Source organism: Hydrogenophaga sp. PBL-H3 (assembly GCF_010104355.1).
Lineage (GTDB): Bacteria > Pseudomonadota > Gammaproteobacteria > Burkholderiales > Burkholderiaceae_C > Hydrogenophaga.
This window is the reverse complement of sequence record NZ_CP044972.1, coordinates 2711112-2821809: the sequence shown is the minus strand read 5'-3', so window position 1 is coordinate 2821809 and position 110698 is coordinate 2711112. Positions and strand designations below refer to the sequence as shown.

The 110698-nt window shown below is 66.8% G+C and carries 101 protein-coding genes, 4 tRNA genes and 1 pseudogene (1 of these 106 running past the window's edge); 54 read left to right on the top strand and 52 right to left on the bottom strand.

Annotated features, from left to right (window positions below; genetic code table 11):
* Positions 1–88 precede the first annotated feature (88 nt).
* Positions 89–241 (top strand): hypothetical protein, encoded by a 153-nt coding sequence (locus F9Z44_RS12980; protein WP_156406418.1) that lies wholly within the window; start codon positions 89–91, stop codon positions 239–241.
* A 131-nt stretch (positions 242–372) separates the two neighbouring features.
* Here F9Z44_RS12980 and F9Z44_RS12975 read toward each other — a convergent pair whose 3' ends face one another.
* Positions 373–1425: a DMT family transporter gene (locus tag F9Z44_RS12975; RefSeq protein WP_159606771.1), complete on the bottom strand. Its 1053-nt coding sequence runs from the start codon at positions 1423–1425 to the stop codon at positions 373–375.
* A 99-nt stretch (positions 1426–1524) separates the two neighbouring features.
* On the opposite strand from F9Z44_RS12975, the gene F9Z44_RS12970 reads away from it, so the two are divergent.
* From F9Z44_RS12970 to F9Z44_RS12955, 4 genes are all read left to right on the top strand, one after another.
* On the top strand, positions 1525–1737 hold the full coding sequence (locus tag F9Z44_RS12970) for a hypothetical protein (protein WP_159606769.1): 213 nt from the start codon (positions 1525–1527) through the stop codon (positions 1735–1737).
* Positions 1738–1830: 93 nt separating this feature from the next.
* Positions 1831–2475, top strand: a complete 645-nt coding sequence (locus F9Z44_RS12965) for a cation transporter (protein ID WP_159606767.1) — start codon at positions 1831–1833, stop codon at positions 2473–2475.
* The gene (locus F9Z44_RS12960; protein ID WP_159606765.1) at positions 2472–3161 is read left to right on the top strand and encodes a glutathione S-transferase family protein; all 690 of its coding nucleotides are present in this window, start codon (positions 2472–2474) and stop codon (positions 3159–3161) included. The genes F9Z44_RS12965 and F9Z44_RS12960 overlap by 4 nt, the downstream gene beginning before the upstream one ends.
* Positions 3162–3279: 118 nt before the next feature.
* Positions 3280–4059: a hypothetical protein gene (locus F9Z44_RS12955; RefSeq protein ID WP_159606763.1), complete on the top strand. Its 780-nt coding sequence runs from the start codon at positions 3280–3282 to the stop codon at positions 4057–4059.
* A 25-nt stretch (positions 4060–4084) separates the two neighbouring features.
* On the opposite strand, the gene F9Z44_RS12950 is transcribed toward F9Z44_RS12955, so the two are convergent.
* The 3 genes from F9Z44_RS12950 to F9Z44_RS12940 are packed head-to-tail and all read right to left on the bottom strand — an operon-like array spanning position 4085 to position 6779.
* The gene (locus F9Z44_RS12950; protein ID WP_159606761.1) at positions 4085–5263 is read right to left on the bottom strand and encodes a molybdate transporter family protein; all 1179 of its coding nucleotides are present in this window, start codon (positions 5261–5263) and stop codon (positions 4085–4087) included.
* Positions 5264–5298: 35 nt separating this feature from the next.
* Positions 5299–6288, bottom strand: coding sequence for an MBL fold metallo-hydrolase (locus F9Z44_RS12945; RefSeq protein WP_236574120.1), 990 nt, complete (start codon positions 6286–6288; stop codon positions 5299–5301).
* 29 nt (positions 6289–6317) lie between these two features.
* Positions 6318–6779 carry a rhodanese-like domain-containing protein gene (locus F9Z44_RS12940; protein WP_159606759.1) on the bottom strand — a complete coding sequence of 154 codons (462 nt, stop codon included), beginning with the start codon at positions 6777–6779 and terminating at the stop codon, positions 6318–6320.
* Positions 6780–6882: 103 nt separating this feature from the next.
* Here F9Z44_RS12940 and F9Z44_RS12935 point away from each other — a divergent pair, with 103 nt between their 5' ends.
* The 3 genes from F9Z44_RS12935 (at position 6883) to F9Z44_RS12925 (ending at position 10240) form a co-directional block, all read left to right on the top strand.
* The gene (locus F9Z44_RS12935; RefSeq protein WP_159606757.1) at positions 6883–7479 is read left to right on the top strand and encodes a methyltransferase domain-containing protein; all 597 of its coding nucleotides are present in this window, start codon (positions 6883–6885) and stop codon (positions 7477–7479) included.
* Positions 7480–7593: 114 nt separating this feature from the next.
* Positions 7594–7989, top strand: coding sequence for a hypothetical protein (locus F9Z44_RS12930; protein WP_201449959.1), 396 nt, complete (start codon positions 7594–7596; stop codon positions 7987–7989).
* Between the two features lie 67 nt (positions 7990–8056).
* A complete protein-coding gene (locus F9Z44_RS12925) occupies positions 8057–10240 on the top strand; it encodes a copper-transporting P-type ATPase (protein WP_159606753.1) in 2184 nt (727 codons plus the stop codon).
* 30 nt (positions 10241–10270) lie between these two features.
* On the opposite strand, the gene F9Z44_RS12920 is transcribed toward F9Z44_RS12925, so the two are convergent.
* Together F9Z44_RS12920 and F9Z44_RS12915 are read right to left on the bottom strand one after the other, a co-directional pair.
* Positions 10271–10756 (bottom strand): acyl-CoA thioesterase, encoded by a 486-nt coding sequence (locus F9Z44_RS12920; RefSeq protein ID WP_159608707.1) that lies wholly within the window; start codon positions 10754–10756, stop codon positions 10271–10273.
* Positions 10757–10838: 82 nt separating this feature from the next.
* Entirely contained in the window at positions 10839–14012 is a 3174-nt protein-coding gene (locus tag F9Z44_RS12915; protein ID WP_159606751.1) for an ATP-binding protein, read from the bottom strand.
* A gap of 131 nt (positions 14013–14143) precedes the next feature.
* On the opposite strand from F9Z44_RS12915, the gene F9Z44_RS12910 reads away from it, so the two are divergent.
* The 4 genes from F9Z44_RS12910 to F9Z44_RS12895 all read left to right on the top strand — a co-directional run bounded on the left by F9Z44_RS12910 (position 14144) and on the right by F9Z44_RS12895 (position 16400).
* Positions 14144–14350: a hypothetical protein gene (locus tag F9Z44_RS12910; protein WP_159606749.1), complete on the top strand. Its 207-nt coding sequence runs from the start codon at positions 14144–14146 to the stop codon at positions 14348–14350.
* A gap of 50 nt (positions 14351–14400) precedes the next feature.
* On the top strand, positions 14401–14775 hold the full coding sequence (locus tag F9Z44_RS12905) for a group I truncated hemoglobin (protein ID WP_159606747.1): 375 nt from the start codon (positions 14401–14403) through the stop codon (positions 14773–14775).
* A gap of 275 nt (positions 14776–15050) precedes the next feature.
* Positions 15051–15833 (top strand): Crp/Fnr family transcriptional regulator, encoded by a 783-nt coding sequence (locus F9Z44_RS12900; RefSeq protein ID WP_236574358.1) that lies wholly within the window; start codon positions 15051–15053, stop codon positions 15831–15833.
* A 12-nt stretch (positions 15834–15845) separates the two neighbouring features.
* Positions 15846–16400, top strand: coding sequence for a glycine zipper 2TM domain-containing protein (locus F9Z44_RS12895; RefSeq protein ID WP_159606743.1), 555 nt, complete (start codon positions 15846–15848; stop codon positions 16398–16400).
* 9 nt (positions 16401–16409) lie between these two features.
* Here F9Z44_RS12895 and glxR read toward each other — a convergent pair whose 3' ends face one another.
* The 5 genes from glxR to F9Z44_RS12870 form a co-directional block, all read right to left on the bottom strand.
* A complete protein-coding gene (gene glxR, locus F9Z44_RS12890; protein ID WP_159606741.1) occupies positions 16410–17294 on the bottom strand; it encodes a 2-hydroxy-3-oxopropionate reductase in 885 nt (294 codons plus the stop codon).
* Positions 17295–17319: 25 nt separating this feature from the next.
* Positions 17320–18108 (bottom strand): HpcH/HpaI aldolase family protein, encoded by a 789-nt coding sequence (locus F9Z44_RS12885; RefSeq protein ID WP_159606739.1) that lies wholly within the window; start codon positions 18106–18108, stop codon positions 17320–17322.
* Positions 18109–18133: 25 nt separating this feature from the next.
* Entirely contained in the window at positions 18134–19480 is a 1347-nt protein-coding gene (gene gudD, locus F9Z44_RS12880) for a glucarate dehydratase (protein WP_159606737.1), read from the bottom strand.
* A 131-nt stretch (positions 19481–19611) separates the two neighbouring features.
* Positions 19612–20562: a Bug family tripartite tricarboxylate transporter substrate binding protein gene (locus F9Z44_RS12875; protein WP_159606735.1), complete on the bottom strand. Its 951-nt coding sequence runs from the start codon at positions 20560–20562 to the stop codon at positions 19612–19614.
* A 232-nt stretch (positions 20563–20794) separates the two neighbouring features.
* On the bottom strand, positions 20795–21823 hold the full coding sequence (locus tag F9Z44_RS12870) for a LacI family DNA-binding transcriptional regulator (RefSeq protein WP_159606733.1): 1029 nt from the start codon (positions 21821–21823) through the stop codon (positions 20795–20797).
* 107 nt (positions 21824–21930) lie between these two features.
* Here F9Z44_RS12870 and garD point away from each other — a divergent pair, with 107 nt between their 5' ends.
* The gene (gene garD, locus F9Z44_RS12865; RefSeq protein WP_159606731.1) at positions 21931–23553 is read left to right on the top strand and encodes a galactarate dehydratase; all 1623 of its coding nucleotides are present in this window, start codon (positions 21931–21933) and stop codon (positions 23551–23553) included.
* Here garD and F9Z44_RS12860 read toward each other — a convergent pair.
* Genes F9Z44_RS12860 through F9Z44_RS12850 form a run of 3 tightly spaced genes read right to left on the bottom strand, consistent with a single transcriptional unit; the run spans position 23546 to position 27871 of the window.
* Positions 23546–24760, bottom strand: coding sequence for an efflux RND transporter periplasmic adaptor subunit (locus F9Z44_RS12860; protein WP_159606729.1), 1215 nt, complete (start codon positions 24758–24760; stop codon positions 23546–23548). The two genes, garD and F9Z44_RS12860, sit on opposite strands and share 8 nt — an antisense overlap.
* Positions 24757–27126 carry an ABC transporter permease gene (locus F9Z44_RS12855; RefSeq protein ID WP_159606727.1) on the bottom strand — a complete coding sequence of 790 codons (2370 nt, stop codon included), beginning with the start codon at positions 27124–27126 and terminating at the stop codon, positions 24757–24759. The genes F9Z44_RS12860 and F9Z44_RS12855 overlap by 4 nt, the downstream gene beginning before the upstream one ends.
* A 7-nt stretch (positions 27127–27133) precedes the next feature.
* Positions 27134–27871 (bottom strand): ABC transporter ATP-binding protein, encoded by a 738-nt coding sequence (locus F9Z44_RS12850; protein ID WP_159606725.1) that lies wholly within the window; start codon positions 27869–27871, stop codon positions 27134–27136.
* 109 nt (positions 27872–27980) lie between these two features.
* Between F9Z44_RS12850 and F9Z44_RS12845 the strand changes: the two genes are divergently transcribed.
* The gene (locus F9Z44_RS12845; protein WP_159606723.1) at positions 27981–29213 is read left to right on the top strand and encodes a multidrug effflux MFS transporter; all 1233 of its coding nucleotides are present in this window, start codon (positions 27981–27983) and stop codon (positions 29211–29213) included.
* Here F9Z44_RS12845 and F9Z44_RS12840 read toward each other — a convergent pair.
* Positions 29210–29941, bottom strand: a complete 732-nt coding sequence (locus F9Z44_RS12840) for an SOS response-associated peptidase (RefSeq protein WP_236574119.1) — start codon at positions 29939–29941, stop codon at positions 29210–29212. The genes F9Z44_RS12845 and F9Z44_RS12840 overlap by 4 nt on opposite strands.
* A 210-nt stretch (positions 29942–30151) precedes the next feature.
* Between F9Z44_RS12840 and F9Z44_RS12835 the strand changes: the two genes are divergently transcribed.
* Entirely contained in the window at positions 30152–31273 is a 1122-nt protein-coding gene (locus F9Z44_RS12835) for a DUF2855 family protein (protein WP_159606721.1), read from the top strand.
* Between the two features lie 128 nt (positions 31274–31401).
* On the opposite strand, the gene F9Z44_RS12830 is transcribed toward F9Z44_RS12835, so the two are convergent.
* Together F9Z44_RS12830 and F9Z44_RS12825 are read right to left on the bottom strand one after the other, a co-directional pair.
* Positions 31402–33291, bottom strand: coding sequence for a TonB C-terminal domain-containing protein (locus F9Z44_RS12830; protein WP_159606719.1), 1890 nt, complete (start codon positions 33289–33291; stop codon positions 31402–31404).
* Between the two features lie 131 nt (positions 33292–33422).
* On the bottom strand, positions 33423–34340 hold the full coding sequence (locus F9Z44_RS12825) for a LysR family transcriptional regulator (protein WP_159606717.1): 918 nt from the start codon (positions 34338–34340) through the stop codon (positions 33423–33425).
* 128 nt (positions 34341–34468) lie between these two features.
* Here F9Z44_RS12825 and F9Z44_RS12820 point away from each other — a divergent pair, with 128 nt between their 5' ends.
* Genes F9Z44_RS12820 through F9Z44_RS12795 form a run of 6 tightly spaced genes read left to right on the top strand, consistent with a single transcriptional unit; the run spans position 34469 to position 41664 of the window.
* Positions 34469–35332, top strand: coding sequence for a fumarylacetoacetate hydrolase family protein (locus F9Z44_RS12820; RefSeq protein WP_159606715.1), 864 nt, complete (start codon positions 34469–34471; stop codon positions 35330–35332).
* Between the two features lie 26 nt (positions 35333–35358).
* The gene (locus F9Z44_RS12815) at positions 35359–37437 is read left to right on the top strand and encodes a hydantoinase/oxoprolinase family protein (protein WP_159606714.1); all 2079 of its coding nucleotides are present in this window, start codon (positions 35359–35361) and stop codon (positions 37435–37437) included.
* Positions 37434–39218: a hydantoinase B/oxoprolinase family protein gene (locus F9Z44_RS12810; RefSeq protein WP_159606713.1), complete on the top strand. Its 1785-nt coding sequence runs from the start codon at positions 37434–37436 to the stop codon at positions 39216–39218. Before F9Z44_RS12815 ends, F9Z44_RS12810 begins: the two co-directional genes overlap by 4 nt.
* Entirely contained in the window at positions 39215–39583 is a 369-nt protein-coding gene (locus F9Z44_RS12805) for a hypothetical protein (RefSeq protein ID WP_236574118.1), read from the top strand. The genes F9Z44_RS12810 and F9Z44_RS12805 overlap by 4 nt, the downstream gene beginning before the upstream one ends.
* Before the next feature lie 8 nt (positions 39584–39591).
* Entirely contained in the window at positions 39592–40677 is a 1086-nt protein-coding gene (locus F9Z44_RS12800; protein ID WP_159606712.1) for a CobW family GTP-binding protein, read from the top strand.
* A 21-nt stretch (positions 40678–40698) separates the two neighbouring features.
* Entirely contained in the window at positions 40699–41664 is a 966-nt protein-coding gene (locus F9Z44_RS12795; RefSeq protein WP_442907194.1) for a Bug family tripartite tricarboxylate transporter substrate binding protein, read from the top strand.
* A gap of 16 nt (positions 41665–41680) precedes the next feature.
* On the opposite strand, the gene F9Z44_RS12790 is transcribed toward F9Z44_RS12795, so the two are convergent.
* Complete coding sequence (locus F9Z44_RS12790) at positions 41681–42604, bottom strand: LysR substrate-binding domain-containing protein (RefSeq protein ID WP_159606711.1); 924 nt, start codon at positions 42602–42604, stop codon at positions 41681–41683.
* A 125-nt stretch (positions 42605–42729) separates the two neighbouring features.
* On the opposite strand from F9Z44_RS12790, the gene F9Z44_RS12785 reads away from it, so the two are divergent.
* Together F9Z44_RS12785 and F9Z44_RS12780 are read left to right on the top strand one after the other, a co-directional pair.
* Positions 42730–43818, top strand: coding sequence for a tartrate dehydrogenase (locus F9Z44_RS12785; protein WP_159606710.1), 1089 nt, complete (start codon positions 42730–42732; stop codon positions 43816–43818).
* Positions 43819–43925: 107 nt separating this feature from the next.
* Positions 43926–44912, top strand: a complete 987-nt coding sequence (locus F9Z44_RS12780; protein WP_159606709.1) for a Bug family tripartite tricarboxylate transporter substrate binding protein — start codon at positions 43926–43928, stop codon at positions 44910–44912.
* A 25-nt stretch (positions 44913–44937) separates the two neighbouring features.
* Here F9Z44_RS12780 and F9Z44_RS12775 read toward each other — a convergent pair whose 3' ends face one another.
* Complete coding sequence (locus F9Z44_RS12775; protein WP_159606708.1) at positions 44938–45819, bottom strand: TIR domain-containing protein; 882 nt, start codon at positions 45817–45819, stop codon at positions 44938–44940.
* Positions 45820–45993: 174 nt separating this feature from the next.
* Here F9Z44_RS12775 and imuA point away from each other — a divergent pair, with 174 nt between their 5' ends.
* The 3 genes from imuA to F9Z44_RS12760 all read left to right on the top strand — a co-directional run bounded on the left by imuA (position 45994) and on the right by F9Z44_RS12760 (position 51359).
* Complete coding sequence (imuA, locus tag F9Z44_RS12770) at positions 45994–46833, top strand: translesion DNA synthesis-associated protein ImuA (RefSeq protein WP_159606707.1); 840 nt, start codon at positions 45994–45996, stop codon at positions 46831–46833.
* Positions 46781–48082 (top strand): Y-family DNA polymerase, encoded by a 1302-nt coding sequence (locus F9Z44_RS12765; protein WP_159606705.1) that lies wholly within the window; start codon positions 46781–46783, stop codon positions 48080–48082. The genes imuA and F9Z44_RS12765 overlap by 53 nt, the downstream gene beginning before the upstream one ends.
* A 115-nt stretch (positions 48083–48197) precedes the next feature.
* On the top strand, positions 48198–51359 hold the full coding sequence (locus F9Z44_RS12760) for an error-prone DNA polymerase (protein WP_159606703.1): 3162 nt from the start codon (positions 48198–48200) through the stop codon (positions 51357–51359).
* Here the strand turns inward: F9Z44_RS12760 and F9Z44_RS12755 are convergent.
* From F9Z44_RS12755 to F9Z44_RS12730, 6 genes and pseudogenes are all read right to left on the bottom strand, one after another.
* A pseudogene (locus F9Z44_RS12755) lies at positions 51353–52222 on the bottom strand (nucleotidyl transferase AbiEii/AbiGii toxin family protein). The gene F9Z44_RS12760 and the pseudogene F9Z44_RS12755 sit on opposite strands and share 7 nt — an antisense overlap.
* Entirely contained in the window at positions 52219–52830 is a 612-nt protein-coding gene (locus F9Z44_RS12750) for a type IV toxin-antitoxin system AbiEi family antitoxin domain-containing protein (RefSeq protein WP_159606701.1), read from the bottom strand. Before F9Z44_RS12750 ends, F9Z44_RS12755 begins: the two are co-directional and overlap by 4 nt.
* A 70-nt stretch (positions 52831–52900) precedes the next feature.
* A complete protein-coding gene (locus F9Z44_RS12745; protein ID WP_159606699.1) occupies positions 52901–53383 on the bottom strand; it encodes an EVE domain-containing protein in 483 nt (160 codons plus the stop codon).
* A 42-nt stretch (positions 53384–53425) separates the two neighbouring features.
* On the bottom strand, positions 53426–55189 hold the full coding sequence (locus F9Z44_RS23150) for a methyl-accepting chemotaxis protein (RefSeq protein ID WP_159606690.1): 1764 nt from the start codon (positions 55187–55189) through the stop codon (positions 53426–53428).
* 6 nt (positions 55190–55195) lie between these two features.
* The gene (locus F9Z44_RS12735) at positions 55196–55732 is read right to left on the bottom strand and encodes a chemotaxis protein CheW (RefSeq protein ID WP_159606688.1); all 537 of its coding nucleotides are present in this window, start codon (positions 55730–55732) and stop codon (positions 55196–55198) included.
* 91 nt (positions 55733–55823) lie between these two features.
* Positions 55824–57065 carry a Fic family protein gene (locus F9Z44_RS12730; RefSeq protein ID WP_159608703.1) on the bottom strand — a complete coding sequence of 414 codons (1242 nt, stop codon included), beginning with the start codon at positions 57063–57065 and terminating at the stop codon, positions 55824–55826.
* A 141-nt stretch (positions 57066–57206) separates the two neighbouring features.
* Between F9Z44_RS12730 and F9Z44_RS12725 the strand changes: the two genes are divergently transcribed.
* On the top strand, positions 57207–58226 hold the full coding sequence (locus tag F9Z44_RS12725) for an NAD(P)H-binding protein (RefSeq protein ID WP_201449958.1): 1020 nt from the start codon (positions 57207–57209) through the stop codon (positions 58224–58226).
* Positions 58227–58299: 73 nt separating this feature from the next.
* On the opposite strand, the gene F9Z44_RS12720 is transcribed toward F9Z44_RS12725, so the two are convergent.
* Positions 58300–58716: a DUF4148 domain-containing protein gene (locus F9Z44_RS12720; RefSeq protein ID WP_159606686.1), complete on the bottom strand. Its 417-nt coding sequence runs from the start codon at positions 58714–58716 to the stop codon at positions 58300–58302.
* Positions 58717–58933: 217 nt separating this feature from the next.
* Here F9Z44_RS12720 and F9Z44_RS12715 point away from each other — a divergent pair, with 217 nt between their 5' ends.
* Positions 58934–59812, top strand: coding sequence for an NUDIX hydrolase (locus F9Z44_RS12715; protein ID WP_159606684.1), 879 nt, complete (start codon positions 58934–58936; stop codon positions 59810–59812).
* Positions 59813–59817: 5 nt separating this feature from the next.
* Here F9Z44_RS12715 and F9Z44_RS12710 read toward each other — a convergent pair whose 3' ends face one another.
* From F9Z44_RS12710 to F9Z44_RS12635, 17 genes are all read right to left on the bottom strand, one after another.
* On the bottom strand, positions 59818–60639 hold the full coding sequence (locus tag F9Z44_RS12710; protein WP_236574116.1) for a carotenoid 1,2-hydratase: 822 nt from the start codon (positions 60637–60639) through the stop codon (positions 59818–59820).
* Positions 60640–60677: 38 nt separating this feature from the next.
* On the bottom strand, positions 60678–62213 hold the full coding sequence (gene crtD / locus F9Z44_RS12705) for a 1-hydroxycarotenoid 3,4-desaturase CrtD (protein ID WP_159606682.1): 1536 nt from the start codon (positions 62211–62213) through the stop codon (positions 60678–60680).
* Positions 62206–62988 (bottom strand): hypothetical protein, encoded by a 783-nt coding sequence (locus F9Z44_RS12700; RefSeq protein ID WP_159606680.1) that lies wholly within the window; start codon positions 62986–62988, stop codon positions 62206–62208. Before F9Z44_RS12700 ends, crtD begins: the two co-directional genes overlap by 8 nt.
* Positions 62981–63940, bottom strand: a complete 960-nt coding sequence (gene ispH, locus F9Z44_RS12695; protein ID WP_159606678.1) for a 4-hydroxy-3-methylbut-2-enyl diphosphate reductase — start codon at positions 63938–63940, stop codon at positions 62981–62983. The genes F9Z44_RS12700 and ispH overlap by 8 nt, the downstream gene beginning before the upstream one ends.
* A gap of 43 nt (positions 63941–63983) precedes the next feature.
* A complete protein-coding gene (pufC, locus tag F9Z44_RS12690) occupies positions 63984–65060 on the bottom strand; it encodes a photosynthetic reaction center cytochrome PufC (RefSeq protein WP_159606676.1) in 1077 nt (358 codons plus the stop codon).
* The gene (gene pufM / locus F9Z44_RS12685) at positions 65060–66034 is read right to left on the bottom strand and encodes a photosynthetic reaction center subunit M (protein WP_201449957.1); all 975 of its coding nucleotides are present in this window, start codon (positions 66032–66034) and stop codon (positions 65060–65062) included. The genes pufC and pufM overlap by 1 nt, the downstream gene beginning before the upstream one ends.
* 29 nt (positions 66035–66063) lie before the next feature.
* Positions 66064–66888: a photosynthetic reaction center subunit L gene (gene pufL, locus F9Z44_RS12680; protein ID WP_159606674.1), complete on the bottom strand. Its 825-nt coding sequence runs from the start codon at positions 66886–66888 to the stop codon at positions 66064–66066.
* A gap of 115 nt (positions 66889–67003) precedes the next feature.
* On the bottom strand, positions 67004–67198 hold the full coding sequence (gene pufA, locus F9Z44_RS12675) for a light-harvesting antenna LH1, alpha subunit (protein WP_159606672.1): 195 nt from the start codon (positions 67196–67198) through the stop codon (positions 67004–67006).
* 12 nt (positions 67199–67210) lie between these two features.
* On the bottom strand, positions 67211–67435 hold the full coding sequence (locus F9Z44_RS12670) for a hypothetical protein (protein ID WP_159606670.1): 225 nt from the start codon (positions 67433–67435) through the stop codon (positions 67211–67213).
* A 36-nt stretch (positions 67436–67471) separates the two neighbouring features.
* Positions 67472–67615 carry a light-harvesting antenna LH1, beta subunit gene (pufB, locus tag F9Z44_RS12665; protein WP_069046185.1) on the bottom strand — a complete coding sequence of 48 codons (144 nt, stop codon included), beginning with the start codon at positions 67613–67615 and terminating at the stop codon, positions 67472–67474.
* 13 nt (positions 67616–67628) lie between these two features.
* On the bottom strand, positions 67629–67751 hold the full coding sequence (locus tag F9Z44_RS23145; protein WP_268894190.1) for a hypothetical protein: 123 nt from the start codon (positions 67749–67751) through the stop codon (positions 67629–67631).
* Entirely contained in the window at positions 67748–69229 is a 1482-nt protein-coding gene (gene bchZ, locus F9Z44_RS12660; protein WP_159606668.1) for a chlorophyllide a reductase subunit Z, read from the bottom strand. Before bchZ ends, F9Z44_RS23145 begins: the two co-directional genes overlap by 4 nt.
* Positions 69229–70773, bottom strand: a complete 1545-nt coding sequence (bchY, locus tag F9Z44_RS12655) for a chlorophyllide a reductase subunit Y (protein ID WP_159606666.1) — start codon at positions 70771–70773, stop codon at positions 69229–69231. The genes bchZ and bchY overlap by 1 nt, the downstream gene beginning before the upstream one ends.
* Positions 70774–70777: 4 nt before the next feature.
* Complete coding sequence (locus F9Z44_RS12650) at positions 70778–71788, bottom strand: chlorophyllide a reductase iron protein subunit X (protein WP_069046188.1); 1011 nt, start codon at positions 71786–71788, stop codon at positions 70778–70780.
* Positions 71788–72750, bottom strand: coding sequence for a chlorophyll synthesis pathway protein BchC (gene bchC / locus F9Z44_RS12645; RefSeq protein WP_159606664.1), 963 nt, complete (start codon positions 72748–72750; stop codon positions 71788–71790). The genes F9Z44_RS12650 and bchC overlap by 1 nt, the downstream gene beginning before the upstream one ends.
* 32 nt (positions 72751–72782) lie before the next feature.
* The gene (locus F9Z44_RS12640) at positions 72783–74000 is read right to left on the bottom strand and encodes a methyltransferase (protein ID WP_159606662.1); all 1218 of its coding nucleotides are present in this window, start codon (positions 73998–74000) and stop codon (positions 72783–72785) included.
* A 12-nt stretch (positions 74001–74012) separates the two neighbouring features.
* A complete protein-coding gene (locus F9Z44_RS12635; RefSeq protein WP_159606660.1) occupies positions 74013–74924 on the bottom strand; it encodes a polyprenyl synthetase family protein in 912 nt (303 codons plus the stop codon).
* A 291-nt stretch (positions 74925–75215) separates the two neighbouring features.
* Between F9Z44_RS12635 and ccmA the strand changes: the two genes are divergently transcribed.
* Genes ccmA through ccmI form a run of 9 tightly spaced genes read left to right on the top strand, consistent with a single transcriptional unit; the run spans position 75216 to position 82189 of the window.
* Positions 75216–75839: a cytochrome c biogenesis heme-transporting ATPase CcmA gene (gene ccmA / locus F9Z44_RS12630; protein ID WP_159606658.1), complete on the top strand. Its 624-nt coding sequence runs from the start codon at positions 75216–75218 to the stop codon at positions 75837–75839.
* Between the two features lie 50 nt (positions 75840–75889).
* Positions 75890–76555, top strand: coding sequence for a heme exporter protein CcmB (gene ccmB / locus F9Z44_RS12625; protein WP_159608699.1), 666 nt, complete (start codon positions 75890–75892; stop codon positions 76553–76555).
* Positions 76556–76559: 4 nt separating this feature from the next.
* Entirely contained in the window at positions 76560–77303 is a 744-nt protein-coding gene (ccmC, locus tag F9Z44_RS12620; RefSeq protein ID WP_159606647.1) for a heme ABC transporter permease CcmC, read from the top strand.
* Positions 77300–77473, top strand: coding sequence for a heme exporter protein CcmD (gene ccmD / locus F9Z44_RS12615; RefSeq protein WP_159606645.1), 174 nt, complete (start codon positions 77300–77302; stop codon positions 77471–77473). The genes ccmC and ccmD overlap by 4 nt, the downstream gene beginning before the upstream one ends.
* The gene (gene ccmE / locus F9Z44_RS12610) at positions 77470–77934 is read left to right on the top strand and encodes a cytochrome c maturation protein CcmE (RefSeq protein ID WP_159606643.1); all 465 of its coding nucleotides are present in this window, start codon (positions 77470–77472) and stop codon (positions 77932–77934) included. The genes ccmD and ccmE overlap by 4 nt, the downstream gene beginning before the upstream one ends.
* A complete protein-coding gene (locus F9Z44_RS12605; RefSeq protein ID WP_159606641.1) occupies positions 77931–79922 on the top strand; it encodes a heme lyase CcmF/NrfE family subunit in 1992 nt (663 codons plus the stop codon). The genes ccmE and F9Z44_RS12605 overlap by 4 nt, the downstream gene beginning before the upstream one ends.
* A complete protein-coding gene (locus F9Z44_RS12600; RefSeq protein ID WP_159606639.1) occupies positions 79919–80443 on the top strand; it encodes a DsbE family thiol:disulfide interchange protein in 525 nt (174 codons plus the stop codon). Before F9Z44_RS12605 ends, F9Z44_RS12600 begins: the two co-directional genes overlap by 4 nt.
* A 4-nt stretch (positions 80444–80447) precedes the next feature.
* The gene (locus F9Z44_RS12595) at positions 80448–80936 is read left to right on the top strand and encodes a cytochrome c-type biogenesis protein (RefSeq protein WP_159606637.1); all 489 of its coding nucleotides are present in this window, start codon (positions 80448–80450) and stop codon (positions 80934–80936) included.
* Positions 80933–82189, top strand: a complete 1257-nt coding sequence (gene ccmI, locus F9Z44_RS12590; protein ID WP_159606635.1) for a c-type cytochrome biogenesis protein CcmI — start codon at positions 80933–80935, stop codon at positions 82187–82189. The genes F9Z44_RS12595 and ccmI overlap by 4 nt, the downstream gene beginning before the upstream one ends.
* Positions 82190–82200: 11 nt before the next feature.
* Here ccmI and bchO read toward each other — a convergent pair whose 3' ends face one another.
* The 4 genes from bchO to hpnC all read right to left on the bottom strand — a co-directional run bounded on the left by bchO (position 82201) and on the right by hpnC (position 87078).
* Positions 82201–83106, bottom strand: coding sequence for an alpha/beta fold hydrolase BchO (bchO, locus tag F9Z44_RS12585; protein ID WP_159606633.1), 906 nt, complete (start codon positions 83104–83106; stop codon positions 82201–82203).
* Between the two features lie 11 nt (positions 83107–83117).
* Complete coding sequence (locus F9Z44_RS12580; protein ID WP_159606631.1) at positions 83118–84941, bottom strand: magnesium chelatase subunit D; 1824 nt, start codon at positions 84939–84941, stop codon at positions 83118–83120.
* Between the two features lie 24 nt (positions 84942–84965).
* Positions 84966–85952, bottom strand: a complete 987-nt coding sequence (gene bchI, locus F9Z44_RS12575; RefSeq protein ID WP_236574114.1) for a magnesium chelatase ATPase subunit I — start codon at positions 85950–85952, stop codon at positions 84966–84968.
* A gap of 175 nt (positions 85953–86127) precedes the next feature.
* Positions 86128–87078, bottom strand: a complete 951-nt coding sequence (gene hpnC, locus F9Z44_RS12570) for a squalene synthase HpnC (RefSeq protein WP_159606626.1) — start codon at positions 87076–87078, stop codon at positions 86128–86130.
* A 118-nt stretch (positions 87079–87196) separates the two neighbouring features.
* Between hpnC and F9Z44_RS12565 the strand changes: the two genes are divergently transcribed.
* The 13 genes from F9Z44_RS12565 to F9Z44_RS12505 all read left to right on the top strand — a co-directional run bounded on the left by F9Z44_RS12565 (position 87197) and on the right by F9Z44_RS12505 (position 101102).
* Positions 87197–88315 (top strand): efflux RND transporter periplasmic adaptor subunit, encoded by a 1119-nt coding sequence (locus F9Z44_RS12565; protein WP_159606624.1) that lies wholly within the window; start codon positions 87197–87199, stop codon positions 88313–88315.
* Between the two features lie 7 nt (positions 88316–88322).
* Positions 88323–91487 carry an efflux RND transporter permease subunit gene (locus tag F9Z44_RS12560; RefSeq protein ID WP_159606622.1) on the top strand — a complete coding sequence of 1055 codons (3165 nt, stop codon included), beginning with the start codon at positions 88323–88325 and terminating at the stop codon, positions 91485–91487.
* A gap of 112 nt (positions 91488–91599) precedes the next feature.
* On the top strand, positions 91600–92241 hold the full coding sequence (locus F9Z44_RS12555) for an aspartate/glutamate racemase family protein (RefSeq protein WP_159606620.1): 642 nt from the start codon (positions 91600–91602) through the stop codon (positions 92239–92241).
* A gap of 104 nt (positions 92242–92345) precedes the next feature.
* Positions 92346–92432 (top strand) — tRNA-Leu (locus F9Z44_RS12550).
* Between the two features lie 82 nt (positions 92433–92514).
* Positions 92515–93825 (top strand): trigger factor, encoded by a 1311-nt coding sequence (gene tig, locus F9Z44_RS12545; protein ID WP_159606618.1) that lies wholly within the window; start codon positions 92515–92517, stop codon positions 93823–93825.
* A 183-nt stretch (positions 93826–94008) separates the two neighbouring features.
* On the top strand, positions 94009–94626 hold the full coding sequence (clpP, locus tag F9Z44_RS12540; RefSeq protein ID WP_159606616.1) for an ATP-dependent Clp endopeptidase proteolytic subunit ClpP: 618 nt from the start codon (positions 94009–94011) through the stop codon (positions 94624–94626).
* A gap of 115 nt (positions 94627–94741) precedes the next feature.
* Positions 94742–96007 carry an ATP-dependent Clp protease ATP-binding subunit ClpX gene (gene clpX / locus F9Z44_RS12535; protein WP_159606614.1) on the top strand — a complete coding sequence of 422 codons (1266 nt, stop codon included), beginning with the start codon at positions 94742–94744 and terminating at the stop codon, positions 96005–96007.
* 103 nt (positions 96008–96110) lie between these two features.
* Positions 96111–98543, top strand: coding sequence for an endopeptidase La (gene lon, locus F9Z44_RS12530; RefSeq protein WP_159606612.1), 2433 nt, complete (start codon positions 96111–96113; stop codon positions 98541–98543).
* Positions 98544–98630: 87 nt separating this feature from the next.
* A tRNA-Gly gene (locus tag F9Z44_RS12525) sits at positions 98631–98706 on the top strand.
* 73 nt (positions 98707–98779) lie between these two features.
* A tRNA-Cys gene (locus F9Z44_RS12520) sits at positions 98780–98853 on the top strand.
* A 113-nt stretch (positions 98854–98966) separates the two neighbouring features.
* Positions 98967–99059: transfer RNA gene (locus F9Z44_RS12515), tRNA-Leu, on the top strand.
* Positions 99060–99100: 41 nt separating this feature from the next.
* Positions 99101–99724 carry a DUF6806 family protein gene (locus F9Z44_RS12510; protein ID WP_159606610.1) on the top strand — a complete coding sequence of 208 codons (624 nt, stop codon included), beginning with the start codon at positions 99101–99103 and terminating at the stop codon, positions 99722–99724.
* Between the two features lie 85 nt (positions 99725–99809).
* Positions 99810–101102 (top strand): MFS transporter, encoded by a 1293-nt coding sequence (locus F9Z44_RS12505; protein ID WP_159606608.1) that lies wholly within the window; start codon positions 99810–99812, stop codon positions 101100–101102.
* Positions 101103–101112: 10 nt separating this feature from the next.
* On the opposite strand, the gene murI is transcribed toward F9Z44_RS12505, so the two are convergent.
* Together murI and F9Z44_RS12495 are read right to left on the bottom strand one after the other, a co-directional pair.
* Positions 101113–101913, bottom strand: coding sequence for a glutamate racemase (gene murI, locus F9Z44_RS12500; RefSeq protein WP_236574112.1), 801 nt, complete (start codon positions 101911–101913; stop codon positions 101113–101115).
* Positions 101910–103463, bottom strand: coding sequence for a fumarate hydratase (locus F9Z44_RS12495; protein ID WP_159606604.1), 1554 nt, complete (start codon positions 103461–103463; stop codon positions 101910–101912). Before F9Z44_RS12495 ends, murI begins: the two co-directional genes overlap by 4 nt.
* Before the next feature lie 125 nt (positions 103464–103588).
* Between F9Z44_RS12495 and fumC the strand changes: the two genes are divergently transcribed.
* Complete coding sequence (fumC, locus tag F9Z44_RS12490) at positions 103589–104974, top strand: class II fumarate hydratase (RefSeq protein ID WP_159606602.1); 1386 nt, start codon at positions 103589–103591, stop codon at positions 104972–104974.
* A gap of 4 nt (positions 104975–104978) precedes the next feature.
* On the opposite strand, the gene F9Z44_RS12485 is transcribed toward fumC, so the two are convergent.
* Positions 104979–105578, bottom strand: coding sequence for a TIGR00645 family protein (locus F9Z44_RS12485; protein WP_159606600.1), 600 nt, complete (start codon positions 105576–105578; stop codon positions 104979–104981).
* A 205-nt stretch (positions 105579–105783) separates the two neighbouring features.
* On the opposite strand from F9Z44_RS12485, the gene acs reads away from it, so the two are divergent.
* Together acs and F9Z44_RS12475 are read left to right on the top strand one after the other, a co-directional pair.
* Positions 105784–107778, top strand: coding sequence for an acetate--CoA ligase (gene acs / locus F9Z44_RS12480; protein ID WP_159606598.1), 1995 nt, complete (start codon positions 105784–105786; stop codon positions 107776–107778).
* A gap of 88 nt (positions 107779–107866) precedes the next feature.
* Positions 107867–109227, top strand: a protein-coding gene (locus F9Z44_RS12475) for an IS3 family transposase (protein WP_236574355.1) whose coding sequence is annotated in 2 segments (ribosomal slippage) — positions 107867–108344 and positions 108344–109227 — 1362 coding nt in all. Because the reading frame shifts where the segments join, the coding sequence is not laid out codon by codon here.
* A 66-nt stretch (positions 109228–109293) separates the two neighbouring features.
* Here the strand turns inward: F9Z44_RS12475 and F9Z44_RS12470 are convergent.
* Positions 109294–109599 (bottom strand): c-type cytochrome, encoded by a 306-nt coding sequence (locus F9Z44_RS12470; RefSeq protein WP_159606596.1) that lies wholly within the window; start codon positions 109597–109599, stop codon positions 109294–109296.
* Between the two features lie 133 nt (positions 109600–109732).
* Between F9Z44_RS12470 and F9Z44_RS12465 the strand changes: the two genes are divergently transcribed.
* Positions 109733–109978, top strand: coding sequence for a TIGR04438 family Trp-rich protein (locus F9Z44_RS12465; protein ID WP_159606594.1), 246 nt, complete (start codon positions 109733–109735; stop codon positions 109976–109978).
* 7 nt (positions 109979–109985) lie between these two features.
* Here the strand turns inward: F9Z44_RS12465 and ilvD are convergent, their stop codons facing one another.
* Positions 109986–110698, bottom strand: the 3' end of a protein-coding gene (ilvD, locus tag F9Z44_RS12460; protein WP_159606592.1) for a dihydroxy-acid dehydratase. 994 nt of this gene lie beyond the right edge of the window; the window shows 713 of its 1707 coding nt (coding positions 995–1707); its start codon lies off the right edge, out of view; the stop codon is at positions 109986–109988.

Below are 110698 nucleotides of genomic sequence, written 5' to 3'. Positions count from 1 at the left end.
TGAAATCGATATCCTTGGCGTTGGCTTCAGTGGGCGATTTCTCATTGTGTGCCGGTGTCAAAAGACATTTCAATCCCAAAGGTAATCTATGAAAACTCTCATCTCCGCAATGATCGCTGCATTCATGATGGCTTCTGTTCCTGCATTTGCTGCCAGCCATGCCGGCGGCAAAATGGACGACAAGAAAGTGGATTGCATGAAAGACGAAAACAAAGCCAAAGACGAGTGCAAGAAGAAGTAATTCGCTTCGTTGCAAGAGAAAGGCCCACTGAAGTGGGCCTTTTTTTTGAGTGCGGGGGCCGGACTGCTGGCCGCTCGCAGCCACATCAGCGGTATCTGCAAGAGCGTTTTGTCTTCCGCTGCACGGCCGGCTCAGTGCCGGTGCAGGTGGTGCGCATCGGGCACGTGCGGATGCGCGTGTTGCATGGGCGCATGGGTGTGCCAGTGGCTGTGTGCGCCTTCGGGCATGGGCTGGTGCGTGTGCAGGTGGTGGCCGTCGTTGTGTGAGTGGGCGTGTTCGTGCTCCAGCGCTTCGTGCTGGTGGGCATGGCTGTGGCGCTCGATCAGGTGCAGCAGCACGCCCAGCGCCATGAGTGCGCCGCCCAGCGCCATGAGCGCGCTGGCCGAGCGATCACCAAGCGCAAAGGCGCCGGCCGCACCGATGAAGGGGGCAAAGGCAAACACCGAGCCGGTGCGTGCCGCGCCAAAGGTGCGCTGGGCCAGCAAATAAAAGCGCAGGCTCAGACCGTAGCCGCTGGCACCCACGGCCAGCAGCCCCAGTGCATTCCTCCAGTCGGGCAGTGCCTCGCGCGCCATGAAGGCCAGTGCCACCGTGGCACCGCTGCCCAGCAGCGCCTTGGCCCACACCACCTGGCCGGGGTCCCGGTCGGCCACGCCGCGCGAGAGGGTGTTGTCCACGCCCCAGGCCACGGTGGCCAGCGCCACGGCCAGCAGACCCAGCAGCTGCACCTGACCCGCAAGTCCTTGTTCGACCACCAGCAGCCCGCCACCGGCGAGCAGCAGCAGCACCGCGCCGATCACGCGCCGGTCCATGGTTTCTCCATACCAGCGCCAGGCCAGCACCGCGGTGAAAACCGCTTCAAGCGTGAGCATGAGCGAGGCACTCGACCCGCTCGTGCGCTGCAGGCCCCAGGCCAGCGCCACCGGACCGATCACCGCGCCGCTGGCCGCCATGGCCAGCAGGCGGGGCAGGTCGGTGCGGCGCAGCTGGGCTTCGCGCTGGGTGGGCTGGCGCAGCAGCAGGGCCGCCAGCGCTGCGCCCGCGTACAGCAAGGCGGCGGTGGTGAACGGGCCCACGCCTGTGCCGAAGCGCTGCACCAGCGGCGTGCTCAGACCAAACAGCAGGGCCGCCACCAGAGCCAGCAGGCCGCCTCTGAGGGCTGGAGAAAGCGGGGTGTTCGTCATGGACTTTGAATGGTGGGCCGGCACGCCAAGCGTACGCCAGCGCACCGACCTTGCGGCCCATGCACAGCGATGCTGTGGGTCTTTGGCTCGGAGGCATGCATGGCTCAAAAAGCACAGATCGTCGGCAAGGTCGAATACCGCGGGGGCGACGGCCCGAATGTTGAAATCCGGCCGGGGCCGGTGAAGGTGACCATCGGGGTCAACGACGCCACGCTGAGCTGGATCGATGAAGAAACGCACGGTTCCGCCGCGATGCCGTTGGCCGATTTCAAACGCTATGTGGCCGAAGGGCTCATCAAGCTCGATCGGTGAGTGGCCTCGAAGCGGTGTCGCGCCCCCGGTGGAAACAAGGTTGACACCGCAGTGGCTCCATGGTTTCCAATGCAGGCATGGAAAGGAAAAACCATGTCCGCTCATTGCTGTGACCACGACACTCCCCAGGTCAAGACCATCGCCAACCTGGCCCGCTACCGCAAGATCCTCTGGATCGCCCTGACCATCAACGCCGCCATGTTCCTCATCGAGGTTGGCGCCGGATTCCAGGCCGGTTCGCTCTCGCTCCTGGCCGACGCGGTGGACTTTGCCGGCGACGCGCTCAACTACGCCGTATCGCTCGCGGTGCTGGCCTCGGCGCTGGCCTGGCGCGCGCGCGCGGCCATGCTCAAAGCCGTGAGCATGATGGGCTTTGGGCTGTATGTGCTGGGGGCTGCGGTGTGGTCGGTGTGGCACGGCGGTGTGCCGCAGGCCATGACCATGGGGGCGGTGGCGCTGCTGGCGCTGCTGGCCAACGTGGCGGTGGCGTGGATGCTCTACGCGTTTCGCGAAGGCGACGCCAACATGCGCAGCGTGTGGCTGTGCTCGCGCAACGACGCCATCGGCAACGCCGCCGTGTTCATGGCCGCGCTCGGGGTGTTCGGCACCGGCTCGGCCTGGCCCGATCTGGCGGTGGCCAGCCTGATGGCAACGCTGGCCTTGCAGGGTGGCTGGACGGTGCTGCGGCAGGCGAGGGGGGAGCTGGGTGGGGGTGCGGCTGTGAGGGACATCCCATGAGCACGCTCACGCTTCACTACCACCCCCTGTCCTCGTACTGCCACAAGGTGCTGATCGCCCTCGACGTGCTGGGCGTCGATGCCGAGTTGCGTTTGCTGAACCTGGGCGATGCGGCCGAGCGCTCGGCGTACATCGCGCTGTGGCCCCTGGGCAAGATGCCGCTGCTGGTGGACCAGGGCCGGCCCATTCCCGAGACCAGCATCATCATCGAGCACCTGCAGCGCCACCACGCGGGCCCCGGCCGCACGCTGATACCGATCGACCCGGACCAGGCCCTTGAAGTGCGCTTGTGGGACCGCCTCTTCGACCTGCACGTGATGACGCCGATGCAGGCCTGCACCGCCGATCTTCTGCGCCCGGAGGGCGAGCGCGATGCACTCGGCGTGGCCCGTGCGCACGAGAGTCTGTTGTCGGCGTATGCGCTGATCGATCAGCACCTGGATGGGCGAACCTGGGTCGCTGGCGATGCGTTCAGCCTGGCCGACTGCGCCGCCGCGCCGGCCTTGTTTTACGCCGTGACCTACGTGCCCTTCGCGCCCCAACACGCGCGCCTGGCGGCTTACTTCGACCGGTTGATGAACCATCCCCCGGTGGCGCGCACCGTTGACCAGGCGCGGCCCTGGTTCAAGTTCTATCCGGGGCGCAACGGCCTGGCCCGCCGCTTCTTCGATCCGGCGGTCCTGTGATTTGGTCGACCCGATGAGCTTGCTCAATGGGCTCGTGTCCATCGACACGGACAATGCCTGAGCGAGCCAGTCACGGGGGAAGCCACGTCCTTCTGGCACAGGAATCAAGGAGGTCCGCATGACGCACGATCACACGCGCTTGCTGGTTGCCATGGCGCTTGCGCTGCTGGCGGCCTGCGACAAGCCCAACGAGACGGCACCGGTGGCGACCCAGGACGTTGCGGTGCCGGCGCCGGTCGCCGATGCGGGTCAACCGCCCGTCTGCGGTGACGATACGGTGCGCGAGATCCTTGCCGAGGCCAGGCGCGGCCTCGACGCTGCGGACCGGGGCGATGTGGATGCGTACCTGTCCGCGACGGCGGGCCTCAAAGGTCGTCCCGCCGCGTGCCGACCCGTGCTGGAGCAGCTGCAGCCGATCGCGTCGCGCTGTTCAGAAACGGAGATCCAGGCGCTGATGACCGGGACCCGGCAGTTCGCCGACGCGGCTGCAACCGGGAACGTGCAAGGGTTCCTGGCCAGCTACGACCGTATCGAGCAAGCGGTGGCGCCTGCCTGCTGGCAGGCCATGCACCGACACAGCCACCCTGTGGTGGTTGGTGCTTGCAGCGCCGACGATCTGAACCGCCTGGCCGCCAACGCGCCCGAACTGATTCGCGCCACCATCGTGGCCGCCATCAGCATGGACACAAACCGCATGCTGCAGGTGCAGGCAACCACCGTGTCCTTGATGCAATCCCTGCCACCGTCATGTCTGGCCTCCATTCAAGGAGCAAGCCGGCCCCAGCCGAACACGTCTTCGGCCAGTGGTGGCATCCCGGGCGTCTATGACCACGGTGGAGGCGCCTACAGCGTGCCGGGTGTGGCGTATTGCGGCGCATCCGGCTGCATGGCGTTGTAGGCGCTTCAGTCATGAAGGCGCCGCCTCAGATCCGCAGTACCCGCGCCCTCAACCCCGCCTCCAGCAGCACCCCCACCACCACGCCCACCCCCGCGTTCCACACCGACACGGCGGCGGTGGTCAGCAGCACGGCGCGCGCTTCCTTGTCGCGCGAACTGCCGGCCGTGCCGATGGTCAGCGAGAAGCCGGCCACCAGCAGCATGGCGCCGATGGTGCCGGCGGGCAGCATGCCCAGCAGCAGGGTCAGCTGAGCGCTGGCGAACAGGGCGGCGAGCAACAGGGCGGCGCCCAGGAACATGGGCGCGCGCCCTGTGCGTGCGCCGCAGGCCACTTGCGCGGCCATGCCGCCCGCGCCAAAGCACATGGGCGGCGCGCCCAGGCCTGCGGCCAGCAGGTTCATGAAGCCGGTGCCGCGCGCCATGCGGCTCTCGTCCACGGCCACCGCCGGAAACAGGCGGCGGGTTTCGGCCACGATGCCGAGAATGGCGTTGCCGAAGGTGAGCGGGATCTGGGCGGCCGCCAGGCCGATGGCGGCCAGCCAGAGCGCAGGCTGGCTGAGGGCCGGCCACTGCGGTGCGGGCAACGTCAGCGCCCAGGCCGTCTCGGCCACCGCTTGCAGCAGTTCGGGCTGGCGCCACCCTCCCACTGCCAGGCCGATCGCCATCACCACGGGCATGGTGAGCCAGCCCGCGCGGCCCAGCAACATCAGCGCCAGCACCACCGATGCGCTGCCCAGCACCGCGTCGCCTTCGATGCGGCGCAGGCCCGCCACGATGAGCGCGATGCCCAGGCCCAGCACGATGCCGTGAATCACGTCGCGCGAGACGTGCCGCGCCAGCCAGCGCGCCAGGCCGCTCCAGGCGGCGATCAACCAAAAGAGACCGGTGAGCAGGGCGGCCAGGGCCAGCACGGCCGGCATGTCGTTGGTGCCGACCGCGGTGTGGGCCAGTGCCGCCGCGCCCACCGCCTTCATCGGCTGCACCGGCATGGGCACGCCGAAATGCCAGCCCACGATGACCAGGCTCAGGCCAAACGCCAGCAGGATGGCGGTGGGCTGCACACCGGCGACCACGATGAAGCCGACCAGAAAAGGCAGCAGGGTGCCCAGATCACCCAGCGCGCCGCCGAGGTCGCCGCGCCAGGTGGCACCCGACAGGGGCTGTGGCGCGGGCAGGGCTTTGCTGGGCTCGGTGGCGGGTGTCATGCGGGCGATTCTGCGGCATCGCCGCAGGGGAGGGTTCAGCGCCCGCGCAGGCTTTCCTCCTCCATCAGCAGGTAGGTGTTGTAAGCGTTCATTCGGTTGGCAAAGCGGAACATCGGCATGGGCTCGAACGTGCTCCAGTCGGTGCGGCTGTAGGCCTCCTCGAACGGCACGAGGTCTTTGGCCGCCCGGCCCATGGTGGTGCGCAAATAGGTGAGGTAGTCGCGCATCACCACCATGTCCTTGCGCGGCTCGGTGGAGGCCGCGCCGTGGCCGGGCACGACCACCTTCACATCGAAGCGCAGCAGGCGGTCCAGCGAGGCGATCCACTGGCCGCTGTCGGCCTTGCCCACGAAGGGCAGGCGCCCGGCGAACATGAGGTCACCGGCGAACAGCACGCCCTCGGAGGGCACGTGGATGGCCAGGTCTTCCGGCGTGTGCGAGGGGCCCACGCGCTCCACCACGAAGCGCGCACCCGCCAGTTCCAGCGTGGTGGAGTCCGTGAGCCAGCGGTCGGCCGGCACCAGGCGGGTGTTGTCGTCCACCCAGGGCGCCAGCTCCGTGCGCGAGGCCACGAGGCGCTGCTCGGCGGTGTCGGAATTGAGGTATTCCCGCGCGTTCTGCTGCGCCACGATCTGCGCGCCCAGTTCCTTGAACACCTGCAGGCCGTAGATGTGGTCGGCGTGGTAATGCGTCACCAGCACATGGGTGATCGGCTTGGGCGTGATCTCGGCGATCTTCTGCACCAGACGGCGTGCCAGCGCGGGAGAACCCAGCGCATCGACCACCACCACGCCTTCAGGCGCGATCACGAAGCCGGCGTTGCTGATGAAGTTCTGGTTGGCCGGTGAGCCGAGTGCGGCCTGACCTTGCACGTAGTACGAGTTGGGGCCGACCTTGCGCGGCGTCATCTCGGGCGCGGTTTGCGCCGTCGCAGACAGGCTCAAGGTGGCCAGGCCCAGTGCCAGGGCGCACGCCAGCCAGTGGCGCACGACCGGGTGGGCATGGAGGGACAAGCACGGGAACATGGAGAGGTCCTCAGGTGGGGGTTTGATGGTCAGTGTTTCGCGCCAGCGGCGGTGCGGCTTGCGGCATCAAAGCCGCCTTTGGCCTTCCACTCTTCCATGCCGCCTTGCAGGATGCGCAGGTTGTCCCAGCCCGCCACGCGCAGTGCAAACCCGGCCTGCGCCGACAGCGAACCGGTGTTGCAGTAGATCAGCACCGGTTTGTCTTTGGGAATGGATGCGCGCTTGGCCAGCACCTGGCGCCAGTCCATGTTGATGGCGCCGGGGATGTGGCCCTTGGCAAACTGCCCGGCGTCGCGCGCGTCGATCAGCACGAACTTCTTCCAGTCGTCCTTGGGGATCTGCTCGGCAAAGATCACGCCTCCGCCGTAGTCCACGAACTCCAGGTAGGCCTCCATTTCGTCAATGGCCGCTGCCTTGTCGGCCAGGGCCGCGGTTGAGCCGAGCAGGGCAACGGTGCTCAGCACCGATAGAACGAGGTGTCGCGGTCGCATGGATGTCTCCGTCATTTGGAAGTAAATTAGCAATTACTGATATTGTGAGCGGATTCTGAACGATCCGGAACCCGTCCGCCGCCGAGCGGCCAGCGAGGCACCCATGAGCAACAACCGCAGCGTTGAATTTTTTGACCGCCAGTTCGAGCGGCAGATCCAACAGACCGAACAGGCCCTCAACCCGTTCGAGCAGGCCGCCTTGCCGCACCTGCGGGGGCGTCTGCTGGACTTTGGTTGCGGCATGGGCAACCTGGCCCTGGCCGCCGCACGCGCGGGCTGTACGGTGCTCGCGCTCGATGCCAGCGAGGTCGCGATCTCGCACCTGCGCCAGGCGGCCAGCGCCGGGGGTCTGCCGGTGCAGGCGCAAGTGGCCGACCTGGGCCACTACAGCGTGCAGGGCGAGTTCGACACCATCGTCTCGATCGGCTTGCTGATGTTCCTGGACTGCGCCACGGCACAGCGCACCCTGGCCGATCTGCAGGCCCACCTCGTGCCGGGCGGCACGATGGTGGTGAACGTGTTGATCGAGGGCACGACCTACATGGACATGTTCGACCCCGAGGCGCATTGCCTGTTTCCGAAGGATTTTCTGCAGACCCGGTTTGCCGGCTGGCAGGTGATCTCGTGGGACCTGCGGGACTTCGCGGCGCCGGGCGATACGGTGAAATCCTTCGCGACGATCTTCGCCCGCAAGCCCTGACGCGTGCGAGGGAGTCAACCGCGTTTTGTGGCCTTTCCTTGATCTGCCGCAACGCCTGTTTCGCTGAAACGCTCATGCTCACGGTGGTGGGAATGTCCCATGCAGGAGAACACCGTGAACGCACTGAAGACCTTGACCGCACTGTCCACCCTCGCCCTGCTGGCCGCCTGCGCGGGCCCGGGCGGTCACCGTGGTCCTTACGGTTCGCCACCACACCACCCGGACGCAGCACCCACGGCCGTGCAGGAGCGCATGCAGTCAATGCAGGCGATGCAAGACAAGATGAGGAACGCCAAGACACCCGAGGAGCGCCAGGCGCTGATGGCCGAACACATGAAGGCCATGGAAGGTGGCATGGACGCGATGCGGGGGATGCAAGGCCGTGGCATGCCCATGGACCCGGCCCAGCGCCAGCAGATGCAGGAGCAGCGCATGGACATGATGCAGACCATGATGGACATGATGATGCAGCGCATGCCGGGCGCCACGACCACGCCGCCTGTCCGCTGAAGGCTTGACCTTGCCACGACGGCAAGGATGAAGCTCATGCTCCTGTCATCAACGCAGGAGATTGCTCATGGACGCACGAACCCACCACGATCACGCGGGGCATGCCCACAGCCACGACACGGTGCCGGTCCCGTTGGAACACGGGGCGGTCTATACCTGTCCGATGCACCCGGAGATCCGCCAGGACCATCCGGGCAACTGCCCCAAGTGCGGCATGTCGCTGGAGCCGGTCATGCCCGCGCTGGACGAAGCCCGCAACCCCGAGCTGCTGGATTTCCAGCGCCGCTTCTGGTGGACCCTGCCCCTCACCGTGGTGGTGGCCGTGCTTGCCATGGCTGGGCACCGGCTGGGGTGGTTCGAGATGGCGACCCAGAGCTGGATCGAACTCGTGCTCACCGCGCCCATCGTGCTGTGGGCCGGCTGGCCGTTTTTCGTGCGGGGCGCGCAATCGGTGCTCAACCGCAGCCCCAACATGTGGACGCTGATCGGCCTGGGCACCGGCTCGGCGTTCGTCTACAGCGTGGTGGCCACGGTGAGCCCGCAGGTGTTTCCCGCGTCGTTCGTCTCGATGGGACGGGTGTCGGTGTACTTCGAGGCGGCGGCGGTGATCATCTCGCTCACCCTGCTGGGACAGATGCTGGAGCTCGGGGCGCGCGCGCAGACCTCGGCGGCCATCCGTTCGCTGCTGGGGCTGGCGCCCAAGACCGCGCGGCGCATCTCGGCCGATGGGCATGAGGCAGACGTGCCGCTGGCCCATGTGCATGTGGGCGATCTGTTGCGCGTGCGCCCGGGCGAAAAGATCCCCACCGACGGCGCGGTGGTCGAGGGCCGCAGCGCGGTGGACGAATCGATGCTCACCGGCGAGCCGCTGCCGGTGACCAAGCGCGTGGGGGACAAACTGATTGGCGCCACGCTCAACACCAGTGGCGCGCTGGTGATGCGCTCCGAGCGCGTGGGCTCGGCCACCGTGCTCTCGCAGATCGTGCAGATGGTGGCTCTGGCGCAGCGCTCGCGTGCGCCCATGCAGCGCATGGCCGACCAGGTGGCCGGCTACTTCGTGGTGGGGGTCGTGGCGGCGGCGCTGCTCACGTTCCTTGGCTGGGGCTACCTGGGGCCCGAGCCGAGCTGGGTTCATGGCCTCATCAATGCGGTGGCGGTGCTGATCATCGCCTGCCCTTGTGCACTGGGGCTGGCCACGCCCATGTCGATCATGGTGGCCACCGGGCGCGGCGCCACCCAGGGTGTGCTGTTTCGAGACGCCGCCGCCATCGAGAACCTGCGCAAGGTCGACACGCTGATCGTCGACAAGACCGGCACCCTGACCGAGGGCCGACCGACTTTCGAGCGCGCCATCGGCCACGGCAGCTACCCGGAGGACGAGGTCTTGCGCCTGGCCGCCAGCCTGGACCAGGGCAGCGAACACCCGCTGGCCGCCGCGATCGTGGCCGCGGCCAGGCAACAAGGGCTGGCACTGGACAAGCCCGATCGGTTTGATTCGGCATCCGGCATCGGGGTGCGGGGCTGGGTCGATGGTGAGGGCCTGGCCTTGGGCAACACGGTCCTGATGCAGCAGATCGGTGTGGACACCTCGCCGCTGGCCGCCGAGGCTGAAGCGCTTCGCGCACAGGGTGCGAGCGTCATGTTTCTCGCGGTCGACACGGCGCTGGCCGGTTTGCTGGCCGTGTCCGATCCGATCAAGGCGACCACGGTCGATGCGCTGGCGTCGCTGCGTCGGGCGAACATTCGCGTGGTCATGGCCACGGGCGATGGCCTCACCACTGCGCGCTCGGTCGGCCAGCGGCTGGGCATTGAGGAGGTGCATGGCGAAGTGAAGCCGGCCGACAAACTCCAGCTGGTGGAGCAGCTCCAGGCCGAGGGCCGCGTGGTGGCCATGGCGGGCGATGGCATCAACGACGCACCGGCCCTGGCCCGCGCCGACGTGGGCATTGCCATGGGCACCGGCACCGACGTGGCAATGAACAGCGCCCAGCTCACGCTGGTCAAAGGCGATTTGCGCGGCATTGCCACGGCCCGTGCACTCTCGGTGGCCACGGTGGCCAACATGAAGCAGAACCTCGCGTTCGCCTTTGTCTACAACGCACTGGGCATCCCGCTGGCCGCTGGCTTGCTGTATCCGTTCACCGGCTGGCTGCTCTCGCCCATGATCGCGGCCCTGGCCATGAGCCTGAGCTCGGCCTCGGTGATCGGAAACGCCCTGCGCCTGCGGGCAGCTTCCATCAGGGAAACCTGAGATCCAGCGCCGGCTGCGCGCCGGGCTGGGTCAGCCCGACGTGGTGCGCAGTTCGTCGAAGCGGCTGGCGAATTCCTGGCGCAGCTGCTTGCGCACGCGGGCGGCGGCGTGGCGGCGGCGCTCGTCGGGCGTGTCGGGCTGCAGCGGCGGCACCGGCACCGGCTTGCCGTCGTCGCCCACCGCCACCATGGTGAAGAAGCAGCTGTTGGCGTGGCGCACCACCTGGTTGCGGATGTTCTCGGTGACCACCTTGATGCCGATCTCCATGGACGAGGTGCCGGTGATGTTCACCGACGCCATGAAGGTGACGAGCTCGCCCACGTGAATGGGTTGGCGAAACATGACCTGGTCCACCGAGAGCGTGACCACATAGCTGCGCGCGTAACGGCTGGCGCAGGCGTAGGCCACCTGGTCGAGCAGCTTGAGGATGGTGCCGCCGTGCACATTGCCCGAGAAATTGGCCATGTCGGGTGTCATGAGCACCGTCATGGTGAGTTGGTGGGTCGGCAGGTCCATGGTCGGGGTCTCGCTCAGGCGCAGCAAGGCGCTGCAGGCGCGCATTGTGCCTCGGCGGTTGGTCGGTTGACCCCGTGCTCGCTCATGCGGCCTTCGCGGCCAGCTGTTCGCACCGGGCTGCATCCAGCGGTTGCCCCGCTTCGCGAAATCGGGCTGCGGCAGCGGCAAAGCGGGCGACCGTCTCGTGGCGTGGCCGTTGCTCCGCCGCGCCGATGTGCCCACGGACTTCATCGTGCGCGGCGTACCACGCAGGCAGGCGCATCACCACATTGGCCAGGTAGGCCGACTGCTCTGCATGCTGGTGGGCCAGATCGAGCCTGCCGGCGCGCGCGGCGGCGATCGCCGCCGGAACCGCAAAGGTGATGCGGCAGCCGGGGCAGGTCTCCAGCGGGCCGCGCACCGACGCGCTGGCGTCTTCCATGACATGCAGCGCAGCGTCGGGGTCATGGCCGTGCAGGCTGATCCGCGTGCCGTAGATGCGGTCGAGCAAATGAAAGCCGATGTCGGTCTGGCGCGCCAGGTCCAGGGCTTCCTCGATGAGTTCGTGAGCCTCATCGCGCCGACCTTCATGCAGCGCCACTTCGGCCAGGCGCTGAATCGACAAGGCCTCGCCCACCGGCCCACTGATGGCACGGTGCAGGCGCGCACCCTCGCGAAGGTGCAGTCGTGCGGCCGTCAGATCTCCGGCCAGCCACTCCGCCTCGCCCCGAAGCGTTGTGCCAAACGCCAGGCCGCGAGCGGCGCCGAGCCGCCGCGCCTCGTTGGCCAGGGCGTCTGCGAATTCAATCACCTGCGGGTAGGGCCGGGCCCCATAGAGGAAACGTTGGGTGATGCAGAGATGTCCGTCGAACACGCGCACGGCCAGGTGGGGCACATGGCTGGTTTCCTGCAGGTCGGCCCACACGCTGCGGTGCAAGTCGCCGCGCGCGTGCGCCGCCGCAGCCTGCGCCCATGAGGCGATCACCAGCGAGCTGGTGTCTCCGGTTTGCAAGGCCAGTTGGCGGGCGATGGCCGATTTGGCGGTGCCGATCGCCGGGTCGGCCACACCCAGGGCGGCGGCGCCACTCCAGGCGAGGGCCTCGCACAGGCGGCCTTCAACCGAGGTCGGATGAACGCCTTCCAGGGCCTGGATGGCACCCTTGGGATCGCCCATCTTCACCTGCGCCAGGGCGGCCTTGGCGCGCAGGTCGTGGCTCTCGGCCTCGCCGGCTGCCGCGGCAGCCAGCCGGTAGGCAAACAGGGCCGCCGGATCGCCCTGTGCGTCCAGCGCCTCGGCGCGCAAGCGCAGTGCCTCGCCGTGTTTCGTGTCGACTGCCAGCAAGGCATCGAGGTGGCGCAGCGCCTCACCGAATGCCGCCAGACGCAGGGCCTCGCGCGCCGCCGCCAGCCACCAGGGCACGGCTTCGCGTGCCAGGCCACCGGCATGCCAGTGCGCGGCAATGCGGGCGTGTGCGCCGTCGGACTCGGCCAGGGCACGAGCAATCTGGCGGTGCATCTGGACGCGCCGATGAGGCGCAATCTGCCCCGTGAGCGCCTGGCGCACCAGCTCGTGGCGGAATCGATACCGGGCATCCGAGACCACCAGGATGCCTTGCGCCAGAGCGCTGTCGAGGGCCGGGAAGGCAAGCACCTGGGCTTGCGCCGCGATGGTCTCCACCGCGCCCACATCGTGCGCATCCCCGCTCAAGGCCAGCCACTTGAGCAGCGTCACGGTGGAGGGTGGGGCGTTGCACAGCCGCTCGATGATCGCCTCCGCGGCGCTGGCGGGCAGGTGATCCAGGTCGACCGATGCCGCGCAGCGCGCGAGTTCGATGGCCGCAAACGGGTTGCCCTGCGCTGCCTGCGCGATGCGCGCCAGCAGATCGGTGTCGGCGGGCGGCTCCGCGGCCCAGTTGATCAGCCGGTGGACCTCGTCCTCGCTCATGGGCGGCACATCCACCAGCTGCTGTACCCCCGCGCGCTGCAAACGCGCCAGTCCCTGGGCCAGGAAGGTGTCCGGCGCCAGCGGCCGGACGGTCATCAAGAGGCACAGGGGGGCGCCAGCCATCGCCAGCTGCACCAGCACCTCTGCGTCAGCGTCCCCCGCCAGGTGTGCGTCGTCCACCTGAACCAGCAAATCACCACCTCCGAAGGCCGCCAGCAACAGGCGCCGCACGGCGCCCACCACCTGGTGCCGCCCCAGGGGCCCCAGCAAGGGCGTGGCGGGTGCCGCCAGAGGCGTGATCTGCGCGAGTACCGCGCGGGCCGGCAGTCCGATCCGTTCGAGCACGCTCCTGTCATCGATGATCAGGCGGTCGGCGATGGTGGCGACCAGGTTGTAGGCCCGACCGGTCTCGGTGGCGTCCATGCGCATGACGGCCCAACCGCGGTCTTGGGCCTGCGCCTGGATCTCGCGGCCCAGCGCACTTTTGCCGATGCCGGCGGGCCCGCGCAAGACGATGGCCCCCGGACGTTGTCGGGCAGGCAGTTGCAACCACGAGGCGGCGTTCGCCAGTTCCCGGGCGCGTCCCAGGAAGATCGGCCGGGAGGCCTGCAGGCCGGCAACGCAGCTTTCGTAGAGCGCCTGTGTGGGTGCGCCGGGTGCAACTCCCAACTGGTGCTGAAGTGCCTCGCGAACATGGGCGTACCAATGCAGGGCCTCCGACCGGTTGCCGGCTTCCAGCGCTTGCCGCATCAGCGCGCGGTGCGCCTCCTCGTCGGTGGGCTCCAGCGTTGCCAACCGCCTCCATTGGGCACTGGCGCGCAGCAGATCCAGAAACCGGGCGCGCAGACGTTCTCTGGCGGGCTCGGTCCAGCCCTCGTACTGCGAACCGGGCAACAGGTCGCCCGGGTACAGCCCGGCCGCTTGCGCGCAGCCCTGGGCGTCGCCTTGTTGCAGTGCCGCGGCCGACCTGCGCTCGAAGGTGTCTGCGTCCACCTCGACCGAACCGTGAGGCCAGAGCACGAGCTCTCCCGCGTGCAGGACGATGGCGTCGTGCCGGCCCAGTGCCTGGCGCGCGTTGAAAACCGCCTTGCGCAGATTGGCCGCGCCCGCGTCGGGTTCCAGCTGGGGCCAGAGCGCGTCGACGACTTTGTCCCGCGTGGTGCGGCGCCCGGGCTGCAGGCTGAGCAATTGCACGAGGTGGGTGGCACGAAGGCTGGGCCAGCGCTCGGCGTTCCATTCGAGTCCGTTCACCGCCACGGCGAACCGGCCCAGCAGCGTGACGCTCAACAGACCCGCTGCATCGGCCTGAGGTGGTGGGGAAGTGGTGTCCATGCGGTCCAGTGTGAGGCGTTGTGCTGGCCGCGACAAGGCCCCTTCGTCCTGGGAACGTTTCAGGAACGGCCGGCGGCGACAGTGGCCTTGGGCAAAGCCATTTCGCGTTGCCATCAACCCAGGAGAGCACCATGAAATTCCGCCAGATCGATGTTTCGCTGCCCGCGCACGGACACGCCGTGCTGAGCATCCCGACCCCCCTGACACGCGAGCTGCTGCAATCCCTGGAGCAGTCCCTGTCAGGCACGCTGGAGCGGCTGCGTCGCAGCCTGTCGGTCGATGCCATGGACCCCGGCCTGATCGAATACGCCTCGTGGTTGCCGCACCGGCGGGACTGAGAAGCGCACTCGATTGTTGAAGGCCCAACCCCACTTTTCAGGAGAACACCATGCAAAGCACTTCCGCCACCACTCTCTACGAGCGCCTGGGCAGCCATGACGGCATCACGCGCATCACGCGAGAGCTCATCAAGAACCACCTGAACAACCCGCTCGTGAACATCCGCTACCAGAACGTCGAGAACATGGATCGCGTGGAGCAGCGCGTGGTCGAGTTTTTCTGTGCCGGGGCGGGCGGCCCCGAGACCTACAGCGGTCAGGACATGCTGGCGACGCACCGGGGCATGAACGTGAGCGAACAGGAATTCATCACCGTCATCGACGACGCGATGAGCGCGCTGGAGACCTGCGGCATCGACACGCCCACGCGCAACGAAGTCCTCGCCATTCTGTGGTCGCTCAAAGGTGAAGTGATCCGGGTCTGAGCCGTCCTGGCCAGGGCGGCGAAACAGTGAGGCACCCCGGGGCGAGCTGTAGTCCCAGTCCTACGCGCATCCACCCGTTTCACCGACAGACTTGCACGGCGCCCGGCGGAAAACTGGAGACATCCGTTTTCACAAGAGGCACCGCCATGTACGTCACCCTGGAATCACCCCTGTTGGCTTCACCGAACCGTCGGGCACTGTCGTCGCACCGCTGCGGCTGCGCGGCGACTGCGCCAGCCAGGGGCGGTGCACAGATCAATCACCTGCTGGCGGCCATGCCTGCCGACGACTGGCTGCGCTGGTCTCGCCAGATGGAGCTGGTCGACATGCCCCTGGGCCAGGTGCTGTACGAATCGGGCAGCGAGCTGAACCATGTGTACTTTCCAACGTCGGCCATCGTCTCGCTGCTCAACATCGCGGCCAATGGCGCCTGCGCCGAATTCGCCACGGTGGGCAATGACGGCGTGGTGGGCGTGCCGCTGCTGATGGGCGGCATCTCGACCAACGGCCGCGCGGTCGTGCAAAGCGCTGGCCAGGGCTACCGGCTCAACCGCCAGGTCGTCATCGACGAGCTCAACGCGGGTGGTGCGGTGATGCAGCTGCTGCTGCGCTACACGCAGGCCTTGCTCACGCAGGTGGCGCAGACCGCACTGTGCAACCGCCACCACACGGTGGACCAGCAGGTCTGTCGCCTGATCCTGTTGAACCTGGACCGAGTGCAGGGCAACTGCCTGCAGATGACGCAGGAGCTGCTGGCCAGCAAGCTCGGCGTGCGGCGCGAGAGTGTCACGCTGGTGGCGCTGGCGCTGCAGCGCGACGGCCTGATCCGTTATGCGCGCGGGCGCATCGAGGTGCTCGACCGCGAGGGCCTGGAAGAGCGGGCCTGCGAGTGTTATGCGGTGGTCAAGCTGGAATGCGACCGGCTGTTGCCCCCCGCGCCGCTGGAGACCGACGATCCCTGGACGATCAGCCACACCGGATGCCGATCGGCCGAGACAGGGGAAACACCTTTTGTCACAGGCGCCGGATCGAATCCGGTTAGATTGCCCCAACTTTGAAAGGAAAGAAGAATGGACAAGTCGATGATGAAGGGGATTGCCGTGGGTGGCCTGGCCATGGTGGTGCTGGGCGCGAGCGGTGTCACGGGCTACAAGGCGCTGACGCAGCCGAAGTTCGCCGACGTGGTCGCCGTCAAGGAGGTCACCGAGACCGTGGTGACCCCGCGCGAGCGCTGCGAGAACGTGGCGGTGCAGCGGGCTGCACCAGTGAAAGACCAGAACCGCATCGCCGGTACGGTGGTGGGGGGCCTGGCTGGTGGCCTGCTGGGCAGCGCGGTGGGCAATGGCACCGGCAAGACCGTGGCCACGGTGGCGGGTGCGGTGGCCGGAGGCTATGCCGGCAACCAGGTGCAGAAGAACATGCAGCAGAAAGACGTGGTCACATCCACCGAACAGCGCTGCAGGACCGTGCAGGAAAAATCGCAGAAGCACCTGGGCTACAACGTGACCTACCGCCTCGACGGCAAGGAGGGCACGGTGCAGACGTCGTTCAAGCCGGGGGCCACGCTGCCGGTGAAGAACGGCGAAGTGGTGACCACGCCGCCCGAGCCCGAAGCACGGTCCTGATCACCCGCGTCAGTCTGGCGCCACGGTGTGACCGGCCATCAGCTCCAGCGCCTTCACCAGCGCCGAGTGATCCAGGTCGCCCATGCCGTGCGCGGCGCAGGCTTGCATGAGCTGCGCGGCGTTCGCGGTTTGCGGCAGTGACACCCCGATTTCCTTCGCGCCCTGCAGCGCCAGGTTCAGGTCTTTCTGGTGCAGCTTGATGCGAAACCCGGGGTTGAACGTGCGCTTGATCATGCGTTCGCCGTGCACTTCCAGAATCCGGCTCGCGGCAAATCCTCCCATGAGCGCCTGGCGCACCTTGGCCGGGTCGGCGCCGGCCTTGCTGGCGAACACCAGGGCCTCGCTCACGGCCGCGATGTTGAGCGCCACGATGATCTGGTTGGCCACCTTGGTGGTCTGACCGTCGCCGTTGCCGCCGACCAGCGTGATGTTCTTGCCCATCAGCTCCAGCAAGGGGCGCACGCGCTCGAACACGGCCTCGTCACCACCACACATGATGGTGAGCGAACCGGCCTTGGCGCCCACTTCACCGCCGGACACCGGCGCGTCGATGTAGTCGGCGCCCAGCGCGTTGATCTTCTTCGCGAAGGCCTTGGTGGCCATGGGGCTGATCGAGCTCATGTCGACCACCACCTTGCCCTTGCCCAGTCCAGATGCCACGCCGTTCTCGCCGAACAGCACGGCCTCCACGTCGGGCGTGTCTGGCACCATCGTGAACACGACTTCTGCCTCGCGGGCCACGGCGGCGGCGTTGTCACAGCGCACGGCGCCCGCCGCCTGAATGGCTTCAGGCACCTGGCTGCGCGTGTGCACGAACAGCTGGTGACCTGCGTTGGCCAGGTGCAGGGCCATGGGCGTGCCCATGATGCCCAAGCCGATAAATCCAATCTTCATCTGTTGTCCTTGTGGTGGGGCGGGCTCAGTAGCCGCCTTCGGTTTTGGGTGCCTGGGCGGCGCGCATGGTGGCCATCACCTGTTGCGCACCGGCGGCCATGAGGCGCGCGTCCGAGCTCACGGTGACGAACTGGAAGCCCATGGCGATGCGCCGGAGCGCCGCCTCGGGCGAGCCGTTGTGGATGCCGGCGACCACGCCGTGCGACTTGGCGCGCGCCAGGATGTGCTCCACCGCTTCAGTCGCCTTGGGGTCGAGGTCGTCGAACGTGGGTTTGCAGCCGAGGGCCAGCGACAGGTCGGACGGGCCGATGTAGATCGCGTCCAGCCCCGGCACCGAGAGAATGTCGTCCAGGTTGTCCAGCGCCTGCGCGGTTTCGATCATGGCGAAGGTGACGATGGTGTCGTTGGCGTGCTGGGGGTAGTCGGCACCGCCGTAGAGCAGGGCGCGCACCGGGCCGAAACTGCGCGTGCCGCGCGGCGCGTAGTGCGTCCAGGCCACGAGTTTTTGCGCGTCTTCGCGCGTGTTCACCATCGGGCAGATCACGCCGTACGCGCCGGCGTCCAGCGTCTTCATGAGGATGCCCGGCTCCAGCCACGGCACGCGCACCACAGGCACGGTGGTGGTGGTGCTGATGGCCTGCAGCATGGGGATCATGGCCTGGTAGTCCACCACGCCGTGTTGCAGGTCGATGGTCAGCGAGTCCCAGCCCTGGTGGGCCATGGTCTCGGCCGAGAAGCTGTTGGGAATGGCCAGCCAGCCGTTGACGACGGCGCCACCGGTGGCCCAGATTTCACGCAGGCGGTTGGGTCTCATGCAGGTTCCTTGGGCTGTGTGGGTGTCATCGGTCGAGCGCGGGGCGCTTGGGGTTGAAGGTCCAGTTGGGGATCAGGCTTTGCATGGCCATGGCGTCGTCGCGCGCGCCCAGGCCGTGCTGCAGGTAGAGCTGGTGCGCTTTTTCCACCTCGGCCATGTCGAGTTGCACGCCCAAGCCTGGGGCCTTGGGCACCTGCACATGCCCGCCCACGATTTTCAGCGGATCTTTCGTCAGGCGCTGGCCGTCCTGCCAGATCCAGTGCGTGTCGATCGCGGTGACCTTGCCCGGTGCGGCCGCAGCCACGTGGGTGAACATGGCCAGCGACACGTCGAAATGGTTGTTGGAATGCGAGCCCCAGGTCAGGCCCCAGTCGCGGCAAATCTGCGCCACGCGCACGCTGCCGGCCATGGTCCAGAAATGCGGGTCGGCCAGCGGAATGTCGACCGATTGCAGCGAGAGCGCGTGCGTGAGCTGGCGCCAGTCGGTGGCCACCATGTTGGTGGCCGTGGGCAGGCCGGTGGCGCGGCGGAACTCGGCCATCACCTCGCGGCCCGAAAAGCCGTCTTCGGCACCGCACGGGTCTTCGGCATACGCCACCACGCCGCGCATGCGCTGACCCAGCCGGATCGCGTCCTTGAGCAGCCAGCCGCCGTTGGGGTCGAGCGTCACACGCGCGTCGGGGAAGCGCTCGTGCAGTGCGGTCACGGCGTCCACTTCCTCGTCACCGCGCAACACGCCGCCCTTGAGCTTGAAATCGTTGAAGCCGTAGCGCTCGCGCGCTGCTTCGGCCAGGCGCACCACGGCTTCGGGCGTCATGGCTTCTTCGTGCCGCAGGCGGCTCCAGGCGTTGTCCGCACCCGGTTCGCTCGCGTAGGGCAGGTTGGTCTTTGACTTGTCGCCCACGAAGAACAGATAGCCCAGCATCTCCACAGCGTCGCGCTGCTGGCCTTCGCCGAGCAGGGCGGCCACCGGCACACCGAGGTGCTGGCCCAGCAAATCCAGCAACGCCGACTCCACTGCTGTCACCGCGTGGATGGTGGTGCGCAGGTCAAAGGTCTGCAGCCCGCGCCCGCCCACGTCGCGGTCGGCAAAGCGGGTGTGCAGTTCGCGCAGCAGGCGCTGGTGGTCGCCGATGGACTGACCGACCACCAGGGCGGCCGCGTCTTCCAGCGTCTGGCGGATCTTCTCGCCGCCCGGCACCTCGCCCACACCGGTGTGGCCGGCGCTGTCGGTGAGGATGAGCAGGTTGCGCGTGAAGAACGGGGCGTGTGCACCGCTCAGGTTGAGCAGCATGCCGTCACGCCCGGCGACGGGGATGACGCGCAGTGCGGTGACGCGGGGGGTGGAAGACTCGATGCCGGGATTCATCATGAAAGACTCACAAAAAGAAGCGTTGCCAGCGCGATGTGACCCAACCCAGGGATGCCGCGGATCCGGCTCTGCCGGTCCCAGGCATCGCCCCCTGGAAGGGGGTCGCGCGCAGCGCGGCGGGGGTGGGCCTGTCAGTCGGCTTTGATGTTGCGGGCTTCGATGAGTTTTTTCCAGCGTGCGAACTCGCTGGCCTGGAAGGCGGTGAACTGCTCGGGCGTGTTGGCCACGATCTCGAAGCCGAGGTCGAGCAGCTTGGGCTTCACGGTCGGGTCGTTGAGGATCTCCACGATCGCGGTGTGCAGTTTGGCCTTCACGTCGGCGGGAATGCCCTTGGGCGCGGCCACGGCCTGCCAGGAGTTCACGTTGGCGTCCTTGATGCCCAGCTCGTCGAGCGTGGGCACGTTGGGCAGCAAGGGTGAGCGCTTGGCGCTGGTGATCGAGAGCGCGCGCAGCTTGCCGGCCGTGATCTGCGGCATGGCGGTGTTGATGTTCATGAACGAGGACTCCACCTGGTTGCCGAGCAGGTCGGTCATCACCGGGCCGCCGCCCTTGTAAGGCACGTGCACGCCGGTGGTGCCGGTCTGTTGCCAGTAGAGCTCGGCGGTGAGGTGGTCGCTGCTGCCGTTGCCCGAGGAGGCAAAGGTCATCTTGCCGGGGTTGGCCTTCTGGTAGGCCAGCACGTCGGCCATGGTCTTGAGCGGCGAGACGGCGGGTACCACGAGCACGTTGGGCGCCTGCACGGCCACGGTGATGAGGTCGAAGTCCTTGGTGGCGTCGTAGGTCACCTTGGTGAGGTGGGGCGCGATCACGAACGGGCCGAGCGAGGAGACGAACAAGGTGTGGCCGTCGGGCGCGGAGCGCACGACTTGCGCGGCGCCGATGGTGCCGGTGGCACCGGCCTTGTTTTCCACGATGAAGGTGCCGCCGAGTCTTTCCTGCAGCTTGCCTTGCAGCGTGCGCGCGATGAGGTCGGTCGAGCCGCCGGGCGGGAAGGGCACGACGATGGTGACGTTCTTGTCGGGCCAGGCCATGGCGGCGGTCACGGCCATGGATGCGCCGAGTGCGCACAACAGTTTCTTCATTGCATGTCTCCTTCTGGGTGGGATCGGGTGGCGTACTTGCCGTGGGTTGGTACCGGTACCAATGTTTTCCGGAGCGAATGGTACCGGTACCAATTGGTGGCGTCAACGGTTGTTTGTCGGGTGGTTTGATGCCTGCACCTTGGCGGGCTCGTGAGCGAGAAGTGATGTGGGCCCGCTATCGTGACGGGTGCCAACGTGGTCGTCGATGACCGGACCAGCCCGGAGAAAACCCTCAGGAAGTCTCCCGCTCAACGATCGAAAACCCCACGTCCACCACCCGCTGCGCCACCTCGCGCCCCTCGGCCCGATCGATCAGGCTTTGAGCTGCCAGGCGGCCGATCTCCACACCGTTGATGTGCACCGTGCTCAGCGCGGGCGCCATGTCGGCGGCAAACGGCACATCGCCAAAACCCATGATGGCCATCTGCTCGGGAATCGCAATGCCACGCACGCGCGCTTCGGTCAACACACCCAGGGCCAGCAGGTCCGAACTGCAGAACACCGCGTCCACATCGGGCGCCTGCGCCAGCAATTGGCCCAAGGCGTCTCGCCCGCTCTGCAGGGAGCGCGAGGCGCCCACATTCACCACCGAAACCGGCCCGAAACCAGCGCGCACGACCGCGTCGGTGAAGGCGCTGGCGCGCCGGTCGGCACGCTCGTCCTCGGCGCGGATCAAGGCCAGCTTGCGCCGGCCCTTGGCCATGAGGAAACGCGCCACCTCGCGGCCGATGTCGGCGTGCGAGAAACCCACCAGCATGTCGATCGGGGTGGGCGTGAGGTCCCAGGTTTCCACCACCGGAATACCCGATGCCATCAGGCGTGTGCGGCCCAGGCCCGGGCCCAGGATGCCGGTGAGGAAGATGCCGTCGGGTCGCCGGCCGATGATGGCCTCCAGCAGCGACTCCTCGCGCGCCGCCGAGTAGCTCGACTGCCCCAGCATGAGCTGGTAGCCGGCGTCGAACAGCGTGTCGTTGAGCGCCTCGATGGTGGGCATGAACACCGACATCACCGTGCTGGGCACCACCGCCGCGATCAGCCGGCTGCGCGAGGAGGCCAGGCCGCCGGCCATGCGGTTGGGCACGTAGCCTGTGCGCTGCACGGCGTCCAGCACCTTCTGCCGCACCTCCACCGAGACCTGCTCGGGCGTGTTGAGCACGCGTGAGGCGGTGATGGGCGCCACCCCCGCGAGCTTGGCCACGTCGCGCAGGGTGATGGCGCCGCTGCCACGGCGCGCGCGCCGGGAGTTGTCGGTTTCTTTCATTTGAGGCTTAATCGAGGCTTGAAATGGTACCGGTACCAAATGAATGGCGATGGTATGCCGAAACGGCCACCGACGCACGCTGAACCCCGCAATCTTAGGAGACAGGGATGTCACAAGCCCTCCAGACACCTCTTGCCACACCCCCGGCAACCCGCTCGGCCGCGCCGCTGACCATCCGCATGCACGCCAGCGACAACGTGGCCATCGTCGCCAACGACGGCGGCCTGCCCGCAGGCACCGAACTGCCCGGCGGCCTGGTGCTGCGCGACAAGGTGCCGCAAGGCCACAAGGTGGCGCTGGTCGATCTGCCCCAGGGCGCGGTGGTGCTGCGCTACGGCGTGCCCATTGGCCACGCGCTGGCCGACATCGCCGCCGGCAGCTGGGTGCACGAGCGGCTGCTGCAGATGCCCGATGCGCGCGGCCTGGACAACCTGCCCATGGCCACCGTCAAGCCCGAACCGCTGTCCGCCCTGGAGGGCTACACCTTCGAGGGCTACCGCAACGCCGACGGCTCGGTCGGCACGCGCAACATCCTGGCCATCACACAAACCGTGCAGTGCGTGGCCGGCGTCACCAGTTTTGCGGTGCAGCGCATCAAGGCCGAGCTGCTGCCGCGTTTTCCCAACGTGGACGACGTGGTGGCGCTGGAGCACGGCTACGGCTGTGGCGTGGCCATCGACGCGCCCGACGCGGTGATCCCGATCCGCACACTGCGCCACATCAGCCTGAACCCCAATTTTGGCGGTGAGGTGATGGTGGTGAGCCTGGGCTGCGAGAAGCTGCAGCCTGAGCGCCTGCTGCCGCCAGGGTCCATCCCGCTCGTGGACGAACGCAACGTGGCCGACGTGGGCACCAGCGCCGAGACCCGGCTCGACGTGGTTTGTCTTCAAGACGACGCGCACGTCGGCTTCATGAGCATGGTCGACTCCATCGTGCGCCAGGCCGAAGAACACCTGGAGCGCCTGAACGCGCGCCGCCGCGAAACCGTGCCGGCCAGCGAGCTGGTGGTGGGCGTGCAGTGCGGCGGCAGCGATGCCTTCAGTGGCGTCACGGCCAACCCGGCGGTCGGCTTCTGCACCGACCTGCTGGTGCGCGCGGGTGCCAGCGTGATGTTTTCCGAAACCACCGAGGTGCGCGACGGCATCGCCCAGCTCACCGCGCGCGCCACCACGCCCGAGGTGGCGCAGGCCATGGTGCGCGAGATGGCCTGGTACGACGCGTATTTGCAGCGCGGCAGCGTGGACCGCAGCGCCAACACCACGCCGGGCAACAAAAAAGGCGGCCTCTCGAACATCGTGGAGAAAGCCATGGGCTCGATCGTGAAGTCGGGCAGCGCGCCGATTTCCAACGTGCTGGCACCCGGCGAAAAACTCAAGCACAAGGGCCTGACCTACGCCGCCACGCCCGCGAGCGACTTCATCTGCGGCACGCTGCAGCTCGCCGCCGGCATGAACCTGCACGTGTTCACCACCGGGCGCGGCACGCCGTATGGCCTGGCCGCCGTGCCGGTGATCAAGGTCGCCACGCGCAGCGACCTGGCGCGGCGCTGGCACGATCTCATGGACATCAACGCCGGCACGATCGCCGACGGTTCGGCCAGCATCGAGGACGTGGGCTGGGAAATGTTCCGCCTCATGCTCGACGTGGCCAGCGGCCGCAAGAAAACCTGGGCCGAACACTGGAAGCTGCACAACGCCCTGGTGCTGTTCAACCCCGCGCCGGTCACCTGACCTTCACGGCCTGCCCGTCGGTGATGGTGCTGCCGGGGTAGAGCAGGACGCGCTCACCTTCGCGCACCCCTTCACCCACCCAGGCCACGTCGGCGTTGCGCTCGCGCAGCGTGATGGTTCGGGCCACGGCGCGTTGGCCTTCGACCACGAACACCCGCCACGCTGTGCCCTCGCGCACCAGCGCGGCGCTTGGCACGAGCAGGGCGCCCGCCTGCGTCGATACGGTGATGCGCGCGTCGACCCTGAAACCGTCGCCCAAGCGCTGCGTCCGGGGTGCGGTGGTGTCCAGGTCCACGATCACGTTCACCCGCTGTTCCTCGATACCCAGGGCCGAGACCTTGGTGAAAGCCACCGGCTCGATGCGCACCACATGGCCCGACAGGGCTGGTGCACCGGCGGTGAGCGTGAGGCTCGCGGGCGCACCGGGTGCGATCAGCTGCACCTCGCTGGAGAGCACGTCGACCACGGCCTCCATCGCCGTGGTGTCGCCAATCTCCAGCAGGTGCTGGCCAGCTGTCACGGGGGCGGCGCTGTCCAGGTGCAGCTTGATGACCTGGCCGTCCACCGGGCTCTTCAGGGTCCACAAGCCTTCCACGCGAGCCCCCGCACCCGGTTCGGAGCGCGCGAGTGCGGCCTGGGCTTCGGCCAGCGCGAACTCAGACGCGCGCTGCTCGGCACGGCCAGCGTCCAGCGCCTGCTGCGCCGAGCGCTTCGCCAGCACGGCCGCATCGCGCACCGACGGTGCGATGAAGTTCTCGCGCGCCAGCTTCTGTGCGCGCTCGACCTCCAGGCTGGCCTGGGCCAGCGCGGTGTCCAGGCGCTGCAGCTGCGCGCTGGCCGCGCGGCGCGCTGCGTCGGCACTGCCCACGCGCTGCTGCAGCACCAGCCGCGTGCGGGCATCGATCATCTGCGGCGCCACCGGGGCCAGCGTGGCCACCACGTCGCCAGCGCGCACCGCGTCGCCCACCTTGAGTGTGGGCCGCGCCAGTTCGGCCTGGGTGGGCGCCGAGATCAGGTAGCGGTGCTTCAGGCGCAGCTGGCCATCTTCTTCGATTACCTGCTCGAAAACGCCGGTGGTGACTGGCGCCACCTCCACCAGCAGGGGGCGCGGCTGGAAGGCCCAGAAGGCGAGGGCGGCGGCCACCAGGGCAGCCAGCGCCCAAGGCGCCCAGCGGCGCCAGCGGTGGTTGGGGTTCGTGTGGTTCATTCGCGGACTTTCAAAACGGCGACCAGGTCGAGCCGGTCGATGTGGCGGCGCACCAGCAGGGCGCTCACCACCCCGGCGGCCAGCACGATCAGGGCGGCCCAGGCGTAGGTGGCGGGTTCGATCACCACCGGGAAATCGATGTTGTCCGAGGACATGAGGCGCATCAGCAGGGAGGCCAGCAGCCAGCCCGCCACCGCACCGATGGGCAGGGCCAGCAGCAGCTCGGCCCCCAGTTCGCCAAGCAGCAGCACCGAGACCTCGGCGCGCGTCATGCCCAGCACGCGCAGGCTGGCGAGTTCCCAGGCCCGCTCCGAGAGCGCGATGCGCGCGGCGTTGTAGACGATGCCCACCGCCATGGCCACGGCGAACAGGGTGAGGATGGTGCTGAACACGCCCATGTTGCGCGAGGTGGTCTCGTTGAAGCTGGCCATGGAGCCGGCCTTGTCGAACACCGCGGTGATGACCGGCGCGCGCTTGACCGCTGCCCAGAAATCACCCATGGCCAGCGGGTCCACCCGCAGAGCGGCCTCGGCCACGCCGGCACCGTCGCGCGCCAATCCGTTCATGGCATCCAGGTTCATGAAGGCCTGCTTGCCCATCATGGTGTGCACGATGTCGACCACCTGTGCGGTTGTGCGCCGCTGGTGCCACAGACGGAACTCGATCTCGACCCGGTCGCCCACGCGCGCGCCCACGGCCTTGGCCAGCAGCGCCGACATCACCACCCCGCTGGCCGGCAGTGCCACATGGCCACGGGTGTCGTCCACCGCGCGCAGGAGCTGTGCGCCCTCGATCAGACCGGTGAGCGCAGCGTCTTCGCTGCGGCCCAGACGGCGCACGCGCACCGGCTCGCTGCGGTAGGGTTCGGCGCTCATCACGCCGGGCAGGCGCCGAAGGTTCTGCACCACCGACAGCGGCACCGGGCGGTGAAAACTTACCAGCACGTCGCCCTGCTGCACCTGGCGGAACTGCACGTCGACGATGTGTGCGATGGCGTCCAGCCAGAACGCCCCCGAGATCTGCAGCGCCACCGACATCGCGATGCCGGTGACGGTGAAGGCGGCGCGCAGCGGTCGGCGCTCGAAGTTGCGGATCACCATGAGCGCGCCGGTGCTCACGCGCCTGCCCAGGCCCAGCCGTTCGATCAGCGTCTGCCGGTAACTGGGTGGGGCAGGGGGCTGCATGGCCTGCGCGGGCCGCAGGCGCACCACGGCGCGGATGGCCGTCCAGGTGCCGACTGCGGCGGCGGCAAACGCCAGCGCCGTGGAGGCCACCACCAGCCACGGCGTGGTGACGTAGGCCAGCCGGTTGAAGCGGAACACCTCGTCGTACAGGCCCAGCATCAGCTGGCCGATGACCACGCTCAGGACCAGGCCGGCCACCACGCCCAGGCCGGCGATCACCATGGAGAGCTTGATGTAGTGCCACGCGATGGCCCCGTCGCTGTAGCCCAGCGCCTTGAGTGCCGCGATCTGGCTGCGCTGCGTGGCCACCTGGCGGCTGATCACCACGTTGAGGATGAACATGGCCACCGCCAGGAAGATCGAGGGCAACACCGTGCCCATCACCTTGAGCTGTGAAAGCTCGTCGGCCACGATCTTGGCCGACAGCTGTTTGTCGTGGCCCACCGCGCCCAGGCTGCCGTAGGCGTCAAGCAGGCGGTCGGTCTGCTCGGTCACGGCTGGCGCCGAGGCGCCCGCGTCCAGCCGCAGCGAGACCTGGTTGAACGCGCCTTGCAGGTCGAAGGCGTGCGCCATGCGCTCGCTGTCGATCCACCAGATGCCGAAGGTCTTGTCGTCGGGCGCGCCCCCGCGCGATGCAAAAACGTATTCGGGCGAAATGGCCGTGCCCACCAGATGCACCTGCTCCAGCCTGCCATTCAGGATGGCGTTGACCCGGTCGCCGGGCTGCAGGCCGCGCGCCACGGCAAACCGATCGCTCACCACCGCTTCGAGAGCGCGGCCACGCTCGGGCCAGCGGCCGCTGCGCAGCGTGAGCGCATTGAGCCGCTGGCGCTGCGCGTGCACCCGGGCCAGGTCCAGGCCGATGAAGCGGCCGGTCACCGGCGCGTCGGCGTCGGGCAGCGCGATTTGCGCGTCCATCACCACATCCAGCTGCACCTCGGCCACGCCGGGAATGGCGGCCAGGCGCGTGCCCAGGTGGACCGGCGCGCGCTTGACGCTGGCGAACAGGTCGGCGAGGTGGTTGTCGCGGTAGAAGCTGTCGCGCGAACCCTGGAGCGATTCATGCACCGAAAACATGCCCACGAAGCCGGCCACGCCGATGGCCACCACCAACGAGATGGTGGCCACTTGTGCGCGCAGACGCTTGAGATCGCGCCAGAGCTTGGTGTCCAGGGCTTTCATGGCGGGCTCACCAGCTCAGGGTGGACGCGGCCACCTTGTGCGCATTGATCCGCGTGTCGGTGATGCGCCCGTCAGCCAGGCGCAGCACGCGGTCGGCCATGTCGGCGATCGGCGCGTTGTGCGTGATCACCACCGTGGTGGTGCCCAGCGTGCGGTTCACGTGTTCGATCGCCTGCAGCACCATCACGCCGGTGGCGCAGTCGAGTGCGCCCGTGGGCTCGTCGCACAGCAGCACCGCCGGGCGCTTGGCGATGGCCCGCGCAATGGCCACGCGCTGCTGCTCACCGCCCGAGAGCTGCGCCACGAAGTGGTTCATGCGCTCGCCCAGGCCCACCAGCGCCAGCGCCTCCTCGGGCGGCATCGGGTCGTCGGCCAGGTCGGTCACCAGCGCCACGTTTTCCAGCGCGGTCAGGCTGGGGATGAGGTTGTAGAACTGGAACACGAAGCCCACGTGTTCGCGCCGGTAGCGCGTGAGCTCGGCGTCGCTGGCGCCGGTGAGTTCGTGCGATTCACCCTCGTGCACCCAGCGCGCGGTGCCGGCGCTGGCACTGTCCAGCCCGCCCAGGATGTTGAGCAGGGTCGACTTGCCGCTGCCCGAGGCGCCCAGCAGCACCACGAATTCGCCACGCACGATGCGCAGGTCCACCCCGCGCAGCGCGTGCACGGCGGTGCTCCCTTCGCCATAGACTTTGGTCAGGCCCTGGGCAATGAAGACGGCTTGTGCGTCGGGTGGTGCGGCGTTCATCGGGGGTTGTCGGGCAAAAGATGTCCAGGTTCGATTCGACCACCCGAACCGCCGCTTGACCTTGACGCCGGTCAACTCCCGGGCATTGCCGTAGACTGCCGCCTCCCCCATGGCAGTTGCTCCAACCTCCACCCCCTCCCACGGCCCGCTGATCGCCAACCTGATCGCGCAGCTGGCCTTCGGCCTGCTCGCCATGACCATCTGCCTGCCGTCCATGCAGGAGTGGGGCGCCATCTTCGGATCGGATCAGGCCAGCGTGCAGCTCACCTTCAGCGGCTACGTGGTGGCTTACGGCGGGCTGCAGCTGCTCTACGGCCCGTGGTCGGACCGGCTGGGGCGCAAGAAGGTCCTGATGTTCGGCCTGACGCTCGCCGGCCTGGGCTCGGTGCTTGCGGCCTTGTCGCCGAGCCTGGCGTGGCTCACGGCGGCGCGCGCATTGCAGGGCGCAGGCTGCGCCGCCGGCATGGTGGTGGGCCGAGCGATGGTGCAAGACCTCTTCTCCGGGCCCGAGCGCACGCGTGTGATGGCCTACGTGGGCATGTCCATGGGTTTGGTCCCGCCCACCGCCACCATCCTGGGCGGGCAGATCCATGTGCGCCTGGGCTGGCAAGCCAATTTCGTGCTCATCGCGGTGCTCGCGGTCGTGTTGTTTGTGGCCGCATGGAAGGGCTTGCCCGACCATGAGCCGAGCACCACGGTGCAGCCGCACTGGCTGCGCGCCATGCTGTCGTCGTATGCGCGGCTGGCGCGTGAGCCCTCGTTCCTGTTGTTCGTGCTCATCCTCGCCATGACCACCGCCACGTTCTATGCGTTCCTCGCGGGAGCGCCCATCGTGCTGGGCAGCTATGGCGTGGGGCCGGCGGGCATCGGCTACTACATCATGGTCGTGCCGCTGTCCTACATCGTGGGCAACTACCTCACCACCCACCTCGTGCATCGCACCGGTGACCGCGCCATGATGATGCTGGGCCAGGTATTTTCGGTGGGAGGCATCGCGCTCATGCTGGTGCTGGCCCTGGCCAACGTGGACACCCCGCTGGCCTTTGCACTGCCGCTCATGCTGATGGGCCTGGGCAACGGCTTCCTGGTGCCCCCGGCACTCACCGGCACAGTGGGGCTGGTGCCGGCGCTGGCCGGCTCGGCCTCCGCGGTGGCGGGCCTGGCGCAGCAGCTCACGGGCGCGGTGGGTGGCTACGCCGTGGGCCTGGTGCCGCACCATGGCGCTGTCAACCTGGGCTGGCTGATGCTGGGCCTGGGCAGCGTGGCGCTCGTGGCGCAGGGGGTGCTGAATCGCCGACACGTGAGCAAGCCGGCACCAGTTCGCGAAGACCCCCGCGCCTAAAGCAGGCTGCCCTGACCGCCGCGCTCGCGCGCTGCCAGCAGCGCATCGGTGGCGTGCGCATCCGCCAGATCAAACACCTCGCAGGCCTGCGGGCGCACCAGCGCCTGGGCATCGGCTTGCGCACCATGCAGCCAGGTGTGCCAGTCGTGCGGTTCGATGTGGGCCACGGCGCGTTTGTCCTGCTGGTCGGGTGGCAGCGTCGGGTCGGGTTTGTGCAGGCGACCCAGCAGAGGATGGCCGTCGCAGTTGCAGGTGATCATGGTGAAGTTGGGCACCAGTTCGCCGGTCTGGGGATCGGTCCAGTGCGACCAAAGGCCCGCCAACGCCCAGGGTGCGCGATCGGCGCGGCGCAGGCGCCACCACACGTTCTTGCCTGTTTCCCAGTTCGGCTCCTGGTACCAGTCCGCCAGGATCAGGCAGCGCTGGCCTTGCAGCCACGACCCGCGGTAGGTGACGCGCTCGGTGATGCCCTCGATGCGCGCGTTGTTGGTGAGCACGGCACGCGAGGCAGGCCGTCGCGTGGCGCTGCCCGGGCGGATCATGCCCCACTGGCCCAGGCGGCCAACCAGTTGCGCGGCTTCGCCCGGCAAGCCCGGGCGCACCATCAAGCCGTGCTGGAACGGCCCCACCGTGGCCTGCACGAAGTCTTCGACATCGACGCTCGCGCCGACACTGCCGAGGTATCGCTCGGCCGCACCTTTGTCGGTCATGTTGTAGAGGTTGCACATGGAGGGGCGGGCTCCCTGAAAATTGCTGTTGCACCGCATCATCCTCTTGCCCGCGTTCCATTGAAACCGTGTCCCGGGTTCACATGGATTGAGCCGGTACCTGCGGAGGGCACCCACCGCAACCTTGGTCGGGCCCGCAACGCGCGTGACAACCCAAGCGCTCAGACGGGTGCAACATGGCAATGCCCGTCACCACCCCGCAGGCCCACCATGACCACATTGCAGTTCCAGGTCCGAAAGGACCAGTTCGCCACCACCCGCACCGTGCAGTTGCACGACGCACCCTTGGCGGAAGGCGAAATCCGCGTGCGTATCGAGCACTTTGCCTACACCTCCAACAACATCACCTATGCCGCCTTCGGCGACACGATGAACTACTGGCAGTTCTTTCCTGTCTCGCCCCAGGCCGCAGACCAGGCCGCGTGGGGCGTGGTGCCGGTGTGGGGCTTCGGCGTGGTGGAGCAGACGCAGTGCGCCGGCGTTGCCGTGGGCGAGCGCCTGTACGGCTACTGGCCCATGGCCTCACACACCGTGCTCAAGCCCGCGCGCGTGTCGCCCGAGGGCTTTTTTGACGGCGCACCGCACCGTGCCGCGCTGCACCCGGTCTACAACCACTACCTGCGCTGCGCGGTGGACCCGCTGCACGACCCAGCCACCGAGCCGCTGCAGGCCTTGCTGCGCCCGCTCTTCCTCACCGCGTGGCTGATCGACGATTTTCTGGCCGACAACGATTTTTTTGGTGCGAACCAGGGCGGCAAGCGCGGCGTGATGCTGCTGTCGTCGGCCAGCAGCAAGACCGCGTATGCCACGGCCGCCCAGCTCGCACAACGGCCCGAAGTGGAGGTGGTGGGCCTCACCTCGGCGGGCAATGTGGCGTTTTGCGAAAGCCTGGGCGTGTACAGCCGCGTGCTCACCTACGACCAGCTCGACCAGTTGCCACAGGACACACCTTGCGTGTACGTGGACTTCGCCGGCAACGGCGCGCTGCGCCAGGCCATCCACAGCCGATTCAGCGCGCTGGCCTACAGCTGCTCCATCGGCGGCACCCATGTGGACCAGCTTGCTGGTGGACGCAACCTCGCAGGTCCGCGCCCGGTGCTGTTCTTCGCGCCGGCGCAAGCCAAGAAGCGCCACGGTGACTGGGGTGCTGCCGGGTTCAACGAGCGCATGGCCCGCGCCTGGCACGCTTTCATGGCCCAGGTGAGTCAGCCCGCCGCGCCCTGGGTGGTGGTGCAGCACCACAGCGGAGCGGCCGCCGTGCAAGCCGCCCACGCGCTGGTGCTGGGCGGGCGGGGAGACGCTCGGGTGGGGCACATGCTGTCGCTGTCGTAGTTGCGCACAGAGACTGTGCCCTACGCTGTGGATAACGGGGTGGACAACCGCCGCAGCCCGCAGCCCGGCTGGCTGGGCGCAGGGTGCTTAAAAATCGGGCGATGACCGCAGGGTCTGTGGACGAGGGGTCAGTACAGGCGCACGGCCACATCAAAATGCCAGGTGCGGCGAATTTCGACCACGTCGTACTCGCTGGCCAGGGCGGGTGAAAACGCCGGATAGTTCGCCTGGCTGTGCACGATGCGCGGTATGGCCTCGTCGATCGCCGCGACGCCGCTGGAGCGAACCAGGGTCACCGACTCCACCGTGCCATCGCTGCGAATGGCCACCGTCACCACGGGCTGGGTGTGGGGCTGTTTCGCCGCTTCGCGGACCAGGTCGATGGTCATGTTCATCTGGATCTTGCGCGCCCAGGCCTCTGCATACCGGATGAGCTCGGCGTTGGGGTCTGAGCGCCCGAAAAGCCGGGCCCGGCGCGCGGTGCTCAGCGAATAGGGCAACTGGCGCGCCGCAGCCGCGGCCGCGTCGCGCCGGTCGGCTTCTTCGTTCAGTTGCCGTCCGATGGCGCGCAGCCGCTCTTCCCGTCTGGCTTGCGCCTCCTGCCGCTCGGCCTGCAGGCGTGCGGCCTCGGATGGCGCGGCCTGCTGGCGGGAGGCCGCCTCCTGCTGGGCGGCCGCCTGTTGCGCGGCGGCCTGGCGTTCGCCTTCTTGCCGCGTGGCCTCGGCCTGCGCTGCTTGCTGGCGAGACGCTGCTTCCTGCTGGGCGGTCGCTTGTTGGGCCGCTGTCTGGCGGGCGGCTTCCTGCCGCGTGGCTTCGGCCTGTGCGGCCTGTTGGCGGTCGGCTTCCCGCTGCGTTGCTGCTTGCTGCGCAGCGGCCTGGCGTTCGGCATTCACCCGCGCAGCCTCCTGGCGCTCGGCCTCCAGCCGCTGCGCGGCTTCGGCCTGTTCCGCCTGCCGGCGAGCGGCTTCCTGTCGGGTGGCTTCTTGCCGGGCCGCTGCTTGACGCTGGGCCTCCAGCCGCGTTGCCTCGGCGCGCTGCGCCTGCAGGCGGGCGGCTTCCTGTTGTGCGGCTTCCAGCTGCGCGGCGGCCTGCCGCTCGGTCTCGATGCGTTCTGCCTCAAGTCGCCGGGCCGCTTCTGCGCGGGCGACCTCCTGTTGGCTGGCCTCTTGCTGCGCCGCCGCCTGGCGCTCGGCCCGTTGCCGTTCGGCCTCCACCCGCTGTGCGGCTTCGGCCTGCGCGGCTGCCTGGCGGGCGGTCTCCTGCCGCGTCGCTTCAAGCTCTGCCGCCTTGCGGCGAGCCGCGCCCTGGCGCTCGATCTCCAGCCGTGCGCTTTCAACTTGCGCCGCTTCTTGTTGTGCCGATGCCTGGCGTTCGGCTTCCAGTCGGGTGGCTTCCACCTGAGCCAGTGCCTGCCGCGCCTGCTCCTGCCGGGCAGACTCCTGCGCTGCAGCCTGCAGCGCAAGCTCTTGCCGAGCCGCTTCCAGCCGCTCAAGCTCCAGCTTCGCGGCTTCAAGCCGCGCGGCCTCTTGCAAGGCCGCTTCCGCTTCCTGTTTCGCCGCCGCCTCTCTGGCCACTTCCCGTTGCGCAGCTTCGAGACGCTCAAGCTCCCGCCTGGCGACTTCCTGCTGCTGTTCCTCTGGTGCGGCGCGCTCAACCAGCGCCACCGCAGCGGGTTGGTCGGTCGGCTGAGGGGCGCTGGGCGCGGTCGCGCTTTCGCTGGACGCTGGAGCTGGAGCTGGAGCTGGAGGAACTGGTGGAGCCGGTGGCGATGCGGCTTCGGGCATGGGCGCTTTCTGCGCCACAGCCTGCACCGGCGGCAGCGGCTCCGCCACCGGCTCGGTCGACGGCTCAGCTGCCGTGCCCCGTGCTGCATTCAGCAGGATGCGAAGGTTGGGCACCTCGATCCGCCGGTCTTGCCAAGGGAAGCCGAAGCCCGGCAGGCCGATGCCCTGGCCACCGAAGGTCAGACCCAGCAGCACTGCGTGGAACACCAGCGAGAACAGCAGCGCAAACGTCATGCGCCTGCGCTCAGGGAGTAGCCCGAGCGCTGGGGAGACTGTCGTGAGGTGCATCCGGTCGATTGTCCTATCCAAACCGTCGCACCCGTTTGTCGGGTCCGGCGGTGGGTCGACTTGAGGTTCGCGAGACATCATTCAGGTTCGCTCAACCGATTTCCCCAGCTCTCCACCAGGTCCGTGATCAACCGGGCAACGATCTTGCTGGCGGCCGTCAACTGCCCCTGCTTGGGCAGGGACAGCGTCACGTGGCGTCGGCAGTCCGGGTTGACGATGCGCGCCGCTTGCAGGCGTCCCGATCGCAGTTCGTCGGCGATCGAAAAGGGGCCGAGCAGTGAGTACAGGTGAGCGGTGTGGGCCACAAGCTCTTTTTGCACACGCAAGGAGTCGGCCTCCACCTCGGCCTGCAACGTGAAGCCTTTGCCCCGAGCGGTTTCGTCCAGCACGGAGCGCCAGTGCGCGGGTCTGCGCGGCAGCACCAGGCGCAGGCCTTCGAGCTTGCTGAAGTCAACCGCCTCACCTCGGGTGAGGGGGTCGCCCACCCGCGACACCAGGTAGGTGCCCACGGTGGCCAGCAGCTTTTCGTCGGGGCTGGCCGGCTTCTGGTAGCGAAACAGCACGGCCATGTCAACGCTGCCCGTGTCCAGCAGCGCATCGAGCTCGCCGCCTTGTCCCTCGCGGATGTTGAGCTTGATCTTCGGGAACTCGGCCTGCAGGCGCAGGTAGAGCCGGGTCATCAGCGGGTGCGCTGCCGAGGGCAGGATGCCGAGCTTGACCTCGCCCATCGGCTCGCCGGCATCGGTGCGGATGTCGGCCAGCAACTGGTCCGTGTCGCGCAGCCAGTTGCGCACGCGGGTTTCGATGTGCTGGCCCAGATCGGTGAGCACCACGCCCCGCCCGGTGCGCCGGAACAGCGCGCCGCCACAGGCAGATTCCAGTTCGCTGATCTGTCGGCTGATGTGGGACTGCACCGTCTGGCGCTGCGCGGCGACCTTGGTGAAGCTGCCGAGTTCGGCCACTTCGAGAAAGAGCCGGAAGTCGTTCGGGTTCATGGGTTCTCCGTCGGCTTTGATATGCCAAAAATGGCATGTCTGAAATCTCAGTTTGCATTCTATTCAGATGTCGGGTGCCTCCCTAGACTCCACCCCCATCACAACGAGATCTACCGGAGAGGCACCTCATGCGTTACGCAAGCTTTGAAATCAATGGCCAGGCCAGCTACGGCGTGGTGGACGGAGCGGGCCAGTACCGCCGCGCGCCGGCCGACTTCCAGGCCCGGTTCGCCGACCTCAAGGCCGTGATCGCCGCCGATGCCCTGCAAGCGCTGGCCGAGGCTGCCCTGGCCAGCGGAGAGGCGCTCACGCCCGCGCAGGTTCGGCTGCTGCCCGTGATCCCCAACCCCGGCAAGCTGATCTGCGTGGGCTTGAACTACAAGAGCCACGTGGCCGAGACCAAACGCGCCGACAGCGAGTACCCCTCGCTGTTCCTGCGCTTCAACGACAGCCTGGCCGCGCACGAGGACGTGGTGCTGCGCCCCGCGTTCTCGGAGCGCTTTGACTGGGAAGGTGAACTCGCTTTTGTCATCGGCAAGGGTGGCCGGCACATCGCCAAAGAGAAGGCCTTCGAGCACATCGCCGGTTACGCCTGCTTCAACGACGTGAGCGTGCGCGACTGGCAGAAACACACGCACCAGTTCACACCCGGCAAGAACTTCCCCGGCACCGCGCCTTTCGGCCCGGTGCTGGTGAGCCGCGACGAGGTGCCCGATGTGACCGCGCTCACGCTGGAGACACGCGTCAACGGCCAGGTGGTGCAACACGCCAGCGTGGGCGACCTGATCTTCGACATTCCGACCATCGTGGCCTATGTGTCGCGCTTCACACCGCTCTCGCCCGGCGATGTGATCGCCACCGGCACCCCGGGTGGCGTGGGCGACCGCCGCGAGCCGCCGCTCTACATGAAGGAAGGCGATGTGGCCGAGGTCGAGATCACCGGCCTGGGCGTGCTGCGCAACCGCATCGGCACCGACCACTCCGCCTCCTGAACGCACTCCCTCCGAGAGAACACCCCATGAGCAACACCCCCCAATTGCGGGTCGCCGTCGACATCGGCGGCACCTTCACCGACATGGCGGCTTTTGACGAAGCCACCGGCAAGCTGCTGTTCGGCAAAGCCCTGTCCACCCACGGCCAGCTGGTCAACGGCATCCAGGCCACGCTGGACAGCGCCAGCATCGACCTGAAAGACGGCAACCTGTTCCTGCACGGCTCCACCATCGCCATCAACACCTTGCTGGAGCGCAACGGCGCCAACACCGCGCTGCTGATCACCGAAGGCTTCCGCGACATCTACGAGATCGGCCGTGTCAACCGCCCCGATGCCTACAACCTCTTTTTCAACAAGCACCAGCCACTGGTGAAGCGCTCGCTGCGCTTCGAGGTGGCCGAGCGTCTGCGCGCCGACGGCAGCACCCACAAAGCGCTGGACGAGGCGGCCGTGCGCGAGCTGGCGAAGGACCTGCGCGGCCAGGGCATCGAGGCGGTGGCCGTGCTGCTGCTGCATTCGTACCGCAACCCCGCGCACGAGCAGCGCGTCAAGCAGATCCTGCAGGAAGAACTGCCGGGCGCCTTCGTCTGCGCCTCGCACGAGCTGAGCCAGGAGTACCGCGAGTTCGAACGCGTCTCCACCGCAGTGGCCAACGCCTACGTGGGCCCGCGCGTCTCGGCCTACCTAGGTGAGCTGGAGCAGCACCTGAGCACCCAGGGCTTCAAGGGCGACTTTTACGTGGTGCAGTCCACCGGCGGCCTGTTCCCCAGCGCCCATGCGCGGCGCGACTGCGTGCGCATGCTGGAGTCTGGCCCGGCGGCGGGCGTGATCGGAGCCCAGGCCATCTGCGCGCAGCTCGGCATGGGTGACGCCATCGCCTTCGACATGGGCGGCACCACGGCCAAGGCCGGCGTGATCAGCGAAGGCCGGCCGCTCACCACCGGCTCGGCGCTGATCGGTGGTTACGAGCGTGCCCTGCCGATCCAGATTCCGATGATGGACATCCACGAGGTGGGCACGGGCGGTGGCTCGATCGCCCGCGTGGAAACCGGCAACGCCTTGCGGGTGGGCCCGCAGAGCGCGGGCTCCATCCCCGGCCCGGTGGCCTATGGCCGAGGCGGCACCGAGCCGACCGTGACCGATGCCAACCTGCTGCTCGGCCGCCTGGATGCCGACCACTTTCTGGGTGGCGAACTCAAGCTCGACCTGGCCGGCTGCCAGCGCCAGATGCAGGAGCGCATTGCCGGCCCGCTGGGCCTGGACCCCACCGCCGCGGCCGACGGCATCCTGCGCATCGCGGTGACGCAGATGTCGCACGCGGTGAAGGCCGTGACCACCGAGCGCGGCCTGGACGCTGGCAGCTTCACCATGGTGGTGTACGGCGGCGCCGGCCCGCTGCACGCCTCGGCCATCGCCCGCGAGCTCGGCATCCGCAAGGTGCTGATTCCGTATGCGCCCGGGTACTTCTCCGCCTACGGCATGTTGTTTTCCGACCGCCGCTACGACTACGTGCGCTCGGTGTTCCGCAAACTCGACGAGGTCTCGTTCGACGAGATTGAGGCGCTCTACCAGTCGATGGAAGACGAAGGCCGCGCGGCGCTGACGCAATCGGGCACCAAAGCCGAAGACGTGGTGATCGAACGCGCCGCCGACATGCGCTACGTGGGCCAGGAGCATGCGGTGACGGTGGACCTGCCTGGCGCCTTTTTCGTGGACAAGGACCGCTCCGCCATCAAGCGCCAGTTCGATGAGCTGCACAAGGTGCGCTACGGCACTTCGGCACCCAAGGAGCCGGCCGACCTCGTGAGCCTGCGCGTGACGGTGCTGGGCACCATGAAGAAGCCGCCCAAGCACAGCGTGGCCACCGGAACCGCCACGCCCGACGCGGGCGCGGTGCGGGCCACCAAGCCGGTGTATTTCCGCTCCAGCGGCTGGGCCGACACCCCCGTCTACACCCGCGAATTGCTGCTGGCGGGCAACGCCATCGACGGCCCGGCGCTGATCGAAGAACACGCCTCCACCACGGTGGTGCAGCCCGGCGATTCGCTGCGCGTGGACGAACTGGGCAACCTGCAAATCAACATCGGAGACGACCGGTCATGAAAACACAAGACATCCAGAACCCGGCCGTCGATGCGGTCACCGTCGAGATCATCCGCAACGGCCTCTACGCCGTGACGGAGGAGATGAAGACCAACCTCACGCGCACCGCCTACAACCTCATCATTTACGAGGCGCTGGACTTCACGGTGGGCCTGTTCACCAAAGAGGGCGACACAGTCTCCATCGGCCTGGGTCTGCCGATGTTCATCCGCGGCATGTCCGAAACCGTCAAGGCGAAGATCCGCCATTTCGGGTACGAGAACATCCTGCCGGGCGACATCCTCGTCACCAACGACGCCTACACCACCGGCAGCCACCTGAACCACTTCACATTCACGATGCCGATCTTCCACGAAGGTCGGTTGGAGGGCTTCACCTGCTGCATGGCGCACTGGCTGGACGTGGGCGGCACGCTGGGCAACGTGACGACCGACATCTTCAGCGAAGGCATCCAGATCCCGATCCTGAAGTACCAGCGCGAAGGCGTGGTGAACCAGGACCTGATCGACATCATCGCGATGAACGTGCGGCTGGCCGAACGCGCCCTGGGCGACCTGCGCGCGCAGATCACCGCCATCACCACCGGCGAACGCCGCTACGTGGAGCTGCTGCAGCGCTACGGCGCCGATGCGGTGAACGCGTCGATCCGCCAGATCATGGACTCCAGCGAGGCCGTGGCGCGCAAGAACACGTTGTCGATTCCCGATGGTGTGTACGAAGCCGAGTCGTTCATGGACGACGACGGCCTGGACATCGGCAAGCGCATTCCGATCCGCGTGAAGGTCACGGTCAAAGGCGACGAGATGACGGTGGACCTGTCGGACGTGAGCAAGCAGGTGCGCGGCTTCTACAACTCGGGCTTCACCACCGGCATTGCCTGCGCGCAGGTGGCCTACAAGTGCCTCACCACGCCCACCGACTACCCGGTCAACGACGGCAGCTTCCGATCGCTCAAGGTCATCATGCCCATGGGCACGGTGATCAGCGCCGAGCGCCCCTACCCCATGCGCGTGTGGATGACCTTCCCGATGACGGTGATCGACACCATCTTCAAGGCGCTCGCGCCGGCGATTCCGAACCGTTCGATTGCGGGTCACCACGCCGATCTGGTGTTCCCCAACATCCACGGCATCAGCCCGGAAGACGGTCGCCTGTTCATCGTGGGCATCGGCCCGCTGGGCGGTGGCTGGGGTGCCAAGAGCACCGAGGACGGTGTGTCGGTCACGGTCTGCATCAACGACGGCGACACCCACAACAGCCCGACCGAACAGCTCGAGGCCAAGTACCCGGTGCTGGTGGAGAAGTACGAGATCCGCCGCGACAGCGCCGGTGCCGGCCGCTACCGCGGTGGCCTCGGGGCCGAGATGGTGGTGCAGGCGCTCAGCCCCTTCACCGTCACCACCCGCATCGACCGCGTGCACTGCAAGCCCTGGGGCCTGGACGGCGGTGGCGATGCCATGGGCAACGGCCTGGCCGTGCGACACAAGGGCGAGTGGAAGACCGACCATTTGAACGCCAAGATCTTCAACGTGCGGCTGGAGCGCGGTGACGCCTACAAGATGCTCTCGGGCGGTGGCGGTGGCTTCGGCAGCCCGCTGGAACGCGAGCTCGATCTGGTGGCCGAGGACGTGCGCGAGGGCTATGTGAGCGCTCAGGTGGCGCGTGAGGTCTACAAGGTGGCGCTCGATGGCCACGGTCAGGTGGACCACCCTGCGACACAAGCGCTGCGCAGTGGCAAGGCACAGGTCGCTGTGGAAGACGTGGCCTGGGACGGCCAGTGAGCACCGCCGTGGCCGACCCGCGCGCCGAACGCCTCGCCCACCTGTGGAGCCGGCTCTCGGCCCAGCACGTGACGCTGGGCGCGGGCTGCGGCTGCATGACGGGCGGCGTGAGCGTCTCGCTGGAAGACTTCGAACTCGACATCGCCGACTATTTGTGGGCCGAAGGCGAGCGACTGGGCGAAACCGTGGTGGTGACCTTCCTGCTGCAACCCGGCCCGATCGACCAGCAGACCAAGCCGGTGGCGACCCTGCTGAACCGCCTGGAAGAGGGCGAGGCCGACGAGGCGGTGGCCGACTGGTTGCTCACGCGTCTGGCGCGCACGCTCGACTCGTTCGCCAAATTGCACGGCCCCTCCAGCACCTGAGTCTGCCCATGGCCTTCATCCTTCCCCGCACAGACGCCGGCGACAACGCCGATGCACCAGCGCGCATTCCCATCACGGTGCTCACCGGCTTTCTGGGCAGCGGAAAGACCACGCTGCTCAACCGCCTGCTGCGCCAGCCCGACATGCACGGCACGGCGGTGGTCATCAACGAGTTCGGCTCGGTGGGGCTGGACCACGACCTCGTCGATCACACGCAGGAAAACATGGTGCTGCTGGCCAACGGCTGCATCTGCTGCACCGTGCGGGGTGATCTGGTCGAGGCCTTCGAGCGCCTGGCGCAAAGCCCCGAAGCTCAGCGCGGCGCGCTGCGCCATGTGGTGGTGGAGACCACCGGCCTGGCCGACCCGGCGCCCATCCTGCACACGCTCATGGGCGACCCGCGTCTGGCGCAGCGCTGGCGCCTGGCGGGCGTGGCCTGTACCGTGGACTCCTTCAACGCCATGGCCACGCTGGACCAGCACTCCGAAGCCGTGAAACAGGCCGCGGTGGCCGACCGCTTGTTGCTCACGAAGTCCGATCTGGTGCAGCCCGAACAGGTGGCGCCCTTGCTGGAGCGGCTGCGCGGCATCAACCCGCTGGCGGTGGTCACGACAGAGCCAACCGATGCATTGAGCGCATTGCAGGGTCTGCTTGACCGGCCGAGCGCTGCGGTGTGGTTGCCTGTGTCGCAAGACAACGAGCGCTCCTATTTTTTCCCCGTGAGCGCGCCGGGACAACACGACCCGAACCGGCACGACGACCACATCCGCTCGCACGTGATCGTGCGCGAGCAGCCGCTCTCGCGCGAAGGCTTCATGGCCTGGCTCGACATGATCGCGGCCATGCGCGGGGACGACCTGTTGCGCGTCAAGGGCATCGTGCACCTGGCCGACGACCCGGAGCACCCGATGGTGATCCACGGTGTGCAGCACCTGTTCCACCCGCCCGAGACCCTGACGCGCTGGCCCAGCGACGACCGACGCACCCGCATCGTGTTCATCACTCGCGGCCTTGATGTCGAGGACATCGAGGCGACCCTGAGCATTTTTGAAAGACGCCGCGCTCGCAGCCCGCGCCCATCCCAACCCGTTTGAACGACATTAGGAGACAACACCATGATGAAAAAACTGATCGCCTGCGCCGTGCTCGGCGCGTGCAGCCTCTCGCCCGCGCTGGCGCAAGGCAAATTTCCCGAGGGCATCGTCAAGCTGGTCGTGCCGTTTGCCGCCGGTGGCGGCGTGGACCAGGCGGCCCGGCTGCTGGGCAGGCAGTTGCAGACCGACCTGGGCGTGTCGGTGATCGTGGAGAACAAGGGCGGCGCCAGCGGCACCATCGGCGGCAAGGCGGTGCAGACCTCACCCGCCGACGGCATGACCCTGCTGTTCTCTGCCGCCACGCACGTGCTGGCCCAGCAGGTGCTGGCCAACCCGCCCTACGACCCACAGACCGACTTTGAACCCATCGCACGCGTGGGCGAGGCGCCGTTGCTGCTGGTGATACCGCCCAATGCACCGCAGAAAACCTTGAGGGAAGTGCTGGACGCAGCCCGCCAGAACCCCGACAAATGGACCGCCGCGCTGCCGGCGCTGGGCGCGCCCAGCCACCTGGCCACGCTGCTGCTGGCCAAGCAAGGCAACGTCAAGCTGACCATGACGCCGTACCGTGGCACCGCCCCCGCGCTGGCGGACGTGGCCGGGGGCCATGTGCAACTGCTCATGGACTCCATCATTTCCCTGCAAGGCATGGCCAGGAGCGGCAAGGTCAAACCGATTGCCACCACCTCGGCCCAGCGCAGCGGCGTGGCGCCCGATGTGCCGACCGCTGTCGAGAGCGGCTACCCGGGCATGGTCTACAACTCCTGGTACGGCGTGTGGGCGCCCAAGGGCACGCCGCAAGACCGTGTGCAGTTTCTGAACAAGGCCATCAACAAGGCGGTGGCCGGGCTGGCCAGGTCGGGTGCATTCACCACCCTGGGCATCTTGCCGGTGATCGAAGGATCTGATCAGTTCCGCAAGTACATCGCGGCCGACGTGACGCGCAGCGCCGAACTGCTCAAGGAGTCGGGTTTCAAGCCGGAGTGATCCGCGTCACCGGCGCTCACGCTGCGCCGGCCTGCTTCTTGAACGACAGCGCCACGAGATCGACAAACGCCCGCACGCGCACCGCCAGCTGGTGGCGCTGGGGATACACAGCGTAGATGTCGGCGTCGGGTGTGGCGTGCTGCGGCAGCACCTGCACCAGCCGACCGTTGGCAAGAAAGCGCTCGATGTCCCACTCGGCGCGCATCAGGATGCCGTGTCCGTCGAGCGCCCAGTTGACGGCGATCTCGCCGTCGTTGGTGGTCAGGTTGCCGCGGGTCTTGATGGCTTCGGTGGTGACGTTCTTGCCGCGTCCCGTGCTCAGGCGCCACAGGCCGTAGGCCTCTTCGCCCTGGCGGATGCCGATGCAGTTGTGCTTGATCAGGTCGTTGGGCACCTTGGGGGTGCCGTGTCTGGCCAGGTAGGCGGGTGAGGCGCAGAGCAGCCGCCGGTTGGGCGCGATGTGGCGGGCGATCACGCGTGCGTCGGGCGGCGCGCCGAAGCGGATGCAGACGTCGAAGGAGTCGTCGGTCAGCGCGGGCGGGTTGACCGAGAGCTGCAGCTGCACCTCCACCTGCGGGTGCTTGCGCACGAAGCGCGAGATCAGCGGCGCCACGTGGCTGCGCCCGAAGCCCAGCGTGGCGTTCACCCGCAGCAGGCCTTTGGGTGTGCCCTTGGACACGCCCAGCAGCTCCTGCATGCCGTCAATCTCACCAAGGATGCGGCGCGCGTGCTCCAGGTACAGCTCACCTTCGGGCGTCATGCTCATGCGCCGGGTGGTGCGGTTGACCAGCGACACGCCCACGCGGGCTTCCATCTGCGCCAGATGCTTGCTCACCGCTGGCGTGGTGATGCCCAGTTCGCGGGCCGCCGCACTCAGGCTGCCGGCACCGGCCAGCACGGAGAAAAAGCCCAGGTCGGCGGGCTGGATGGCATTGCTCATGGGTGCTTCAAGGACGGTTGATTGTTGAATTCAGGTAAACAATGGATTCACTATAGCCATGAATCAACACGCCCTGCAACACCTACAGTCACGCCACCGAACCCCCACATCCACGGAGACAACCCATGAAGACCTACGCCATTGCAACGATTCCTGGAGACGGTATCGGCAAGGAAGTGGTGCCCGCCGGCCAGCAGGTGCTGGAGGCGCTGGCCGCCACCAGCCATGCCTTTCGCTTCCAGTTCGAAGATTTCGACTGGGGCGGTGACCACTACCGCGAACACGGCGTGATGATGCCGGCCAATGGCCTGGACGCGCTGCGCCACAAGGACGCGATCCTGTTCGGCTCGGCGGGCGACCCGGACATTCCCGACCACATCACGCTGTGGGGCCTGCGCCTGAAGATCTGCCAGGGCTTCGACCAGTACGCCAACGTGCGCCCCACGCGCATCCTGCCCGGCATCGACGCACCGCTCAAGCGCTGCAAGCCCGAGGACCTGAACTGGGTGATCGTGCGCGAGAATTCCGAGGGCGAATACTCGGGCGTGGGCGGCCGCGTGCACCAGGGCCACCCCATCGAAGCCGCCACCGACGTGACCATGATGACCCGCGTGGGGGTGGAGCGTGTCATGCGCTTTGCCTTCAAGCTGGCGCAATCGCGGCCCCGCAAGCAGCTCACCGTGATCACCAAGAGCAACGCCCAGCGCCACGCCATGGTGATGTGGGACGAGATCGCGCTGGAGATTTCCCGCGAGTTCCCGGATGTGAAGTGGGACAAGGAAATCGTGGACGCCGCCACCGCCCGCATGGTGAACCGCCCGGCCACGCTGGACACCATCGTGGCCACCAACCTGCACGCCGACATCCTGAGCGATCTGGCCGCCGCGCTGGCCGGCAGCCTGGGCATTGCGCCCACCGGCAACATCGACCCCGAGCGCCGCTACCCCAGCATGTTCGAGCCCATCCACGGCTCGGCCTTCGACATCATGGGCAAGGGCCTGGCCAACCCGATCGGTACCTTCTGGAGTTGCGTGATGCTGCTGGAACACCTGGGTGAGATGGATGCGGCCAAGCGCCTCATGAGCGCCATCGAACAGGTCACGGCCAACCCCGCGCTGCACACCGGCGACCTCGGCGGCAAGGCCACCACCGCACAAGTCACCCAGGCCGTGTGCGATCTGCTCGGCGTGCGTGAACAACGCCTGGCCGCCTGACCTGACGTTCATGCCGGACGCACGGGTTCCGTGCTCCGGAAACCCCCCCACCGGACCGCAGAGTCCGGTTCATCAGAGCGCCAGGCGCGCCGTTTTTGGAGACACGCATGAAAGCCATTCCTTCCTTCACCCGCCGCCGTGTGGTGCAAACCGTCGCCCTGGGCCTGGCCCTTGCCGGCAGCAGCGCCATGGCCCAGACCTGGCCCACCCGGCCGATCACCCTGATCGTGCCTTTCGCAGCCGGCGGCACCACCGACGTGCTGGCCCGTGCCCTGGCCGACAAGCTCTCGCAAAGCCTGGGTCAGCCGGTGATCGTGGAGAGCAAACCCGGTGCGGGTGCCACCATCGGCGCCGACTTCGTGGCCAAGGCCAAGCCCGACGGCCACACGCTGCTGATGGGCGCGGTGCACCACACCATTGCGTCCAGCGTCTACAAGAAGCTGCCCTACGACTTCTCCAAAGACCTGGCCCCCATCACCACCGTGGCCCTCGTGCCCAACGTGCTGGTGATCAACGCCAGCACGCCCGCGAAGAACGTGAACGAACTGGTGGCCCTGCTCAAGGCCAGCCCGGGCAAGATGGCCTACGGCTCCAACGGCAACGGCACGGCGCAGCACCTGATCGGCACGCAGTTCCAGAACCAGACCGGCACCGACGTGATCCACATTCCGTACAAAGGCAGCGGCCCTTTGTCCACCGACCTGTTGGGCGGTCAGATCATGATGAGTTTCGACACCATCACGCCGGTGCTGCCGCACATCAAGGCGGGCAAGCTGCGCGCGCTCGCGGTGACCACGGCCAAGCGCTCGGCAGCCCTGCCCGACGTGCCCACGCTGGAGGAGGCCGGCCTCAAGGGTTTCAACATCGGCACCTGGTTTGGCGTGCTGGCCCCGGTGGCCACGCCCAAGGACATCGTGGCCCGCCTCAACACCGAGATGGTCAAGGTGATCCAGTCGCCCGAGTTCCGCAGCCGCATGGCGGAGATCGGTGCCGAGCCGATCGGCGACACCAGCGCGCAGATGGCGCAGCAGATCGCCAGCGAAACCGAGAAGTTCGGCAAGCTGGTCAAGGACGCGAAGGTCGTGATCGAGTGAGTCTGCGCAGCGGTGGTTGGAGGTCCTAACGGGCCTTCTTGACGTATGCGTCGGGCACCACCGACCGGGCTTTTGCCAGCGCCGTGTTGGCGTCGTCCCTTGAATCGAACGGTCCCAGGGTCACCACCCACAGGCTCGGCGTGAGCAAGGCGTATTGGCTGGAGTCGACCAGCACAGGGAGCATGCCCGCGCGCTGCATCGCAGCGAGGTGTTGGTCGGCGGCTGCGCGTTCGGCTCGTGCAAAGGAGCCCACCACCACAAGCCAGGCGCCCGTGGGCACGGACGGTGGCGTGGCTGCGGTCGATGAAGCGGGCACAGGGGGTTGCGATGTTTGCGGGACCTCCGGGCGGTTGTCGTTCGGGCGCAGGGCCAACACGCCGATGCCCAGGGCAGCCAGAGTCAACAGCGCGACCCACCCCATGCGTTGCAACTGGGGTGGCCTGGCTGGTTGGGATGGTGGGTCTGCGGAAGGGGGCGGATTCTGGGGCGGCAGCGCTGCGGGCTTGGTCGTTGTGGGTGCATCCAGCAGCCGGTGCAGGTCGTTCAACAGTTCGGTGAAGCGCTCGGAGTGCTCGCCGGGTTGCCACTCGGAAAGGTCGGCGGCCTGGATTTCGCGGAACCCTCGGGGTGGTTGCACGCGGTCCAGCAACACAGGCACGAGCACCTGGCGGGTTTTGCCCTCGTCGGCCTCTTCGGCGACCCATTGTGACTCGATCGAATGCCGCGACCAGGCCACCACAACACAGCGCGCGTTTTGCAGTCCAGCGCCGATGTGGCTGCGCCAAGTCTGTCCGGTGGGGATCCGCCTGTCCCAGAAGAGGCCCCATCCCTGTGCCTCGAACGCGGCCACCAAGGGGCGGACCCGGGCCTCGTCTTCGCGCGAGTAGCTCAGAAAGATGTCTGCCATGAAATCCCCCGCTCAAAAACGCCCACATTAGTTCGAAAGCACTGGGTTGGCTACTCCCATTCGGGCGTTCGCTGGAGGGTTCTGTCCCACACACTGGACAGGGTTCGACCTTTAAGATACTGTACACATATACAGTATTGATCGGCCTCCCCAACCCCACCCGGACACCCCGCCATGCATCCCGCCCTCGACTGGCAGGAGGACGATCCGTCTTCCACGCTGATGTTTTCACCCCCGCCCAAGCAGCCGCGCCCGGCCCGCCTGCCCGGTGAGTTGCCCATGGCCGTGGCCGCGGCCATCTGGCGCGGCGACCAGCTCGGCGGCCCGGTCTCGGCCGTGCTGTCCAGCGGCTTCGAGGCGCTGGACGCGCAGTTGCCCGGCGGCGGCTGGCCATGTCACGGCGTCATTGAGATCCTCGCGTCGCAGAGCGGCATGTTGGAGTGGCGCCTGCTCGGGCCGGCGCTGCGCCAGGTGTGTGCCGCTGGCCGCGCGGTGGTGGTGGTGGGGCCGCCCAAGGCACCGCACCTGCCGGGTCTGCGCTTCGAGGGCATCGACGAGCGCCACCTGGTGTGGGTGCGGGCCGACACGGCTGCGGAGCGCCTGTGGTCGGCCGAACAACTGATCAAGGCCAATGCCTGCGGTGCGCTGGTGGTGTGGCTCCCGCAGGCGCGGGCCGAGCAGGTGCGCCGCCTGCAGGTGCTGGCCGCCAGTTGCGAAGGCCCGGTGTTTTTGTGCCGACCGAGTGCGGCGGTGCGCGAATCGTCGGCCGCGCCGCTGCGTCTGATGGCCCGTGTGGGGCTGGACTGGGAACTGCACCTGGACATCGTCAAACGCAAGGGCCCGCCGCTGCAGAACACGCTGCGCCTGGGCTCGGTGCCCGGGGGCCTGCGCGCCATCCTCACGCCGCGGCTGCGTTTCCCCAGCCGCCTGTTGCCCTCCGATGTGTCCCGAGAGGCCGACCATGTTGTGGTCAGCACTCCTGCTCCCGACCGCCCCCACCGCGCCGTCCACTGAGGCGGCGCGCCGTGCCGTGGCCACCTGGGCGTTGCAGTTCACGCCCCGCGTGGCGCTGGCCGACGGCGCGGTGCTCATGGAGGTGGCGGCGAGCGTGCGCCTGTTTGGTGGCCGGCGCGCGCTGCGCGACCGCGTGGTGGCCGAGAGCGCGCAGCTCGGCGTGACGCAGGTGGCCTGGGCAGCCAACAGCCTGGCCGCGCTGGCGCTGGCGCGCGCCGGTCTGGAGAACGGCTTCAGGCAACCGCTGCCGGTGCTGCTCGATGCCTTGCCCATGCAGGTGCTGAGCGCGGTGCTCCCGCACCAGCGCACGCTGGCGCACATCGGCTGCCGCACGCTGGGCGACGTGCGCGCGCTGCCGCGCGGTGGGGTGGGCCGGCGCTTTGACAAGCAGTTGCTGCAGGCGCTCGACCAGGCCTACGGCGCCGAGCCCGAGGCGCATGTGTGGGTGGCGCTGCCCGAACGGTTCGAGGAGCGGCTGGAGCTCATGGCGCGCGTGGAGCAGGCGCCGGCCCTGCTGTGGGGCGCGCGGCGTTTGCTGCTGGTCATGAGCGGCTGGCTGGCGGCGCGGCGCGCGGGTGTCACGGCCTTCACGCTGCGCTGGGCGCACGACGCCATGCGAGCGCGCGACGCGGGCGAGGGCGGCGAGATCACGGTGCGCACGGCCGAGCCCACGCGCGACACCGAACACCTCTGCCGCCTGCTCGCCGAGCACCTGGCCCATGTGCAGCTGCTCGCGCCCGTGGGCGACCTGCATCTGCTGGCTGGCGAGGTGCAACCGTTGCACGACGTGAGCGCTTCGCTGCTGCCCGACACCGTGCGCCAGGGCGAGACGCTGCACCTGGTGCTGGAGCGGCTGGCCGCGCGCCTGGGGCCGGGGCGCGTGCTGCGCCCGGTGGTACAGCCCGACCACCGCCAGGAATGGATGTGCCGCTGGCAGAGCGCGCCCGAGCCGCTGCCGCGCAAGCTGGCGCCCGACACCGGCCTGCCACAGCCCACCTTCGTGCTGCCCGAGCCGCTGAAGCTGCTGGTGCGCGGCAACCGGCCGATCTACCAGGGCGAACTGCAACTGCTCGCCGGCCCGCAGCGGGTGGAGGGCGGTTGGTGGGACCGGGTGGACGGTGCGGGTGCCACACGCAATGTGGTGCGGGATTACTGGGTGGCGCTGTCAGTGAAAGCGGGGGTGTTGTGGATCTTCCAGACGCGGCTGGATGAGGCGCCCGCGTGGTACCTGCACGGGCACTTTGCATGAGGCCGGCCCCCATCCCAGCCTTCCCCCAGAGGGGGAAGGAGCCAGGCACGTGCTCCGGTGAGATGTCTTGCTCCTTCCCCCCTTGGGGGAAGGCTGGGATGGGGGCTCCCCCGCCATGAAGCTGCCCGACTACGCCGAGCTGCGCTGCATCTCCAACTTCACCTTCCTGCGCGGTGCCAGCCACGCCGAAGAACTGGTGGAGCGCGCCAAGGCGCTGGGCTACCGCGCGCTCGCGCTGGTGGACGAATGTTCCCTGGCCGGCGTGGTGCGGGCCCACGTGGCCGCCAAAAAAAACGGCCTGCCCCTGCTGGTGGGCAGCCAGTTCCGGGTGCAATGCAGTGCTCCCCTGAACCCGTTCACCCTCATCGTGCTGGCCTGCAACCTCAACGGTTACGGCAACCTGTGCGAGTTCATCACGCATCTGCGCCGCACATCACCCAAGGGCACCTACCGCCTCACGCTGGGCGCCATCCGCGCCGAGGCGCTGGCCGACTGCGTGGTGATCGCCGTGCCCGATCGCGACAGCGACCAGGACCCGATGGACACAGTAGCGCGCTGGCTGCTGCAGCATTTCATGGGCCGCTGCTGGCTGGGTGTGACGCAACTGCGCCGGCTCGACGACGAGATGCTGCTGCACAAGCTGCGCCAGAGCAGCGCGCTCACCGCCGTGCCGCTGGTGGCCGTGGGTGATGTGCACATGCACGTGCGCTCGCGCAAGCCGCTGCAGGACGTGCTCACCGCCACGCGCATCGGCCAGCCGCTGAGCGCCTGCGGGCTGGCGCTGCAGCCCAATGCCGAGCAGCACCTGCGTTCGCGCCTCACCCTGGGCCAGTGCTATCCACCCGAGTTGCTGGCCGAGACACTGGTGGTGGCGGCGCGCTGCGCCTTCTCGCTCGACGAGCTGCGCTACCAGTACCCCAGCGAGGTGGTGCCCGAGGGGCAGACGCCGTCGTCCTGGCTGCGGCAGCTGACGCTGGAGGGGGCCGCCTGGCGCTGGCCGCAGGGCACGCCCGAGCGGTTCGTGAAGCAGATCGAGCACGAGCTTGAACTGATCGCCGACATGAAGTACGAGCACTACTTTTTGACCGTCAACGACATCGTGAGCTTCGCGCGCTCGCAGAACATCTTGTGCCAGGGCCGGGGCTCGGCGGCCAACAGCGTGGTCTGTTACTGCCTGGGCATCACCGCGGTGGACCCGGAGCGCACGGGCTTGTTGTTCGAGCGTTTCATCTCGCGCGAACGCAACGAGCCGCCCGACATCGACGTGGACTTTGAACACGAGCGGCGCGAGGAGGTCATCCAGTACCTGTACAAAAAATACGGCCGCGAACGCGCCGCACTCACCGCCACCGTCATCAGCTACCGCCCGCGCAGCGCCCTGCGCGACGTGGGCAAGGCCCTGGGGTTTGCCGAGGGCGCGCTCGATGTGCTGGCCAAGAGCACGCGCTGGTGGGACGGGCGCGCCATCGAGCCCGAGCGACTTCTGGAGGCTGGGCTCAACCCCGACGACCTCGCGGTGCGCCAGCTGCTGCAGCTCACCACGCAGCTCATGGGTTTTCCGCGCCACCTCTCGCAGCACACCGGCGGTTTTGTGCTCACTCAGTTGCCGCTTTCGCGCCTGGTGCCGATCGAGAACGCCAGCATGAAAGACCGCACCGTGATCGAGTGGGACAAGGACGACCTGGATGCGCTCGGTCTGCTCAAGGTGGACGTGCTCGCGCTCGGCATGCTCACCGCCTTGCGCAAGGCCATGGCGCTCATCGGCGCGAAACAGGACCGCAGCTTCACCCTGCAAGACATTCCCGAAGGCGACGGGCCCACCTACGACATGATCTGCGCCGCCGACACCGTGGGTGTGTTCCAGATCGAGAGCCGCGCGCAGATGAGCATGTTGCCGCGCCTCAAACCCCGGTGTTATTACGACCTGGTGATCGAGGTCGCGCTGGTGCGCCCCGGCCCCATCCAGGGCGGCGCGGTGCACCCGTATCTGGACCGCCGGCAGGGCAAGCTGCCGGTGAGCTACCCCGGCCCGCGCGACGGAGCCGACCTGAAAGAAGCCCTGGGCCGCACGCTGGGCATCCCCATCTTTCAGGAGCAGTGCATGCAGATCGCGGTGTTGGCAGCCGGCTTCACACCCGGCGAGGCCGACGCCCTGCGCCGCGCCATGGCCGCGTGGAAACGCGGCGGCAACCTGCAGCAATACGAGCGCCGCCTGGTCGACGGCATGACCGCGCGTGGCTACGAGACCGAGTTCGCCCAAAGCGTGTACGAGCAGATCAAGGGCTTCTCCAGCTACGGCTTCCCCGAGAGCCATGCCGCGAGCTTTGCCCTGCTGGTCTATGTGAGCTGCTGGATCAAACACCACCACCCCGCCGAATTCCTGGTGGCCATGCTCAACAGCCAGCCGCTGGGCTTCTACACCCCCAGCCAGCTGGTGCAGGACGCGAAGCGCCATGGAGTCGAGGTGCGGCCGGCGGACGTGGTGCACAGCGACTGGGACTGCACGCTGGAAGGGCTTGACCCCCTCTCCCCCTGGGAGAGGGCAGGGGTGAGGGCCCGCCCGCCAACCATGCCCACCGTGCGCCTGGGCCTGCGCCTGATCTCGGGCTTGAAGCGTGAAACCGCCGAGCGCATCGTCATCGCCCGCGCCAGCCAACCCTTCACCACCACCCAAGACCTCGCCCGCCGAGCGAACCTCGATCAACCGCAGATGAAGCTGCTCGCCGCCGCCGACGCGCTGAAAAGCCTGAGCGGCCACCGCCGCCAGCAGGTGTGGGACGCCGCCGCCCTCAGGACCGCACCCGAGCTGATGAAGGACGCCCCCATCGACGAAGCCCCGCTGGCCTTGCCCGAAGCCCCCGAAGGCGAAGCCATCGTGTGGGACTACGACAGCCTGGGTCTCACCCTGCGCCGCCACCCGCTGGCGCTGCTGCGGCCACAGCTCGCCCAACGCCGGCTCATGAGCGCCGAAGAACTGAACCAGGCACCCAACGGCAGACTGGTGCGCCACTGCGGCATCGTCACCCTGCGCCAGCAACCCGAAACCGCCTCGGGCGTGGTGTTCGTGAGCCTGGAAGACGAGACCGGCGTGGTGCAGGTGATCGTGTGGAAACACCTGCGCGAACGCCAGCGCACGGTGCTCACCCAGTCACGCCTGCTGGCGGTGCATGGCGTGTGGCAGCGCGAAGGCGAAGCCAAAAACCTCATCGCCGGCCACCTGGAAGACCTCACGCCGCTGCTGCACGGGCTGTCGACAGTGAGTCGGGATTTTCATTGAGGGGTGGGTAGGGTGCCGGCCTCTACCAGGCTCCGCTCCAAGACCGTGCGCAACGCTGCCACGGTGTCGAGTAGCGGTTTAGGACCCAGCTGATTTTTCCTGAGGAAAGCCTGCCAAAGCGCTTGGCGCGACGGATCGGTTGCAAATTCGTCCGTGAGGCCCACGGGCAATGACGCGGGGACCGCCATGCCTCGTCGGGCAAACGTGGCTGCGATGGCGCGGGCCAGGGTTTTGGTGTTCAGGGTTTCGCGTTCCAGCAAGACCGACAGGTCCAGGTAGTCTTTCAAGCGGCTGTTGGTCATGCCGAGCAAGGAGATGGCGTGCAGCTTTTCAGCAATCACGGTGTAGACCGGGTAGGTGCGCAGACGCGGTGCGGGCAGGTCAATCAGCAGTACAGGATAGACCGCAGCCACAGGCTCGGGGGTGACGGCGTCGCCGAAGCCGATGTCGATCTGCGTCTTGCAACGTGCTTTGGCCACGTCGGCCGTGATCAAGATCCGGGCCCCGGCATAACCCGCCTCTTTGCGAATTTCTTCGGCCGTGATCGACGATGGATCGAAGAGGATGCCATCGTCCACTTCAACGCTCACGATGTCGCGGAATGTCTGAACCACGGAACCCAGATCGCTGGGGCCGAAGCCCAGCAGGTCGGCATCACGCGTGGTGCGGTGGGGCATGTCGTACCAGAGCGTGAACAGCAGCGCTCCTTTGAGCAGGAAGCCATCGGCGTGCGCTGATTGGCTCAGTCGCTATAGCATGCGTTCCAGCGCAAATCGGACCAACACCTGGTTGAAGTCCACGCCTTGTGCCTTGGCGATGTTGAGCAGGCGCGCCCGCACCGATGCCGCGCGGTCCTTGCTCATTCAATGGCCTCCAGGTAAGGGCGCATCACGTTGGCCACGCGGCAGATCTTCGCGTAGCGCCAGAGGTCGTCTGCCGATGCCTTCTTTTGCGCACGTGCGTCGCGCAGCGCTTCCAGTGCCACGTCGATACCGATTTTGTTGCGGTGTTTGAAGCAGTCAACCACCGTCTTGGCCGCACCATAGATCCGCAGTGGGACTCCATCGCACTGGAAGATCTCGATGCCTGCTGTGTAGGCGTCACCGGTGACCTGAACCATCTTGATGGGCGGGTAGTCGATTTTTGGCACATGGCTGCCACGCGGCATGGCGATCCAGATCTGGTGCGGAAGCTGGGTGGTGAGGCCATGAAACTGCAACGCAGTGAGCAGGCAAAAAACAGCCTGTGGCACCTTGGTGGCAACAGTGATCAGACTCTCGTTTTCTGAGAGGTCCTGGTCGGGCAGGCGGTAGAGCCCTCGATCAACTTTTTCCAACAGTCCGGCAGCCGTCATGCGCGCTAGCACGGCGCGAGACGCACCGGTCGCATCCAGATCGCTGGGGCGCAGCAAACCCTTGTGCGCGAGCAGATCCAGGATGCGCTGGGTGTGGGTGTCGTGTTGGGGTGGCATGCCGGTGCAGTATGTTCCATTTATTCGTCGATTGCAAACATTCGACGAATAAATGGAACATCGACTGCGCTCAGTTCTTCAGCAGCTTTTCGGTGATCAGCTGCCAGTGCTCGGCACTCACCGGCGTGATCGACAAGCGGCTGCCACGTTGCAGCAGCGTCATCTCCGCCAAGGCAGGGTTCGCACGCAACTCGGGCAAGCCGAGCAGCCGCGTCTTGCGCAGCGCCTTCACATCGAGCAGCAGCCAGCGCGGGGCTTCAGGCTTGGACTTGGCGTCGAAGTAGGGTGACTTGGGGTCGAACTGCGTGGGGTCGGGCCGGGTGGTGGACGCGACCTCTGCGATGCCGGCGATGCCGGGCTGCGGACAACTCGAGTGGTAGAACAGCACGCCGTCCCCGATGCGCATGCCGTCGCGCATGAAGTTGCGTGCCTGGTAGTTGCGCACGCCGGTCCAGGGCACGGTGGCGTCGGGCGCGGCGAGTACGTCGTCGATCGAGCACTCCTGGGGCTCGGATTTCATCAGCCAATAGCTGACTGCAGGGGATGGGGTCATCGCGCTATTTTGCGACGATGACCTGTCAGCGGGGCAAGGTCCTTAAAAGGATTCCCACTCGTCCGAAGCGCCCGCCTTCTCGGCCACCTTGGCCACTGGCTGTGGAGCTGGCTTGGCCAGCGCAGGCTTCTTCGGCGCCACCGACACCGGCTTGGCAACCACGGGCTTCTTCGCGGGGATGCTGCGCACAGCAGCGCTGCCGGGTTTGTGCAGGTCGGTCGAACGGATCTGCGTGATCGAGCTTTGCGCAGCAGCGTGTGCATCCACCCGGAACACGCGCACCACCTCGGCCAGGCGGTCGGCCTGGTCGTTCATGCTCGATGCCGCAGCAGCGCTTTCTTCGACCAGCGCGGCGTTCTGCTGGGTCAGCTGGTCCAGGTTGGCCACGGCCGAGTTGATCTGGTTGACGCCGTCGGCCTGCTCGCCCGATGCGCTGGCGATCTCGCCGATCATGTCGCGCACGCGCACCACGTTCTCGACGATCTCGCCCATGGTTTTGCCCGCCTGGTTCACCAGTTCGGTGCCGGCGGTGACCTTGTCCACGCTGGTGCCGATCAGCACCTTGATTTCCTTGGCGGCCTGCGCACTGCGCTGCGCGAGGTTGCGCACCTCGGCGGCCACCACCGCGAAGCCGCGACCTTGCTCACCGGCGCGGGCCGCTTCCACCGCCGCGTTGAGCGCGAGGATGTTGGTCTGGAAGGCGATACCGTCGATCACGCCGATGATGTCGTTGATCTTGCGCGAGGACTGGTTGATCTCTTCCATGGTGGAGACCACCTGGCTGACCACAGCGCCGCCCTTTTGTGCGCTCTGGCCGGCCACATCGGCGAGCTGGTTGGCCACGCGCGCCGAGTCTGCCGACTGGCGGATCGCGCCCGACATCTGCTCCATGCTGGCGGCGGTCTGCTGCAGGTTGGAGGCGGTCTGCTCGGTGCGCGCCGACAGGTCGTTGTTGCCGGTGGCGATTTCCCGGGCGGCCACGGTGATGTTGTCGGTGCCCCGCTTGACGTCGGCCACCACGTTGACCAGGCGGTCGCGCATGCCGACCAGGGCCGTGGTCATGGCGCCAAACTCGTCCTTGCGGTCGTTGCGGATCTGGGCGGTGAGGTCTCCCGCGGCGATCTGTTCGGCAAAACGCATGGCTTCGCGCAGCGGGTTGCGGATGTTGCGGATCAGGAAGAACGCGCCCGCGACGATGCCGGCGATCAAGGCGCCGACCTGCAGGGCGGCAATGGTCAGGCTGTGTGCGCGTTGCTCGGTGAAACCAGCCTGCGCCTGCGCCCGGATGTCGGACTGCATGCGGGCGAACTCGCGCAGGGCGGCCAAGTAGGGCGGCACCGCCTGGTTGAACCGGGTCGAGATCTCCTGTGCGGCACCGGCGGCATCACCGGCCTTCTTCATTTCGTTGGCTTTGCCCAGCGAAGCCAGCACGTTCTTGCGCAGCTCGGCGATCCTGGCCATCTGGGCTTGCTCTTGCTCGTTCATCTCCATGGCCTGCAGTTCCTTCTGCAGCGCGGAAATGGAGGCCACGCCCGCAGGGATCAGGTCCTTGTACATCTCGGCAATGGCCGGGTCGGAGCTGGCAATGGAGGCCTGCACGCGCGTGACGTTGGTTTCGGTGAGACCGGCCCATTCGGTGGCGATGGTGGTCTTGTGGGCCAGTGCGGAGAGCACCCGCTCGGACGCTTCATTGAGCGAGGCCGAGCGCGCCCCGGCGGTGGCCACCACGACAAACAGGGCCACGATGATGGCGATGACGCCCGCCCACAGCCGGGCTCCCACGGACAGGTTGCGAAAGAAATTCATGAAGGTTCACTGAAGGGTTTCTGCGGGAGCAACCAGGCCCATGTCGGAGCTGCCAAGCAAGGCTTCGATGTCGGCCAGGATGAGCATGCGCTCGCCGACGCTGGCGATGCCGGTGATGAAACCGGCGTCCAGGGTGGTGTTGATCTGCGGCGCGGCCTTGATGTGTTCCTGGCCGAGCCGGATCACGTCACTCACCGAATCCACCACCAGGCCCACCACGCGGTTGTGCACGCTGAGCACGATCACCACGGTCAGGGCGTTGTATTCCACCTTGGCGCATCCCAGCTTGATGCGCATGTCCACCACCGGCACGATCACACCACGCAGGTTGACCACGCCCTTGATGGACTCGGGCGCGTTGGCGATGCGCGTGGGCTCTTCGTACGAACGGATTTCCTGCACACGCAAGATGTCGATGCCGTACTCCTCGGCGCCCAGGCGAAAGCTCAGGAACTCACCGGCATTGGCCAGGGCCGGGGCTTTGCCACGGGCGACCGCGCTGGGTGAAAGGGCGGCGGGGGTGGGGGTGTTGAGGGCGTCCATAGGTCCAGGGTGTGGGGTTGATACCTGCGTATCGACACCTGCCCGGGCTTCTTGAGCGGGGGGCAGACACCTCTGGGAGGCTTGCCCGGCGTCAGTCCTGCGCCTCCGCTTCCGGCCACAGCTTGGGAAAGTAGAACCGCAAGGCATGTTGGGGCACGCCCAGACGAAGCCGTCCGTGGGGGGAGTCGGACTCCAACAAGCCTCGCTTGAGCAAGGCGCTCACCTGGGCGGTGGCCAGGCGTTCGCCCAGACCGAGCATGGCCTTGAAATCATTGCGATCGAGTTCGCCCTGGGTGGCAAACAGGTAGTGCAGGGCCCGCAGCGCCTGCGCGCGCACGCCCGCCTTCACCACGTGTTCTTCATAGTTCAGGCAGGCGGCCATGCGGTCTTTCATGCTGTCCAGCGCCAGTGCGCCCGCCATGAAATCCACCTGGTCCTGGCACAAGGCCAATACGTAGCTGATCCATTGCTCCAGTCCGCGCTCGGTGAGGTTGCCACGCCCATCCAGGTCGCCCGCACGGGGTTCGTCGGCCGCAGCCAGCCGTGCATAGTAGGCGTCGTGGCTGCGCGCAAACCCCCGCAGGGGTGACCACAGGCCGTTGGTCAGACCCAGGTGGCCCAGCACGAGCTGGCTGTGCAGCCGGGCCACGCGGCCGTTTCCATCGCGAAACGGATGGATCCACGCCAGCCGCTGGTGCGCGGCGGCCATGGCCACCACCTGCATTTCTCCGCGTCTCACGTGTGCGTACACCTGAGACCAGCGGGCCAGGAAGGCCGGCAAGTGTTCGGCCGCTGGTGCCGCATGGCGACCCACGCTCACCTGCTGCTGCCGAAGCTCTCCTGGCCGAAGCCAGGCGGGAGCTGCGCCATCGGGCAACTCCGAGGGTGGAATGGCGAGGTCGGCCCGGGGCAGTCGAGCAAACAGGTCCTGGTGGATGTCCTGCACGGTTTGTGGGGACCACACCCGTGCCGTGTCCCACTGAGGCCACAGCACTTCGAGCTGTTGTTCGGTATCCATGTGGGCCAGAGCGAGTCGTTGACGGCGTGCTTTGTCTGCATCTCGGGCATAGTCGTTGCGCAGGGCTTGTTCGATTTCCAGTGGTAGCGTGTGCTGACCCTCGATCTTGTTGGAGTAGTACGAGTTCATGGCCCTCAGCAGGCGCCGCAATCCGCCCAGTGCCCCGGGCTGGCACAAGCCCGACAACTGGTCGGCGCGCCGGATCAGATCGTGCGCCTGCTCCAGCAGCGGGCCCAGACGGTGTTCGCCAGGCAGCAAGGGCTCCATCTGGAAATGGTGATCGAAAAGAGCGAAGTTCTGCGACTTTGAAACCATGTCCAAGTCTATGCTTTCAAATGAAATTGTTCAAATACTGCGAGATATATTGCGACTTTGAATGCGACTCTTAAAGAGTCTCCTGATGCACTGGATATGTCGGTCGTCAGACTCGGATTCGCGCTCACCAGGAACAGATCCATGCCAAGCCATTCTTTCGACACGCCTGAATCACCGCGGCGCATCTTCATGCTCGGCGCCACCGGCACCATCGGCCAGGCCACCGTGCTCGCCCTGGTGGCGCGGGGGCACGAGGTGGTGTGTTTCGTGCGGCCGCGCGCGGGGGTGGGTGGCGTGCTTCAGGGCAACGACACCGCCCGCCTGCTGCCGGGTGCGACCGTGCGCCTGGGTGATGTGCAAGACCCCGTGTCGCTGGCGCGTGATGGTTTTCGGGGTGAGCGTTTTGATGCGCTGGTGTCTTGCCTGGCCTCGCGCACCGGTGTGCCCAGGGACGCGTGGGCGATTGACCACCAGGCGAACGTGCACGCGCTTGATGCCGCGCGCCAGGCCGGTGTCTCGCAGGTGGTGCTGCTCTCGGCCATCTGCGTGCAGAAACCCCTGCTGGCCTTTCAGCAGGCCAAGCTGGCGTTCGAAAAGGTGCTCGTCGAATCGGGTCTGACCTATTCCATCGTTCGGCCCACCGCGTTCTTCAAATCCTTGTCGGGGCAGATCGAGCGGGTGCGCCAGGGCAAGCCGTTCCTGGTGTTCGGCGACGGGCAGGCCACCGCATGCAAGCCCATCAGCGACGACGACCTGGGCGCCTTTCTGGCCGACTGCCTGAGCGATGTGAGCCGCCACAACCGGGTGCTGCCCATCGGCGGACCGGGCGAGGCCATCACGCCGCGCCAGCAGGGTGAGCACCTGTTTGCCCTGCTTGGTCGTCCGCCCCGTTTCAAGCGCGTGCCGGTGCGCCTGCTCGACGTGATCATCGCCGTGCTCGGTGTGGCCGGGCGCGTGGTGCCCACACTGGCCGAGAAGGCCGAGCTCGCGCGCATCGGGCGCTACTACGCCACCGAATCCATGCTGGTGCTCGATCCCGCCACGGGCCGGTACGACGCGGCCGCCACGCCGTCCACCGGCAGCCAGACGCTGTTCGATTTTTACGCTGACGTGCTGAGCGGTGCCGCTGCGCCCGAGCGGGGCGATCACGCGGTGTTCTGAGCACCGCGCCGATCACACAAAGCAAAACCCCCGGGGCCGACCAGCAGCCCCGGGGGACAGGCAACCCGGTCGATCAGTTCGACTTCATCGCGCTGCTGCTCTGGCCCATGCCCACGGTCGTTCCGTTGTTGACACCCATGGCCTGCATGTTGTTCGTGGGGTAGCGCTGGGGAGACAGGTCACGGAAGGTGGCGCCGGTCTGGCCGTCGGCGATCAGGGTGCCGTCGCGCCGGGCTTGGATCAGGTCGGCGCGCACCTGTTCGCGCGTGGTGGTGCTGGTCACCGCAGGCTGCATGTAGCTGCCCGGGAACACATCGCGGAAGGTGGCGCCGGTCTGACCGTCAGCGATCAGGGTGCCGTCGCGCTGGGCTTGCACCAGTTCGGCGCGCACCTGGTCGCGGGTCTTGGGGGCCATGTCGGCGGCGAATGTCGAACCGGCGCTGATTGCAAACAGGGCGAGGGCGATGACGGAAGTGCGGGTGTTTTTCATGAGAGATCCTTGAAGGGGTTGGAAGGAGCCAGAGGGCCTGGCTTTTCGAGCGGGACACACTGGATACGAGGCAAGTTCGCGATTGGATTCAACATCGCCCGCAAAAGAACACTTTCTTAAGGTGGGTTAACCCGCGGAGGCACGCGGTGCGATCCGGGCCTTCATGGCGGCACCCGCCGCGACAGCCGTTGGGCGGACCCTCGCCGACAATCCGTGCATGGCCCTCACGATCAATTCAGACACCGTTCACACACCGCCCGTGCCCTCGGCCACCGTCATGGTGGTGCGCGACGGACCCACCGGGCTGGAGGTGCTGCTGGTGCGCCGGCACGGCAACTCGGGTGTGCTCGGCGGTGTGCATGTGTTTCCCGGTGGCAAGCTCGATGCCGCCGACCGCCAGGTGGACCCAACCTCACTCGACCGCTCGCCACACGATTGCGCTCTGGGTTTGAACGAGCCCGGGCTGGACGCCGACACCGCCCTGGGCCTGCATGTGGCGGCCCTGCGCGAAACGTTTGAAGAATGCGGCCTGCTGCTGGGCCAGGTGCATCGCACAGACCTCGTGCAGCGTGTGCGCGAGCTCACCGCCGCGGGCACCGGCTTTGCTGACGCCCTGCATCAACTCGGTTGCCCGGTGTCCACGGCCAGCGTGCTGCCCTGGTCGCGCTGGGTCACGCCGCGCGTGCCCTCGGTGACCAACAAGCGCTTTGACACGCGCTTCTTCGTGGCTGCCGCGCCGCTGGGGCAAGAGGCCGAGCATTGCACCTTCGAGGCCACCGAAGCCGTGTGGCTGGCGCCGCGCCTGGGGCTGGAGCGCTGCTGGGCGGGCGAGATCGATCTGGCGCCGCCGCAGATCATGAGCCTGAGCCACCTCAGCCACCTGCGCAGCGCTGCCGAGGTGATGGCAACGGCGCGCAGCCGCCCACCTGCGCTGATCGAGCCCGAGCCGTTCGACCAGGACGGCGTGCGCGTGATCTGCTACCCAGGCGATCCGGCGCACAGCATCGCGCAGCGCGTGTGGTCTGGCCCCACCCGGCTGACCTACCGCAACCAGCGCTTCGAGGCCGAGGGCGGGTTGGCGGCTTTGCTGGGGTAGCGTCTTCAGCCCCGTCGCGGCATGCGCCAGGGCAGCATGGCCTGCACCAGCGGCGAGACCAGACGGGGCACGTGCAGCGTCTCGTGAAAGCTCATCACGCTCTCGCCGAGCAGGGTGCTCTTGAGCATGGCGCGCTGGTAGAACGGCGTGTCTTCCAGCTGCTGGGTCACGAGCACGCTGGAGTCGCTGCGCATGCGGCGCTCGATGCGCCATGCGGTGCGGGGCAGTGCCTGCTGCGGTGGTGCTTCAAACGGCTGCACGCTGCCGTGGCGCCCGAAACGCAGCGCGAGCAGTCGGCCGTTTGCTTTGCCCGGCTCCACGTCGTAGAGCACGGCGGTGCTGCCGTCGCGCATGGCACTGCGCGACCAGTCCCATTCGGTGAACGCGTTTTCCACCGGCTCGTCCCCTTCGTTGCTGTCCAGGTAAGCGTGGCCGCTCCAGCGCTGTTCGGGGTGCTGCAGTTTCACCTGCACGCGGGCGTGCGGCGCGATCGGCCCCCAGCGGTGGCGACCCGAGGCGTCCAGCGTGGTGCTGAAGTTGAACAGCTGGTCCGTGCGCAGCGTCACCGTGCCGCGGATGCGCCTGGGGATGGGCACACCCACCTCATCGATGTGCATGGTCAGGGCATTGCCATGCCATTCGAGCTGGCTGGGACCGATCTTGAAATGGTTGGAGTCGCGCTGGTTGTGCGCGGCGCCGCGTTCGGTCATGGACCAGCGGCGCGCGCCGGCGCTGTAGAGCGCCACGTTGAGCGCGCAGAAGTTGTCGGGCTGGGTGGGGCCGCGTTTGCGCGCCCAGGCGTAGTAGGGCGAGAACACGCTGCCCACGAACGCGATGATGGACAGACCGAACCGGCCGTCGTCGCTCAGCGCATCGACGTACCACCAGAGGTAGCCACCCGAGGGGACCAGCTGGTCAAAGCGGGGCTGGCCATCACGGCCGCGGCCGCCAGCTGGCCCGAAAGAGCCGCCATCGGGACCCCCGGGCCCGGGTGGACGCTCCCCCCCGCCAGGAAAAGACCCGTGACCGGTGTGCTGGCGCTGGAGCGCGCGAAGGCCGAGGTCCAGCCGTGGGTCGCCTGCCCGTAGAGGGCGCCCCCCGTGGCCGGGAAGAGGCGGTGAAATTCCGCCGGGGTGGTGCGCATCGACGGGGGCTCGGCGCTCTCGATCCGAAGTCCACAGCGGCGCAGCAGGGCAAAGCTGGAGTTCTCGCATTGTTCGATCGCCTCGGGTGTGGTGGTTTGAAGATCCCCGGCGGCCGGCGCATTGACCAGGCACAGCAGTCGCTCGCGGCCAGCGGGCGCGGGCAGGTCGGTGCCGCGGTCCTGGGCGCACACGTACACCGTGGGTTGTTTCGGCAGTTCACCGTGTTGGAAGATGTCGTTGAACTCGCTGGCGTAGTCGTTGCGGAAGAACACGTTGTGGCGGTCCAGCGCAAGACCGCTGGTGCGCGCGTGAATGGACCACGTGATGGCCGACAGCGAGCGCGGCGGCGCCTTGGGTTTCACGGCATGGCGCGCGGCGTGACCGAGCAGGCCGGTGCGCAGCGCGGCCACGTCGCCGTTGAAAACCACGCTGTCGGCGCGCAGGGTTTCGCCACTGGCCAGCAGCACACCCCTCACGCGGCCGTTCTTGACGTCGATGCGTTCGCAGGGGCTCTGGTAACGGAACGCAGCGCCACGCTCGCGCGCCAGGCGCTCCAGGCAGCGCGCCAGCGCGTGCATCCCGCCGTCAATGGCCCACACCCCGTCGAGCTCCACCTGCGCGATCAGCATCAGCGTGGCCGGGGCTTCCCAGGGAGACGATCCCGTGTAGGTGGCGTAGCGGGCGAAGAGCTGGCGCAGGCGCGGGTCGGTGAAATGCCGGCCCAGGCTGTGCCACAGGCTGCGTGTGGGGCCGAGTGCTGCGAGCGTGGCCAGGCCGCGCAGGCCCAGGCCCATCGACATGCCCAGCAGGCTGGGCGAGGCGCTGCGGATGTAGGGGCCTTCGAGCGCCCGGTAAGCGGCTTTTGCTTGCGCGCAGAAACCCTGAAAACGCTTCGCCTCCGCCAGGCCAGCGAACTGCGCCACCGCGTCGAACGAGCGGGTCGGGTCGGCAAACAGGTCCAGCGACGAACCATCGTCCCAGGCGTGCCGCGCCAGCACCGGCAACGCCCGGATGCGCAGCTCCGCTTCAAGCGTCGTGCCCACCGACTCAAGGATCTGGTCGAACACCCAGCGCATGGTGAACACGGTGGGACCACTGTCGATGGCGGCACCGTCCACCACCAGCTGGCGCACCTTGCCGCCGGGGGTGGCCGCGGCCTCGACCACGGTCACGTCCAGCCCCCACTGCGCCAGTTGCAACGCCGCCACCAGACCACCCATGCCGGCGCCGATGACGACCACCTTGTGCTCAGCCATGGGCTTGCCCGTCGACCGGCTCGGATGTGTTCATGGCGTTGGGCGCGATCCAGTGGCCGTGGTGTTCCAGCAGGCGCATGCGCACGAACATCGATTCGGAAAAATAGTTGTGCCGGTAGGCCGCTTCAATGGCGGCCTGGTGTGCGCCCTGGTGCGCGTAGTCGAGCATGGAGGGCGTGTCTTTCCAGAGGCTGAAGGTGCACTGGCGCACCAGCGGTGCCTCGCCCAGGCCCATGGCCAGCGTGCAGCCAGCGGCCGACTGCATGGCCGCCTGGGTGGCCGGTGCGTTGCGCCAGAAGGCCATGGCCTTGGCCGGGCGGATGCTGGCGCGCGTGATCACGGCCAGCGGCCGCGCCGCACCCGCGTCGTCGTGCACCGCGTGATCGGGCTTGAGGTGGGTGGCCGGTGTCGGGCCCCAGGCTTCGCCGTCCCACTGGCCGCGCGAGGAGAGCACCTCCATCACGCCACTCCAGAACTGCGCAGCGCGCTGGCGGTAGGACTGCACGATCGGGCCAGCCAGAAACGCCTCGGCCTGGTCGGCGTGGTCGAACATCACGATCAAACCCTGGTGGCTCGCGCTCGGGCGGATGCTGAAACCACCGCCGTGGCCACTGCCCATGACCTTGGCGAAGCACACGCCCGGCACGCCCTTGAGGGACGCGGAGCCCTGCACCATGCGCATCCAGCCCCAGGCCTGGTGTTCGCGCAGGTAGTTCACGAGCACCACCACCACCACCCCCGAGAGCGTGACCACATCGGGTGCGGTCTCAGCCATGGCGGGCCATCGGAAGGCGGGGGGCGCCGAGTTCGGGCGGCAAGCGGAAGGTGACGTCTTCGCGCGCTCCGGCCAGATGCACGATCTGCAGCGGCGCGGCGCTGGCCTGGGCCTGCAGCGCGCTCACCACCCGTTGCACCAGCAGCTCGGGCGTGGACGCGCCGGCTGTCAAGCCCACGCGCGGCGCGCTCTGCAGCCATTCGGCCCTCAGGTCGTTTTCGTCCTGCACCAGGTGCGCGGGCACGCCGCTGCGCTCGGCCACTTCGCGCAGCCGGTTGGAGTTGGAGCTGTTGCGCGCGCCCACCACCAGCACCATGTCGACCTGGGCGGCGAGGCGGCGCACGGCAATCTGGCGGTTCTGGGTGGCGTAGCAGATGCCTTCCAGGTCGGGGCCGACGATGCGGGGAAAGCGCGCCTTGAGCGCCGCGATGATCTCGCGCGTGTCGTCCAGGCTCAGGGTGGTCTGGGTCACATAGGCCAGCGGGGTGTGTGGGGGAATGTCGAGCTTGTGCACATCGGCCACCTCGCTCACCAGGTGCACGGCGGTGTTCACCTGGCCCATGGTGCCCACCACCTCTTCGTGCCCGGCGTGTCCGATCATCAGCAGCGTGTGGCCCTGGCGCACGAAGCGCTGAGCCTGCTGGTGTACCTTGCTCACCAGCGGGCAGGTGGCGTCAATCGTGTGCAGGCCCTGGCGCGCGGCCTGATCCACCACCGCGCTGGACACACCGTGGGCCGAGAACACCAGCACCGCACCGCTGGGCACCTCGGCCAGGTCGTTGACGAACACGGCGCCCTTTGAGCGAAGATCGTCCACCACCCATTGGTTGTGGACGATCTCGTGGAACACGTACACCGGGGTGCCGTGCAGGCTGAGCGCACGCTCGACGATGTCGATGGCGCGCCGCACGCCGGCACAGAATCCACGCGGCTGGGTCAGGACAATCTGCATCGCTGACCCCGGCTGGTGTGCGTGGACGCTGCCGGCGCGCCGGTCACTGTTTCGGCGCTTCGGCCGCCGGAGCTGCTGCCGGTGCCGCCGCATACGGCCGGTAGGCCGCGAGCTCGGGGTGGTCCTTGAGCATCGGCGCACCCAGCAGGGGTTTGAATGCCCCCTGGTGGCAGGTGGCGCAGTTCAGCTTGGGCACATCGCCGAGCTCGCCCTTGCGGTTGCTCGGGAACACATCGGTCAGTGGCTCCATGTAGGCCAGGTTCAGGTCACGCGCCATGCGGATGCCGTGGTAGGCCGTCACACGCTGGGGCGGTGCGCCGTCCCACTTGGCGAAGTTCTGCGTGTTGTGGCAGTAGGTGCAGTTCACCCCCAGCGAGGCCGACATGTGCGTCATGAGCGCATAGGTCTTCTCGGTGCGCTGGATGCTCTCGCCCTGGACTCCCTGGGTGGGCAGTGCCTTGGCGCCATTCACGCGGATCGGCTCGTCTTTCAGCAGGTAGGACGTGAACGGGTCGTAGGGCAGCGAAGCCAGCTTCACGCTGGCTGCGGGCGTGTTCTGCCCGGTCTTGTTGCCCATGAAGTTGGAGCCGTGGGGCTGGCTGTCGGCGGTGAACCAGATCTCCTTGGGCACCGGGTTGCCGCGGTGGCAGGTGTAGCAGGTCACGCCGGTCTCGGCCACGTGGGTTTTCCAGTCGGTGTTGATGTGCTGCGTCATCTGCACCATGCGCCGGGCCACCACCTTGGTGTAGAGGCTGTCGTCGGCGAAATTGGCGCCGTTGTGGCAGTAGTTGCAACCCTGCTCGGGCGCCACCCAGGCCGTCATGTTGACCATGAGGCGGGTGAACTCACCCACGCTGAGATCGCCCAGCACCTTCACGTTCTGGTAGATCGCACCGGCCTTGGGACCGTCGGGGCTGGCCGCTGGTTGCGCGGCGGGCACCTGGTTGGCGTCGAACACATCGGCCTGGATGCGCGGGTTGTAGACCTGGACCATGCCGGTGCCGCGGTAGCCGTGTTGCACGGTCTCCTTGGGTGGGCGCTCGCAGCCGCTGAGCAGCACGAGCGATCCCAGGGCCAGCACGCCCAGCCAGAGCCGTTTTTGGAAGAAGGAGGTGTTCATCACTTGGCTCCTGGTGCGAGTGCCGGGTCCATCACGGCGGGGAACACATCGGGGTAGGGCGGTGCCACGCCGTGCTTGATCGCCCAGAGGTACCAGTTGTCCACCACCGTGCCGGTCAGCAGGATGCCGATGCCGCCCACCAGCGGGCACAGCACGGCGAACCACCAGGCCCAGCGGTGGATGGACTCCATCGTGGCGTTGAAGCCCATGGTCCACCTCCAGAACAGGGCTGCGCGCTCGCTGGCCGTGCCCCGGTCGACGATCTGCTCGATCTCGCGTTCACCCCCGAAGCGGCTCACCGCCAGGATGGTGGCGCCGTGCATGGCAAACAGCAGCGTGGAGCCGTACAGGAAGGCGATCGAGAGCGCGTGGAACGGGTTGTAGAACAGGTTGCCGTAGCGCAGCGAGAACGCGGCGGTCCAGTCGAGGTGGGGGAAGATGCCGAAGGGCACGGCCTCGCTCCACGAACCCATGAGCACCGGGCGGATCAGGCCGAGCACGAGAAACAGCCAGATGGCCGCGGCGAAGGCCCAGGCCACATGGGTGCCCATGCCCAGGGCGCGCGCACGGCGGTAGGTGCGGGCCCACCACAGCAACACCGAGACGGTCAGGAACAGGCCCGCGATCTGCCACCACCCGCCCTCGTTCAGCGGTGCCAGGCCCAGGCCTGCGCCGGCCGCTGGCGGCTCCAGCGAGAGCCAGAACAGCTGGCGCACGAACTGGATCGGGTCGTAGTTGACCGAGGCCAGCATGTTCATGCCCATGATGTTGATGGCCAGCACGCCGAAGAACAGCGCGGCCACCCCCAGGGCACCGAGGTAGATGGGACCGATCTGCGCGTTGCCCAGGCGGCCGAGCAAATGGAAGATGAAGGGCTTGTCGCCGATGCGGGGGTCCTGCCCGTGGCCGAGCTCGACGCCGTGGTGCACCGGTCCCACGGCCTGCACCGTGGTGAAGAGGTTTTGGTATTGCATGGTGTGCTCCTGTTCTTGTTCAGAGACGCTCAGGACCAGATCGGCAGGTTCAGCCACCAGCCCCACCACTCGGGCCAGCCACGGCTCCAGAACGGCCCGCTGATCACGATGCACAGGGCGCTGAACAGCACGGCGGCCAGTGCCAGGAACAAGCCCAGGCGGTGGATGCCCAGCGTGCCGATGGAGTAGCCGATGGTGTCGCGGAAGAAGGTGTCCTCGTGCTCGGGCGACTTGACCTTTTCACCCGCCGCCGGGTTGGTGGCCGAGAGGATCAGCGAGCCATGCAGCGACAGCGCGAAGGTGGTGGCGAAGAAGAAGCTCACCGCCAGCATGTGGGCCGGGTTGTAGTGGAAGTGCAGGTACTGGTAGCCCACGTTGGACACCCAGTCGAGGTGGCTGAAGATGCCGTAGGGGAAGCCGTGCCCCCAGGCGCCCAGCAGCACCGGGCGGATCACCACCAGGGTGAAGTAGGCCAGGATGGCCACGCTGAAGGCGAAGGGCACGTGGTAACCCATGCCCAGCTTGCGGCAGATCTCCACCTCACGCAGCGCCCACGAGACAAACGAGCCGAGGGCGCACACGGTGATGAGCTGCCACAGGCCGCCTTCCATCAGCGGCGCGAAGCGCAGGCCGTAGGACAGGTCGGGGGGGGCGATGCTGATCTGCCAGAGATTCCAGGTCGGGCCTTGTGAAGCGCCCCAGAGAATCATGGCGGTGCCGAGAAACGCGAAGAACAGCGTTGTGACACCAAAGAAGCCGACGTAGAACGGACCCACCCAGAAATCGAACAGGTCGCCGCCAACCAGTGTTCCGCCTCGAACCCGGTATTTCTTTTCAAAGTTGAGCATGGCCATGGTGCGGCCCTCCTGTCTCAGGTGGTGTGGACTTGGACGTCAATGCAAATGAGGGAGGGGAGCAGATGCTGCACTGGCCCATGCCAGTTTCAGCACCTGCACACCTCGAGTGAAGTCAGGACTTCACTGCGGGCGTGGCCGCCGGCATGGTCTGTGCCGTCTTTGCCGGACCTGCCTTGGGGCCGTCCAGCCAGTTGAACTTGTTCGTGCTGAGCAGGATGAGGTGAATCATCACGGCCACGGCGAACAGAAAAACGCCCTGCGCCACCATGGTGCGGACAGGATCGAAAAGGCGCCAAATTCTCCACATGATGTGAACTCCTTAAATGATGTGAGACATGAAGGTGTAGACCGCGGCATGCACGCCCGAGAAGATGCTGGTCTTGTGCTCCGCGCCAGGCAGCCAGAACTGCCAGTGCATGCCGACCAGTTGGCCCAGCACGGCAAGCGACAGCAACAGCAGGAAGCACGGCGCAAAGATCAGGACAAACGAAAGCTTGTCTCCGCTCAGGGAAGGCTTATGGGCTTCATAAGACAGATCGCTCATGGCAGTTTTCCTTTCACGACAAAAAGGCCTTCTGGGTCAGAGCCAGGGCCGCCAGAACCACACCAGCAAGTGGGCGACAACGGCGATGGCCGTGAACCCAATGAAGCCTTGGATGTAGTACTGGTGGAACTCCTGAGCTTCATCGTCCGTCAAGCCGGAAACAGATGTCCGTGTCGACATGGGATGCTCCTTTTCAAGTTGGCCGTGAGGCCATCAATGCGCCCAGCCCGCGCACCGTGGGCAGCTGCAGCGACATGCCGCAACGTGAGGTGGACCGGGCGAGAGCGCCCGAGCCGAAGAGTGTTCTGGTGGTCATGCGATCGCTCCCAGGCCCATCGAGTGGCCGGCGGTGTTCACATGCGTTTCATTGACTGCGGTTTCTCCGCTCTCGCGCGCCTGGCGCTCGGCCTCGTCGCGCAGCCGCTTGGCGGCCGAAATCTGCACCAGCACCGGCTGGTTGGAAACGAGTGCATGCAGCCGGGCCTGGGCCTTGTCGTCCCAGGGGGTCGAGAGGCCGGCAACGTCGCCGCGCGCCAGCGTGGGGTCGACCTTGTCCATGTCGGTGCCCAGCGGCAGGATGTGGAACAGCGCGTCAAACAGCGCGTTGCACACCTCTTGAATCAGGTAGGTGGCGCCGCTATAGCCCATGAAGGGTGTGCCGGTGTGGCGGCGGATGATGGCGCCGGGGAACGATGCGGGGATGTAGGTCGCCTTCATCGGTCCCTGGCTGCCGGCCTCGGCGAGGTACATGCGCTCGTTGTAGCTGCCAAACAGGATCAGCGGCATCTTCGTTCTCACCAGTTCACGCACCGCAGCGTTGTCGGTTTTTTCACCCGCCTTGCGCGAGACCGCGAAGCGGCAGGGCATGCCCATTTCGGTTTCCAGGAAGTGCTGGAGGCCACGTGCATACGTTTCACCGGCCACCACCGCGAAGCTCGCGGTGGCGAAGAAGTCTTGGGTGACGCTGCGCCACAGGTCCCACACCGGTTTGATGGTGGTGTGCTTCTCGCGCTCGATGAAGGGCTCCGGGTCCAGGTCCAGCAGCTCGCCGAGCGTGCGCAGGAATTTGGTGGTGCTGTGCAGGCCGATGGGGGCTTGCAGATACGGGCGGTCCAGCGCTTCGCAGAGCATGCGGCCGAACTCGCGGTACATGCAGATGTTCACGTCGGCCTCGACCAGGCGCGACACCTCAGAGAGGTGGCTGCCCAGCGGGAACACCATGTTGATGTCGGCGCCAATGCCTTGCACCAGGCGGCGGATCTCGGCCAGATCGCTGGGGCTGTTGAAGGTGCCGTAGCTCGGGCCGATGATGTTGACCCGTGGCTTCTCGCCGGCGGGGCGCTCGGCAAAGGGCTTGCGGGCCGGCACCTTCTTCATGCCGAACTCGCTCCAGAGCCAGAACATCGCGCGGTTGGCGCACTGCCACTGGTCTTCGTCGATGGTGCGCGGCAGGAAGCGCATGAGGTTGGTGCCCTCGGGCGTCACGCCGCCACCGATCATCTCGGCAATCGAGCCGGTGACCACCACCGCCGGCAGTTCGGGGTCGAGCACCGCGTGCGCGCGCTTCATCGAGCCTTCGGTGCCTTCGCGGCCGAGCTGCTCTTCGGCCAGACCCGTCACCACGATGGGGAGTTCATGAGGAGGCAGCGCGTCGGTGTAGTGCAGCACCGATGTGACGGGGAGGTTTTCGCAGCCCACCGGGCCGTCAATGACCACCTGCAGGCCCTTGATGGCGGTGAACACATAGACGGCGCCCCAGTAGCCGCCAGCGCGATCGTGGTCGAGTACCAGCATCAGCCCATCTCCTCGGCTTTGCGCTTCTTCGCCTGCTTGTCCAGCTGGCGGCGCTGTTCCTTGCGGAAGTCCGGAAAATCTTTCGGCACGTCTTCCCACACACCGGCCCTGTCGCCGTTGCCCACGCTGCCGAAGAAGTCCTTCATCTGGTCGAAGCGGTGCTGGTTGCCAATGGCGGCGTTGATCACCTGGATCAGCGAGCCGGCACCGGCCACGCCCATCAGCGGGCGGGCAGAAATCAGGTTGGTGTAGTACAGCGACGGGATGCTGGCTTCCTTGGCCGCTTGCACCACGGGCGTGGTGCCGATGGCCAGTTGCGGCTGGTACTCGCGCATGGCATCCAGGTCGTTTTCGAGCGATGCGCGGAACTGCACCTGCACGCCCTTGGACTTGAGCCATTCGGCGTCATGCGCATTCCACGGTGTGGCCGGGCAGGCCGAGCCCACGTAGCGCAGATCGGCACCGCATTCCACCAGCAGGCGGCCCACCAGCAGCTCGGAGCCTTCGTAGCCGCTGAGCGTGATGCGGCCGTTGATCTTCTGTTGAGACAACACGCCGCGGATCGCACCCAGCGTGGCGTTGCGCGCCGCGTCGATCTGCGCCTGCGCCACACCGGTGGCCTGGCCGATGGCGCCCAGCCAGTCGTGCGTGCCGTCCACACCCACCGGGGCCGAGCCCACCACCGTGCGGCCAGCGGCTTCGAACTCGCGGATGCTCGCCGTGTAGAACGGGTGGATGGCGGCCACGGCCACGCTGTCGAGCGCGCTGTACAGCTCGCGCCATTCGCGGGTGGGGGCCACGGTGCCGACCGCCAGACCCATGGGCGCGATCATTTGCGCGATCAGCATCGGGTCGGCGGGGAACATTTCGCCCAGCAGCGTGATGGTGGGCTTGTCGCTGCGTGCCTGGCGAGGGGCAGGCACCGGGCCGGCCATGATTTCGCTGCGGGCGTACTTGAGCATGGCGCCGGTCAGCACGTCCTTGGCTTCCGCGTGCGTGGGCACGCCGAAGCCGGGCACGTCGATGCCGATGATGCGCACGCCGTTGATGGCCTTGGGCAGGATCTGCAGCGGCACACCACTGGCGGTGGGCACACACAGGTTGATGATGACGATGGCGTCCAGCTTCTCAGGGTCCGCCTGGGCGTGCACCGCTTCGCTGATGTCCTCGAACAGCTTGCCGGTCACCAGCGATTCGCTGTTGAAGGGCACGTAGCCCACGCTGCGGCGCGCACCATAAAAGTGGCTGGTGAAGGTCAGGCCGTACACGCAGCAGGCCGAGCCGCTGAGGATGGTGGCGGTGCGGCGCATGCGCAGGCCCACGCGCAGCGAACCGAAGGCCGGGCACATGCTTTGCGGCTGGTCGTGCGGGCCGGCGTTCTCGCGCTTGGGGTAGTCGGCGGCGTACTGCGCCAGGATCTCGCTCTTGCCGGCCGACTTGGCCGCGGCCAGCAGCGTCTCGCCGCCGGCGTGGCAACCCATGCCATCGCCTTCGATGGCGGTGGTGGCCTTCGCGGGGATGATGGGGATGGTGGTGCCGGTCATGACTTCAGACCTCGTCGTACACAACTTCCAGGGTGGGCTTGCTGGTGTCGGTCTTGCCGCACATGTCGAACTGGGTGGCGGGCTCCAGCACTACGTCGCGGCCCACGGCCGAGGCGGAGAACAGGCCCAGCAGTTCATCCTGCGTCATGGGCTTGGGGCGCATGGGGGTGGAGTTGCCCACGTTTTCGGCGAGCTGGGCAAACATGGGGCCCCACACCGATTCGGGGCGGCCGATGATTTCGTAGCTGGCGCTCTTGCGGCGGATGTCGTCGTCGGCCGGGATCACCGAGAGCACCGGGATGCCGACCGCTTCAGCGAAGTTCATCGCCTCGCCGGTGCCGTCGTCGCGGTTGATCACCATGCCGGCCACGCCGACGTTGCCGCCGAGCTTGCGGAAGTACTCCACCGCGCTGCAGACGTTGTTGGCGACGTAGAGCGACTGCAGGTCGTTCGACGCCACCACGATGACCTTCTGGCACATGTCGCGGGCGATCGGCAATCCGAACCCACCACACACCACGTCGCCCAGGAAGTCGAGCAGCACGTAGTCGAAACCCCACTCGTGGAAGCCGAGTTTTTCCAGCAGCTCGAAGCCGTGGATGATGCCGCGGCCGCCGCAGCCGCGACCCACCTCGGGGCCGCCGAGTTCCATGGCGTAGACGCCGTCGCGTTTGAAGCAGACATCGCCGATGGCCACCGCTTCACCGGCAAGCTTCTTCTTCGACGAGGTTTCGATGATGGTGGGGCAAGCCCGGCCACCAAAGAGCAGGCTGGTGGTGTCGCTCTTGGGGTCACACCCGATCAGCAGCACCTTCTTGCCCTGCTGGGCCATCATGTAGCTGAGGTTGGCCAGGGTGAAACTCTTGCCGATGCCGCCCTTGCCGTAGATCGCGATGATCTGGGTTTCCTTCTTCACCTCACCGGTGTGCACCGGTGCGGGTTCCATGGCGGCTTCGGCGCGAAGCTGGTCCATGAACTTCGCGGACTGCACTTGGTTGACGGGGATTGCGTTCATCAGTTTCTCCAGTCCAGGACCATCTTCAAACACTGCGGATCGCCGAAGGCGGCCGCGTAGGCGTCGCTTGCGCGGGCCGGGGTTTCGGTGTGGGTGATCAGGCCGTCCAGGTTCAGGCGCCCGGTCTGCACGAGCTGCGTCACGGCCACGAGGTCGGCGCGTTTCCATTCGGCGGCGGCGCGGATCTGCGCTTCGCGCATGAAGGCCGGGGCGAAGGCAAACGAGATGTCTTTTTTGTAGAAGCCGGCCAGCACCACCTCGCCGCCCTTGGCCAGTCGGGGAATCACTTTGTTCAGGATGTCGGCATCCCCGCTGACGTCGTAGATCGCGCGGTAGTCCTTGCGGGTGTCTTCCTCGGGGCTGATGACGCTGTAGCCTTCGGCGCCGACGCGGCGCGCGGCCTGCGTTTCCCACACCACGGGGGCGGGTGCGCCGGCAGCCACCGTCAAGCGGGCCAGGAGGCGGCCCATGACGCCGTGGCCGATGATCAGATCGGGCGGTGTGGCTGGCGCGCGGCTGCCGCCGAAGGTGACCGAGTGGTAGGCGGTGGCCGCCAGGGCCAGCAGCACCATCTGCGAACCCATGTCGTTGTGCAGCTTGACCACGCGGTCGTGTGAGACCACCAGGCGCGAGCCGGCGCCACCAAAGAGGTTGTGCACGCCCTCGAAGCTGTAGGAGCCCGGCACGAAGACCTGGTCACCGGTCTGGATGCGCGCCTGTCCGTGGCCACATTCGCCCTGGGTGCGCACCACGCGGCCCACGGTTTCATAGCCGGGCACCAGCGGGTAGCCCATGCCGGGGAAGGGGGGCATGCTGCCGTCCCACAGCAGCCGTTCGGTGCCGGTGCTGATGCCGCTGTACTCGATTTCGACCTCCAGGTCGCCGTCGGTCAGGCCACGAAGTTCCAGCGTCCTGACCGAGAGGTTGCACGGACTCTGGAAAACGATGGCTTGGGCTTGCATGATTTGTATTAAAGAAGTGACACAGCAAAGTGTCAAGATAAATTGACACTATTCCCGGTCTTGCCGGGTAAACCCCTACGGTCGTCGTGTGCCTTGCGGCCGACCAGCAGCTGGGCGTGCAGGGGCATCGGGTTGGGCACACGCTCGATGTGGGTGAAGCCGGCCTCGGCCATGAGGGCCGTCAGCTCGGCCGGCGTGCGCAGACGGCCGGACCCCATGGCCATCAGATAAAAGTGGAAATACGGATCGCTGGGCTCGGGCGCACCACCGGCCTGGGCCATGGGTTCGGCCAGCAGCAGCGCACCACCCAGGGGCAGCGCATCGAAGATGGCGCGCAGCACGACCCGCACATCGCCATCCGGATGGTCGTGGGCCACGCGAACCAGCGTCACCAGGTCGGCGCCGCGCGGCAGGGCGTCTTGGGTGAAGCTGCCGCCATGGGTGCTGATGCGGTCGCCCAAACCCTGGCGTTGCACGTTCTCGGCGGCGAGTGCTGCCACCGGGGGCAGGTCGAACAGGTGCAGTTGCAGGTGGGGGTGGCGCTGTGCCAGCGCACTCACCCAGCCGCCCATGCCACCACCCACGTCGAGCACCACGCGGTGTTCGGCAAACGGGTACGAGCCCAGCAGCTCCTCGATCACGAAGCGTTGCGAGGTGGCCATGAGCGCCGAGTAGCGGGCGAACTGTTCGCTGGGTGCTGGCGCTTGCGGCCGGCCCGTCGGATCTTCGGTGTAGGGCCAGTAAGCGTGCATGCGCGCTGCGTTCGGGTCGCGCAGCAGGGCCAGCGGGTCGCGCATGTCATCAAAGAGCACGGCGTTGTGTTCGATCATGTCGCGGATGCCGGCGTGCGCCACCACCGGCGCGCCCAGGGTGCCCAGGCCGTAGCGGCCCGCGCCGCGCGGCTCCAGCAGGTGCAGGGCCACGGCCGAGTCGAGCAGGCGGGCGAGCTGGGCGGTGGGCACTCTGCACAGCGTGGCCAGTTCGTCGGCGGTGCGCGGGGCTTGCAGCACGTGCTCGAACAGCTTGAGGCGAACGCAGGCCAGCAGCACCTGCGAGTGCACGAAGCCGGCCATGAGATCGAACAGCTGCGCCGAGCGGCGGCGCACCAGCCAGCGGGTGAACACGCTGCCGCTGGCCCAGCGGTTGAGCGCGGGGCTGGTCATCCACTGGTCGATGCGGCTGGCCAGGCGATCGCGCACGGACGGTGGTGGTCCGTCCGACAGCGGCTTGAGGGCGTCCAGGGCGTCCATGGTGCTGTGGCGTCAGGCGGCCAGGCGCACGGCGGGGTGGTCGGGCGTGCGCTCGCGCTCGATGCGGTCGCAGGTGCTTTGCGGGATCAAGCGGCGCGATTCGTGCAGCACCAGCTGGCGCATGGCGCGGCGGCTCTGGCAGGCGGGCACCGAGTCGATGGCGGCCTGCATGAGGCCGTGGAAATGGTCGATGGCACCGACCAGGCCGAGGTCGGCCGCGGCGCTGGGGCGGCCGTGCTGTGCGTCCTGCCCGGCGGGCTTGCCCAGTTCGTCGGCCTGCATCAGCACGTCGCGGATGTCGTCGGCCACCTGGTAGGCCTCGCCCAGGCACTCGCCCAGGGCGCGCCAGCCTTCGGGGTCGGCGCCGGCGGCCTGCGCGCCGGCACAGGTGGAGGCCACGAACAGGGCGCCGGTCTTGGCCCGCTGGTACTGGCCCAGGTCGACCCGGTTTTCACACTCCCAGGCCTGGCCGGCCACGATGCCGTCGGGCGCGCCGGTGCCGATGCACACGGTCTCGATCAGCCCGGCCAGGCGACTGGGGTGCAGGGCACCCGTGCGGGCCAGCACCTGGTAGGCCATGACGATCAGCGCATCACCCGTGAGCAGGGCCAGCGGCTCGCCATACACCTTGTGCACGGTGGGCTGGCCGCGGCGTGTGTCGGCGTCGTCGAAGCAGGGCATGTCGTCGTGCACCAGCGAGGCGCAGTGCAGCAGCTCGATAGCCATAGCGGCGGCGTTGGTGAGGGCGGGGGCGTCTTCGCCGCAGGCGCTGGCCACGGCCAGGCAGAGCTGTGGGCGGATGCGGGCGCCGCCGGGGAACACGGCGTGGCGCATGGCGGCCATCAGACGGGGCGGGGCACTGGGGCTGCTGGCCTGGCTCAGCTCGTGATCCAGCGCGGCTTGTATGCGATACATCATGTCCATGAGAGCCCCTTGACCATGGTCGGAATGTCATCAATATGTGACATTCATAAATGTCAATCTAACATGACACATGAGAATGTCAAAGGGTCTTCTCTTGTGCAGCGCACACAAAAAGTCGCGCCGCCCGGAGGGGCTGCCCAGGCATCTGAAACCGCTCGAAGCCCATGCCCGACATGGGTTTTTCCGGTTTGTTCGACAAAACGTCTGGTGCTATAAGTGTCACGACAAGTTGACATTCGATTTTCGAGACACAACGGTGAAGCACCCGACATTCCGCACGAAAGTCCGCCCATGAGCGATGCGCTGGCCCTGAGCCAGGTGAGCTGTGTGCGCGGGGGGCGTACCCTCTTCAGCGGCCTGAACCTGCAGTTGCCCGGGGGCCAGTTGCTGCGGGTGTCCGGGGCCAACGGCGCGGGCAAGACCAGCCTGCTGCGCCTGATGTGTGGCCTGCTCAGCCCCACCGAAGGCCAGGTGTTGTGGCGCGGCCAGCCACTGGCTTCGCAGCGCGAGCGCTGGGGCCGCGAGCTGGTGTACCTGGGCCACGCCGCCGCGCTCAAGGACGATCTGTCGCCGCTGGACAACCTGCTGACTGCCTGCACCCTGGGCGGCCAGCCCGCCAGCCGTGCTGCCGCGCTGCAGGCGTTGACGGATGCGGGCCTGCGCGGCTTCGAGCGCACGCCCGCGCGCAGGCTCTCCCAAGGCCAGCGCCGCCGCTGCGGCCTGGCCCGGCTGGTGCTGGCGCGCTCGGCACCGCTGTGGGTGCTCGACGAGCCCTTCAATGCGCTGGACACCAACGCCACCGCCTGGCTCGAAGGCCTGATCCGCGGGCAACTGCTGCGTGGCGGCTCGGTGGTGCTCACCAGCCACCAGGGCGTGGCGCTGGACGACACGCCGCACCAGGTGCTCAGCCTGTGAACACCCACGTGGCCACCCATGTCGCCACACCCGCCGCGCCGCAGGGCTGGCTGGAGGGTTTCGTCTGCGTCTTCCAGCGCGACCTGCGCATTGCCCTGCGCCGGCGCACCGATTCGCTGGCCGCGGTGGTGTTTTTCGTGATGGTGGTGAGCCTGTTTCCGCTCGGCGTGGGGCCCGAGCCCGCGCTGCTGCGCACCATGGCGCCCGGTGTGGTGTGGGTGGCCGCGCTACTGGCCTGCACGTTGCCGCTGGCGCGTCTGTTTGCCGACGATTTGCAGGACGGCACGCTCGAACAACTGCTGCTCTCCACGCACCCGCTGCCCCTGTTGGTGCTGGGCAAGACCTGCGCGCACTGGTGCGGCTCGGTGCTGCTGCTGGTGCTGGTGTCGCCCCTGCTGGCGCTGCAGTTCGACCTCTCGGCATCGAGCACCGGTGTGCTCTTGCTCACCTTGCTGGTGGGCTCGCCCGTGCTCAGCCTGGTGGGCTCGATCGGTGCGGCGCTCACGCTGGGCCTGCGCGGTGGCGGGGTGCTGATGTCGCTGCTGACGCTGCCGCTGGTGATCCCGGTGCTGATCTTTGGCGCGGGCGCGGTGGAAGCGCACAACGCCGGGCTGGGTGTGGGCGGCCATTTTTCCTTGCTCGGCGCCTTGCTGCTGCTGAGCCTGTTTGCCGCGCCGCTGGTGACCAGCGCTGCCTTGCGCATCTCGATGGAGTGAGCCGATGAGTTCGATCAACTGGTTCCACTACGCAGCGCCGCAGCGCTTCTACCCGCTGGCCGGCCAGCTGGTGCCGTGGTTCGGCGCGCTGGCCGTGGTGCTCACCGCCGCCGGCTTGTACCTCGGCCTGTGGGTGGCGCCCACCGATGCGCAGCAGGGCGAGGCCTACCGCATCATCTTCGTGCACGTGCCCACGGCCTGGATGTCGATGGTGGTGTACCTCGCCATGGCCCTATGGGCCGGCATTGGCCTGGTGTTCAACTCGCGCCTGTCGTCCATGATGGCCACGGCCCTGGCGCCCACCGGCGCTCTCATGACCTTTCTCGCGCTGTGGACCGGCGCGCTCTGGGGCAAGCCCACCTGGGGCGCCTGGTGGGTGTGGGACGCGCGGCTCACCTCCGAGCTGGTGCTGCTCTTCCTCTACATCGGCTTCATGGCGCTGCACAGCGCCATTGACGACACGCGCCGAGCCGACCGCGCCGCCGGCCTGCTGGCCATCGTGGGCGTGGTCAACCTGCCCATCATCTATTTCTCGGTGCAGTGGTGGAACACGCTGCACCAGGGGGCTTCGGTGAGCATCACCAAGGCACCGAGCATGGCCACGCCGATGTTGCTGGGCATGCTGGTGATGGCGCTGGCCTGCTGGATGTATTGCATCGCGGTGGCCCTGGCCCGGGTGCGCTTGATCATGCTGGAACGTGAGCGCCACGCCCCCTGGGCGCGGCAGGCACTGGAAGGCCTTGCATGAACACACTGGGTGAGCTCCTGGCGATGGGCGGCTACGGCCTGTACGTGTGGGGGTCGTTGGGCATGTGCGCAGCGGTGGTGGTGGCCGAGCTGATGGTGATCCGCTTTCGCCGCCGAATGCTGGCGCAGGAGGTGGGCGATGAGCGTGCCACCGAGGAGCCCGTGGCATGAAGCCGCGCAACCGCCGACTGGCGGCACTTGCCGTGGGGCTGGTCACGCTGGGTGCGGCCACCGCGCTGGTGCTCAACGCCTTCAACAGCAACCTGGTGTTTTTCTTCAGCCCCACGCAGGTGATGGCCAACGAAGCGCCGAAGGAGCGCAGCTTTCGCGTGGGTGGCCTGGTGGAGCAGGGCAGCGTGGTGCGTGAGCCGAAGGGGCTGACCATCCGCTTCATGGTGACCGACACGGCCAGGAGCATTCCCGTCACCTACACCGGCCTGCTGCCCGACCTGTTCCAGGAAGGCAAAGGCGTGGTGGCGCAGGGCAAGCTGGGGGCGGACGGTGTGTTTCGCGCCGACCAGGTGCTGGCCAAGCACGACGAGAACTACATGGCCCCCGAAGCGGCCGATGCGGTGGCCAAAGCCCGCGCGGGGCAGGGCTCGCTGGTGTTGCCTGCAGGAGCCCAACCATGATTGCAGAGATCGGCCATTTCGCCACCGTGCTCGCGCTGGTGATGGCGCTGGTGCAAAGCGTGTTTCCGCTGGTGGGCGCGCACCAGGGCCGCGCCAGCTGGATGGCGCTGGCGCGCCCGGCGGCGCGCGCGCAGTTCGGGCTGCTGCTGGTGGCGTTTGCCTGTCTCACCCATGCGTTCGTCACCAGCGATTTTTCGGTGTTGCTGGCGGCTGAAAACTCGCACTCGGCCTCGCCACTCATCTACCGCATCACCGCGGTGTGGGGCAACCACGAAGGCTCCATCCTGCTGTGGACGCTGATCCTGGCGGGCTGGACGCTAGCAGTGGCGCAGTTCTCGCAGCAACTGGACGAACCCATGCTCGCGCGGGTGCTCGGCGTCATGGGCCTCATCAGCGTGGGCTTCCTGCTCTTCACGCTGCTCACCTCCAACCCGTTCGAGCGGCTGTACCCCGTGCCGCTGGACGGCAAGGACCTCAACCCCCTGCTGCAAGACCTGGGCATGGCGATCCACCCGCCCATGCTCTACATGGGCTACGTGGGGTTTGTGGTGGCCTTCGCATTTGCCGTGTCGGCCCTGCTGGCCGGGCGTGTGGACGCGGCCTGGGCGCACTGGTCGCGCCCCTGGACCACCATGGCCTGGTGCTTCCTCACGGTGGGCATCGCACTGGGCAGCTTCTGGGCTTATTACGAACTCGGCTGGGGCGGCTGGTGGTTCTGGGACCCGGTGGAAAACGCGTCCTTCATGCCGTGGCTGGTGGGCACGGCGCTGATCCATTCGCTCTCGGTCACCGAGAAACGCGGCGGCTTCAAGCTGTGGACCGCGCTGCTGGCCATCCTCGCGTTTTCGCTTTCGCTGCTGGGCACTTTCATTGTTCGTTCGGGCGTGCTGAGTTCGGTGCACGCGTTTGCCACTGACCCGGCGCGGGGTGTTTTCATCCTGGTGTTCTTCACGCTGGTGGTGGGCGGCTCGCTCACGCTGTTTGCCTGGCGCGGCCCCAAGGTGGGGGGCGGTGGACCGTTCGAGATGCTCTCGCGTGAGAGCCTGCTGCTGGCCAACAACGTGCTGCTGGTGGTGGCCGCGGCCGCCGTGTTGCTGGGCACGCTCTACCCGCTGGTGATCGACGCGCTCGGCATGGGCAAGCTCTCGGTCGGCCCGCCGTATTTCAACGCGGTGTTCGTGCCGCTGATAGCGCCTGCCCTGTTCCTCATGGGCGTGGGGCCGCTGGCGCGCTGGCGGCAGGCCAAGGTGGGTGATCTGGCGCACCAGCTGCGCTGGGCCGCCGGTGTGAGCGTGGCCAGTGCGGTGATCGCGCCGCTGGTGCTGCAACGCTGGACTCCGCTGACCGGCCTGGGCCTGCTGCTGGCGGTGTGGGTCGCCAGCACGGCGGTGCTCAACCTGGTGCAGCGCCTGCGCGCGCACCCCGCGTCGGCTTGGGCCGCGTTTCGCGCCCAGCCGGGCAGCTACTTCGGCATGCTGCTGGCCCACTTCGGCGTGGCGGTGTTCATCGCAGGGGTCACGGCGGTCAGCAGCTTCCAGACCGAGAACGACGTGCGCATGGAGGTGGGCCAGACAGCCGATGTGGGTGGGCACAGCATCCGGCTGGACAGCATGGAGAGGGTGCAGGGCCCCAACTACACCTCGGCCCGCGCCACGCTCAGCGTGAGCCAGGAAGGGCGGCCGATCGCCGTGCTGCACCCCGAGCGCCGCATCTACATGGTCAGCCGCATGGCCATGACCGAAGTGGCGATCGACCGTGGCGTGATGCGCGACGTGTACGTGGCGCTCGGCGAGCCGGTGAGCGAGACGGCGTGGAGCGTTCGCCTGCACCACAAGCCGCTGGTCAACTGGATCTGGGGCGGCTGCCTGCTGATGGCGCTCGGTGGGCTGATGGCGGTGTTGGACCGGCGCTACCGCGTTCGCAAGATCGTCACCGCCGCGCCGGGCAACGCCCTGCCGGTGATGGCGACCAGGAGCCTGCGCCTATGAAGCGCTACCTGTGGCCACTGGCCATCTTTCTGGTGATGCTGGGTTTTCTGGGTGTGGGGCTGCGGCTCAATCCGCGCGACGTGCCGTCGCCGCTGATCGACAAACCGGTGCCGGCCTTCAAGCTGCCCACCCTGGCCGCTCCTGGCACATCGGTGGCGCCCGAAGACCTGCGCGGCCAGGTGTGGCTGCTCAATGTGTGGGCCTCGTGGTGCGTGGCCTGCCAGCAGGAACACCCGGTGCTCATGGACCTGGCCAAAACCAGCGCCGTGCCCCTGATCGGCCTGAACTACAAGGACCAGCGCCACCTGGCGCTGGGCTGGCTGGGCAAACACGGCAACCCTTACAAGACCACCTTGTTCGATGCCGATGGCCGCGTGGGAATGGACTTTGGCGTGTACGGCGTGCCCGAGACTTACGTGATCGACAAGCAGGGTGTGATTCGCCTGAAGTTCACCGGGGCGGTCACGCCCGAGGTGGTGCGCGAGAAGTTGCTGCCGCTGATGAACCAGCTCGGTGCCTGAACCCATGCGTGTTGTGTTGATCACCGTGATGTTGTGCTGGGCACTGGGGCCAGGCGGGTTGACTGCTCAGGTGCCTCCAGCATCCAGGGCCACGCCCCTGGCCGCCGACCCGGCGTTGGAAGCGCGCGTGCTCAAGATCGCCGAAGAGTTGCGCTGCCTGGTGTGCCAGAACGAGACCATCGCGGCCTCCCAGGCCGACCTGGCCAAAGACCTGCGCCAGCAGATCCGCGAGCAGCTCACGCAGGGCCGCACGCAGCCGCAGATTCTCGACTTCATGGCGCAGCGCTACGGTGATTTCGTGCTCTACCGCCCGCCGCTCAAGTTCAGCACCGTGCTGCTGTGGGTCGGTCCGTTCGTGTTGTTGCTGGTGGCTGCAGGGGTGCTGTTGATGCACATCCGCCGACGCGATCCCCAGGCCGATGCCATGCCTCTGACCCTGGCAGAAGGGCAGCGCGCCCAGCGCCTGCTCGATGAAGCCGGAGGTTCGTCATGACCGTGTTCATTGTTCTTGCGCTGGCATTGACGGCGCTGGCTCTGTGGCCGCTGGTGTCGACGCTGTGGCGCCCGGACGGCGCGCGGGACCTCCAGCCGGCATCACCGGCCAACCTGGCGCTGCTGCGCGAGCAGCGCACCCAGCTCGACGCCGAGCTGGCCGCGGGCCTGCTCTCGCCCGCCGAGCACACGCAGGCGCAGACCGAGCTGGCGCGGCGGGTGCTGCAGGAGTCGGCCTCGGCGGAGCGCAGCGGGCCGGCATCGCCGCGCCGCGCCACCGCGCTCGTCTTGTTGGTGGCCGTGCCTGTGCTGGCCGCTGGCCTGTACGCGCACCTGGGCGAGCCCGATGCCGTGCGCTTTGAAGCCGAGCTGGCCAAGGCACAAGGCGAGGTGTCCAACGACGACCTCGATGCCATGGTGCGCCAGATGACCCAGCAGCTGGAGAGCAAACCCCCGGGCCAGGCCGTGGACGCGCCGGCCTGGGAGATGTTGGCCCGCGCCCACGCCAGCCGCCAGCGTTACGCCGATGCCGACCGGGCTTACCAGCGAGCCCTGGCGCTCACGCCCGACAACCCCAACCTGCTGGCCGACCGGGCCGATCTGCTCTCGCTGCTGCAAGGCCAGAACGCCGAGGGCGAACCCATGCGGCTGGTGATGCGGGCGCTGGTGATCGACCCCGCGCATCCCAAGGCGCTCGCGCTCGCCGGCAGTGCCGCTTACGGCCGCCAGGACTTTGTGCTGGCCGAGTCCTTCTGGCAGCGCGCCCGCGAACGCGCTGCACCGGGCAGCCCGTTTGCTCAAGGACTGGAGAGCAGCCTGGAGGCGGCGCGCGCGGGCATCGCCTCGCAACCGGCGGGCGCGGTGCGCCAGGCAGCAGCACCTGCCGACCCGACACCGGCCGCCACCAGCCACCCCGGCGTGCGGGGGCAGATCACCATCGCACCCGAGCTGCAAGCGAAGCTGGCGGCGGGTGACACCTTGTTCGTGTTCGCGCGACCGGTGCAAGGTCCGCGCATGCCGCTGGCAGTTGTGCGCGTGGCGGCCACCGCCGGACCCGTGCCGTTTGCCCTCGATGACAGCCAGGCCATGGCGCCGGAGCTTCGGCTGTCGATGCACGAACAGGTGGTGGTGGAAGCGAGCATCAGCCGTAGCGGGCAGGCCATGCCCCAAAGCGGCGACCTGCAAGGCAGCAGCGGCCCGGTGCCGAGCAACAGCGCCCAACTGCAGATCCGCATCGACCGCGTGGTGCCTTGATCCGGCCTCGTTCAGGCGCGCGAATCGAACCGTTCGGCAATCAGCCGCGCCACGGTGTCGGGCTGCTCCTCGTGCGCCAGATGTCCCAGGCCATCGAGCTGAAGGTATTGCGCGTTCAGCGCGGGCGAGAGCCGGCCCATCGCGCGCGTGGCCTGCTCGGGCGGCACGGTGCGGTCGCGCTCACCCACCACGAGGTCCAGCGGCACGGCCAGGCGGGGCAGGTCGCGCCAGAGCGAATCGAGGTCCCAGTTGGCCATCATGCCCAGCGCACCCGCGGCGTGTTCGGGACTGCTGACGAGCTGGCGGTAGAGGGCCGTGCCGGTGGCGTCCAGCGTGGAGCCGGTGCTCAGGAGCAGGCGCTGCAACACGGCCGGTTCGTTGGCGTGCCACGCGAACAGGCGAGGCACAAACGGGGCGGAGGCCATGAGCTTGGCCACGGGTGAAAACAGGCGACCCGCCAGACCACCCAGCGGCATCAGCGCGGCATTGAGACCGAGCACCGAGCGCGGCGTGGCCAGGCCGTCCAGGCACATGCGCACCGCCACCGCCGCACCGGCGGAATGGCCCACCAGCATGGCCGGGCTGATGGCCAGCGTCTGCATCAGCCCATGCACCGCGCGCGCCATGCCGGGCAGCGAGAGCTGCGGCGAGCCCACACCGGCGGGGGGCATGCCGGTGAAGGCGTGGCCGGGCAGGTCCATGGTCACCACCTCGAAGCGCGCGGCCAGCAGAGGGGCGAGGTCGCGCCACGAATGCGTTGAAGCGCCGGTGCCGTGCAGCAGCACCAGGCAGGGCGCATGGGCCGGGCCGGCAAAACGCTGCACATGCCATTGCAGGCCGGCGGCCCACACAAAACGGCTCAGATCGTGGTGTGGCCATTGGGGGCCGTCGCGTTTCCAGTCGAGGCCCTGGCCCATGGCTGCGGTCTTCAGCGGACGCCTGGCGCGGTGGCCAGGCGCACCGCTTGGGACAGGCCGACCGCACCCGCGTGCGGCAGCGGCACACAGGTGGCACCCATGCGCTCGGCCATCAGGCGCGAGGCCTCGCCGGGTTGCGGCGAGGTGTCGATGAGCAGGGCCGATAGGCCGGCCTGGCGGAAGTCGCTGGCGGCGGCCAGCGCGTCTTCGGTGGCCCGGATACGGCCGGCCGTGCCGTCGCGAGCGATGTTGGCGCGACCGTCGGTGAGCACCACCACCACCGCGGTCTCGCCCTGCCGTCCGATCTGCACTGCAAGTTCGCGCGCGGCTTCAATGCCGGCAGCCAGTGGCGTGCCGCCGCCACCGGGCAGGGCGGCCAGGCTGCGCTTGGCGCGCGCCAGTGAGCGCGTGGGGGGCAGCAGCAGTTCGCAGCCAGTGCCACGAAAGGCGAGCACCGCCACCTTGTCGCGCCGCACATAACACTCGGCCAGCAGCAACTCGACCGCGCCTTTGGCTTCGGCCAGCCGGTGCAGCGCAGCCGAGCCGGAGGCGTCGACCACGAACAGCGTGGTGGTGGGGCGCCGCTGGCGAAAGCGCACCACGTGGAAGTCTTCGCGCCGCACCTGGATGCGGCGCGGGCCGTCGGCTTTTTGCTGTCGAAGCCGTTGCCAGGGCGCGGCCGCGCGCAGCGTTTCCAGGATGTGCAGGCGTGCGCCCGAGCGGGGTTCGGCCCTGCGCGTGCCCACTGGGCGGCCGCGGTTCTGGTTCTTCATCAACTGGCCCGATCGACCCGCTGCGGCGGCCCGCGCCTGCCGCGCCTGGCCCATCTGCAGCGCGGCCAGCAGGCCTGGCGGAATGGCCGCGCGCACCGCTTCGATCAGGCGGTCGTCCAGTGCGCCTGGGGCTTCTTCTTCGTCGGGTGTGTGGTCCAGCGCATCCTGTTTCGCATCAGGCGGTGGCGTGTCCTGCGCGTCGTCTTCGTCGGGTGCAGGCTCTTGCGCCTCGGCCGGTGGCGGAGGTGTGTCGTCGGTTTCCTCAGCGGGTGTTGCCGGCACGCGCGTGGCGCGTGGCGCCAGCACCAGCCGCGCCGCCAGCGAGGCGTGCACTTCTTCGGCCTCGTCCATGCCAGACAGCGCTGCCGCGGCGCGCGCCACACGCACCGCAAGCAAGGGTGCGCGCATGGAGTTCACACCCCACACCAGCGAAGCCGCGCACAGCGCCTGCACCACGCTCTCGGGCACGCTTACCCGGGCCAGCAGCGCGCGCGCGGCTTCGATCTCGGCGCAGGTCCAGTCCACCGCAGCATCGTCGTCGGACTCGGCGGCCTGCAGCGGCAGGTGAAACGCCACGCGGTCGAGCAGCGTGGCGGGCATCTGCTCTTCGTCGCTGGCGCCTTCGTCGAATGCCACCAGCGCCACGCGCGCCGGCAGGCGCTGCGTGAGGCCGTCGCGTTCCAGGGCCACCACCTGGGTGTCCAGCACTGCGCTGAGCTGTGAGGCCACACCGGCACTCACGCGCTCGGCCATCGCCAGCAACAACACACCACCGTCGCAGCGCGCCAGCAATCCCTGCTGTGCCACCGGCCTGCCGGCCTGCAGCGTGGCGGCGAGATCGAGCCCACCGAGCAGGGCCGAGTCGGTGGCGTGCGCGGGCACACGGTGCATGGGGGTTGGCTCGGGCAGGCACTGGCGCAGCAGCGTGAGCCACGCGTCGCGCAAGGGGCCGGCGGGTGAGCGCAATGCAACGCCGCCCAGGCCTGCCGGGTCGACCGCCAGCAAAGCCGCAACCAGGGCCGCGTCAGCGTTCAGCTTGGGGAGCGCCAGGGTGTCGAGCATCGATCTTGCGCCCGAACCCTGCGCTCAAGCGCCCATCAGTTCGGCGACGGCGCGATCGACACGCGCGGTGGAACCCGCGTTGTCCAGCGGGTTGCGGCGCAGGCGGTGGCGCAAGGCGGGGCCGGCCACGCGTTTGAAATGGGCATCGGTGACGCTGGCGTCGCCGTTGAGCGCGGCCATGGCACGCGCGGCACGAATGAGCGTGAGGTCGCCACGCAGGCCGTCGGTGCCCAGGGCCATGCACAGGGACGAAGCGCGCTCGCGCGCTGCGTCGGAAATGACCACCTCCAGCAGCCGCTTGCGCGCGGCCACCAGCTTGCGGCGGATGCGTTCGTCTTCTTTTTGCCAGCTCGCGATGAAAGCCTCGCGGTCCTGCTCGAAGGCGTCTCGCCGGCGCACCACCTCGATCCGCTCGGTGAGCAGCTCGGGCGTCTTCACTTCCACCGAGAGGCCAAAGCGGTCGAGCAACTGCGGCCGCAGTTCGCCCTCTTCGGGGTTGCCGCTGCCCACCAGCACGAAGCGCGCAGGGTGGCGCACGGAAAGGCCCTCGCGCTCCACCACGTTTTCGCCCGACGCCGCCACGTCGATCAGCAGATCGACCAGGTGGTCTTCGAGCAGGTTGACCTCGTCGATGTAGAGGAAGCCGCGGTTGGCCTGGGCCAGCAGCCCGGGCTCGAAAGCCTTCACACCTTGCGACAGGGCCCGCTCCAGGTCGAGCGCACCGACCACGCGGTCTTCGGTGGCGCCCAGCGGCAGGTCGACCACGGGCACGGGAACGAGGTGGGTCTTGGCGGGCGGCTGGTCGGGTGCGCGAAGCGAGGCGCAGTCGGCGCAGCGGCTGGCGGGGTCGGCCGGGTCACAGCTGTAGCGGCACCCGTTGACGGCCCGCATTCTCGGCAGCAGGGCGGCCAGCGCCCGTACCGCGGTGGACTTGCCGGTGCCCCGGTCACCGAGGACCAGAACCCCTCCGATGCTGGGGTCGATGGCGGCGATCAGGATCGCCGTTTTCATCTCGTCTTGACCAACGATCGCGGAGAAAGGGAATGCCTGTGCCATAGGGAAATCAGTATGGCACAGGGGTTGTGCGCGCCACCCCAGAGCTTGTACGGAGCAACCGGCATTCAGTGGCTTTTCAGCGACTCCCGCTCGCACTGTGTCACCTGCGCGATTCAAGGTGCGCGCGTCGTCACATCCAGAGTGCCCGCCACAGCAGCCGGGGCAGGTCGGCGCGCTGCAGCTTCACGCGGATCTGCCAGCTGCGGTGGTCCTGCTCGGCAATGCGATCCAGGATGCGCAAGCCACCTTGGACCACCAGCCGCAGTTCCCAGCCAGCGCGCCCCGGCACGCGGCGCGCGAGCGGTGCGCCAAGCTGCATGAGGCCGCGCGCGTAGGCGCAGAGTTCGGCCACCACCGCCTGCTGGGCGGGCCTGGGATCGCCCAGGGGCGATTCGAAATCGCTCACCTCCAGGCCCTGGCGCCGCAAGGTGTCGGCGGGCAGGTAGCAGCGCCCGTTGGGCAAGTCCCGGCTGATGTCCTGCCAGAAGTTGATGAGTTGCAGTGCGCTGCAGATCTGGTCGCTTTGCTGCAGCGATCGCGCGTCGTGCACGCCATACAGGTGCAGCAGCAGGCGCCCCACCGGGTTGGCGGAGAGGCGGCAGTAGCCGAGCAGTTCCTCGGTGCTGGCGTAGCGGTGTTGTTGTTCGGTGTAGCGCACGTCCTGCTCGAAAGCGCTCAGCAGGTCGTGCAGCAGTTGAACCGGCAGCGCGTGGCGCGCGATGGCCAGACTCAGTGGTCCGAACACGGCAGGCCAGCGCTCTGGCGAGGGTGGCACAGTGCCACCTGCGGCTCTGGTGATGCAGCTTGCCAGCTCGGTGCGGTACGCGGTCAGATCGGCCAGCCGCGCTGCGGCGGGCGCAGAGCCTTCGTCGGCGATGTCGTCGGCAGTGCGGGCGAAGCGGTAGATGGCCACGATCGTGGGCCTGAGCCTGGGTGGGCAGAGCCACGACGCCACCGGGAAATTTTCGTAGTGCTCGACGCCGCCGCCCAGTGCGCCGAGTGCGGTGGCCTGCGCCGGCGCAGGGTCGTGCGTGGAGCCGCCATGGGGCGGCGGCTGATCGGTGTGGGCGGGTTGCGTCATGAACCTGGGGGCTTTTGATCGATAATTTTGATTACTAACCGGTCAGTCAGTAATATACGGGCGCTGCCGGTGCCCGACTGTGCCGCGTGTCTTCCATTCTCACCTCGTCCAGACCGCCATGAAAACGCCGAACTTTGTCTTGATCATGACCACCACGTTTGCACTCGCGGCCTGTTCTCCTCGACCCGCGTCGGTCGAACCGATTCGCTCGGTCAAGCTGATGACGGTGGACGCCAGCCCCCTGGGGGCGCGGACGGAATACGCCGGCGAGGTGCGCGCGCGCACCGAGTCGCGCCTGGGCTTCCGGGTGGGGGGCAAGCTGGTGCAGCGCCCGGCCGAGGTGGGGCAGCGTGTGAAGCCGGGGCAATTGCTGGCTCAGCTGGATGCGCAGGATTTCGCGCTCTCCAGCCAGGCGGCCCAGGCCCAGGTGGCCTCGGCGCAAACGCAGCGCGACCTGGCCGCGGCAGACCTCAAGCGATTTCAGGAGCTGCTGGCCCAGGGCTTCGTGAGCGGGGCCGAGATCGAGCGTCGCCAGGCCACGCTGAAGTCGGCCGATGCCACGCTGCGCCAGGCGCGCGCCCAGGGTGCCGTGCAGGGCAACCAGGCTGGCTATGCCCGCCTGCTGGCCGACGGTGCCGGCGTGGTGCTTGCGGTGGATGCGGAAGTGGGTCAGGTGGTGGCGGCGGGCGCGCCGGTGGTGCGCGTGGCGCGCGATGGTGCTCGCGACGTGGTGTTCGCGGTGCCCGAAGACCGGCTGGCCTTGCTGCGCGTGGGGCAGGCTGCGCAGGTTCGCCTGTGGGCCGGCGCTCCCGGTGCGCCAGCGGGTGCATCCGCGCCGCTGGATGCCGTGGTGCGTGAAGTGGCGGCCAGTGCCGATCCGGTCACCCGCACCTACCAGGTGAAGCTGGCCTTGCCTGAAGGTGCCGCCACGCCGTTGGGCGCCACGGCCTACGTGACGATGGTGGCGCCGACCGGTGCGCCCACCGCCGCGATCAAGCTGCCAACCTCGGCGCTGATGCGCTCGGAAGCCGGTGACCGCAGCGGCAGCGCGGTCTGGGTGTTCGACGCCGCCAGCAGCACGGTGCAGCCGCGCCCGGTGGTGGTGGCCGGCGCCGACGGCAACGAGATGGTGATTGCCTCGGGCTTGAAGCCGGGCGACGAGGTGGTGGCCGCTGGCGTGCATGTGTTGTCGCCGGGGCAGAAGGTCACGCGTTTCGTTGGCGCTGCGACGAAGTGAGGACTGCATGAGCTCGTCCGACTACGCCTCCGCCGACCAGGCCGCCACCTGGGTCTCCCGCTTCAACCTCTCGCAGTGGGCACTGGACCACCAGGCCTTCACCCGCTACCTGATGATCGTGCTGATGGTGCTGGGCGTGGCAGCCTACTTCCAGCTCGGCCAGGACGAAGACCCGCCTTTCACCTTTCGCGCCATGGTGGTGCGGGCCTACTGGCCCGGCGCCACCGCCGAGCAGGTGGCTGAGCAGGTGGCCGACCGCATCGAGAAGACGCTGCAGGAGGTGCCGTACGCGGACAAGATTCGCAGCTATTCCAAGCCCGGCGAAACGCTGGTGATCTTTCAGCTGAAAGACTCTTCGCCGCCCAAGGAGGTGCCGCAGATCTGGTACACGGCGCGCAAGAAAATCGGCGACATGCAGGCCACCTTGCCCCAGGGCGTGGTGGGGCCGTTCTTCAACGACGAGTTCGGCGACGTCTTCGGCGTGATCTACGCGCTGCAGGGTGATGGCTTCTCATACGCCGACAAGAAGCAGGTGGCCGACAACGTGCGCCAGCAGCTGCTGCGTGTGCCCGATGTGAGCAAGGTCGAGCTCTTCGGCGCACAGGACGAGAAGCTGTTCATCGAGATCTCGCAGAAACGGCTCGCGGTGCTGGGGTTGAACCTCCAGCAGGTGTTTGACGCGCTGGGCCAGCAGAACGCGGTGGCTTCGGCCGGTGCGGTGCAGTCGCCGCAGGACGTGGTGCAGGTGCGCGTGGCCGGTGCGTTCAATTCGGTGGAGCAACTCAGCGCCATGCCGATCCGCGCGACCAACGGCACCCAGATCCGCCTGGGCGACATTGCCGACATCCGCCTGGCCTATGTGGACCCGCCGCAGGTGCTGGTGCGCCACAACGGACGGGACAGCATCGGCCTGGGCATTTCAATGGCCAAGGGCGGCGACATCGTTGCGCTGGGCAAGGCGCTCAAGACCACGGTGGCCGGCATCGAAGCCACGCTGCCCGCCGGCATGGTGCTGGCCCAGGTGCAAGACCAGCCGAGTGCCGTGACGCGCAGCGTCAACGAGTTTGTCTCGGTGCTGATCGAAGCGGTGTTGATCGTGCTGGTGGTGAGTTTTCTGGCGCTCGGCCTGCACAAGCGCGCCGGCAGCAGGGGCCTGCGTGGCTACACCCTGGACATGCGCCCCGGCCTGGTGGTGTTCATCACGATTCCGCTGGTGCTGGCCATGACCTTTCTGGCCATGAACTACTTCAAGATCGGCCTGCACAAGATTTCGCTGGGTTCGCTGATCATCGCGCTGGGCCTGCTGGTGGACGACGCGATCATTGCGGTGGAGATGATGGTGCGAAAGCTCGAGGAGGGCTACAGCATGGTGCGCGCGGCCACCTTCACCTGGGAGGCCACGGCCATGCCCATGCTCACCGGCACGCTGATCACGGCCGCCGGTTTCCTGCCGATTGGCCTGGCCAACTCCACCACGGGTGAATACACCTTCGCGATCTTCGCGGTGACCGTCATTGCGCTGCTGCTCTCGTGGGTGGTGGCGGTGTTCTTCGTGCCTTACCTGGGTGTGCGCCTGCTCAAGGTCAAACCGCACGTGGGCGAGGTTCACGAAGTATTCGACGGCCCGTTCTATGTGCGTTTCCGTGCCGTGGTGGACTGGTGCGTGCAGCACCGCTGGATCACCATCGGTGCCACCGTGCTGACCTTCGCGCTGGGCATTGTCGGCATGGGCCAGGTGCAGCAGCAGTTCTTTCCGGATTCGAGCCGGCCCGAGATCCTGGTGGACGTGTGGCTGCCCGAGGGCAGCAGCATCAAGGCCATGGACGAGGTGACGAAGCGGCTGGAAGCGCGCATGACGGCCGAAGAGGGTGTGACCAGCGTGAGCGCCTGGGTGGGTTCGGGCGTGCCGCGCTTTTATTTGCCACTGGACCAGATCTTCCCGCAGACCAACGTGTCGCAACTCATCGTTTTGCCGCAAGACCTGAAGACCCGTGAGCGCCTGCGCAAGGCGCTGCCGGCCCTGCTGGCGACCGAGTTCCCCGAGCTGCGCGGGCGTGTGAAGCTGCTGCCCAACGGCCCACCCGTGCCGTATCCGGTGCAGTTCCGCGTGGTCGGCACCGACCCCACGCAGCTGCGCACCCTGGCCGACGAGGTCAAGGTGGCGATGCGCGCCAACAGCAACATGCGCGGCGTCAACGACAACTGGAACGAATCGGTCAAGCGCTTGCGGCTGGAGGTGGACCAGGCCAAGGCGCGTGCGCTGGGTGTGTCCAGCCAGTCGATCGCGCAGGCCGCCCGCACCTTGCTCTCAGGGAGCACGGTGGGTCAGTACCGCGAAGGCGACAAACTGATCGACATCGTGCTGCGCCAGCCGCTGGACGAGCGCGACGCCATTTCCGACCTGGCCAACGCCAACCTGCCCACCAGCAGCGGGCAGAGCATTCCGTTGCTGCAGATTGCCAGGCCGGTGTTTGGCTGGGAGCCCGGCGTGCTCTGGCGCGAGAACCGCGACTACGCCATCACCGTGCAGGGCGATGTGGTGGAGGGCTTGCAAGGTGCCACCGTCACGGCCGAGCTGCAGCCGGTGCTGAAAAAGATCAGCGACGGCTGGGCGGCGCGGGGCCTGGCCGACTACCGCATCGAGGTGGCGGGCGCCGTGGCCGAGAGCAGCAAGGGCTCGTCGTCGATCGCGGTCGGTATCCCGCTCATGCTGTTCATCGTGTTCACCTTGCTCATGCTGCAGTTGCAGAGCTTCAGCCGCTCGGTGCTGGTGTTCCTCACCGGCCCGCTGGGTCTGGCTGGCGTGGCGGGTGCATTGTTGTTGCTCAACCGGCCGTTCGGTTTTGTGGCGCTGCTGGGCGTGATCGCGCTCATGGGCATGATCCAGCGCAACTCGGTGATCCTGATCGACCAGATCGAGCAGGACCGCGCGCGCGGTGTGCCGGCCTGGGATGCGGTGGTGGAATCGGCGGTGAGGCGCATGCGGCCCATCGTGCTGACCGCCGCTGCGGCGGTGCTGGCGATGATTCCGCTGTCGCGCAGTGTGTTCTGGGGGCCGATGGCAGTGGCGATCATGGGGGGCCTGGTGGTGGCCACCGTGCTGACCCTGCTGGCGTTGCCTGCGATGTACGCGGCCTGGTTCCGGGTGAAGAGGGAACCCGAAGCCCTTTGAACGATGCACCTCGCGGGCTCGTGAGCGCCATGGCTGCCGATGGCCAGCGCCTGCGGAGAAAACCCGGGTTGCTCGACAATGCGCCCACCCAAAACACGTCAAAGCGATCAACATGCGAATTGCCCTCATCCACGCGCTGGCGCACTCCGTGGCGCCCATCAATGAAGAGCTGGAACGCCGTTGGCCCGAGGCGCTTCGCATGAACCTGCTCGACGACAGCCTCTCGGCCGATCTGGCGCGCAACGGCGCCGGGCTGGACGCCACGATGCACCAGCGCTTCGAAGACTTGTCGGCCTACGCCGAGCGCACGGGAGCACAGGCCATCCTGTTCACCTGCTCGGCTTTTGGTCCCTGCATCGAGGCGGTCGCACAGCGCCGCCCTCACATGCCGGTGCTCAAGCCCAACGAAGCCATGGTGGCCGATGCCGTGGAACACGGTGGGCGCGTGGGCTTGATCGCTTCGTTCGGGCCCACGCTCGAATCGATGCCGCCCGAGTTCCCGGCCGGCACCGAGCTGATGACCCGCCTGGCCGACGGCGCGCTGGAGGCGCTCAACCGGGGCGACACCGCGGCGCACGACGCGCTGGTGGTCGAGGCCGCGCGGTGGTTGGCCGGGCAAGGTTGCGAGGTGATCGCATTGGCGCAGTTCAGCATGGCGCGCGCGCAGATGGCAGTGCACCGTGCGCTGGACATGCCGGTGCTCACCACGCCAGGCAGCGCCGTGCGCATGCTGCGCCATCGACTGGGGGCCTGAACGTCGGGGGCTGCCGCACTCAGGGGCTACAATCTAAGGTTGCCGTGAGGAGGACAAGGTGCAGCGCAGAGCCATCTGCGCCGGGCCGGAAACCCCAACCAGGCGCGCGGGTGGCGAAATTGGTAGACGCACCAGGTTTAGGTCCTGACGCCAGCAATGGTGTGGGGGTTCGAGTCCCCCCCCGCGCACCACCACAGACACATGCATCCCCCGGTTCGTCCAGGCAGGCTGGCCGAACCGCCATTTTTGGGCATCACCCCTTTGGAGAGAACCATGACCGTGACCGTTGAAACCCTGGAAAAGCTTGAGCGCAAGATCACGCTGTCGCTGCCGGCCAATGTGATCCAGAACGAGGTGGCAAACCGCCTCAAGCGTCTGGCTCGCGATGTGAAGATGGACGGTTTCCGTCCGGGCAAGGTGCCCATGAACGTGGTCGCACAGCGCTACGGTTATTCGGTTCACTACGAAGTGATGAACGACAAGGTCGGTGAGGCTTTCGCCACCGCCGCCAACGAAGCGCAGCTGCGCGTGGCCGGCCAGCCCAAGATCACCGAAAAAGAAGGCGCGCCCGAAGGCGAACTGACGTTCGACGCGGTGTTTGAGGTCTACCCCGAAGTCAAGATCGGTGATCTGGCCACCGCCACGGTGGACAAGGTCTCGGCAGAAGTTGACGCAGCCGCCATCGACCGCACCCTGGACATCCTGCGCAAGCAGCGACGCACCTTCGCGCAACGCGCGCAAGACCAGGCGGCCCAGGACGGCGACCGCGCCACCATCGACTTCGCCGGCAAGATCGACGGCGAGCCGTTCGAAGGCGGCAAGGCCGAAGCATTCCAGTTCATCGTCGGCGACGGCCAGATGCTCAAGGAATTCGAAGACGCCGTGCGCGGTATGAAGCAAGGCGAGAGCAAGACCTTCCCATTGGCCTTCCCCGAGGACTACCACGGCAAGGACGTGGCCGGCAAGACCGCCGACTTCCTGGTCACGGTCAACAAGCTCGAAGCCGCCCACCTGCCCGAAGTGGACGAAGCCCTGGCCAAGTCGCTCGGCATTGCCGACGGCACGGTCGATGGCCTGCGCGCCGACATCAAGAAAAACCTGGAGCGCGAAGTCAAGTTCCGCCTGCAGTCGCGCAACAAGCAGTCCGTGATGGACGCGCTGATCGCTGCCTCTGAACTGGACCTGCCCAAGTCGGTGGTCCAGTCCGAACTCGACCGCCTGGTCGAAGGCGCGCGCGCTGATCTCAAGCAGCGTGGTGTCAAGGACGCAGAGAAGGCCCCGATCCCCGAAGAGCTGTTCCGCCCGCAGGCTGAGCGCCGTGTGCGTCTGGGTCTGGTGGTGGCCGAACTGGTGCGCGCCAATGAACTGCACGCCAAGCCCGAGCAGATCAAGTCCCACATCGAAGAACTGGCCGCCTCGTACGAGAAGCCGGCCGACGTGGTTCGCTGGTACCAGGGCGACAACCGCCGCATGGCCGAAGTCGAAGCCATCGTGATCGAAAACAACGTGACCGAGTTTGTGTTGTCCAAGGCCCAGATCACCGAAAAAGCGGTCAGCTTCGACGAACTGATGGCTCAGAACTGATCGGCCTGCCGGGCCTGATCGCGGAGGGCGGAGCGATCCGCCCTTTTTTTCGCCGGTTTGAACCCCACGTGCGACCAACTGACCCGGTTTGGCGCCTCAAACGCCATCGCCCTTGTGTGCATACGGCCACAGTGGGTTGGTTACAGTAGTGAGACGGCAATGCAACAACACATGGAGAAACGCATGAGCGCAATGGACATTCAAGGCTTGGGCATGGTGCCCATGGTGATCGAAACCTCGGGTCGCGGAGAGCGCGCCTACGACATCTATTCGCGCCTGCTCAAGGAGCGTGTGATCTTCCTGGTGGGCGAGGTCAACGACCATTCGGCCAACCTGGTGGTGGCGCAGTTGCTTTTCCTGGAAAGCGAAAACCCCGACAAGGACATTTCGTTCTACATCAATTCGCCCGGTGGTTCGGTGAGTGCCGGCATGGCGATTTTCGACACCATGAACTTCATCAAACCCGACGTGTCCACCCTGTGCTGCGGTTTCGCGGCCAGCATGGGCGCGTTCCTCCTGGCGGCGGGTGCCAAAGGCAAGCGGTTCTCGCTGCCCAATTCCAAAATCATGATCCACCAGCCGTCGGGCGGCAGCCGAGGTCAGGCGACCGAAATCGAGATCCAGGCCCGCGAGATCCTCAAAACCCGCGAGCAGCTCAACAAGATCCTGGCCGAACGCACCGGCCAGCCTCTGGAACGCATTGCACGAGACACCGAGCGCGATTACTACATGTCCGCCACCGAATCGGCTGAGTACGGCCTGATCGACAAAGTGATCGACAAACGACCGAGCGCGAACTGATTCCGACCGAGCGGCGAAAAGCGGGAGACAGTGCCCATAAAGGCACTTTTCCCGGGTTTGGCTCCCGGAAGGCTTGATCTATCATTGTTCTTACTGTTTCACCTGACCTTCCCCTATGGCCGACAAAAAAGCCGCCTCCAGCGAAAAAGCGCTCTACTGCTCCTTCTGCGGTAAGAGTCAGCACGAGGTCAAGAAGCTCATCGCCGGCCCCTCGGTGTTCATTTGCGACGAATGCATCGACCTGTGCAACGACATCATCCGTGACGAGTTGCCCGGCCTTGAGTCGGTGAAGGCTTCTGGCGAAGATGTGCCCACGCCCTCCGACCTGAAGTCCAACCTTGACAACTACGTGATCGGCCAGCAGGGCGCCAAGCGCGCGCTGGCCGTGGCCGTCTACAACCACTACAAGCGTTTGCGCCACAAGCAGACCGCCCGAAAGGACGATGTGGAGCTGGCCAAGAGCAACATCCTGCTGATCGGGCCCACAGGCTCGGGTAAGACGCTGCTGGCCCAGACCATGGCGCGCATGCTCAATGTGCCGTTCGTCATGGCCGACGCCACCACGCTGACCGAAGCCGGTTACGTGGGTGAAGACGTCGAAAACATCGTGGCCAAGCTCCTGCAGAGCTGCAACTACGACGTCGAGCGCGCGCAGCAGGGCATTGTCTACATCGACGAAATCGACAAGATCACCCGCAAGTCCGACAACCCCTCCATCACCCGCGACGTGTCGGGCGAAGGCGTGCAGCAGGCCTTGCTCAAGCTCATTGAGGGCACCATGGCCTCGGTGCCACCCCAGGGCGGTCGCAAGCACCCCAACCAGGACTTTCTGCAGGTCGACACGACCAACATCCTGTTCATCTGCGGGGGCGCGTTTGCCGGCCTGGAAAAGATCATCGAGAACCGCACGGAAGCGTCGGGCATCGGCTTCGGCGCCACAGTCAAGAGCAAGAAGCAGCGCAGCCTGACCGAAGCCTTCAAGGAAATCGAACCCGAAGACCTGATCAAGTTCGGCCTGATTCCCGAGCTGGTCGGCCGCGTGCCCGTGATCGCTGCACTGTCTGAACTCAGTGAAGACGCCTTGGTCGAAATCCTGACCGAACCCAAGAACGCGGTGGTCAAGCAGTTCTCGCGCCTGCTGGCCATGGAGGGCGCCGAGCTGGAAGTACGTCCAGCCGCGCTCAAGGCGATTGCCCGCAAGGCGCTGGCGCGAAAGACCGGTGCCCGCGGCCTGCGCTCGATCCTGGAAAACGCGCTGATTGACACCATGTTCGAACTCCCGAGCATGAACAATGTCGAGAAGGTCGTGGTGGATGAATCCACGATCGATGAAAACAAGCCTCCTCTGCTGGTTTATCGCGAGGCGGCCAAGCAGGCCTGATCTGGGCCTGCGACGACGGGCGCTGCAGGCAGCGCCCCTTAGCGATGCGTCCGGTTGATATCGCCCGCACCAACCCCAGTTATCTGTTTTAGTCGAGGTTGAAATGTCCGGACAAACCCCTCTCCCCAGTTCCCCGGTTGAATTGCCGCTGCTGCCCCTGCGCGATGTGGTGGTCTTCCCGCACATGGTCATTCCGCTGTTCGTGGGTCGACCCAAGAGCATCAAGGCGCTTGAGTCGGCCATGGAGTCCGAACGCCGCATCATGCTGGTGGCGCAGAAGGCGGCGGCCAAGGATGAACCGTCGACCGAAGACATGTTCGAGATGGGCTGCGTGGCCACCATCTTGCAGATGCTCAAGCTGCCCGATGGCACCGTGAAAGTGCTGGTGGAAGGCGTGCAGCGCGCCAAGGTGCTGGCCATTCGCGATGGCGAGAGCCACTTCATTGCCAGCGTGAGCCCGGTTGATCCGGCTGTTGAGCGTGCCGACACGCAGTCGAATGAGTTGGAAGCTCTGCGCCGCGCTGTGATGCAGCAGTTTGACCAGTACGTCAAACTCAACAAAAAAATCCCGTCGGAGATCCTGACTTCTATCTCCAGCATCGACGACCCTGGCCGCCTGGCCGACACGATCGCCGCGCACCTGCCACTCAAGCTCGAATCCAAACAGGTGGTGCTTGATCTGGATCCGGTCAACAAACGCCTGGAAAATTTGTTCGAGCAGCTTGAGCGTGAGGTCGACATCCTCAACGTCGACAAGAAAATCCGTGGCCGCGTGAAGCGCCAGATGGAGAAGAACCAACGCGATTTCTACCTGAACGAACAGGTCAAGGCGATACAGAAGGAACTGGGCGAAGGCGAAGAGGGCGCGGATATCGAAGAGATCGAGAAGAAGATCAAGGCCGCCAAGATGCCCGCAGAAGCGCGCAAGAAGGCCGATGCCGAGTTCAAGAAGCTCAAGCTGATGTCACCCATGTCGGCCGAGGCCACGGTGGTGCGCAACTACATTGACGCGCTGGTGGCCCTGCCCTGGAGCAAGAAGACCAAGATCAAGCACGACCTCGCGCACGCCGAGGCGGTGCTCAACGAAGACCATTACGGTCTCGAGAAGGTCAAGGACCGCATTCTTGAGTATCTCGCTGTGCAACAGCGCGTGGACAAGGTCAAGGCACCCATCCTGTGTCTGGTCGGCCCACCCGGCGTGGGCAAGACTTCGCTCGGGCAGTCGGTGGCCAAGGCCACCGGGCGCAAGTACGTGCGCATGGCCTTGGGTGGCATGCGCGACGAGGCCGAGATACGTGGTCACCGCCGCACCTACATCGGTGCGATGCCGGGCAAGGTGTTGCAGAGCCTGACCAAGGTCGGCACGCGCAATCCGCTCTTTCTGCTCGACGAGATCGACAAGCTGGGCACCGACTTCCGGGGCGATCCTTCCAGCGCGTTGCTCGAAGTGCTGGACCCCGAGCAGAACCATACCTTTGGCGATCATTACGTCGAAGTCGACTTCGATCTGTCCGACGTCATGTTCGTCGCCACCTCGAACTCGATGAACATTCCGCCGGCCCTGTTGGACCGCATGGAAGTGATTCGCCTCTCCGGCTACACCGAAGAGGAAAAGACCAACATCGCGATGCGTTATCTGCTGCCCAAGCAGCTCAAGAACAACGGCCTGAAAGAGGGTGAGCTTGAGGTGAAGGAGGAGGCAGTGCGCGACATCGTTCGCTACTACACCCGCGAAGCCGGTGTGCGTTCGCTGGAGCGTGAACTCTCCAAAATCTGCCGCAAGGTGGTCAAGGGTCTGCTGCTCAAGAAGTACACACCCACCGTGATCGTGGATGCCGAGAATCTCAATGATTTTCTGGGTGTGCGCAAGTACAGCTATGGCCGTGCCGAAGCACAGAACCAGGTGGGTCAGGTGGTCGGTCTGGCGTGGACGGAAGTGGGTGGCGATCTGCTCACCATCGAAGTCGCGATCATGCCGGGCAAGGGCATCATCACGCGCACCGGTTCGCTGGGCGATGTCATGAAGGAGTCCGTGGAAGCTGCACGTACGGTGGTTCGCAGCCGTGCCCGCATGCTGGGCATCAAGGACGAGCAGTTCGACAAGCGTGACATCCACATCCATGTGCCCGATGGCGCCACGCCCAAGGACGGTCCGAGCGCGGGCGCTGCCATGACCACGGCCCTGGTGTCGTCGATCACCGGGATCCCGGTGCGGGCCGACGTGGCGATGACGGGAGAGATCACCTTGCGCGGTGAGGTCACGGCGATCGGCGGTTTAAAAGAGAAGTTGCTGGCTGCTTTGCGTGGCGGCATCAAGACCGTGATCATCCCGGAAGAGAACGTCAAGGACCTGGCCGACATCCCGGACAACGTGAAGCAAGGGCTTGAGATCGTGCCAGTGAAATGGATCGACAAAGTGCTGGCCATCGCACTTGAGCGTCAACCCGTTCCACTGACCGACGAGGAAGTGGCGGCGCAGATTGCCGCGGCTTCCACGCGCACGCCCACGCCTGGGCAGGACGCGGTGAAACATTGATCAAAAAAATTGAGGGGGCTTGAAAGAGGCTTCGTTTTTAGGTTAGAATTTCAGCTTCCGGCAGACAAGCGGAACAGCATGAAAAATGCGGGAATAGCTCAGTTGGTAGAGCGCAACCTTGCCAAGGTTGAGGTCGCGAGTTCGAGTCTCGTTTCCCGCTCCAAATTCAAAAAGGGAAGCTCTGCTTCCCTTTTTTGTAGCCTTTTCAGATCGGCGTGTTCATCGCCGATCCTGACGGCGCGATAGCAAAGCGGTTATGCCCCGGATTGCAAATCCGGTTAGTCCGGTTCGACTCCGGATCGCGCCTCCAGATCATTCGCAGCCCCGCCAACTTGAATGTTGCGGGGTTGTTTCATTTCAGCTGGCCGGACCTCAATGTTGGCCCGCTTTCGCGGTGTCTTCACCTGCGACAATCCCCTCTCGGCCTCGATGGTGAAATTGGTAGACACAGCGGACTTAAAATCCGCCGCCATCCCGAAAGGGAGCGTACCGGTTCGACCCCGGTTCGAGGCACCAGGACTAGGTTTTTTCCGGTTTCGCCGGTACAGTGAGTTTTCATGACCCGATACAACGCGCCCTTTGAAATCCACGTGCACGGCGACGTGCCCTTGCGCGAGGACGTGGTCTATGCGCAGATCCAGGATGCTCTCAAACCGGTGTGGGTGTATGCCGGTGCCAAGTCGTTGGCCGCTGCGTCAGAGAGCAGCTATGAAGACGAACCGGGCATTCGCTTTGACGCGGAAACCCACGTGTTGCAAATCTGCTGGACTGTGCCGGGCGACGAAGACTTTCGTCAGGTGATCGAGGAGGCCTGCATGGGCCTCAACGACATTGCGTCCACGGGCGCGCCGCTGGAGGTGTCTTTTTACGATGCCGAGTTCGATGAGGAAGACGAGTCCTCCGAAGAAGAAGCACGCGATGATTTCCTGATGTGTTTCGTGGGGCCCACGCCGGCTGCCATCATGCAGGTGCAGCGCGACTTGCTGGTGCAGGATGTGCTCCACGTCATGGAGCGCCACTTCGATGCCGCCGAACTCGGCGAAGTGGTGGGCTCGATCGACAAGCTGTTCACGCAGCGCTTTGACGCCCTGGTGAGCTCCATGCAGCTTGGCAAACCCCCCCGTGGCTATGGTGGTCCTTCGGGCCATGGCGGCCCGCGCAAGCCGCGTCACCTGCACTGATCCGCGACGGCGCGCATCGGCCTGACACTCGCAGGCCCTAGACTGCGCTGCATGGCGGGACCCCAACCCGCCGCCCGGAGCGTCCATGTCTTTCTTTTCCACAGATGCCCTGAACCCCGGCGTGCGCAAGCGCGAGGTGTTTGGCTGGGCGATGTTCGACTTCGCCAACTCGGGCTACACCACGGTGGTGTTGACGGCGGTGTTTGCCGCCTACTTCGTGGGTGCGGTGGCGCAGGGTGCCGAGTGGGCCGCGTTTGCGTGGACAGCAGCCTTGAGCGTGTCGCACCTGATCGTGATGCTGACCATTCCGGCCATGGGCGCCTGGGCTGATCAACACGCGGCCAAGAAGCGACTCTTGATGTTCACGACCGCGGGCTGCGTGCTTGCAACGGCGGCACTCGCCCTGGTGGGTCCCGGGGCGGTGGTGTTGGGCGTGTTGCTCATCGTGGTGTCCAACGTGTTTTTTGCCTGGGGCGAGTCGCTGGTGGCGGCATTCCTCCCCGAGCTGGCCAAGCCTGCAGCCATGGGCCGCGTGAGCGGATGGGGTTGGAGTCTGGGTTACTGCGGCGGCATGCTGGCCCTGGGCTTGAGCCTGGCTTATGTGTTGTGGGCACAGGGGCAGGGGCAGAAGGCCGCTCAGTTCGTGCCTGTGACCATGCTGATCACGGCGGTGGTGTTTGCGCTGGCGTCCCTGTTCACGCTGGTTTTTCTGCGCGAGCGCGCCGAGCCCAAGGTTGACGTGACCGGCTCGGCCTGGAGTCAGTCGTTTCGCCAGTTGCGCAGCACGTTTCAGCAGGCGCGGCACTACCAGGACTTCATGTGGCTGCTCGCCTGCGCCACGGCGTACCAGGGTGGCGTGGCGGTAGCAATCACGCTGGCGGCGATCTATGCCGAGCAGGTGATCGGTTTCGTGCAGCAGGAAACCATGGTGCTGATCTTCGTGCTCAACATCGCCGCCATGGTGGGCGCGTTCGCGTTTGGCTACTGGCAAGACCGGCTGGGCCACAAGCTGGCGCTGGGCATCACGCTGGTGGGCTGGGTGGCCACCTGCATCATCGCGGCCATCACCACCACCAAGGGCGGGTTCTGGTATGCGGCGGCCATTGCGGGCGTGTGCATGGGGTCCAGCCAGTCGTCAGGCCGGGCCATGGCCGGCATGCTGGCGCCGCCGGCGCAACTGGCCGAGTTTTTTGGTTTGTGGACCTTTGCCACCCGCGTGGCCAGCATCATCGGACCGCTGAGCTATGGCGCTATCACCTGGATGACCGGGGGCAACCAGCGGCTGGCCATTGGGTCCACCGCCGTGTTGTTCGTGATCGGGCTGGTGCTGCTGATCCCGGTCAACATGAAACGCGGTCGGGAGGCTGCGCTTCGGTAGCGCCGTCGGCTCAGACTGCCAGCTTCTCGGCGTGGGCCTGAATGCCAAGCCATCGGCTGGCCGCGCGTGAGAGCGCGGTGGGATCACCCGTCGACAGCAGCCGGGGCGGCGCTGCAGCTGAGTCGTTCTCGATGGACGTGCCCAGCACGTCGCGCGTGCGGCGCGCCACGGCCATGCCGGTGTCCACCAAGGTCACGTCTGGACCCAGAAACTGCGCCAGCAGGTCGGCCGCGAAGGGGTAGTGCGTGCAGCCCAGCACCACGGTGTCCATGTCACCAGGGGCGTGCTCGCGCAGTGCGGCTGCGTAACGTTTGCACAGAGCCTGTTGAGTTTGCAGGTCGTCACGCTCGATCGCGTCGGCCAGGCCGTCGCAGGGCTGGCAGATGAAATGCACGGGACTCGAAGCCGTGCGTTCCAGCTGGGTGCGCAGGCGTGCGAAACGTTCGCTATTGAGCGTGCCCCGCGTGGCCAGCACACCGATGTGACGCGTGTGGCTCATGGCTGCTGCGGGCTTGAGCGCGGGCTCCACGCCCACGATGGGCAGGTCGGGGTGGGTGTCGCGCAGGCTGTCGATGGCCAGCGCGGTGGCGGTGTTGCAGGCGACCACCAGGGCATCGATGCGGTGGGTTTGACGCAGCCAGGCGGTGATGCGTTCGGATCGGTCGGTGATCTCGCTGACCGTGCGTTCGCCGTACGGCGCGTAGGCGCTGTCGGCCACATAGATGAAGCGCACCCCAGGCGACTCGGCCAGCAGGGCACGCAGCACGCTCAGGCCGCCGACCCCGCTGTCGAACACACCGACGGTTTTCAAGCGGCAGCGACGCTGATGCCCTTGAACTCGCCGGAGGCAATGCGCTTCTGCCATTCGGCCGGGCCGGTGATGTGGGCGCTGGTGCCGCCCGAATCCACCGCCACCGTCACCGGCATGTCGACCACGTCGAACTCGTAGATGGCTTCCATGCCCAGGTCTTCGAAGCCCACCACTTTCGCATGCTTGATGGCTTTGGACACGAGGTAGGCCGCGCCGCCCACGGCCATGAGGTAGGCGCTCTTGTGCTGCTTGATGGACTCGATGGCGACCGGGCCGCGCTCGGCCTTGCCGATCATGGCGATCAGGCCGGTCTGCTCCAGCATCATGTCGGTGAAGCCGTCCATGCGCGTGGCGGTGGTGGGGCCGGCGGGGCCCACGGCCTCGTCGCGCACCGGGTCGACCGGGCCCACGTAGTAGATGACGCGGTTGGTGAAGTCCACCGGCAGTTTTTCGCCCTGGGCGAGCATGGTCTGGATGCGCTTGTGCGCGGCGTCGCGGCCGGTGAGCATCTTGCCGTTGAGCAGCAGGGTCTGGCCGGGTTTCCAGCTGGCCACCTCGGCCTTGGTCAGTGTGTTCAAGTCCACGCGCTGGCTCTTCTGGGTGTCGGGCACCCAGTTCACGTTGGGCCAGAGGTCCAGGCTCGGCGCTTCCAGGTAGACCGGACCGCTGCCGTCGAGCACGAAGTGCGCGTGGCGCGTGGCGGCGCAGTTGGGGATCATGGCCACGGGCTTGCTGGCCGCGTGCGTGGGGTACATCTTGATCTTGATGTCGAGCACGGTGGTGAGGCCGCCCAGGCCCTGCGCGCCGATGCCCAGGGCATTGACCTTGTCAAACAGCTCCAGGCGCAGTTCTTCCACCTGCGTGAGCTTCTCGCCCTTGGACGCCTTGGCCTGCAGTTCGTACATGTCGATGTCGTCCATCAGGCTTTCCTTGGCCATCAAGACGGCTTTCTCGGCAGTGCCGCCGATGCCGATGCCCAGCATGCCCGGAGGGCACCAGCCGGCGCCCATGGTGGGCACGGTTTTCATCACCCAGTCGACCACCGAGTCGCCGGGGTTGAGCATGATCATCTTGCTTTTGTTTTCGCTGCCGCCGCCCTTGGCCGCCACGGTCACCTCCACCGTGTCACCGGGCACGAGCTCGGTGAAGATCACGGCGGGCGTGTTGTCCTTGGTGTTCTTGCGGGCGAATTGCGGGTCGGCCACGACCGAGGCGCGCAGCTGGTTGTCGGGGTGGTTGTAGCCCTGGCGCACGCCCTCGTTGATGGCGTCCTCCAGGCTGCCGGTGAAGCCGTCGAGCTTCACGTTCATGCCGACCTTCAGAAACACGTTGACGATGCCGGTGTCCTGGCAGATCGGGCGGTGGCCGATGGCGCTCATCTTGCTGTTGGTCAGGATCTGCGCGATGGCGTCCTTGGCAGCGGCGCTCTGCTCGCGCTCGTAGGCGCGAGCCAGGTGGGCAATGTAGTCGGCCGGGTGGTAGTAGCTGATGTACTGCAGGGCAGCGGCGACGGATTCGATCAGGTCGTTCTGGCGGATGCTCGTGGTCATGGCGGTGGGGAGGTTGGTGTCGGTTGGCTGTTGCCGTGGGGGCCGCTCTGGCGCACAGTCTGCTACGGTGGGCCAGCCGGTATTTTGACAGGTCGCCCCAACGCCGGCTGACACAGGAGAGCGCCATGAAAACCCGCATTGAACGCGACACCATGGGCGAGGTCGCCGTGCCCGCCGAGCGGCTCTGGGGAGCCCAGACGCAGCGCTCGCTGCAGAACTTCGACATCTCGGGCGAGCGCATGCCGCGCGAGCTCATCCGGGCGCTGGCGCAGGTCAAGCGCGCGTCGGCCGTGGTGAACCACGTGCTGGGCTTGCAGGACGCGCAAAAGACCGGGGCGATCGTGGCCGCGGCCGACGAGGTGATGGCCGGGCAGCACGAGGCGGAGTTCCCGCTGGTGGTGTGGCAAACCGGCTCGGGCACCCAGACCAACATGAACCTCAACGAGGTGCTGGCCAACCGCGCCAGCGAACTGCTGGGCGGCCCGCGTGGCGAAGGCCGGCTGGTGCACCCCAATGACGACGTGAACCGCAGCCAGTCGAGCAACGACGTGTTTCCCACCGCGATGCACGTGGCGGCGGTGGACGCCATCACGCACCGGCTGCTGCCCGCGCTGGCGCTGCTGCGGGGCACGCTGGATCAGAAAACCCGGGACTTCAACGACATCGTCAAGATCGGCCGTACCCACCTGCAGGACGCCACACCGCTCACGCTGGGGCAGGAGTTCTCGGGCTATGCGGCGCAGCTGTCACACGGTGAGCGGCATGTGCGCAATGCGCTGCCCCACTTGTGCGAACTCGCGCTGGGCGGCACGGCGGTGGGCACCGGCCTGAACGCACCTGCGGGCTACGCCGAGGCGGTGGCGGCCGAGCTGGCCCGGCTCACCGGGCTGCCTTTCGTGAGCGCCCCCAACAAGTTTGAAAACATGGCCAGCGTGGATGCCCTGGTGCATGCCCACGGCGCGCTCAAGACGCTGGCCGCGAGCATGAACAAGATCGCCAACGACGTGCGCTGGCTGGCCAGCGGACCGCGCAGCGGCATTGGCGAACTGACCATTCCCGAGAACGAACCGGGCTCGTCCATCATGCCCGGCAAGGTCAACCCGACACAGAGCGAGGCGGTGACCATGCTCTGCGCCCAGGTGATGGGCAACGACGTGGCGATCAACATCGGCGGGGCTTCGGGCAACTTCGAGCTCAATGTGTTCCGGCCCCTGGTGGCGCACAACTTTTTGCAGAGCGTGCGCCTGCTGGCCGACGGCATGAAGAGTTTCAACGACCACTGCGCGGTGGGCATCACACCCAACCATGCGCGCATCGCCGAACTGGTGGACCGTTCCCTGATGCTGGTGACGGCGCTCAATACGCACATTGGCTACGACAAGGCCGCGCAGATTGCCAAGAAGGCACACCGGGACGGCAGCAGCCTGCGCGAGGCGGCACTGGCGCTGGGCTTCGTCACGGCCGAGCAGTTCGACCAGTGGGTGCGGCCTGAGCACATGGTGGGGCGTTGAGCCTTCAGTGCTTGCCACCTGCCGGTTGCTGCATCAGCCGGTCGGTGACGGCGATGGCCATGGCGCTGAGCAGGAACACGACGTGAATGATGGTCTGCCACATCAGGACCTTCTCGTCGTAGTTGGCGGCGTTGATGAAGGTCTTGAGCAGGTGGATGGAGCTGATGCCGATGATGGCCGTGGCCAGCTTGACCTTGAGCACCGAGGCGTTCACGTGGCTGAGCCACTCGGGCTGGTCCGGGTGGCTCTCCAGGTTCATCCGGCTGACGAAGGTTTCGTAGCCACCGACGATCACCATGATCAGCAGGTTGGAGATCATGACCACGTCGATGAGGGCCAGCACCACCAGCATGATCACGGTCTCGTTGAGACCAGTCAGCTGCACATCACTTTTGTAGCCAATGCTGCTGATCAGTTTGTCGAGCGCCACCTGGCTGCCAAAGGCCGCCTCGACCAGGTGCACCAGCTCGACCCAGAAGTGGAAGACGTAGATACATTGGGCTGCAATCAGTCCGATGTAGAGCGGCAGTTGCAGCCAGCGGCTGGCGAAGATCAGGTTGGGCAAGGTGTTGATCTTGGCGGAGGATTTGACGGGATCGGTCATGAGGGAAGGGCGATGCGCCGGGTGCCCGGGACGGGCGGCCACAAAGCCGCTGTATTGTAGGGTGGCAGCCGCCATGGGCCCGGGGCTTTTACCCATGGCCCGGGGCGGCGGCACAGGGACATTGCCGGTCCTGTAAGTGGCTCGTAAGAGCCTGTGCCCACAGTCATTGGCTGGCTTGAATTCACAACACTTGAGGAGACTGCCCATGTCCGCACCGTCGACGTCCATCGAATCGACCCTGGTCGAAAACCGCGTTTTTGAACCCACTGCTGCGACCGTCAAGGCCGCCCGGGTGTCTGGCATGGGCGCCTACCAGGCGCTGTGCGACGAGGCCGACAAGGATTTCGAAGGTTTCTGGGCCCGTCTGGCCCGCGAGACGCTGACCTGGAACAAGCCGTTCACCAAGACGCTGGACACGTCCAATGCGCCGTTTTACAAGTGGTTTGAGGACGGTGAGCTCAATGCCTCGTACAACTGCCTGGACCGCCACATGGGCACGCCGGTGGAGAACAAGACCGCCATCATCTTTGAAGCCGATGGCGGTGAGGTGACCAAGGTCACCTACAAGGAACTGCTGGCCAAGGTCTCGCGTTTTGCCAATGCGCTCAAGGCGCGCGGCGTGAAGAAGGGCGACCGCGTCGTCATCTACATGCCGATGACGGTCGAGGGCGTGGTGGCCATGCAGGCCTGCGCGCGCATCGGTGCCACCCACAGCGTGGTGTTCGGCGGCTTCTCGGCCAAGGCCCTGCAGGAGCGCATTCAGGACGCGGGTGCCGTGGCCGTGATCACCGCCAACTACCAGCTGCGCGGTGGCAAGGAGCTGCCGCTCAAGGCCATCGTGGACGACGGCATTGCCATGGGTGGCTGCGAGTGCATCCAGAACGTGATCGTGTTCCAGCGCACGCCCACCGCCTGCAACATGGTGGCCGGGCGCGATAGCTTCATGCACGAGGTGATGGCCAGCGAATCGGATGTGTGCCCGGCCGAGATGGTGAGCGCAGAGCACCCGCTGTTCGTGCTCTACACCTCCGGCTCCACCGGCAAACCCAAGGGCGTGCAACACAGCACCGGCGGCTACTTGCTGTGGGCCAACCTCACCATGAACTGGACCTTCGACCTGAAGGCCGACGACATCTTCTGGTGCACTGCCGACATCGGCTGGATCACCGGCCACACCTACGTGACCTACGGCCCGCTGGCCGCGGGCGCCACACAGATCGTGTTCGAAGGCGTGCCCACCTACCCGAACGCCGGGCGCTTCTGGCAGATGATCGAGAAGCACAAGTGCACCATCTTCTACACCGCGCCCACGGCGATCCGTTCGCTCATCAAGGCGGCCGAGGGTGACGAAAAAGTGCATCCGGCGCGCTCCGACCTCTCAAGCCTGCGCCTGCTCGGCTCGGTGGGGGAGCCCATCAACCCCGAAGCCTGGATGTGGTACCACAAACACGTGGGCGGCGAGCGCTGCCCCATCGTGGACACGTTCTGGCAGACCGAAACCGGCGGCCACATGATCACGCCGCTGCCGGGCGCCACGCCGCTGGTGCCGGGCTCGTGCACGCTGCCGCTGCCGGGCATTGCCGCAGCCATCGTCGACGAAGCCGGCGTCGATGTGCCCAACGGCTCGGGCGGCATCCTGGTGGTCAAGAAGCCCTGGCCTTCGATGATCCGTACCATCTGGGGTGACCCGGAGCGATTCAAGAAGAGCTATTTCCCCGAAGAACTCAAGGGCTACTACCTGGCTGGTGATGGCGCGGTGCGCAGCGCTGACCGGGGTTACTTCCGTATCACCGGGCGCATCGACGACGTGCTCAACGTCTCGGGCCACCGCATGGGCACGATGGAGATCGAATCTGCCCTGGTGAGCAAGACCGACCTGGTGGCCGAAGCCGCTGTGGTGGGCCGCCCTGATGACTTGACGGGCGAGGCCATCGTGGCCTTCGTGGTGCTCAAGCGCTCGCGCCCCACAGGCGAAGAGGCCAAGGCCATCGCCAAGGTGCTGCGCGACTGGGTGGGCAAGGAGATCGGCCCGATCGCCAAACCGAAAGACATCCGCTTCGGCGACAACCTGCCCAAGACCCGCAGCGGCAAGATCATGCGCCGCCTGCTGCGCTCCATCGCCAAAGGCGAGGCGATCACGCAGGACACGTCGACCCTCGAGAATCCCGCGATCCTCGATCAGCTGTCCGAAAACAACTGAGCCAGGCGTTCAGGCGACAAAAAACCCGCTGGATTTGTGAACTGCACCCCAAAAGTTGGACATCGATCCAACCTTTGGGGTGTTTTTCATGGCGAGACATGATGAGAGCTTCAAGCTCGAAGTGGTACAGAGATACCTTTCGGAATCTTCGGGCGCACGAGCGATAGCGTTGCGATACGGGCTGGACCACGGGACAGTGCGCCGCTGGGTGGAAGGGTATCGCCTGCATGGAATGGAAGGGCTGCGCAAGAAGTTCAGCCACTACGACGAGCAGTTCAAGTTGAACGTGCTACGCCGGATGTGGCGAGAGGAGCTGTCGTGCCGCCAGGTGACGGCGCTGTTTGACATACGCGGCGGGCAGGGCGTCGTATCGGCTTGGGAGCGTCAGTATCATGAGGGTGGTATAGATGCCCTCAAGTCCAAACGACGACGCGGCCCGAAGTTGATGACAGCGCCCAAGCCACCCGATCCCCCGCCACCGCATGCCAACGATGCGCGCACGCTGGACGCGCTGCGCCAGGAAAACGAATACCTGCGCGCGGAGGTGGCGTACCTAAAAAAATTGGATGCCTTGGTTCGAGTGAATCGGCAAGCTGCGCAGAAAAAGCGCAAGCCGTGATCGAACTGAGGCTGGACTACCCGTTGCCCGCGTTGCTCAAGGCCGCAGGGCTCTCGCGCAGCACGTTCTACTACCAGGCAAAAGTGCTTGAGGCCGGCGACAGGTACGCTGGGTTGAAAACTCGTATCCGTGCCATCTACGAGCGCCACAAGGGCCGCTACGGATATCGGCGCATCACTGCCGCCCTTTGCCATGCAGGCGAGGCCGTCAACCACAAAACCGTACAGCGTCTGATGCAGGGTCTTGGCCTGAAATCCCTGGTGCGACCCAAGAAGTACCGCTCCTACCGTGGCCAGCTCGCCGCAGCTCCCAATCTGCTCAATAGGCAATTCGCGGCTAGCGGGCCGAACCAGAAATGGGTGACGGATGTGACCGAGTTCAATGTCCAGGGCGACAAGCTCTACCTGTCCCCGGTGATGGACCTCTACAACGGGGAAATTGTGGCCTACGAGATGCTCGAGCGCCCCGTCTTCCCGTTGGTGAGCCGCATGCTGAAGAAGGCGCTGGCGCGGCTCTCGGACCGGGATAGGCCCTTGCTGCACTCCGATCAGGGCTGGCAGTACCAGATGCCAGCGTACCGACGCCAACTCATCGATCATGGACTGAAACAAAGCATGTCGCGCAAGGGCAACTGTCTGGACAATGCTGCGATGGAGAGCTTCTTCGGCACGCTGAAAAGCGAGTTCTTCTACCTCAACAAGTTCGCAAGCATCAAGCAACTCCAGCAAGGCCTGCACCGCTACATCCACTACTACAACCACCACCGCATCAAGCTCAAACTAAAAGGCCTGAGCCCAGTTCAGTACCGGATTCAGGCCTTGAGCAGCTAATCAATAACCGTCCAACTTATTGGGGTCAGTTCATTTGAGCGGGTTTTTTGTTGAAGGCGCCGAAGATTACTTCTGGCTCAGCACCCAGGTGGCCAGCTTCCTGGCATCGGCTTCGCTCACTTGCGTGTTGGCGGGCATGGGGATCGCGCCCCACACGCCGGAGCCACCTTTGACGATCTTGGTGGCCAGTGCATCGACCGCCTTGGCATCGCCGGCGTACTTCTTGGCCACATCTTTGTAAGACGGGCCCACGAGCTTCTTGTCCACCGCGTGGCAAGCCATGCAGTTCTTGCTCTTGGCCAGAGCTTCGTCGGCGAACGAGGGAGCGGCCAGCGTGGTCATGGCGGCCATAATCAGAAGAGCGCGTTTCATGGGGTTGTCCTTGTGAGTGAATGCTGAAGCCAGCACAGTCTGGAGTTTAGCGAAGCAGGGGACAGGTGAAACGATCGCTTACAGAATCTTGCCGTGCTTTGTCGGGCCTTTACTGGATTTACTGGAGCGTGTGATGTATTTGCTGATCCTGGGTGTGATCTTGATGCTGATGAAGTACCTGGAGGTGGGCTTTGCCGTGGACCTGTCCTGGTGGTGGGTGCTCTCGCCCTTCGCGCTGGCGGTGGCCTGGTGGGCCTGGGCCGACTCCACCGGCTACACCAAGCGCAAGGTGATGGAGAAGATGGACAAAAAGAAGCAGGACCGCATCGACAAGCAGCGCGAGAACCTTGGCATGAAGACCAAGCGTCGCTCGCGCTGATTCCCCATCAATAGTTGTCCAACACGGCGCCCTTGCTGGCGCTGGAAGCATTGAACGCGAACTTGGCCTGCACGCCGCGCGTGTAGCGCGGAGCCGGCGCCCTCCAGGCAGCGCGACGCTTGTCGATCTCGGCCGCCGGCACGTTGAGTTCCAGCAGCAGTTTGTGCGCGTCGATGGTGATGCTGTCGCCTTCGTTCACAAACGCGATTGTGCCGCCAGCCGCGGCCTCGGGTGCCACGTGGCCCACCACCATGCCCCAGGTGCCGCCGCTGAAGCGGCCGTCGGTGATCAGACCCACGCTCTCGCCCAGTCCCGCGCCGATCAGGGCACCGGTGGGCGCCAGCATCTCGGGCATGCCCGGGCCGCCCTTGGGTCCGAGGTAGCGAAGCACCATCACGTCGCCGGCCTTGATCTTGCCGTCCAGGATGGCTTGCAGGGCGGACTGCTCGTCGTCGAACACGCGCGCCGGGCCGGTCATCACCGGGTTCTTCAGGCCGGTGATCTTGGCCACCGCGCCCTCGGGGCTGAGGTTGCCCTTGAGGATGGCCAGGTGGCCGTGTTCGTACATGGGTTTGTCGATCGGGCGGATCACGTCCTGGTCGGCGCGTGGTGCATCGGGCACGTCCTTGAGCACCTCGGCAATGGTCTGGCCGCTGATGGTCAGGCAGTCGCCATGCAGCAGACCCGCGTTGAGCAGCACCTTCATGACCTGCGGAATGC

Excerpts from the sequence above, each read along its gene's own strand:
- F9Z44_RS12980 (WP_156406418.1), top strand. The coding sequence starts at position 89 with ATGAAAACTCTCATCTCCGCAATGATCGCTGCATTCATGATGGCTTCT.
- F9Z44_RS12975 (WP_159606771.1), bottom strand. The coding sequence starts at position 1,425 with ATGACGAACACCCCGCTTTCTCCAGCCCTCAGAGGCGGCCTGCTGGCT.
- F9Z44_RS12970 (WP_159606769.1), top strand. The coding sequence starts at position 1,525 with ATGGCTCAAAAAGCACAGATCGTCGGCAAGGTCGAATACCGCGGGGGC.
- F9Z44_RS12965 (WP_159606767.1), top strand. The coding sequence starts at position 1,831 with ATGTCCGCTCATTGCTGTGACCACGACACTCCCCAGGTCAAGACCATC.
- F9Z44_RS12960 (WP_159606765.1), top strand. The coding sequence starts at position 2,472 with ATGAGCACGCTCACGCTTCACTACCACCCCCTGTCCTCGTACTGCCAC.
- F9Z44_RS12955 (WP_159606763.1), top strand. The coding sequence starts at position 3,280 with ATGACGCACGATCACACGCGCTTGCTGGTTGCCATGGCGCTTGCGCTG.
- F9Z44_RS12950 (WP_159606761.1), bottom strand. The coding sequence starts at position 5,263 with ATGACACCCGCCACCGAGCCCAGCAAAGCCCTGCCCGCGCCACAGCCC.
- F9Z44_RS12945 (WP_236574120.1), bottom strand. The coding sequence starts at position 6,288 with ATGTTCCCGTGCTTGTCCCTCCATGCCCACCCGGTCGTGCGCCACTGG.
- F9Z44_RS12940 (WP_159606759.1), bottom strand. The coding sequence starts at position 6,779 with ATGCGACCGCGACACCTCGTTCTATCGGTGCTGAGCACCGTTGCCCTG.
- F9Z44_RS12935 (WP_159606757.1), top strand. The coding sequence starts at position 6,883 with ATGAGCAACAACCGCAGCGTTGAATTTTTTGACCGCCAGTTCGAGCGG.
- F9Z44_RS12925 (WP_159606753.1), top strand. The coding sequence starts at position 8,057 with ATGGACGCACGAACCCACCACGATCACGCGGGGCATGCCCACAGCCAC.
- F9Z44_RS12920 (WP_159608707.1), bottom strand. The coding sequence starts at position 10,756 with ATGGACCTGCCGACCCACCAACTCACCATGACGGTGCTCATGACACCC.
- F9Z44_RS12915 (WP_159606751.1), bottom strand. The coding sequence starts at position 14,012 with ATGGACACCACTTCCCCACCACCTCAGGCCGATGCAGCGGGTCTGTTG.
- F9Z44_RS12910 (WP_159606749.1), top strand. The coding sequence starts at position 14,144 with ATGAAATTCCGCCAGATCGATGTTTCGCTGCCCGCGCACGGACACGCC.
- F9Z44_RS12905 (WP_159606747.1), top strand. The coding sequence starts at position 14,401 with ATGCAAAGCACTTCCGCCACCACTCTCTACGAGCGCCTGGGCAGCCAT.
- F9Z44_RS12900 (WP_236574358.1), top strand. The coding sequence starts at position 15,051 with ATGCCTGCCGACGACTGGCTGCGCTGGTCTCGCCAGATGGAGCTGGTC.
- F9Z44_RS12895 (WP_159606743.1), top strand. The coding sequence starts at position 15,846 with ATGGACAAGTCGATGATGAAGGGGATTGCCGTGGGTGGCCTGGCCATG.
- glxR (WP_159606741.1), bottom strand. The coding sequence starts at position 17,294 with ATGAAGATTGGATTTATCGGCTTGGGCATCATGGGCACGCCCATGGCC.
- F9Z44_RS12885 (WP_159606739.1), bottom strand. The coding sequence starts at position 18,108 with ATGAGACCCAACCGCCTGCGTGAAATCTGGGCCACCGGTGGCGCCGTC.
- gudD (WP_159606737.1), bottom strand. The coding sequence starts at position 19,480 with ATGATGAATCCCGGCATCGAGTCTTCCACCCCCCGCGTCACCGCACTG.
- F9Z44_RS12875 (WP_159606735.1), bottom strand. The coding sequence starts at position 20,562 with ATGAAGAAACTGTTGTGCGCACTCGGCGCATCCATGGCCGTGACCGCC.
- F9Z44_RS12870 (WP_159606733.1), bottom strand. The coding sequence starts at position 21,823 with ATGAAAGAAACCGACAACTCCCGGCGCGCGCGCCGTGGCAGCGGCGCC.
- garD (WP_159606731.1), top strand. The coding sequence starts at position 21,931 with ATGTCACAAGCCCTCCAGACACCTCTTGCCACACCCCCGGCAACCCGC.
- F9Z44_RS12860 (WP_159606729.1), bottom strand. The coding sequence starts at position 24,760 with ATGAACCACACGAACCCCAACCACCGCTGGCGCCGCTGGGCGCCTTGG.
- F9Z44_RS12855 (WP_159606727.1), bottom strand. The coding sequence starts at position 27,126 with ATGAAAGCCCTGGACACCAAGCTCTGGCGCGATCTCAAGCGTCTGCGC.
- F9Z44_RS12850 (WP_159606725.1), bottom strand. The coding sequence starts at position 27,871 with ATGAACGCCGCACCACCCGACGCACAAGCCGTCTTCATTGCCCAGGGC.
- F9Z44_RS12845 (WP_159606723.1), top strand. The coding sequence starts at position 27,981 with ATGGCAGTTGCTCCAACCTCCACCCCCTCCCACGGCCCGCTGATCGCC.
- F9Z44_RS12840 (WP_236574119.1), bottom strand. The coding sequence starts at position 29,941 with ATGTGCAACCTCTACAACATGACCGACAAAGGTGCGGCCGAGCGATAC.
- F9Z44_RS12835 (WP_159606721.1), top strand. The coding sequence starts at position 30,152 with ATGACCACATTGCAGTTCCAGGTCCGAAAGGACCAGTTCGCCACCACC.
- F9Z44_RS12830 (WP_159606719.1), bottom strand. The coding sequence starts at position 33,291 with ATGACGTTTGCGCTGCTGTTCTCGCTGGTGTTCCACGCAGTGCTGCTG.
- F9Z44_RS12825 (WP_159606717.1), bottom strand. The coding sequence starts at position 34,340 with ATGAACCCGAACGACTTCCGGCTCTTTCTCGAAGTGGCCGAACTCGGC.
- F9Z44_RS12820 (WP_159606715.1), top strand. The coding sequence starts at position 34,469 with ATGCGTTACGCAAGCTTTGAAATCAATGGCCAGGCCAGCTACGGCGTG.
- F9Z44_RS12815 (WP_159606714.1), top strand. The coding sequence starts at position 35,359 with ATGAGCAACACCCCCCAATTGCGGGTCGCCGTCGACATCGGCGGCACC.
- F9Z44_RS12810 (WP_159606713.1), top strand. The coding sequence starts at position 37,434 with ATGAAAACACAAGACATCCAGAACCCGGCCGTCGATGCGGTCACCGTC.
- F9Z44_RS12800 (WP_159606712.1), top strand. The coding sequence starts at position 39,592 with ATGGCCTTCATCCTTCCCCGCACAGACGCCGGCGACAACGCCGATGCA.
- F9Z44_RS12795 (WP_442907194.1), top strand. The coding sequence starts at position 40,699 with ATGATGAAAAAACTGATCGCCTGCGCCGTGCTCGGCGCGTGCAGCCTC.
- F9Z44_RS12790 (WP_159606711.1), bottom strand. The coding sequence starts at position 42,604 with ATGAGCAATGCCATCCAGCCCGCCGACCTGGGCTTTTTCTCCGTGCTG.
- F9Z44_RS12785 (WP_159606710.1), top strand. The coding sequence starts at position 42,730 with ATGAAGACCTACGCCATTGCAACGATTCCTGGAGACGGTATCGGCAAG.
- F9Z44_RS12780 (WP_159606709.1), top strand. The coding sequence starts at position 43,926 with ATGAAAGCCATTCCTTCCTTCACCCGCCGCCGTGTGGTGCAAACCGTC.
- F9Z44_RS12775 (WP_159606708.1), bottom strand. The coding sequence starts at position 45,819 with ATGGCAGACATCTTTCTGAGCTACTCGCGCGAAGACGAGGCCCGGGTC.
- imuA (WP_159606707.1), top strand. The coding sequence starts at position 45,994 with ATGCATCCCGCCCTCGACTGGCAGGAGGACGATCCGTCTTCCACGCTG.
- F9Z44_RS12765 (WP_159606705.1), top strand. The coding sequence starts at position 46,781 with ATGTTGTGGTCAGCACTCCTGCTCCCGACCGCCCCCACCGCGCCGTCC.
- F9Z44_RS12760 (WP_159606703.1), top strand. The coding sequence starts at position 48,198 with ATGAAGCTGCCCGACTACGCCGAGCTGCGCTGCATCTCCAACTTCACC.
- F9Z44_RS12750 (WP_159606701.1), bottom strand. The coding sequence starts at position 52,830 with ATGCCACCCCAACACGACACCCACACCCAGCGCATCCTGGATCTGCTC.
- F9Z44_RS12745 (WP_159606699.1), bottom strand. The coding sequence starts at position 53,383 with ATGACCCCATCCCCTGCAGTCAGCTATTGGCTGATGAAATCCGAGCCC.
- F9Z44_RS23150 (WP_159606690.1), bottom strand. The coding sequence starts at position 55,189 with ATGAATTTCTTTCGCAACCTGTCCGTGGGAGCCCGGCTGTGGGCGGGC.
- F9Z44_RS12735 (WP_159606688.1), bottom strand. The coding sequence starts at position 55,732 with ATGGACGCCCTCAACACCCCCACCCCCGCCGCCCTTTCACCCAGCGCG.
- F9Z44_RS12730 (WP_159608703.1), bottom strand. The coding sequence starts at position 57,065 with ATGGTTTCAAAGTCGCAGAACTTCGCTCTTTTCGATCACCATTTCCAG.
- F9Z44_RS12725 (WP_201449958.1), top strand. The coding sequence starts at position 57,207 with ATGCCAAGCCATTCTTTCGACACGCCTGAATCACCGCGGCGCATCTTC.
- F9Z44_RS12720 (WP_159606686.1), bottom strand. The coding sequence starts at position 58,716 with ATGAAAAACACCCGCACTTCCGTCATCGCCCTCGCCCTGTTTGCAATC.
- F9Z44_RS12715 (WP_159606684.1), top strand. The coding sequence starts at position 58,934 with ATGGCCCTCACGATCAATTCAGACACCGTTCACACACCGCCCGTGCCC.
- crtD (WP_159606682.1), bottom strand. The coding sequence starts at position 62,213 with ATGGCTGAGCACAAGGTGGTCGTCATCGGCGCCGGCATGGGTGGTCTG.
- F9Z44_RS12700 (WP_159606680.1), bottom strand. The coding sequence starts at position 62,988 with ATGGCTGAGACCGCACCCGATGTGGTCACGCTCTCGGGGGTGGTGGTG.
- ispH (WP_159606678.1), bottom strand. The coding sequence starts at position 63,940 with ATGCAGATTGTCCTGACCCAGCCGCGTGGATTCTGTGCCGGCGTGCGG.
- pufC (WP_159606676.1), bottom strand. The coding sequence starts at position 65,060 with ATGAACACCTCCTTCTTCCAAAAACGGCTCTGGCTGGGCGTGCTGGCC.
- pufM (WP_201449957.1), bottom strand. The coding sequence starts at position 66,034 with ATGCAATACCAAAACCTCTTCACCACGGTGCAGGCCGTGGGACCGGTG.
- pufL (WP_159606674.1), bottom strand. The coding sequence starts at position 66,888 with ATGGCCATGCTCAACTTTGAAAAGAAATACCGGGTTCGAGGCGGAACA.
- pufA (WP_159606672.1), bottom strand. The coding sequence starts at position 67,198 with ATGTGGAGAATTTGGCGCCTTTTCGATCCTGTCCGCACCATGGTGGCG.
- F9Z44_RS12670 (WP_159606670.1), bottom strand. The coding sequence starts at position 67,435 with ATGAGCGATCTGTCTTATGAAGCCCATAAGCCTTCCCTGAGCGGAGAC.
- pufB (WP_069046185.1), bottom strand. The coding sequence starts at position 67,615 with ATGTCGACACGGACATCTGTTTCCGGCTTGACGGACGATGAAGCTCAG.
- F9Z44_RS23145 (WP_268894190.1), bottom strand. The coding sequence starts at position 67,751 with ATGACCACCAGAACACTCTTCGGCTCGGGCGCTCTCGCCCGGTCCACC.
- bchZ (WP_159606668.1), bottom strand. The coding sequence starts at position 69,229 with ATGCTGGTACTCGACCACGATCGCGCTGGCGGCTACTGGGGCGCCGTC.
- bchY (WP_159606666.1), bottom strand. The coding sequence starts at position 70,773 with ATGACCGGCACCACCATCCCCATCATCCCCGCGAAGGCCACCACCGCC.
- F9Z44_RS12650 (WP_069046188.1), bottom strand. The coding sequence starts at position 71,788 with ATGAACGCAATCCCCGTCAACCAAGTGCAGTCCGCGAAGTTCATGGAC.
- bchC (WP_159606664.1), bottom strand. The coding sequence starts at position 72,750 with ATGCAAGCCCAAGCCATCGTTTTCCAGAGTCCGTGCAACCTCTCGGTC.
- F9Z44_RS12640 (WP_159606662.1), bottom strand. The coding sequence starts at position 74,000 with ATGGACGCCCTGGACGCCCTCAAGCCGCTGTCGGACGGACCACCACCG.
- F9Z44_RS12635 (WP_159606660.1), bottom strand. The coding sequence starts at position 74,924 with ATGGACATGATGTATCGCATACAAGCCGCGCTGGATCACGAGCTGAGC.
- ccmA (WP_159606658.1), top strand. The coding sequence starts at position 75,216 with ATGAGCGATGCGCTGGCCCTGAGCCAGGTGAGCTGTGTGCGCGGGGGG.
- ccmC (WP_159606647.1), top strand. The coding sequence starts at position 76,560 with ATGAGTTCGATCAACTGGTTCCACTACGCAGCGCCGCAGCGCTTCTAC.
- ccmD (WP_159606645.1), top strand. The coding sequence starts at position 77,300 with ATGAACACACTGGGTGAGCTCCTGGCGATGGGCGGCTACGGCCTGTAC.
- ccmE (WP_159606643.1), top strand. The coding sequence starts at position 77,470 with ATGAAGCCGCGCAACCGCCGACTGGCGGCACTTGCCGTGGGGCTGGTC.
- F9Z44_RS12605 (WP_159606641.1), top strand. The coding sequence starts at position 77,931 with ATGATTGCAGAGATCGGCCATTTCGCCACCGTGCTCGCGCTGGTGATG.
- F9Z44_RS12600 (WP_159606639.1), top strand. The coding sequence starts at position 79,919 with ATGAAGCGCTACCTGTGGCCACTGGCCATCTTTCTGGTGATGCTGGGT.
- F9Z44_RS12595 (WP_159606637.1), top strand. The coding sequence starts at position 80,448 with ATGCGTGTTGTGTTGATCACCGTGATGTTGTGCTGGGCACTGGGGCCA.
- ccmI (WP_159606635.1), top strand. The coding sequence starts at position 80,933 with ATGACCGTGTTCATTGTTCTTGCGCTGGCATTGACGGCGCTGGCTCTG.
- bchO (WP_159606633.1), bottom strand. The coding sequence starts at position 83,106 with ATGGGCCAGGGCCTCGACTGGAAACGCGACGGCCCCCAATGGCCACAC.
- F9Z44_RS12580 (WP_159606631.1), bottom strand. The coding sequence starts at position 84,941 with ATGCTCGACACCCTGGCGCTCCCCAAGCTGAACGCTGACGCGGCCCTG.
- bchI (WP_236574114.1), bottom strand. The coding sequence starts at position 85,952 with ATGAAAACGGCGATCCTGATCGCCGCCATCGACCCCAGCATCGGAGGG.
- hpnC (WP_159606626.1), bottom strand. The coding sequence starts at position 87,078 with ATGACGCAACCCGCCCACACCGATCAGCCGCCGCCCCATGGCGGCTCC.
- F9Z44_RS12565 (WP_159606624.1), top strand. The coding sequence starts at position 87,197 with ATGAAAACGCCGAACTTTGTCTTGATCATGACCACCACGTTTGCACTC.
- F9Z44_RS12560 (WP_159606622.1), top strand. The coding sequence starts at position 88,323 with ATGAGCTCGTCCGACTACGCCTCCGCCGACCAGGCCGCCACCTGGGTC.
- F9Z44_RS12555 (WP_159606620.1), top strand. The coding sequence starts at position 91,600 with ATGCGAATTGCCCTCATCCACGCGCTGGCGCACTCCGTGGCGCCCATC.
- tig (WP_159606618.1), top strand. The coding sequence starts at position 92,515 with ATGACCGTGACCGTTGAAACCCTGGAAAAGCTTGAGCGCAAGATCACG.
- clpP (WP_159606616.1), top strand. The coding sequence starts at position 94,009 with ATGAGCGCAATGGACATTCAAGGCTTGGGCATGGTGCCCATGGTGATC.
- clpX (WP_159606614.1), top strand. The coding sequence starts at position 94,742 with ATGGCCGACAAAAAAGCCGCCTCCAGCGAAAAAGCGCTCTACTGCTCC.
- lon (WP_159606612.1), top strand. The coding sequence starts at position 96,111 with ATGTCCGGACAAACCCCTCTCCCCAGTTCCCCGGTTGAATTGCCGCTG.
- F9Z44_RS12510 (WP_159606610.1), top strand. The coding sequence starts at position 99,101 with ATGACCCGATACAACGCGCCCTTTGAAATCCACGTGCACGGCGACGTG.
- F9Z44_RS12505 (WP_159606608.1), top strand. The coding sequence starts at position 99,810 with ATGTCTTTCTTTTCCACAGATGCCCTGAACCCCGGCGTGCGCAAGCGC.
- F9Z44_RS12495 (WP_159606604.1), bottom strand. The coding sequence starts at position 103,463 with ATGACCACGAGCATCCGCCAGAACGACCTGATCGAATCCGTCGCCGCT.
- fumC (WP_159606602.1), top strand. The coding sequence starts at position 103,589 with ATGAAAACCCGCATTGAACGCGACACCATGGGCGAGGTCGCCGTGCCC.
- F9Z44_RS12485 (WP_159606600.1), bottom strand. The coding sequence starts at position 105,578 with ATGACCGATCCCGTCAAATCCTCCGCCAAGATCAACACCTTGCCCAAC.
- acs (WP_159606598.1), top strand. The coding sequence starts at position 105,784 with ATGTCCGCACCGTCGACGTCCATCGAATCGACCCTGGTCGAAAACCGC.
- F9Z44_RS12470 (WP_159606596.1), bottom strand. The coding sequence starts at position 109,599 with ATGAAACGCGCTCTTCTGATTATGGCCGCCATGACCACGCTGGCCGCT.
- F9Z44_RS12465 (WP_159606594.1), top strand. The coding sequence starts at position 109,733 with ATGTATTTGCTGATCCTGGGTGTGATCTTGATGCTGATGAAGTACCTG.